103 protein-coding genes, 2 tRNA genes, 2 pseudogenes and 1 riboswitch (2 of these 108 only partly in view) are annotated in these 115,343 nt (G+C 70.8%); of the genes and pseudogenes, 74 read left to right on the top strand and 33 right to left on the bottom strand.

The window, feature by feature from the left end:
• The 10 genes from ACFV7R_RS07280 to ACFV7R_RS07235 all read left to right on the top strand — a co-directional run.
• On the top strand, positions 1 to 593 hold the 3' portion of the coding sequence (locus tag ACFV7R_RS07280) for a bifunctional folylpolyglutamate synthase/dihydrofolate synthase (protein ID WP_385260887.1). It extends 928 nt beyond the left edge of the window; 593 of the gene's 1,521 nt are visible here — the last part of the coding sequence; its start codon lies off the left edge, out of view; its stop codon occupies positions 591 to 593.
• 5 nt (positions 594 to 598) lie between these two features.
• Entirely contained in the window at positions 599 to 952 is a 354-nt protein-coding gene (locus ACFV7R_RS07275; RefSeq protein ID WP_385260884.1) for a DUF4233 domain-containing protein, read from the top strand.
• Between the two features lie 69 nt (positions 953 to 1,021).
• Positions 1,022 to 1,435 (top strand): nucleoside-diphosphate kinase, encoded by a 414-nt coding sequence (gene ndk, locus ACFV7R_RS07270; RefSeq protein ID WP_129802331.1) that lies wholly within the window; start codon positions 1,022 to 1,024, stop codon positions 1,433 to 1,435.
• Positions 1,436 to 1,759: 324 nt separating this feature from the next.
• Positions 1,760 to 2,779 carry a rod shape-determining protein gene (locus tag ACFV7R_RS07265; protein ID WP_129802332.1) on the top strand — a complete coding sequence of 340 codons (1,020 nt, stop codon included), beginning with the start codon at positions 1,760 to 1,762 and terminating at the stop codon, positions 2,777 to 2,779.
• 164 nt (positions 2,780 to 2,943) lie between these two features.
• On the top strand, positions 2,944 to 3,906 hold the full coding sequence (mreC, locus tag ACFV7R_RS07260) for a rod shape-determining protein MreC (protein ID WP_385260881.1): 963 nt from the start codon (positions 2,944 to 2,946) through the stop codon (positions 3,904 to 3,906).
• 14 nt (positions 3,907 to 3,920) lie between these two features.
• On the top strand, positions 3,921 to 4,598 hold the full coding sequence (mreD, locus tag ACFV7R_RS07255) for a rod shape-determining protein MreD (protein ID WP_385260879.1): 678 nt from the start codon (positions 3,921 to 3,923) through the stop codon (positions 4,596 to 4,598).
• Between the two features lie 138 nt (positions 4,599 to 4,736).
• Complete coding sequence (gene mrdA / locus ACFV7R_RS07250) at positions 4,737 to 6,992, top strand: penicillin-binding protein 2 (RefSeq protein WP_385260876.1); 2,256 nt, start codon at positions 4,737 to 4,739, stop codon at positions 6,990 to 6,992.
• Positions 6,989 to 8,188 (top strand): rod shape-determining protein RodA, encoded by a 1,200-nt coding sequence (rodA, locus tag ACFV7R_RS07245; RefSeq protein ID WP_385260873.1) that lies wholly within the window; start codon positions 6,989 to 6,991, stop codon positions 8,186 to 8,188. The genes mrdA and rodA overlap by 4 nt, the downstream gene beginning before the upstream one ends.
• Positions 8,189 to 8,254: 66 nt before the next feature.
• A complete protein-coding gene (locus ACFV7R_RS07240; protein ID WP_385260871.1) occupies positions 8,255 to 9,757 on the top strand; it encodes a CHAD domain-containing protein in 1,503 nt (500 codons plus the stop codon).
• 70 nt (positions 9,758 to 9,827) lie between these two features.
• Positions 9,828 to 11,774, top strand: coding sequence for a TIGR03960 family B12-binding radical SAM protein (locus ACFV7R_RS07235; RefSeq protein WP_385260868.1), 1,947 nt, complete (start codon positions 9,828 to 9,830; stop codon positions 11,772 to 11,774).
• Between the two features lies 1 nt (position 11,775).
• Here the strand turns inward: ACFV7R_RS07235 and ACFV7R_RS07230 are convergent, their stop codons facing one another.
• Genes ACFV7R_RS07230 through ACFV7R_RS07185 form a run of 10 tightly spaced genes read right to left on the bottom strand, consistent with a single transcriptional unit; the run spans position 11,776 to position 17,361 of the window.
• Positions 11,776 to 12,186: a gas vesicle protein K gene (locus ACFV7R_RS07230; protein ID WP_385260866.1), complete on the bottom strand. Its 411-nt coding sequence runs from the start codon at positions 12,184 to 12,186 to the stop codon at positions 11,776 to 11,778.
• On the bottom strand, positions 12,170 to 12,427 hold the full coding sequence (locus ACFV7R_RS07225) for a gas vesicle protein (RefSeq protein WP_385260864.1): 258 nt from the start codon (positions 12,425 to 12,427) through the stop codon (positions 12,170 to 12,172). The genes ACFV7R_RS07230 and ACFV7R_RS07225 overlap by 17 nt, the downstream gene beginning before the upstream one ends.
• Entirely contained in the window at positions 12,424 to 13,233 is an 810-nt protein-coding gene (locus ACFV7R_RS07220) for a GvpL/GvpF family gas vesicle protein (RefSeq protein WP_385260862.1), read from the bottom strand. The genes ACFV7R_RS07225 and ACFV7R_RS07220 overlap by 4 nt, the downstream gene beginning before the upstream one ends.
• Positions 13,234 to 13,237: 4 nt before the next feature.
• Positions 13,238 to 13,720 carry a gas vesicle protein GvpJ gene (gene gvpJ / locus ACFV7R_RS07215; protein ID WP_385260860.1) on the bottom strand — a complete coding sequence of 161 codons (483 nt, stop codon included), beginning with the start codon at positions 13,718 to 13,720 and terminating at the stop codon, positions 13,238 to 13,240.
• 53 nt (positions 13,721 to 13,773) lie between these two features.
• On the bottom strand, positions 13,774 to 14,958 hold the full coding sequence (locus ACFV7R_RS07210) for an SRPBCC family protein (RefSeq protein WP_385260858.1): 1,185 nt from the start codon (positions 14,956 to 14,958) through the stop codon (positions 13,774 to 13,776).
• Positions 14,951 to 15,505, bottom strand: a complete 555-nt coding sequence (locus ACFV7R_RS07205; protein ID WP_385260855.1) for an ABC transporter substrate-binding protein — start codon at positions 15,503 to 15,505, stop codon at positions 14,951 to 14,953. The genes ACFV7R_RS07210 and ACFV7R_RS07205 overlap by 8 nt, the downstream gene beginning before the upstream one ends.
• Before the next feature lie 37 nt (positions 15,506 to 15,542).
• Complete coding sequence (locus ACFV7R_RS07200) at positions 15,543 to 15,797, bottom strand: gas vesicle protein GvpG (protein WP_129802345.1); 255 nt, start codon at positions 15,795 to 15,797, stop codon at positions 15,543 to 15,545.
• A 43-nt stretch (positions 15,798 to 15,840) separates the two neighbouring features.
• On the bottom strand, positions 15,841 to 16,554 hold the full coding sequence (locus ACFV7R_RS07195; protein ID WP_385260852.1) for a GvpL/GvpF family gas vesicle protein: 714 nt from the start codon (positions 16,552 to 16,554) through the stop codon (positions 15,841 to 15,843).
• A gap of 3 nt (positions 16,555 to 16,557) precedes the next feature.
• Positions 16,558 to 17,034 (bottom strand): gas vesicle structural protein GvpA, encoded by a 477-nt coding sequence (locus ACFV7R_RS07190; protein WP_385260849.1) that lies wholly within the window; start codon positions 17,032 to 17,034, stop codon positions 16,558 to 16,560.
• A gap of 33 nt (positions 17,035 to 17,067) precedes the next feature.
• Positions 17,068 to 17,361: a gas vesicle protein gene (locus ACFV7R_RS07185; RefSeq protein WP_385260846.1), complete on the bottom strand. Its 294-nt coding sequence runs from the start codon at positions 17,359 to 17,361 to the stop codon at positions 17,068 to 17,070.
• Positions 17,362 to 17,512: 151 nt separating this feature from the next.
• On the opposite strand from ACFV7R_RS07185, the gene ACFV7R_RS07180 reads away from it, so the two are divergent.
• The 10 genes from ACFV7R_RS07180 to ACFV7R_RS07135 all read left to right on the top strand — a co-directional run bounded on the left by ACFV7R_RS07180 (position 17,513) and on the right by ACFV7R_RS07135 (position 33,556).
• Entirely contained in the window at positions 17,513 to 18,622 is a 1,110-nt protein-coding gene (locus tag ACFV7R_RS07180) for a hypothetical protein (protein ID WP_385261406.1), read from the top strand.
• 48 nt (positions 18,623 to 18,670) lie between these two features.
• Entirely contained in the window at positions 18,671 to 19,465 is a 795-nt protein-coding gene (locus tag ACFV7R_RS07175; RefSeq protein WP_129802349.1) for a TIGR03936 family radical SAM-associated protein, read from the top strand.
• A 265-nt stretch (positions 19,466 to 19,730) separates the two neighbouring features.
• Positions 19,731 to 23,819: a ribonuclease E/G gene (locus ACFV7R_RS07170; RefSeq protein ID WP_385260843.1), complete on the top strand. Its 4,089-nt coding sequence runs from the start codon at positions 19,731 to 19,733 to the stop codon at positions 23,817 to 23,819.
• A gap of 229 nt (positions 23,820 to 24,048) precedes the next feature.
• Positions 24,049 to 24,369 carry a 50S ribosomal protein L21 gene (rplU, locus tag ACFV7R_RS07165; protein ID WP_004931419.1) on the top strand — a complete coding sequence of 107 codons (321 nt, stop codon included), beginning with the start codon at positions 24,049 to 24,051 and terminating at the stop codon, positions 24,367 to 24,369.
• Between the two features lie 14 nt (positions 24,370 to 24,383).
• A complete protein-coding gene (rpmA, locus tag ACFV7R_RS07160; RefSeq protein WP_366825482.1) occupies positions 24,384 to 24,638 on the top strand; it encodes a 50S ribosomal protein L27 in 255 nt (84 codons plus the stop codon).
• A gap of 107 nt (positions 24,639 to 24,745) precedes the next feature.
• Positions 24,746 to 26,182, top strand: a complete 1,437-nt coding sequence (gene obgE / locus ACFV7R_RS07155; RefSeq protein ID WP_385260840.1) for a GTPase ObgE — start codon at positions 24,746 to 24,748, stop codon at positions 26,180 to 26,182.
• Between the two features lie 187 nt (positions 26,183 to 26,369).
• Complete coding sequence (locus ACFV7R_RS07150; RefSeq protein ID WP_385260837.1) at positions 26,370 to 27,920, top strand: alkaline phosphatase D family protein; 1,551 nt, start codon at positions 26,370 to 26,372, stop codon at positions 27,918 to 27,920.
• Positions 27,921 to 28,445: 525 nt separating this feature from the next.
• Entirely contained in the window at positions 28,446 to 29,942 is a 1,497-nt protein-coding gene (locus ACFV7R_RS07145; RefSeq protein ID WP_385260835.1) for a D-ribitol-5-phosphate cytidylyltransferase, read from the top strand.
• A gap of 123 nt (positions 29,943 to 30,065) precedes the next feature.
• The gene (locus ACFV7R_RS07140) at positions 30,066 to 32,138 is read left to right on the top strand and encodes a hypothetical protein (RefSeq protein WP_385260832.1); all 2,073 of its coding nucleotides are present in this window, start codon (positions 30,066 to 30,068) and stop codon (positions 32,136 to 32,138) included.
• Positions 32,139 to 32,332: 194 nt separating this feature from the next.
• A complete protein-coding gene (locus tag ACFV7R_RS07135; protein WP_385260829.1) occupies positions 32,333 to 33,556 on the top strand; it encodes a glycosyltransferase family 2 protein in 1,224 nt (407 codons plus the stop codon).
• A 55-nt stretch (positions 33,557 to 33,611) separates the two neighbouring features.
• On the opposite strand, the gene ACFV7R_RS07130 is transcribed toward ACFV7R_RS07135, so the two are convergent.
• Positions 33,612 to 35,132: a polysaccharide pyruvyl transferase family protein gene (locus ACFV7R_RS07130; protein WP_385260826.1), complete on the bottom strand. Its 1,521-nt coding sequence runs from the start codon at positions 35,130 to 35,132 to the stop codon at positions 33,612 to 33,614.
• A gap of 244 nt (positions 35,133 to 35,376) precedes the next feature.
• Between ACFV7R_RS07130 and proB the strand changes: the two genes are divergently transcribed.
• From proB to ACFV7R_RS07105, 5 genes are all read left to right on the top strand, one after another.
• The gene (gene proB, locus ACFV7R_RS07125; protein WP_224736822.1) at positions 35,377 to 36,483 is read left to right on the top strand and encodes a glutamate 5-kinase; all 1,107 of its coding nucleotides are present in this window, start codon (positions 35,377 to 35,379) and stop codon (positions 36,481 to 36,483) included.
• A 206-nt stretch (positions 36,484 to 36,689) separates the two neighbouring features.
• A complete protein-coding gene (locus ACFV7R_RS07120) occupies positions 36,690 to 37,172 on the top strand; it encodes a hypothetical protein (protein ID WP_385260824.1) in 483 nt (160 codons plus the stop codon).
• 71 nt (positions 37,173 to 37,243) lie between these two features.
• Positions 37,244 to 38,530 carry a glutamate-5-semialdehyde dehydrogenase gene (locus ACFV7R_RS07115; protein ID WP_385260821.1) on the top strand — a complete coding sequence of 429 codons (1,287 nt, stop codon included), beginning with the start codon at positions 37,244 to 37,246 and terminating at the stop codon, positions 38,528 to 38,530.
• A gap of 106 nt (positions 38,531 to 38,636) precedes the next feature.
• Positions 38,637 to 39,236 (top strand): hypothetical protein, encoded by a 600-nt coding sequence (locus tag ACFV7R_RS07110; protein ID WP_385260820.1) that lies wholly within the window; start codon positions 38,637 to 38,639, stop codon positions 39,234 to 39,236.
• Between the two features lie 100 nt (positions 39,237 to 39,336).
• The gene (locus ACFV7R_RS07105) at positions 39,337 to 40,410 is read left to right on the top strand and encodes a hypothetical protein (RefSeq protein WP_385260819.1); all 1,074 of its coding nucleotides are present in this window, start codon (positions 39,337 to 39,339) and stop codon (positions 40,408 to 40,410) included.
• Here ACFV7R_RS07105 and ACFV7R_RS07100 read toward each other — a convergent pair.
• Complete coding sequence (locus ACFV7R_RS07100; protein ID WP_385260817.1) at positions 40,407 to 41,516, bottom strand: M48 family metallopeptidase; 1,110 nt, start codon at positions 41,514 to 41,516, stop codon at positions 40,407 to 40,409. The two genes, ACFV7R_RS07105 and ACFV7R_RS07100, sit on opposite strands and share 4 nt — an antisense overlap.
• A 140-nt stretch (positions 41,517 to 41,656) precedes the next feature.
• On the opposite strand from ACFV7R_RS07100, the gene ACFV7R_RS07095 reads away from it, so the two are divergent.
• From ACFV7R_RS07095 to ACFV7R_RS07055, 9 genes are all read left to right on the top strand, one after another.
• Complete coding sequence (locus tag ACFV7R_RS07095) at positions 41,657 to 41,818, top strand: hypothetical protein (RefSeq protein ID WP_165396471.1); 162 nt, start codon at positions 41,657 to 41,659, stop codon at positions 41,816 to 41,818.
• Between the two features lie 108 nt (positions 41,819 to 41,926).
• Complete coding sequence (locus tag ACFV7R_RS07090) at positions 41,927 to 42,091, top strand: hypothetical protein (RefSeq protein WP_385260814.1); 165 nt, start codon at positions 41,927 to 41,929, stop codon at positions 42,089 to 42,091.
• 32 nt (positions 42,092 to 42,123) lie between these two features.
• The gene (gene nadD, locus ACFV7R_RS07085) at positions 42,124 to 42,759 is read left to right on the top strand and encodes a nicotinate-nucleotide adenylyltransferase (protein WP_129802360.1); all 636 of its coding nucleotides are present in this window, start codon (positions 42,124 to 42,126) and stop codon (positions 42,757 to 42,759) included.
• 16 nt (positions 42,760 to 42,775) lie between these two features.
• Positions 42,776 to 44,440 (top strand): LCP family protein, encoded by a 1,665-nt coding sequence (locus ACFV7R_RS07080; protein ID WP_385260811.1) that lies wholly within the window; start codon positions 42,776 to 42,778, stop codon positions 44,438 to 44,440.
• Positions 44,441 to 44,509: 69 nt separating this feature from the next.
• Positions 44,510 to 44,956, top strand: coding sequence for a ribosome silencing factor (rsfS, locus tag ACFV7R_RS07075; RefSeq protein ID WP_129802362.1), 447 nt, complete (start codon positions 44,510 to 44,512; stop codon positions 44,954 to 44,956).
• Positions 44,947 to 45,624: a histidine phosphatase family protein gene (locus tag ACFV7R_RS07070; protein WP_385260808.1), complete on the top strand. Its 678-nt coding sequence runs from the start codon at positions 44,947 to 44,949 to the stop codon at positions 45,622 to 45,624. Before rsfS ends, ACFV7R_RS07070 begins: the two co-directional genes overlap by 10 nt.
• Positions 45,625 to 45,741: 117 nt before the next feature.
• Positions 45,742 to 45,814, top strand: a tRNA-Ala gene (locus ACFV7R_RS07065).
• A 206-nt stretch (positions 45,815 to 46,020) separates the two neighbouring features.
• A complete protein-coding gene (locus tag ACFV7R_RS07060; protein WP_129802364.1) occupies positions 46,021 to 46,197 on the top strand; it encodes a hypothetical protein in 177 nt (58 codons plus the stop codon).
• 3 nt (positions 46,198 to 46,200) lie between these two features.
• Entirely contained in the window at positions 46,201 to 46,434 is a 234-nt protein-coding gene (locus ACFV7R_RS07055) for a hypothetical protein (protein WP_003976229.1), read from the top strand.
• Here the strand turns inward: ACFV7R_RS07055 and ACFV7R_RS07050 are convergent.
• On the bottom strand, positions 46,403 to 47,611 hold the full coding sequence (locus ACFV7R_RS07050) for a glycosyltransferase 87 family protein (protein WP_385260806.1): 1,209 nt from the start codon (positions 47,609 to 47,611) through the stop codon (positions 46,403 to 46,405). The genes ACFV7R_RS07055 and ACFV7R_RS07050 overlap by 32 nt on opposite strands.
• Before the next feature lie 113 nt (positions 47,612 to 47,724).
• Here ACFV7R_RS07050 and ACFV7R_RS07045 point away from each other — a divergent pair.
• Positions 47,725 to 47,797: transfer RNA gene (locus tag ACFV7R_RS07045), tRNA-Ala, on the top strand.
• A 209-nt stretch (positions 47,798 to 48,006) separates the two neighbouring features.
• Here the strand turns inward: ACFV7R_RS07045 and ACFV7R_RS07040 are convergent.
• Together ACFV7R_RS07040 and ACFV7R_RS07035 are read right to left on the bottom strand one after the other, a co-directional pair.
• Positions 48,007 to 49,620: an NADH-ubiquinone oxidoreductase-F iron-sulfur binding region domain-containing protein gene (locus tag ACFV7R_RS07040; RefSeq protein WP_385260803.1), complete on the bottom strand. Its 1,614-nt coding sequence runs from the start codon at positions 49,618 to 49,620 to the stop codon at positions 48,007 to 48,009.
• On the bottom strand, positions 49,617 to 50,840 hold the full coding sequence (locus ACFV7R_RS07035) for a cytochrome b/b6 domain-containing protein (protein WP_385260801.1): 1,224 nt from the start codon (positions 50,838 to 50,840) through the stop codon (positions 49,617 to 49,619). The genes ACFV7R_RS07040 and ACFV7R_RS07035 overlap by 4 nt, the downstream gene beginning before the upstream one ends.
• Positions 50,841 to 51,364: 524 nt before the next feature.
• Between ACFV7R_RS07035 and leuS the strand changes: the two genes are divergently transcribed.
• From leuS to holA, 8 genes are all read left to right on the top strand, one after another.
• Positions 51,365 to 54,244, top strand: a complete 2,880-nt coding sequence (gene leuS / locus ACFV7R_RS07030; protein WP_385260800.1) for a leucine--tRNA ligase — start codon at positions 51,365 to 51,367, stop codon at positions 54,242 to 54,244.
• A 191-nt stretch (positions 54,245 to 54,435) separates the two neighbouring features.
• Positions 54,436 to 55,170: a hypothetical protein gene (locus ACFV7R_RS07025; protein WP_385260798.1), complete on the top strand. Its 735-nt coding sequence runs from the start codon at positions 54,436 to 54,438 to the stop codon at positions 55,168 to 55,170.
• A gap of 105 nt (positions 55,171 to 55,275) precedes the next feature.
• Positions 55,276 to 56,121, top strand: coding sequence for a DegV family protein (locus ACFV7R_RS07020; protein WP_385260795.1), 846 nt, complete (start codon positions 55,276 to 55,278; stop codon positions 56,119 to 56,121).
• A 120-nt stretch (positions 56,122 to 56,241) separates the two neighbouring features.
• A complete protein-coding gene (locus ACFV7R_RS07015; protein WP_385260793.1) occupies positions 56,242 to 57,273 on the top strand; it encodes a helix-hairpin-helix domain-containing protein in 1,032 nt (343 codons plus the stop codon).
• The gene (locus ACFV7R_RS07010) at positions 57,270 to 59,822 is read left to right on the top strand and encodes a ComEC/Rec2 family competence protein (protein ID WP_385260790.1); all 2,553 of its coding nucleotides are present in this window, start codon (positions 57,270 to 57,272) and stop codon (positions 59,820 to 59,822) included. The genes ACFV7R_RS07015 and ACFV7R_RS07010 overlap by 4 nt, the downstream gene beginning before the upstream one ends.
• Before the next feature lie 4 nt (positions 59,823 to 59,826).
• The gene (locus tag ACFV7R_RS07005) at positions 59,827 to 60,675 is read left to right on the top strand and encodes an arylamine N-acetyltransferase (protein WP_385260788.1); all 849 of its coding nucleotides are present in this window, start codon (positions 59,827 to 59,829) and stop codon (positions 60,673 to 60,675) included.
• Between the two features lie 43 nt (positions 60,676 to 60,718).
• Positions 60,719 to 60,964: a hypothetical protein gene (locus ACFV7R_RS07000; RefSeq protein WP_224740161.1), complete on the top strand. Its 246-nt coding sequence runs from the start codon at positions 60,719 to 60,721 to the stop codon at positions 60,962 to 60,964.
• Positions 60,965 to 61,109: 145 nt separating this feature from the next.
• Positions 61,110 to 62,099, top strand: a complete 990-nt coding sequence (holA, locus tag ACFV7R_RS06995; protein WP_206307040.1) for a DNA polymerase III subunit delta — start codon at positions 61,110 to 61,112, stop codon at positions 62,097 to 62,099.
• 213 nt (positions 62,100 to 62,312) lie between these two features.
• On the opposite strand, the gene rpsT is transcribed toward holA, so the two are convergent.
• Positions 62,313 to 62,579: a 30S ribosomal protein S20 gene (rpsT, locus tag ACFV7R_RS06990; RefSeq protein ID WP_009188551.1), complete on the bottom strand. Its 267-nt coding sequence runs from the start codon at positions 62,577 to 62,579 to the stop codon at positions 62,313 to 62,315.
• 228 nt (positions 62,580 to 62,807) lie between these two features.
• Between rpsT and lepA the strand changes: the two genes are divergently transcribed.
• From lepA to ACFV7R_RS06965, 5 genes are all read left to right on the top strand, one after another.
• Positions 62,808 to 64,676, top strand: a complete 1,869-nt coding sequence (lepA, locus tag ACFV7R_RS06985) for a translation elongation factor 4 (RefSeq protein ID WP_129803670.1) — start codon at positions 62,808 to 62,810, stop codon at positions 64,674 to 64,676.
• A 266-nt stretch (positions 64,677 to 64,942) separates the two neighbouring features.
• Complete coding sequence (locus ACFV7R_RS06980; RefSeq protein WP_385260785.1) at positions 64,943 to 66,817, top strand: AMP-dependent synthetase/ligase; 1,875 nt, start codon at positions 64,943 to 64,945, stop codon at positions 66,815 to 66,817.
• Between the two features lie 204 nt (positions 66,818 to 67,021).
• Positions 67,022 to 69,088 carry a SpoIIE family protein phosphatase gene (locus ACFV7R_RS06975; RefSeq protein ID WP_385260782.1) on the top strand — a complete coding sequence of 689 codons (2,067 nt, stop codon included), beginning with the start codon at positions 67,022 to 67,024 and terminating at the stop codon, positions 69,086 to 69,088.
• 31 nt (positions 69,089 to 69,119) lie between these two features.
• A complete protein-coding gene (gene hemW, locus ACFV7R_RS06970) occupies positions 69,120 to 70,352 on the top strand; it encodes a radical SAM family heme chaperone HemW (protein ID WP_385260780.1) in 1,233 nt (410 codons plus the stop codon).
• Positions 70,353 to 70,419: 67 nt separating this feature from the next.
• Positions 70,420 to 70,989, top strand: coding sequence for a Uma2 family endonuclease (locus ACFV7R_RS06965; RefSeq protein WP_385260778.1), 570 nt, complete (start codon positions 70,420 to 70,422; stop codon positions 70,987 to 70,989).
• Here the strand turns inward: ACFV7R_RS06965 and ACFV7R_RS06960 are convergent.
• Together ACFV7R_RS06960 and ACFV7R_RS06955 are read right to left on the bottom strand one after the other, a co-directional pair.
• The gene (locus ACFV7R_RS06960; RefSeq protein ID WP_385260776.1) at positions 70,967 to 71,776 is read right to left on the bottom strand and encodes a DUF3097 domain-containing protein; all 810 of its coding nucleotides are present in this window, start codon (positions 71,774 to 71,776) and stop codon (positions 70,967 to 70,969) included. The genes ACFV7R_RS06965 and ACFV7R_RS06960 overlap by 23 nt on opposite strands.
• Before the next feature lie 34 nt (positions 71,777 to 71,810).
• Positions 71,811 to 72,539 (bottom strand): MBL fold metallo-hydrolase, encoded by a 729-nt coding sequence (locus ACFV7R_RS06955; protein ID WP_385260775.1) that lies wholly within the window; start codon positions 72,537 to 72,539, stop codon positions 71,811 to 71,813.
• A gap of 161 nt (positions 72,540 to 72,700) precedes the next feature.
• On the opposite strand from ACFV7R_RS06955, the gene hrcA reads away from it, so the two are divergent.
• The 10 genes from hrcA (at position 72,701) to ACFV7R_RS06905 (ending at position 83,460) form a co-directional block, all read left to right on the top strand.
• Positions 72,701 to 73,717 (top strand): heat-inducible transcriptional repressor HrcA, encoded by a 1,017-nt coding sequence (hrcA, locus tag ACFV7R_RS06950; RefSeq protein WP_129801826.1) that lies wholly within the window; start codon positions 72,701 to 72,703, stop codon positions 73,715 to 73,717.
• Positions 73,718 to 74,854: a molecular chaperone DnaJ gene (dnaJ, locus tag ACFV7R_RS06945; protein WP_385260773.1), complete on the top strand. Its 1,137-nt coding sequence runs from the start codon at positions 73,718 to 73,720 to the stop codon at positions 74,852 to 74,854.
• A gap of 78 nt (positions 74,855 to 74,932) precedes the next feature.
• A complete protein-coding gene (locus ACFV7R_RS06940) occupies positions 74,933 to 76,009 on the top strand; it encodes a nitronate monooxygenase (RefSeq protein ID WP_385260771.1) in 1,077 nt (358 codons plus the stop codon).
• Complete coding sequence (locus tag ACFV7R_RS06935; protein WP_385260769.1) at positions 76,006 to 76,743, top strand: 16S rRNA (uracil(1498)-N(3))-methyltransferase; 738 nt, start codon at positions 76,006 to 76,008, stop codon at positions 76,741 to 76,743. Before ACFV7R_RS06940 ends, ACFV7R_RS06935 begins: the two co-directional genes overlap by 4 nt.
• 20 nt (positions 76,744 to 76,763) lie before the next feature.
• Positions 76,764 to 77,156, top strand: coding sequence for a VOC family protein (locus ACFV7R_RS06930; protein WP_129801830.1), 393 nt, complete (start codon positions 76,764 to 76,766; stop codon positions 77,154 to 77,156).
• A 68-nt stretch (positions 77,157 to 77,224) separates the two neighbouring features.
• Complete coding sequence (locus ACFV7R_RS06925) at positions 77,225 to 77,758, top strand: hypothetical protein (protein WP_385261403.1); 534 nt, start codon at positions 77,225 to 77,227, stop codon at positions 77,756 to 77,758.
• Between the two features lie 63 nt (positions 77,759 to 77,821).
• Positions 77,822 to 81,028: a S41 family peptidase gene (locus ACFV7R_RS06920; RefSeq protein WP_385260767.1), complete on the top strand. Its 3,207-nt coding sequence runs from the start codon at positions 77,822 to 77,824 to the stop codon at positions 81,026 to 81,028.
• Between the two features lie 153 nt (positions 81,029 to 81,181).
• Positions 81,182 to 81,535: a histidine triad nucleotide-binding protein gene (locus ACFV7R_RS06915; protein WP_385260765.1), complete on the top strand. Its 354-nt coding sequence runs from the start codon at positions 81,182 to 81,184 to the stop codon at positions 81,533 to 81,535.
• A 6-nt stretch (positions 81,536 to 81,541) separates the two neighbouring features.
• A complete protein-coding gene (locus tag ACFV7R_RS06910; protein ID WP_385260764.1) occupies positions 81,542 to 82,447 on the top strand; it encodes a ribonuclease Z in 906 nt (301 codons plus the stop codon).
• A 20-nt stretch (positions 82,448 to 82,467) separates the two neighbouring features.
• Entirely contained in the window at positions 82,468 to 83,460 is a 993-nt protein-coding gene (locus tag ACFV7R_RS06905; protein WP_385260762.1) for an adenosine deaminase, read from the top strand.
• A 3-nt stretch (positions 83,461 to 83,463) separates the two neighbouring features.
• Here the strand turns inward: ACFV7R_RS06905 and ACFV7R_RS06900 are convergent, their stop codons facing one another.
• Complete coding sequence (locus ACFV7R_RS06900) at positions 83,464 to 84,720, bottom strand: MFS transporter (protein WP_385260760.1); 1,257 nt, start codon at positions 84,718 to 84,720, stop codon at positions 83,464 to 83,466.
• Positions 84,721 to 84,983: 263 nt separating this feature from the next.
• On the opposite strand from ACFV7R_RS06900, the pseudogene ACFV7R_RS06895 reads away from it, so the two are divergent.
• From ACFV7R_RS06895 to era, 9 genes and pseudogenes are all read left to right on the top strand, one after another.
• Positions 84,984 to 86,300, top strand: a pseudogene (locus ACFV7R_RS06895) (glucarate dehydratase family protein).
• Between the two features lie 101 nt (positions 86,301 to 86,401).
• Positions 86,402 to 87,583 (top strand): carbohydrate kinase family protein, encoded by a 1,182-nt coding sequence (locus ACFV7R_RS06890; protein ID WP_385260758.1) that lies wholly within the window; start codon positions 86,402 to 86,404, stop codon positions 87,581 to 87,583.
• 149 nt (positions 87,584 to 87,732) lie between these two features.
• Positions 87,733 to 88,806 carry a PhoH family protein gene (locus ACFV7R_RS06885; RefSeq protein WP_385260755.1) on the top strand — a complete coding sequence of 358 codons (1,074 nt, stop codon included), beginning with the start codon at positions 87,733 to 87,735 and terminating at the stop codon, positions 88,804 to 88,806.
• Positions 88,807 to 88,818: 12 nt separating this feature from the next.
• On the top strand, positions 88,819 to 89,316 hold the full coding sequence (ybeY, locus tag ACFV7R_RS06880) for an rRNA maturation RNase YbeY (RefSeq protein WP_224738738.1): 498 nt from the start codon (positions 88,819 to 88,821) through the stop codon (positions 89,314 to 89,316).
• A complete protein-coding gene (locus ACFV7R_RS06875; RefSeq protein WP_385260753.1) occupies positions 89,313 to 90,620 on the top strand; it encodes a hemolysin family protein in 1,308 nt (435 codons plus the stop codon). Before ybeY ends, ACFV7R_RS06875 begins: the two co-directional genes overlap by 4 nt.
• A complete protein-coding gene (locus ACFV7R_RS06870) occupies positions 90,617 to 90,976 on the top strand; it encodes an MmcQ/YjbR family DNA-binding protein (RefSeq protein WP_385260751.1) in 360 nt (119 codons plus the stop codon). The genes ACFV7R_RS06875 and ACFV7R_RS06870 overlap by 4 nt, the downstream gene beginning before the upstream one ends.
• Positions 90,977 to 91,011: 35 nt before the next feature.
• The gene (locus ACFV7R_RS06865; protein ID WP_129801841.1) at positions 91,012 to 91,365 is read left to right on the top strand and encodes a cytidine deaminase; all 354 of its coding nucleotides are present in this window, start codon (positions 91,012 to 91,014) and stop codon (positions 91,363 to 91,365) included.
• A gap of 196 nt (positions 91,366 to 91,561) precedes the next feature.
• Complete coding sequence (locus ACFV7R_RS06860) at positions 91,562 to 92,038, top strand: hypothetical protein (protein ID WP_224738734.1); 477 nt, start codon at positions 91,562 to 91,564, stop codon at positions 92,036 to 92,038.
• Positions 92,039 to 92,180: 142 nt separating this feature from the next.
• Positions 92,181 to 93,134 (top strand): GTPase Era, encoded by a 954-nt coding sequence (era, locus tag ACFV7R_RS06855; RefSeq protein WP_385260747.1) that lies wholly within the window; start codon positions 92,181 to 92,183, stop codon positions 93,132 to 93,134.
• 3 nt (positions 93,135 to 93,137) lie between these two features.
• Here era and ACFV7R_RS06850 read toward each other — a convergent pair whose 3' ends face one another.
• From ACFV7R_RS06850 to ACFV7R_RS06840, 3 genes are read right to left on the bottom strand one after another with little or no spacing between them, the layout of a single operon-like run.
• Positions 93,138 to 94,487: a GH1 family beta-glucosidase gene (locus tag ACFV7R_RS06850; protein WP_385260745.1), complete on the bottom strand. Its 1,350-nt coding sequence runs from the start codon at positions 94,485 to 94,487 to the stop codon at positions 93,138 to 93,140.
• 46 nt (positions 94,488 to 94,533) lie between these two features.
• A complete protein-coding gene (locus ACFV7R_RS06845; RefSeq protein WP_129801844.1) occupies positions 94,534 to 94,800 on the bottom strand; it encodes a protealysin inhibitor emfourin in 267 nt (88 codons plus the stop codon).
• Positions 94,801 to 94,820: 20 nt separating this feature from the next.
• Entirely contained in the window at positions 94,821 to 95,894 is a 1,074-nt protein-coding gene (locus ACFV7R_RS06840; RefSeq protein WP_385260743.1) for a M4 family metallopeptidase, read from the bottom strand.
• Positions 95,895 to 96,214: 320 nt separating this feature from the next.
• Here ACFV7R_RS06840 and leuA point away from each other — a divergent pair, with 320 nt between their 5' ends.
• The 3 genes from leuA (at position 96,215) to ACFV7R_RS06825 (ending at position 100,260) form a co-directional block, all read left to right on the top strand.
• Positions 96,215 to 97,936, top strand: coding sequence for a 2-isopropylmalate synthase (gene leuA / locus ACFV7R_RS06835; RefSeq protein ID WP_385260740.1), 1,722 nt, complete (start codon positions 96,215 to 96,217; stop codon positions 97,934 to 97,936).
• 318 nt (positions 97,937 to 98,254) lie between these two features.
• Positions 98,255 to 98,950, top strand: coding sequence for a TerB family tellurite resistance protein (locus ACFV7R_RS06830; protein WP_129801847.1), 696 nt, complete (start codon positions 98,255 to 98,257; stop codon positions 98,948 to 98,950).
• 113 nt (positions 98,951 to 99,063) lie between these two features.
• Positions 99,064 to 100,260 carry an exo-alpha-sialidase gene (locus ACFV7R_RS06825; RefSeq protein WP_385260737.1) on the top strand — a complete coding sequence of 399 codons (1,197 nt, stop codon included), beginning with the start codon at positions 99,064 to 99,066 and terminating at the stop codon, positions 100,258 to 100,260.
• Between the two features lie 22 nt (positions 100,261 to 100,282).
• Here ACFV7R_RS06825 and ACFV7R_RS06820 read toward each other — a convergent pair whose 3' ends face one another.
• The 6 genes from ACFV7R_RS06820 to ACFV7R_RS06795 all read right to left on the bottom strand — a co-directional run bounded on the left by ACFV7R_RS06820 (position 100,283) and on the right by ACFV7R_RS06795 (position 108,431).
• The gene (locus tag ACFV7R_RS06820; protein WP_385260735.1) at positions 100,283 to 101,773 is read right to left on the bottom strand and encodes an FG-GAP and VCBS repeat-containing protein; all 1,491 of its coding nucleotides are present in this window, start codon (positions 101,771 to 101,773) and stop codon (positions 100,283 to 100,285) included.
• Between the two features lie 115 nt (positions 101,774 to 101,888).
• A complete protein-coding gene (locus ACFV7R_RS06815) occupies positions 101,889 to 102,824 on the bottom strand; it encodes a dihydrodipicolinate synthase family protein (RefSeq protein ID WP_385260733.1) in 936 nt (311 codons plus the stop codon).
• Positions 102,821 to 103,843: an oligopeptide/dipeptide ABC transporter ATP-binding protein gene (locus ACFV7R_RS06810; protein WP_385260730.1), complete on the bottom strand. Its 1,023-nt coding sequence runs from the start codon at positions 103,841 to 103,843 to the stop codon at positions 102,821 to 102,823. The genes ACFV7R_RS06815 and ACFV7R_RS06810 overlap by 4 nt, the downstream gene beginning before the upstream one ends.
• Positions 103,840 to 105,822: a dipeptide/oligopeptide/nickel ABC transporter permease/ATP-binding protein gene (locus ACFV7R_RS06805; protein ID WP_385260727.1), complete on the bottom strand. Its 1,983-nt coding sequence runs from the start codon at positions 105,820 to 105,822 to the stop codon at positions 103,840 to 103,842. The genes ACFV7R_RS06810 and ACFV7R_RS06805 overlap by 4 nt, the downstream gene beginning before the upstream one ends.
• Positions 105,822 to 106,781, bottom strand: a complete 960-nt coding sequence (locus tag ACFV7R_RS06800; RefSeq protein WP_129801852.1) for an ABC transporter permease — start codon at positions 106,779 to 106,781, stop codon at positions 105,822 to 105,824. The genes ACFV7R_RS06805 and ACFV7R_RS06800 overlap by 1 nt, the downstream gene beginning before the upstream one ends.
• Positions 106,782 to 106,799: 18 nt before the next feature.
• Positions 106,800 to 108,431, bottom strand: a complete 1,632-nt coding sequence (locus ACFV7R_RS06795) for an ABC transporter substrate-binding protein (protein ID WP_385260725.1) — start codon at positions 108,429 to 108,431, stop codon at positions 106,800 to 106,802.
• Positions 108,432 to 108,696: 265 nt separating this feature from the next.
• On the opposite strand from ACFV7R_RS06795, the gene ACFV7R_RS06790 reads away from it, so the two are divergent.
• Complete coding sequence (locus tag ACFV7R_RS06790) at positions 108,697 to 109,140, top strand: protein phosphatase (RefSeq protein WP_385261400.1); 444 nt, start codon at positions 108,697 to 108,699, stop codon at positions 109,138 to 109,140.
• A gap of 4 nt (positions 109,141 to 109,144) precedes the next feature.
• Here ACFV7R_RS06790 and ACFV7R_RS06785 read toward each other — a convergent pair whose 3' ends face one another.
• The 5 genes and pseudogenes from ACFV7R_RS06785 to ACFV7R_RS06765 all read right to left on the bottom strand — a co-directional run bounded on the left by ACFV7R_RS06785 (position 109,145) and on the right by ACFV7R_RS06765 (position 114,222).
• Positions 109,145 to 110,143, bottom strand: a complete 999-nt coding sequence (locus ACFV7R_RS06785) for an ABC transporter substrate-binding protein (protein ID WP_385260723.1) — start codon at positions 110,141 to 110,143, stop codon at positions 109,145 to 109,147.
• Between the two features lie 25 nt (positions 110,144 to 110,168).
• Positions 110,169 to 110,924, bottom strand: a complete 756-nt coding sequence (locus tag ACFV7R_RS06780; protein ID WP_385260720.1) for an ABC transporter ATP-binding protein — start codon at positions 110,922 to 110,924, stop codon at positions 110,169 to 110,171.
• A complete protein-coding gene (locus tag ACFV7R_RS06775) occupies positions 110,924 to 111,973 on the bottom strand; it encodes a FecCD family ABC transporter permease (RefSeq protein WP_385260718.1) in 1,050 nt (349 codons plus the stop codon). The genes ACFV7R_RS06780 and ACFV7R_RS06775 overlap by 1 nt, the downstream gene beginning before the upstream one ends.
• 44 nt (positions 111,974 to 112,017) lie before the next feature.
• A riboswitch (cobalamin riboswitch) is annotated at positions 112,018 to 112,154 on the bottom strand.
• A gap of 1,019 nt (positions 112,155 to 113,173) precedes the next feature.
• Positions 113,174 to 113,407 (bottom strand): DUF397 domain-containing protein, encoded by a 234-nt coding sequence (locus ACFV7R_RS06770; protein WP_385260717.1) that lies wholly within the window; start codon positions 113,405 to 113,407, stop codon positions 113,174 to 113,176.
• Positions 113,389 to 114,222 (bottom strand): annotated as a pseudogene (locus ACFV7R_RS06765) (helix-turn-helix domain-containing protein). Before ACFV7R_RS06765 ends, ACFV7R_RS06770 begins: the two are co-directional and overlap by 19 nt.
• A gap of 115 nt (positions 114,223 to 114,337) precedes the next feature.
• Here ACFV7R_RS06765 and ACFV7R_RS06760 point away from each other — a divergent pair.
• The 3 genes in view from ACFV7R_RS06760 to ACFV7R_RS06750 are tightly spaced (at most 29 nt apart) and all read left to right on the top strand, a layout consistent with a single transcriptional unit that may run on beyond the window.
• Positions 114,338 to 114,544 (top strand): hypothetical protein, encoded by a 207-nt coding sequence (locus tag ACFV7R_RS06760; protein WP_385260714.1) that lies wholly within the window; start codon positions 114,338 to 114,340, stop codon positions 114,542 to 114,544.
• Positions 114,541 to 114,756, top strand: a complete 216-nt coding sequence (locus ACFV7R_RS06755) for a hypothetical protein (protein ID WP_385260713.1) — start codon at positions 114,541 to 114,543, stop codon at positions 114,754 to 114,756. The genes ACFV7R_RS06760 and ACFV7R_RS06755 overlap by 4 nt, the downstream gene beginning before the upstream one ends.
• 29 nt (positions 114,757 to 114,785) lie before the next feature.
• Positions 114,786 to 115,343 carry the 5' portion of a DUF1266 domain-containing protein gene (locus tag ACFV7R_RS06750; protein ID WP_385260710.1) on the top strand. Its footprint extends 120 nt past the window's final position, so only the first 558 of its 678 coding nucleotides appear in the window; its start codon is at positions 114,786 to 114,788; its stop codon lies off the right edge, out of view.

The following is a 115,343-nucleotide window of genomic DNA, read 5'->3' as shown; positions in this document are numbered from 1 at the left end:
GCGGTGAGTACACCGAGGTGTATCTGCCGCTGCACGGTGCCCACCAAGCGCACAACGCCGCCGTCGCGCTCGCCGCCGTCGAGGCCTTCTTCGGGGTGGGCGCCCAGCGGGCCGAGTCCCTCGACATCGACACGGTGCGCAAGGCGTTCGCGGCCGTCGCCTCGCCGGGGCGGCTGGAGGTCGTACGGCGGTCGCCGACCGTCGTGCTGGACGCCGCGCACAATCCGGCGGGGGCCCGCGCGGCCGCCACGGCGATCGGGGAGGCCTTCCAGTTCAGCCGGCTCATCGGGGTCGTGGGCGCGAGCGGCGACAAGAACGCACGCGGGCTGCTGGAGGCCTTCGAGCCGGTCTTCGCCGAGGTCGTCGTCACACAGAACTCCAGCCATCGCGCGATGGACGCCGACGAGCTGGCCGCGATCGCCGTCGAGGTGTTCGGCGAGGAGCGGGTCCAGGTCGAGCCGCGGCTGCCGGACGCGCTGGAGGCCGCCATCACCCTGGCCGAGGAGGAGGGCGAGTTCGCGGGTGGCGGCGTGCTCGTGACCGGCTCCGTCATCACCGTCGGCGAGGCCCGACTGCTCCTGGGGAGGGGCTGACTCTCGTGCGTACGCTCTGTGCTTCGACCCTGATCGGCGAGTTCTTCGTCATCGGCTTCGCCGGGTTGGTCGCGATGAAGGACCCCGACCTGTCGACGTCGACGGTCTGGACGGTCAGCGGCATCGCGATGTTCCTGTGTCTGCTGCTGTGCGGTCTGGTCACCCGGCCGGGCGGCGTGGCCCTCGGCTGGGCCCTGCAGATCGGTCTGATCGCCTCCGGTTTCGTCGTCCCGACCATGTTCTTCATGGGTGCGATGTTCGCCGCGCTGTGGTGGGCGTCGGTGCACTACGGCAGGAAGATCGACGAGGCCAAAGCACGATTCGCGGCCCAGGCCGGCTCTTCGGCTGACGCTGCGTAACAGGCGCCGGGACCAGCCCTGTAGCCTCATCCCCACCCCGCACACCTTTTCCTCAGAAGGAGCCCCGTCGTGACCCAGCGGACCCTCGTCCTGCTCAAGCCCGACGCCGTCCGTCGCGGCCTGACCGGCGAGATCATCAGCCGTATCGAGCGCAAGGCCGGCTGGCAGATCACCGCGCTGGAGCTGCGCACCCTGGACCAGGAGACGCTGGAGCAGCACTACGGCGAGCACAAGGGCAAGCCTTTCTACGAGCCGCTGGTGGAGTTCATGGCCTCGGGCCCGGTCGTGGCGATGATCGTCGAGGGTGAGCGGGTCATCGAGGGCCTGCGCGCGCTGGCCGGTCCGACCGACCCGATCGCCGCGGCGCCCGGTTCCATCCGCGGTGACTACGGCGTGATCGTCCGTGAGAACCTCATCCACGCCTCCGACTCCGAGGAGTCCGCCGAACGCGAGGTGAAGATCTTCTTTCCCGGTCGCGCCTGACCGGTCGCCGTAGAAGCGGAACGAATTCACCGAGGGTCCTTCTGAGGGGCCGTCACCTTTCCCATACGCCTGACCTGGGACGGCCGTGTATTCCCGGTCGTCCCCCGGCATACACGTGCCGATCGGGGGAACGAGTGCCCCCGATGGCCCGTCTCCACAAGCGAGGCGACACGCCATCTGCCGACAATGGCGAAGACCCTCGCGCACAGTGCGGGAAGGCGCGTCTACGATAGAAGCCTTCACGTCACAGCAACCCACTTCGCCGACCTGAAAAGCCCTCAAAAGCTCCGTGGGAAGGCCAGACGAATCCTGATGGGGAACTCAATGTCGTTCATCGGCCGTGACATGGCTGTCGACCTCGGGACCGCCAACACGCTGGTGTACGTCAGGGGTCGCGGGATCGTACTCAACGAGCCGTCCGTCGTCGCGATCAACACCAACACCGGTGGCATCCTCGCGGTCGGTGCCGAAGCCAAGAAGATGATCGGGCGCACGCCGGGCAACATCGTTGCCGTACGTCCGCTGAAGGACGGCGTGATCGCCGACTTCGAGATCACCGAGCGGATGCTCCGCTACTTCATCCTGAAGATCCACAAGCGGCGGTATCTGGCTCGTCCGCGGGTCGTCGTCTGTGTGCCCTCGGGTATCACGGGCGTCGAGCGCCGTGCCGTCATCGAGGCGTCGTCCCAGGCCGGCGCCCGCCAGGTGCACATCATCGAGGAGCCCATGGCCGCCGCCATCGGCTCCGGCCTGCCGGTCCACGAGGCCACGGGCAACATGGTGGTGGACATCGGCGGCGGCACCACGGAGGTCGCGGTCATCTCCCTCGGCGGCATCGTCACCGCCCAGTCCATCCGCGTTGCGGGCGACGAGCTGGACAACGCGATCATCCAGCACATCAAGAAGGAGTACTCGCTCCTGCTGGGTGAGCGCACGGCCGAGCAGATCAAGATCACGATCGGTTCGGCGTACGAACTCGACTCCGACGAGCACACCGAAATCCGCGGCCGGGACCTCGTCTCCGGACTGCCCAAGACCGTCGTCATCTCGGCCGCCGAAGTACGCAAGGCGATCGAGGAGCCCGTCAACGCGATCGTGGACGCGGTGAAGACGACGCTCGACAAGTGTCCGCCGGAGCTGTCCGGCGACATCATGGACCGCGGAATCGTGCTGACCGGCGGGGGTGCCCTGCTGCGCGGCCTGGACGAGCGGTTGCGCCACGAGACCGGTATGCCGATCCACATCGCCGAGGACCCGCTGGACAGCGTGGCGCTCGGTTCCGGCAAGTGCGTCGAGGAGTTCGAGGCGCTCCAGCAGGTCCTGGACGCCCAGCCGCGCAGATGACGTAACTCTTCGACTCCGCCGTACGAGGTGATTCCCTCTCGTACGGCGGATCGTTGATATCGAGGCATAAGCTGCCACAAAACAGCCCGCGGGTTTCCCTGGGGATTCCCTTCGGGCTCACCCGATTTCCCGGATTCCTATGAGGAAGGGCACGGCCGCCGCACGTGAGGGACACACGAGAGAGCCGGCTGCTCCTGGTGCTGCTGATCGCCATTGCGTTCGCACTGATCACGGTGGACATCCGCGGCGGGGAGGACTCTCCGGTCGACGGTGCCCGACAGGCCGCGGCCACGGTCTTCGGCCCGATCGAGAACGGGGTGTCCTCCGCGGTCGACCCGGTGGGCAACGCGATCGCCGCGATCCGTGACTCCGGCGAGCGGCACGACCGGCTCGCCGAGTTGGAGCGGGAGAACGCGGCCCTCAAGGCCAGACTCGGCAGCGACGACCGCAATCGCAGCCGGCTGCAACAGCTCGACAAGATGCTGAAGGTCGCGGGCGCCGGCCAGTACGGCATCAAGGGCGCCGAAGTCATCGCCATAGGAGCCGCGCAGGGCTTCTCCTGGACCATCACCATCGACGTCGGCGCGAACGACGGCATCCAGCGCGACATGACCGTCCTCAACGGCGACGGCCTGGTCGGCCGGGTCACCACCGTCGGCCCGAACACCGCGACCGTCCTGCTCGCCAGCGACCCCGACTTCACCGTCGGCACGCGGATGGAGGGCAACGACGAGCTCGGCTTCGCCTCCGGGCAGGGCGACCGCCCGCTGCGCGTCGAACTCCTCAACGGCAAGGCCCGGATCAAGAAGGGTGACCGGCTGGTCACCTTCGGCTCGCAGGCCGACAAGCCGTTCGTGCCCGGGGTGCCCGTGGGCGTCGTCTCCCGCGTCGACCCCTCCGGCGGCGACCTGACCCGCACCCTGTATGTCACGCCGTACGTCAACTTCACCAAGCTCGACGTCGTCGGCGTCGTCGTCCAGGCACCCCAGAAGGACCCGCGCGACACGGTGCTCCCGGCCAAGCCCAGGCCCACGCCGACGCCCACCGTGACGGTGACCGTGACGCCGGGCGCGGAAGGCTCCGAGGAGCCCACCGACGGGCAGTCCCAGCAAGAGCAAGACCAGTAGGGGGAGCTGAACTCATGCGCTTCAACAGGATCCTGCTCTCCTCCACCCTGGTCGTCGTCGCCCTGGTGCTCCAGGTGAGCGTCCTCGCCCGTCTCCATCTGCCGGGCGCCGTCCCCGACCTGATGCTGCTCACCGTGCTGGGTCTCGCCCTGGTCTACGGCCATGTCGGCGGCGCCCTCATCGGCTTCGGCGCCGGGCTCCTCGCCGATCTGGCCCCGCCCGCCGACCATGCCGCCGGCCGCTATGCGCTGGTGCTGTGCGTCATCGGCTATCTGGCCGGCCTGGTGAAGCCGGAGAGCGGCCAGGTGAAGTCGGCCACCGCACCCATGGCGGTCGTGGTCGCCGCCGCGATCGGCAGCACGCTGCTGTACGCCGGGGTGGGCGCCCTCGTCGGCGACACCGCCGCCCGCCATGTCGGCCTGACCGGCCTGCTGTTCACGGCCGCCCTGTACGACCTGCTGCTCGCCCCGTTCGTCGTCCCCGGCATCATGGCGCTGGCCCGGCGCGCCGAGAACGACCCGCTGGAGTCCGGCTCGGCGTCCAAGGCGACCGACATCTCCTCCGGCTGGCTCTCCTCCGGCACCGGCCTGCGTATCGGCAGCCAACGCGGCGGACTCGGTGGGCTGAAGGTGAAGGCGGCCCGGTCACGGGTGGGCCGGGCCGGGCGCATCAAGGGGGTCAAGCGGCTGTGAACGCACGGGAGTCGGCGACCGCCGGGGCTCACGGCTTCGTCGTATATCACTCGTACACGCATGGAGAGGGGGAGCAGCCGCAGTGACCAACGCCCACCCGTCTCCCACCACCACCCTTCCAAGGAATGGGCTTCGCCCATGACGAATATTCCGGAGACCGGCCGGACCCCACGGGTCCAGACCCGGCTCATCGTCATCCAGGTCCTCGTCCTCTCTCTCCTCGTCACGCTCGGCGGCCGCCTGTGGTACCTCCAGATCCGCGAGGGCGAGGCCTACGCCAAGGAGGCGTCCGGCAACCACGTCCAGCAGGTCGTCCAGCCCGCCGTACGCGGCTCGATCCTGGACGCGCGCGGCGTGCCGCTCGCCGACAACGAGACCCGGCTCGTGGTCTCCGCCTCCCGTACCGAACTGCTGAAGATGAAGGACGACGGCCAGGGCGTCCTCACCAAGCTGGCCGGTGTGCTGGGCATGCAGCCCAAGGAGGTCATGGAGAAGGTGCGGCTGTGCGACGCGCAGACGCCGCAGCCGTGCTGGAACGGCTCGCCGTACCAGCCGATCCCCATCACCGACGAGGCCACCCCGCGCCAGGCCCTGCAGATCCGTGAACGCGCCGAGGACTTCCCCGGCATCACCGCCGAACCGCAGGCCGTACGCCGCTACGCGAGCCCCGGCGAGGCCAACACCGCCCAGGTCCTCGGCTACCTCTCCCCGGTCACCGACGACGAGCTCCAGCAGGCCAAGGACAGCGAATCGCCGTATCTGCGCTCCGACCAGGTCGGCCGGTCCGGCCTGGAGCGGCAGTACGACAAGGAGTTGCGCGGCAAGGCCGGCGTCACCCGCTACGAGGTCGACAACCTCGGCCGGGTCATCGGGCAGGCCGAGTCCGACGCCGCCGAGCCCGGCTCCAACCTGGTCACCAGCATCGACGCACGCGTGCAGCGGGTCGCCGAGTACGAGTTGAACGAGGCGATGAAGGCCGCCCGCAAGGAGTGGGACCGCAACACCAACGAGCGCTACAAGGCCGACTCCGGCGCGGTCGTGGTGATGGAGGCGAAGACCGGCCGGGTCGTCGCCATGGCCTCCAACCCGACGTACGACCCCAACGCCTGGGTCGGCGGCATCTCCGCCAAGGACTACGCGGCCCTCACCGGGAAGAAGTCCAACTACCCGCTGCTCAACCGGGCCATACAGGGTCAGGCCGCACCCGGCTCGATCTTCAAGGTGGTCTCCACGGCGGCCGCAGTCCAGGCCGGCTACGCCTTCGACGGCCGTTACAACTGCTCCAGCTCGTACTCGGTCGGTGGCCAGGTCTTCAAGAACTTCGAGTCCCAGAACCACGGCCCGATCGACCTCGGCCGCGCCCTCGAGGTCTCCTGCGACACCGTCTACTACCAGCTCGCGCACAACGAGTGGAAGAAGGACGGCGGCATCAACCCCAAGGGCAAGCCGAAGGACTGGTTCTACAAGGCCGCCCACCAGTTCGGCCTCGGCAAGGAGACCGGCATCGACCTGCCCAACGAGGTCACCGGCCGGGTCCCCGACCGCCAGTGGAAGCAGCAGTACTGGGAGGCCAACAAGGACGCCTGGTGCAAGACGGGCAAGAAGGACGGCGACTACGTCGAGCAGATCGCCTACGAGAACTGCCTCGAGGGCAACAAGATGCGCGCCGGTGACGAGATCAACTACTCGATCGGCCAGGGTGACACCCTGGTGACACCGATTCAGATGGCCACGATCTACGCGGCCATCGCCAACGGCGGCACCCTGTACGACCCGACCGTCGGCAAGGCCATCGTCAGCGCCGACGGCAAGCAGGTCTCGGAGATCGCACCCGAGTCGCACGGCAAGCTGCCGGTCAGCCGGCAGGCACTGGCGCAGATGGACAAGGCCCTCGAGGGCGTCGCCACCCGCGGTACGGCCGCGTGGCGGTTCGCGGATGTCGGCTGGCCCCAGGACAAGATCCCGATGCACGCCAAGACCGGTACCGCCGAGGTCTACGGCAAGCAGACGACCTCGTGGTTCGCCACGTACACCGACGACTACTCGATCGTCATGACCATCTCCCAGGGTGGTACGGGTTCCGGCGCCTCCGGCCCGGCCGTGCGCAACATCTACGACGCGCTGTACGGCGTCTCCGACGACGGCACCATCAACAAGAAGAACGCCCTGCTGCCCACCCCGCAGAAGAGCCTGCCGAAGATCCGCACCGACGGCTCGATCACCGCGCCGAAGATCTCCAAGGACCCGGCGAAGGAACAGCAGGCCAGCCAGAAGGCGCCCGAGGACACCGACGGGCAGGTGGAGACAGCGGCGACCGTGCAGACGCCGACCACGGGCAATCGCGACACGCGCAGGCGGCAGGGCCGCAGGGGACGCCGGAGGATGCTCACATGACGGGCGCGAACAGCTTCCAGGTCTCCGGGTACGGGCCCGAACGGGCCGGCTGGACACGGCTGTTCGCCCGTGACTCGCTGGCCCGGCGGCTCGACTGGCCGATACTGCTGGCCGCGATCGCGCTGTCGCTGGTCGGCTCGGTCCTGGTGTACTCGGCGACCCGCAACCGCACCGAGATCAACCAGGGCGACCCGTACTACTTCCTGATCCGGCACCTGCTGAACACCGGCATCGGCTTCGCGCTGATGATCGGCACGGTCTGGCTCGGCCACCGCACGCTGCGCACCGCAGTGCCGATCCTGTACGGGGCGTCGGTCTTCCTGGTGCTGCTGGTGCTCACTCCGCTGGGCACCACGGTCAACGGCGCCCACTCGTGGATCCAGATCGGCGGCGGCTTCTCGCTCCAGCCGTCGGAGTTCGTGAAGGTCACGATCATCCTCGGCATGGCGATGCTGCTGGCGGCCCGGGTGGACGCGGGCGACCGGCAACACCCCGACCACCGCACGGTCGTCCAGGCACTGGGCCTGGCCACCGTGCCGATGCTGATCGTGATGCTGATGCCCGACCTCGGGTCGGTCATGGTCATGGCCGTGATCGTGCTGGGTGTCCTGCTCGCCTCCGGCGCGTCCAACCGGTGGGTGTTCGGGCTGCTGGGCGCGGGCACGATCGGTGCGATCGCCGTCTGGCAGCTGCACATCCTCGACGACTACCAGATCAACCGCTTCGCGGCCTTCGCCAACCCGGACCTCGACCCCGCGGGCGTCGGCTACAACACCAACCAGGCGCGCATCGCGATCGGTTCGGGCGGGCTGACCGGCTCGGGCCTGTTCCAGGGCTCGCAGACGACCGGACAGTTCGTGCCGGAACAGCAGACCGACTTCGTCTTCACGGTCGCGGGCGAGGAACTGGGCTTCCTCGGCGGCGGGCTCATCATCCTGCTGCTCGGCGTGGTGCTGTGGCGGGCATGCCGGATCGCCCTCGACTCCACCGAGTTGTACGGCACCACCGTCGCCGCCGGGATCGTGGCCTGGTTCGCCTTCCAGTCCTTCGAGAACATCGGCATGACGCTCGGCATCATGCCGGTCACCGGTCTGCCCCTGCCGTTCGTGTCGTACGGCGGTTCGTCGATGTTCGCGGTGTGGGTGGCGGTCGGACTGCTGCAGTCGATCCGCGTGCAACGCCCGCTGTCCGCGTGACGTTTCTCCCGTATTAACCCAGGGCTTGCCCTGCCGTCAGACCCTGACGGCCACTAGAGTCAGGTCATGGCGGATACGAAGCGTGAGATCGAGCGCAAGTACGAGTCCGACGACAGCGGGCTGCCCGACCTGACCGGTGTCGCCGGGGTGGCGGCCGTCATCGACAAGGGCCTCGCCGAACTCGACGCCACCTACTACGACACCGCCGACCAGCGCCTGGCCGCGTCCTCGATCACCCTGCGCCGCCGCACCGGCGGCTCGGACGCCGGCTGGCATCTGAAGTTCCCCGTCGCGGCCGGGGTACGGGACGAGATCCAGGCGCCGCTCTCCGACCAGGTGCCCTCCGCCCTGGCCGGGCTCGTCCGCTCCCGGCTACGCGACGCAGAGCTGGAGCCGCTGGTGCGGTTGCGGTCGGCCCGGGACATACGCCATCTCGTGGACGCCGACGGAAAACTGCTCGCCGAGGTCAGCGTGGACGCCGTACGAGCCGAACGGCTCACCGCACGCGGCGGCGCGGCCGAGTGGACCGAGATCGAGGTCGAGCTGGCCGACGGCCGTGACCCGGCGTTCCTCGACAAGGTCGACAAGCGGCTCCGCAAGGCCGGCGTGCGGCCCTCCCGGTCGGCGTCGAAGCTGGCCCGGGCCCTGGAGGAGACCGGCGGGAAGAAGAAGCGCCGGACAGCGGACCGCGCCGAGCCCGTCACCTCCGGTGACCATGTCCTGGCGTACCTGCGGGCCCAGCGGGACGCCGTCATCGAGCTCGATCCGGCCGTACGCCGGGACGTGGAGGACTCGGTGCACCGCATGCGGGTCGCCACCCGGCGGATGCGCAGCACCTTCAGGACGTACCGGAAAGTACTCGACCGTGCCGTCACCGACCCCATCGGCGAGGAACTGAAATGGCTCGCGGGCGAACTGGGCGCCGGCCGTGACCAGGAGGTGCTCGCCGAACGCCTCACCGCCATCGTCGAGGAACTGCCGCCCGTCCTGATCACCGCGCCGGTGCGCAACCGGCTGCACACCTGGTCACAGTCCCGGAGCGGAGACTCCCGGCGGCAGATCATCGATGTCCTCGACGGCCCGCGATATCTGGCGCTGCTGGCCTCGCTGGACGCCCTGATCACCGACCCACCGCTGCGCAAGGGGGCGGCCGGAAAGCCGTCGAAGGTGGTCGCCGACGCCGTGCACGAGGCCTTCGACGCAGTGTCCGCGCTGGTCGAGGAGGGCCTCGCCACACCTCCCGGGCACGATCGCGACCTGGCGCTGCACGAGGCCCGCAAGAAGACCAAGCGGGCCCGGTACGCGGCGGAGGCGGCGGCCCCCGCACTCGGCAAGCCGGCGTCCCTGCTGGTCTCCTCCATGAAGGAGCTGCAGGGCCTGCTCGGGGAGCACCAGGACAGCGTGATGAGCCGGGAGGCCCTGAAGGAGCTGGCCGACCAGGCACACGCCGCCGGGGAGAGCTCCTTCACGTACGGCGTGCTGTACGGCAGGGAGGAGCAGCGGGCCACCGCGGTGGAGGAGGAGCTGCCGGGAGCGTGGGAGCGGATGAAGGGCGGGGCGGGGGTCTGAGGCGTACGGGCGAGGGGTCCGGCCGCGTTACGCTTGATGGTCACCCCTGTCAGCTCACGAAAGTCCCACGATGTCTGTCGAGTCGGTTTTCCCGCAGCTCGAAGCCCTGCTCCCGCATGTGCAGAAGCCGATCCAGTACGTCGGTGGAGAGCTCAACTCCACCGTCAAGGACTGGGACGCCTGTGATGTCCGCTGGGCGCTCATGTACCCGGACGCGTACGAGGTCGGCCTGCCCAACCAGGGCGTCATGATCCTTTACGAGGTCCTCAACGAACGCGAGGGCGTCCTCGCCGAGCGGACCTACAGCGTGTGGCCGGACCTCGAGGCGCTGATGCGTGAGCACGGCGTCCCGCAGTTCACCGTGGACAGCCACCGGCCGGTGAAGTCCTTCGACGTGTTCGGCATCAGCTTCTCCACGGAGCTGGGCTACACCAACATGCTCACCGCCCTGGACCTCGCCGGCATCCCGCTGGAGGCGAAGGACCGCACCGTCGACGACCCGATCGTCATGGCCGGCGGCCACGCGGCCTTCAACCCCGAGCCGATCGCCGACTTCATCGACTGCGCGGTCATCGGCGACGGCGAGCAGGCCGTCCTGGAGGTCACCGAGCTCGTCCGCGCCTGGAAGGCCGAGGGCCGCCCCGGCGGCCGCGAGGAGCTGCTGTTCCGGCTGGCGAAGACCGGCGGGGTGTACGTTCCCGGCTTCTACGACGTCGAGTACCTCCCCGACGGCCGGATCGCCCGCGTCGTACCGAACAAGTCGGGTGTGCCGTGGCGCGTGTCCAAGCACACGGTGATGGACCTGGACGAGTGGCCGTACCCGAAGCAGCCCCTCGTCCCCCTGGCCGAGACGGTCCACGAGCGCATGTCGGTCGAGATCTTCCGCGGCTGCACCCGCGGCTGCCGCTTCTGCCAGGCCGGCATGATCACCCGCCCGGTGCGCGAGCGCTCCATCACCGGCATCGGCGAGATGGTCGACAAGGGCCTGAAGGCGACCGGCTTCGAGGAGGTCGGCCTGCTGTCGCTGTCCTCCGCGGACCACAGCGAGATCGGCGACATCGCCAAGGGCCTCGCCGACCGCTACGAGGAGGACAAGATCGGTCTGTCCCTCCCGTCGACCCGCGTGGACGCCTTCAACATCGACCTGGCGAACGAGCTGACGCGCAACGGCCGCCGCTCCGGTCTGACCTTCGCGCCGGAGGGCGGCTCGGAACGCATCCGCAAGGTCATCAACAAGATGGTCTCGGAAGAGGACCTCATCCGGACCGTCGCCACGGCGTACGGCAACGGCTGGCGCCAGGTGAAGCTGTACTTCATGTGCGGCCTGCCGACGGAGACCGACGAGGACGTGCTGCAGATCGCCGACATGGCGACGAAGGTGATCGCGAAGGGCCGCGAGGTCTCCCGCTCGAACGACATCCGCTGCACGGTGTCGATCGGCGGCTTCGTCCCGAAGCCGCACACTCCGTTCCAGTGGGCGCCGCAGCTGTCCGCGGAGGAGACCGACGCCCGCCTGGAGAAGCTCCGCGACAAGATCCGCGGCGACAAGAAGTACGGCCGCTCCATCGGCTTCCGCTACCACGACGGCAAGCCCGGCATCATCGAGGGCCTGCTGTCGCGGGGTGACCGGCGGGTGGGCGCGATCATCCGTGCCGTCTACGACGACGGCGGCCGCTTCGACGGCTGGCGCGAGCACTTCTCCTACGACCGCTGGATGAACTGCGCGGAGAAGGCGCTGGCCCCCTTCGGCGTCGACGTCGACTGGTACACCACGCGCGAGCGCACCTACGAGGAGGTCCTGCCCTGGGACCACCTGGATTCGGGGCTGGACAAGGACTGGCTGTGGGAGGACTGGCAGGACGCCCTCGACGAGACAGAGGTCGAGGACTGCCGGTGGACGCCCTGCTTCGACTGTGGGGTGTGTCCGCAGATGGACACGAGCATCCAGATCGGCCCGACGGGCAAGAAGCTGCTGCCGTTGAGTGTGGTCAACGGGCCGACCATGTCGGGGCGGTAGGTCAGGGCGGCGGCAGGAGCGGGCCGAGTGGGCCCAGGTCGAGGTTGAGGTCGTCCATCGTGAGGTCGTAGCGGCGGCAGAGTTCCGTCATGCGGTCGTGGAGGATCATCAGGGTCAGGCCCAGCCGTTCCTCCTGCTCCTCGGTGAGGCCGCCCTGGTCGACACGGTGCAGGGCCTGGCGTTCCATGAGCTGGCGGATCAGTTCGACGATGGTGAGGACGAGCTTGACCAGGTCGCGTTCCACCGTCTCCGGATCGGTGCGGAGGCGGCGGGCGACCGACGATCGGTGGTCCTGGTTGCCGAGGGGCGGCACCTCGTCCGGTCGGGCGGGAAGGAGTGCGAAGGCGCGCTGTGCGGCGTCGGCTACTTCCTCCAGGCGGTCGGCGTGCGGGCGGTCAGCGGGGTTCGTCATGCCGGTCGTCGCCTCCGACGAGGGTCGTTCCGGGGAGGGGCGCTTCTGGAACGAGGGCCTCCCACTGCTGCTCGTGCACGCCGACGATCACCGCGCGCAGCGAGATCCTGACCAGGTCGATGTCCGCGATGGACAGGACGATGTCGCCGGTGAGCACCGCGCCGCCGCTCAGCAGCCGGTCGAGCAGGTCGATCAGGGCGACCTGGCGCTGGGCGAGCGGGGGATCCTCGTACGCGGTCACCGCTGTTGCGCTCCTTCCGGGGGCTGGGGTTCCGGCGCCTGGGCGAACGAGTACGGCACCCACGGGCCGGTGACCTCCACCCGTACGCCCGGGAATTCCTCGGCGGCCTGCAGGACCCGGTCGCGGAACTCCTCGGCGAGACGGCGAGGTACGAGATAGGCGTCGTTGGCGACGTTCTCCCCGGTTGTGCCGGCCAGCCTGCCCTCCTGGGGCCGGTGCCGGGCGTGTGCCACGGCGAGGTTCCAGACCTGGTCCTCGATGCGGCGGACGGCCTCGGCGGCGGACGACCAGGCGTCCTCACGCGCGTGCTGTTGGTGTCGGCGTTGCCGCAGGTAGGCGCGGCCGGGGTCGGGTTCGTCGGCGGGGGTGGCCGCCTGCGGCCGAGCGGCTGCAGGGGAGGCGTCGGCGTAGACCTTCACGCCCCACTCGACATGGTCGGCGAGCCGGTCCAGCAGCGCGGTGAAGGTCTTCTCCTGTTCGCCGAGCATGTCGCGGACCCGGGCGTCGTCGAGGTACACCGTCGCCAGGCGGAGCGGGAGCACCGTGGTGTGAGCGCCCAGGGTTTCGACGACGTGGTGGTGGGCCCGGGCCACGGTCTCCAGCCAGTCCAGGTCCTCCAGGTGAGTCTTGAGGGCGGCCTCGGAGAAGTCGGCCGGTGGGACCGGGCTGACCGCTGCCGCCACGTCGCCGTGATGGACCAGCGTGACGGGCGCGTCCGCGACCCCGCGCATGCCGGGGAGTGCGTCCCGCTCCAGGGCGGCGACGGGCCGTACGACGGCGTACGCGTAGCTGAGCTGGTCGTCCATGGCGTCAACTCCGGCGGTCGTCGTCCGCTGCGGTTCTGCGGCTCCTGCGCCGTGGCTCCGCCGTGGTCTCCCGTTCCCGCTCCCGCTCGCGGTCGCGGTCGTGAGGACGGCGGCGGCTGCTCGAACCGCCTTCGGGCAGCTCCGCCTGCGACTCGGCCACCTGCTTGCGCAGCTGCTTGATCTCGTCGCGCAGCCGGGCGTTCTGTTCCTCGAGGTCGCGCGCGCCGTCGGCGCGGGACGACAGGGCCGGGTCGCGCTCCCACCAGTCGATGCCGATCTCCTTGGCCTTGTCCACGGAGGCGACCAGCAGGCGGAGCCGGATGGTGAGCAGTTCGATGTCGAGCAGGTCGATCTTGATGTCGCCGACGATGACGATGCCCTTGTCGAGCACGCGCTCGAGTATGTCGGCAAGGTTCGCGCCCTGTCCCTGGCCGTACGGCTGGAGCGTGCGCGCGGGGGAAGGGCCGGCGGAGTGGGGCTCGGTCACGGCGTCTTCGACCTCGTTCCTGGGAGCGGCTCAGCGCCGTCGGCTACCTGGGGCTACCGACGGCTCTCGGCCGTGGGTTCCTCGTCGTCGCGGTCCTCGTCCTCTTCATCCTCTTCGTCGTAGTTGTCGCGGTCGCGGTCGTCGCTGCGGTCGCGGTCGTCCTCGTCTTCGGACTCGTCCTCGTCCCTCTTGTCGTAGCGGTCCTCGGGCTGCGCCTCTTCGTCCTCCTCCTCTTCGTCCTCTTCCTCTTCGTCCTCGTACTCGTGCTCGTCCTCGTCGCGGGGCGCCTTCTCCTCGCCACCGCCTTCGCGGCCTTTCTCCTCGGTCTCCTCGGCACCGCCCTCGCGGCTCTCCTCGGTCTCCTTGCCGCGGGCCTCGCGGTCCTTCTCCTCGGCCTCCTCCTCGGGGCCGCGGACCACTTCGCCCTCGCGAATCTCTCCGCGCCAGGCACCCGTGGCCTCGCCGCGCAGCATCACGAACTTGCGGAAGAGCTTCAGATCGAGCCGGGTGCGGCGGCCCTGGGCCCGCCAGACGTTCGCGGTCTTCTCGACGAGTCCCTTGGGGTAGTAGTCGAGGACCAGCAGGACCTTGGTGAGGTTCTCGGCCACCGGATGGAAGGTGACCACGCCCCTGGTGGTGCCCTTGGCCCCCTCGGACGTCCAGGCGATCCGCTCGTCGGGCACCTGCTCCACGATCGTGCCGGTCCACGCGCGGCTCGCCTTGGCGATCTTGACCTGCCACTGGGTCGTGGTGTCGTCCTTCTGCTCGACATTCACCACGCCCTTGGTGAACCGGCCGAACTCCGTGAACTGGGTCCACTGGTTGTACGCCTCGCGCACCGGAACGCCGATGTCGATGTCCTCGAGGATGGTGATGCTCTTGGCACCGCCGTGCGACGGCCCGTGCTTCAGGCCGGTGGCCTCCTTGATCTTGTCCGTCACGGCGTCCTTGGCGTGCGCGGCGGTCTCCTTGGCCTGGGACGCGACCTGCGCGCCGAGTTGTCCGCCGAGCTTCTTGCCGCCCTTGCCGACCGCGTGGACGAGACCGCCGGGACCTATGTGGGCGGAGCCGAGCCGGCTCGCCGCTTCGCCCATCTTGTGTCCCACGCCGGTCAGCATGTGTTCCAGGCGGGCCTCGGCGTAGGACCCCAGCTCCTCCACCAACCGGTTCGCGCCCGGGGTCTTCAGGGTTCCGGTACCGGCCGACGAGCCGCGTTCGGCCTTGCCGCCGTCAGCCATTGTCCGACCTCCTCGCTCGCGCGCTGCCGCGCGACTTCGCAGAGGACTTCCTGCCCTCTTCCTTGTCCCGCTCGTCGTCTTCGCGGTCCCTGCGCGGTTTCTTCTCGCGCGGTTCCTCCTCGCGCGGTTCCTCCTCGCGCGGTTCCTCCTCGCGCGGTTCCTCCTCGTCCCGCTCGACGTCCTCGCGCTCTTCGCGCGGTTCCTCCTCGTCCCGCTCGACGTCCTCGCGCTCCTCGCGCTCCTCGCGCGGTTCCTCCCTGTCCTGCTTTCCCTGGAGACCGAGCGTGCGTTCGTGCAGGGCTTCGGCGAGATGGTCGGCCTGGGCGCTCAGCACTGAGCTCGCCGCGGCCTTGCTCGCGCTCGTCAACTCGGTGCGGACCTGTCGGTTGAGGTTGCCGAGCACGGGGCTGAAGGCCTTGACGAGGTCGCCGCCCTTGGCCCGCCTGGCGGCCATCGCCAGGGCGAGCCCCAGGGCGGCCCCGCCCTTCCTCCTGCGACCCAGCACATAGCCGCCGATCAGGGCAGTTCCGATCTTGGCGTTGTTCATGATGCCGTTCTCCTCGCCCCGTAACCGCCTTCCCCCGTCATGGCTGCGCTTGCCGGAGCTGATACACCCTGATCTCCTCCAGCCGCTGCAACAGCTCCTGCTCGCGCTGTGCGAACTTCTCCTCGTCGATACGGCCCTCGGTCCGTGCCCGCTCCAGGTCGGCGAGCTCCGCCTGTACCGGGGCAGGGTCATAGGCTTCCTGCTCGGCCGCGAGCACGACCTTGTCCAGCACCCAGGTCACGCCCCGTACGGGAGCGAGGGGGAGGGTCAGGATCTCCAAGACCAGTCCCACGGTGCCTCCTTGTGTCGTTCGGTCCTGTGCACGCCGGCTGCCGTCACGCGAAGCTGTAGGGCGGCAGCGGGCCGTTGAGCCGGAGCTCGACTCCCTCGGGCAGCTGCTCGCCCAGCTCCCGGGAGGCCTCCGCGAACGCCTCCGACTTCTCGCGGTCCACGAGGAACGAGGCGTTGACGAAGTACTGCTCGGAGGGCGGCGACAGGTTCTCCGCGTACACGAGCGGTCGCAGAGCGGCGACGATCTGCGCGGCGAGCGCCTCATGGCGGCTCTGCACCTCCTGGGCCACGAGCTGGCCGAGTTCCAGCCGCTGCTCGTAGCTGCCGCGGCCCTCGCGGGTCGCCTCGTTCAACTCGCGTACCCGCGGGGACTCTTCGAGGATCTGCCGCAGCAACACGTCCTCGTCCTGTACGCCCTTGACGTTGAACTCCACGCGGTCGGTGAGCTCCGCCAGTCGCTGGGCGTATTGCTCGGCGCCCTGTTCCAGAACGGCGCGTACGGCGTCCTCGTCCTGGGCGACGAATCCGAAGCTCAGCGGCAGCGAGGTGCCCTCGGACCACAGCCGCTCCTGCACCGCGCTGTGTGCCTCGATGTCCCGGCGTGCGATCGACAGGTCGTCCGGGGCCTCACTGACGACGGCGCACAGCGAGTCGCCGTGCACCACCCGCAGCTCGGAGGGCGACTCGCCGACGCCCTTGAGGTCGTCGAGCCGCAGGGGATGGGACGGCTTGGTGATGGCGTACACATACAGCGACATCGCTCACTCCTCGCGCTCCCTCGAGGAACGGCGTTCCGAGCCGCGCTCGACGGGCTCGCGCTCGCGCTCCCGCCGCTCCTCCTTGCCTCGCCGAGGCCGTTCACCGCTTTCGATCTCGTCGTGGCGGCCCTTCTGAAGGGACTCCGTGAATGCTTCGACGGCTCCGCTCAGAGCGCCCTTGCTCTTGCCCTTGGCGCCGCCCTCGGTGACGCGCTCCATCACGTCGGGCAGCTGTGCGGGGGCCTTGCGGCCCGCTTCGAGGTCCAGCCGGTTGCACGCCTCGGCGAAGCGCAGGTACGTGTCGACGCTGGCCACGACGACGCGCGCGTCCACCTTGGCGATTTCGATGCCGACGAGGGACACCCGCACGAAGGCGTCGATCACCAGCCCGCGGTCCAGGACCAACTCCAGCACGTCGTACAGGTTTCCGGAGCCCTGGGTTGGGGCGGGTACAGCGCCGCCGCCCGGTGTGATGGTCACGGTGTTCTCCCTTCGGGGGATGGGCCGGCCACGTCAGCGGTCGCCCCGGTCGATCTGGGCGCGTGTGTAGCGGCGCCCGCGTTCGTATGCCAACAGCTGGCCGGCCGGGTCCATGACGACCTCGTAGCTGGCCAGCACACTCGTGGTCTCCGGGATGCGCTCCAGTTCCACGACCTCGATCTCGGCCTCCCAGCCCTCGTCCGTCGGCTTCAGCGCCGAAACGGACTCCGGGGGCCGCCCGAGCAGCTCGGTGAGCTGCTCGGTGGCCTGCCGCATCGCTTCGGCGGCCGACACCCGCTCTGGCTGCTCACTGTCGTTCGTGATCATTCACCTTCTCGGACATATCGCCACCAAACGTCTTCAAGTAACCCGTGTCTCCCGAAACATGCGTCTGTATCTCCTCGGGCGGCAGAGATTTCGAGAGGATCCGGATCGGCGCGAGGGCATCCGGATCGGTGGCTGTGGCGTCTACGACGGTATGGATCTGGAAAAGCCGCCGGCTCAGCAGCCGCCCGAGGGATGTCTCGCCGTCGCGATCCGCATTCCGGTGCGGATCGTCGTGCTCGTGCTCGTCCTCCCGGTACGGATGGTCTGGGACGCGCTGGCCGTCGCCGGGCGGTTCCTCGACGACACGGTGTTCAGGCCACTGGGGCGGGCGCTGCTGTGGCTCGGGCGGGCGGTGTTCGTCTGGCCGTTCGTCGCCCTGTGGCGGTACGTCGTAGTGCCGGCCGGCAGGGCGCTCGCCCGGCTGGGGAACGTGCTCGTCGTGGTGCCGTGCGTCTGGCTGTACCGGTACGTCCTGACGCCGGTCGGACACGGGATCGCGTGGGTGGCGCGGGGGATCGGTGCCGCGCTGGCATGGGTGTACGCGCGCGTGCTGACGCCTGTCGGGCACGGGATCATGTGGCTGCTCAAGGGCATCGGAGCCGTGCTCGCCGCCCTCGGGATCGGTGTGTACACCGCCGTGGCGTGGCTCGTGCGCCACCTCGTCGTCGTTCCCGCGCGGTGGCTGTACGAGTGGGTCCTCGCGCCCGTCGGGCGGGCGGTCGCCTGGTGTGCGAAGGGGCTCGTGCGGCTCCTGGGCGTGATCGTCACCGGCATCGGTGTGGCCCTGTACTGGACGGCCCGGATTCTCCTCGTCCTGCCCGCGTTCGCGGTGTGGCGCTGGGTACTGGTGCCGGTCGGGCGGGTGCTCGCCGTCATCGGGCGGGAGGTCGGGGCGGCGCTCGGGCACGCCTGGCGGGTCGCCGGGCACATCTCGCTCGCCGTCGGGCGGTTCCTCGGGACTCTCTTCCGGTGGATTTTCGTGGAGCCGGTGCGCTGGGTGTACCGCAGCGTGCTGACGCCCCTCGGGCACGTCGTACGGGACACGGTTCTGCGGCCCGCCGCCGAGGCCGCGCACGCCGTGGGGCGGACTACGCGGCAGGCGCTGGCCTCGGCCCGGGCATCCGTACGGCAGGCGCGGGCCGACGTCCGGCGCATGCTGTTCGGCGAGCCCCGGCAGCGGGAGGCGATGGCCCGACGGGAACCTGCGGCCGCCGGCACACGTACTCTTGGTAGCAGTACGACCGCACTCACTAAGGACTGAACGACACTGGGCAAGCGACAGCCCGAAGGCCCGCCGCCGGCACCCGCGGTGCAGCGCGTCCGACTGCGCTACACCAAGCGCGGCCGCCTCCGGTTCACCAGCCACCGTGACTTCCAGCGCGCTTTCGAGCGTGCGCTGCGCCGCGCCGAGGTGCCCATGGCGTACTCGGCGGGGTTCACCCCGCACCCGAAGGTGTCGTACGCCAATGCCGCACCCACCGGCACGGGCAGTGAGGCGGAGTACCTGGAGATCGCCCTCACCGAACCGCGTGATCCGCAGACTCTGCGCGCGCTCCTCGACGAGTCGCTGCCCGACGGGCTCGACATCGTCGAGGCGGTCGAGGCCCGCACCTCGGGGCTCGCCGACCGGCTGACGGCCTCCGTCTGGGAGCTGCGGCTGGACGGCGTGGACCCGGCCGACGCCGCCCGCGCGGTGGCCGCCTTCAACGCGGCCGAGACCGTCGAGGTGCAGCGGCTGACCAAGAACGGCGTCCGCACCTTCGACGCCCGCCCGGCCGTCGCGAGCCTGGACAGCGCGGCAAGCTCTGAAATGCACAGTTCGCCTGCTGATAGGCCGACCGACCAGCCCTGTGCGATACTGCGGCTGGTTGTTCGGCACGTGACGCCTGCCGTACGACCCGACGACGTCCTGTCCGGTCTCCGCGCCGTGGCCGACCTGGCGCCGCCGGTCCCCGCAGCGGTGACCAGGCTGGCGCAGGGGCTGTTCGATGAAGAGACCGGCACGGTGACCGACCCGCTCGCGCCCGACCGCGAGGCAGTCACGGCCGCCCCGGCCACCACTCCGGGAGCCGCCGATCCTGCCGCCGCGAAGGCGTCGGCGTAAGGAAGGTTCCGCGCAGGGACGCACGTCGTAGCGCCGCCCTCGTACTCGGGAGCCACCTGGGTCGGGCAGCGCACCGACCACAAGACTTTCGCCAGGCCGTACGCAACACGGCATACGGAACCGGCGAGACAGGACTACAGAGAGCTCCCGTGCGGCGCCCGCGCCCCGGACGGCGGCAGTCGCGCATCGCGCGAGCCGCGGACGTCACCGGCATACCCGCCGGACCAGGTGCGGCGCCCGGGAGCCTGACGGGAGAAACGCCCGCATGCTCGAGCCGATCGAACCCACTGAGCCCACCACGGGCCCCGAACTGAACACCCCCAGCGACACCCTGCCGCCGCGTCGGCGCCGTGCCGCTTCCCGCCCGGCGGGACCGCCGGCCGCCACCGCCGACACCCCGGCCGAGACCGTCACGCCGGCCATACCGGCTGCCGAGTCCCCCGAGATTGCTTCGGCGGAGGCCGAGGAGGCGGTCGAGGTCGTCGAGGTCCAGGAGACCGAGGCCGCCGCTGAGACTGTCGAGACCCCTGAGGCTGCCGCCGTCGACGAGGCCGCCGCGCCTGCCGGTCGTACGCGTCGGCGTGCGACTCGCCGGGTCTCCGCGCCTGCCGCCTCCCCCGCCGCCGAGACCGTGGTGCCGGTGACGGCCGCGGCTCCGGCCCCTGCCGAGGCTCCCGAGGAGAGCGCGGCTGCCGAAGTCACCGAGGAGCCCGCTCCGCCGCGGGCCCGGCGCCGGGCCACCCGCCGTGTGTCGGCGCCGGTCGTGTCCCCGGAGGGCGCCGAGGCCACCGAGACGGTGGTGCCCGCGACCGCCCCGTCCGCCACGCCGGTGAGCGAGGCCGTCGAGGCGCCTGCCGCCGAGGCCGAGCCCGCTGAGGAGGCTGCGCCGGCCGGCCGTACCCGTCGGCGTGCGACCCGTCGCGTGTCCGCGCCCGTCGCGTCCCCCGCTGCGGCAGAAGCCGTCGAGGAGCCCGCTGCCGCACCGCAGACCGAGGCCGCCGCGCCCGCACCGGAGGCCGCCGAGGAGGCGGCTCCGCGCCGCACCCGTCGGCGTACCACCCGCAGGGCCGCCGCACCGGCCGGGGAGCCCACGAGCGAGCGGACGCCGTCCGGTGCCGAGGAAGCCGAGGCACCCGCCGCTGCCGAGGTTCCCGCCGGGCCCGAGACGCCTGCCGCCGTCGAGGTGCCGGTGACCGCGGCCCCCGCCGTCGCCGCCCCCGAAGCCGTCGCCGACCAGGGCGGCGAGGGCGGTACGTCGCGCCGTGCCCGGCGCCGGGTCGTACGCAAGGCCGCCACCGGGTTCGCCGCCCCCGCGCAGCAGGACGTCGCCGAGGGCGAGGCCGAGTCGCCGCGTCGGCCCGCGCGGCCCGCGGTCGCCGTGTTCCAGGCGCCCGTGTTCACCGAGCCGCAGTTCCAGACGCCCCAGCGGGCCGCCGCCGAAGCGGCCGCCGAGGCGGCGGAGGAGGCCCCCGAGGCCGAGGAACTCACCGAGGAACTCCCCGAGGAGCAGCCCGGGCCGCGGCGTCGCCGCCGTCGTCGGGGTGCCGAAGAGCCCGAGGCGCAGGCCACCGAGACCGCCGTCGAGGACGAGGCGGAGGAGGAGGCCGAGGAGTCCGCCGAGGGTGACGAGGGCGAGGAGACCGCGGCGCGTCGCCGACGTCGTCGCGGTGGCCGGCGCCGTCGCCGGGGCGAGTCCGCCGAGGGCGAGGCCGGTGAGGGCGACGAGGCCGAGGAGCTCGCCGCCGAGCAGGCCGCGCAGGACGCCGAGGACACCGCCGAGCAGGTCGAGGAGGACGCCGAGGAGGACGACCGGGCCGCGGAGGCCGGTGGTTCGTCCACCAGCAGCCGGCGTCGCCGTCGCCGGCGTCGTCGCGCCGGTGACAACGCCCCCGACACCGAGCCGTCCTCCGACGACCCCGAGCGCACCGTCGTCAAGGTCCGCGAGCCCCGCCCGAAGGCCGAGCCGTCCGACGAGGTGCAGTCCATCAAGGGCTCGACGCGTCTGGAGGCCAAGAAGCAGCGCCGCCGTGAGGGGCGTGAGCAGGGCCGCCGCCGCGTTCCGATCATCACCGAGGCCGAGTTCCTGGCCCGCCGCGAGGCCGTCGACCGCGTCATGGTCGTCCGGCAGAACGGCGACCGTACGCAGATCGGCGTCCTGGAGGACGGCGTGCTCGTCGAGCACTACGTCAACAAGGAGCAGTCGACCTCGTACGTCGGCAACGTCTACCTCGGCAAGGTGCAGAACGTGCTGCCGTCGATGGAGGCCGCCTTCATCGACATCGGCAAGGGCCGCAACGCGGTTCTCTACGCGGGCGAGGTGAACTTCGAGGCGCTGGGCATGGCCAACGGGCCGCGGCGCATCGAATCCGCCCTGAAGTCGGGCCAGTCGGTCCTCGTCCAGGTGACGAAGGACCCGATCGGCCACAAGGGCGCCCGCCTCACCAGCCAGGTCTCCCTCCCGGGCCGCTACCTCGTGTACGTGCCCGAGGGCTCGATGACCGGTATCAGCCGCAAGCTGCCCGACACCGAGCGGGCCCGGCTGAAGACCATCCTCAAGAAGATCGTCCCCGAGGACGCGGGCGTCATCGTGCGCACCGCCGCCGAGGGCGCGAGCGAGGACGAGCTGCGCCGGGACGTCGAGCGGCTGCAGGCGCAGTGGGAGGAGATCCAGAAGAAGGCGAAGAACGGCAACGCGCCGACTCTGCTGTACGGCGAGCCGGACATGACCGTCCGCGTCGTGCGCGACATCTTCAACGAGGACTTCTCCAAGGTCATCGTCAGCGGAGGCGACGCCTGGCAGACCGTCCACGGCTATGTCTCGCACGTCGCGCCGGATCTGGCCGAGCGGCTGCAGAAGTGGACCAGTGAGGTCGACGTCTTCGCCACGTACCGGATCGACGAGCAGCTCGCCAAGGCGCTGGACCGCAAGGTCTGGCTGCCCAGCGGCGGTTCGCTGGTGATCGACCGGACCGAGGCGATGGTCGTCATCGACGTCAACACCGGCAAGTTCACCGGCCAGGGCGGCAACCTCGAGGAGACCGTCACCAGGAACAACCTGGAGGCGGCCGAGGAGATCGTCCGCCAGCTGCGGCTGCGCGACCTCGGCGGCATCATCGTCATCGACTTCATCGACATGGTGCTGGAGTCCAACCGCGATCTGGTGCTGCGCCGCCTGCTGGAGTGCCTGGGCCGGGACCGGACCAAGCACCAGGTGGCCGAGGTGACCTCGCTGGGGCTGGTGCAGATGACCCGTAAGCGGGTCGGGCAGGGGCTGCTGGAGTCGTTCTCCGAGACCTGCGTCCACTGCAACGGCCGCGGTGTCATCGTGCACCTGGACCACGTGGCCACCACCGGTGGCGGCGGCAAGCGCAAGAAGCGTGCGCGGGCCGGTGCCGAGCAGCCGGAGCAGCCGCACGAGGTCATCGTCGGCGGGATGGTCGAGGTCGGCGAGACCGCCGAGCAGGAGGCGGAGACCGAGGCCGAGGTCGCGGCCGAGGCCGCCGAGCCGGTCGCCCTGCCCGCTCCTGAGTTCGCGCCGGACGAGGAGCTGTACAGCAGCGTCGCCGAGGCGGAGGCCGCGGCCACCCGCGGTCGTTCGCGCCGCCGGGCGAGCCGGCGGGTGTCGGCTCCGGCGGGTGCGCCGAGGAGTGAGGCGGACGGTGGCCCTGCCCAGGCCCCGACGGCTCAGGACGTGACGGCCGCTGAGGAGATCGCGCGTCCGGTGCAGGTGGAGCCGGCCACCGAGGCGCACGCCGAGCCCGTGGCCGTCGAGGACCCGGTCGTCGAGGCGCCGCCGGCCGCCGAGGAGGCCGCGCCCAAGGGCCGTACCCGTCGTCGGGCCACCCGCAAGGTGTCCGCGCCGGCCGGCTCGCCCGCGTCGGCGTCGGCGGAGTCGGCTGTGGTGACGGTCCCCGAGACCGCGCCGGAGGTGCCGGAAGCCCCGGTGACGCCGGAGCCGGCGCAGCCCGAGGTGGCGCAGGCCGAGGCGCCCGCCGAGCCCGCCGCCCCGGCCCGTCCGCGGCGCCGTGCGGTGCGCAAGGCCACCGCGCCGACCGCGTCCGAGGAGGCGGCCGTCGTGGTCGTCCCCGCGGCACCGACGGCGGAGGAAGCCGTCGAGGCCGAGGGCGAGGAGACGGCCCCGGCCAAGAAGACGGCCCGTAAGACGGCCAAGAAGGCGACCGCGAAGAAGGCCGCCACCAAGAAGACCGCGGCCAAGAAGACGGCCGCAAAGAAGGCGACGGCCAAGAAGGCGGCGAAGACCACCGCCAAGACGGCCGCGAAGTCGGCGTCGAAGAAGACCGCGGCGGCGCAGCAGACGCTGTCCTCCGTCACGGCCTCCACCGACGAGGACTGACGTCCGTGTGCGGTGTGCTGCCGGGTGACCGGCAGCACACCGCACGGGCCCGGCCCGGTTTGACCCCTTCGGCCACGGCCCCGTAACCTTGACCGTCGGCGTGTCCACAGACGCGCCACATCCCCGTAAACCTCTTCCTCCCGGGCACGGCGTGACCGGGAGAGGCCGCTCGCCTGCCGGGCGGCTGGACTGCGGGGGTGCCGTTCCCGAGCGAGAGAGTGAGATCCGCGTGTACGCCATCGTGCGCAGCGGTGGTCGCCAGCACAAGGTTGCTGTCGGCGACATCGTTGAGGTTGACAAGATTTCCACTGCCAAGGTTGGCGACACGGTCGAGCTCTCGACCCTGCTCGTTGTCGACGGCGACGCTGTGACCAGCGACCCGTGGGTGCTGGCCGGCATCAAGGTCCAGGCCGAGGTCGTGGACCACCACAAGGGGCAGAAGATCGACATTCTGCGCTACAAGAACAAGACCGGCTACCGCCGTCGTCAGGGCCACCGCCAGCAGTACACGGCGATCAAGGTCACTGAGATCCCCGCGGCTGCGAAGTAAGGGACTGAGGAGAGATGGCACACAAGAAGGGCGCATCGTCCACCCGTAACGGTCGTGACTCCAACGCTCAGCGCCTCGGCGTGAAGCGCTTCGGCGGTCAGGTCGTCAACGCGGGTGAGATCCTGGTCCGCCAGCGCGGCACCCACTTCCACCCCGGTGCGGGCGTCGGCCGTGGCGGCGACGACACGCTGTTCGCGCTGCAGCCCGGTGCGGTGGAGTTCGGCACCAGCCGTGGCCGCAAGGTCGTGAACATCGTTCCGGTCGCCTGATCGGAAACTTTCGCGAGGCGGACCTCACTTCCCGGTCGGGAAGGCGGGTCCGCCTTTCGCGTGTTTCATTCGGTAAGAGTTTTCGTACGTAACTGGAGGCACATCCCATGACCACCTTCGTGGACCGCGTCGAACTGCATGTCGCCGCGGGTAACGGAGGCCACGGCTGTGCCTCCGTCCACCGTGAGAAGTTCAAGCCGCTGGGCGGGCCCGACGGTGGCAACGGCGGGCGTGGCGGCGACGTCATCCTCACCGTCGAGCAGTCGGTCACCACCCTGCTCGACTACCACCACTCCCCGCACCGCAAGGCCACCAACGGCAAGCCCGGTGAGGGCGGCAACCGCTCCGGCAAGGACGGCCAGGACCTGATCCTGCCGGTGCCGGACGGAACCGTCGTGCTCGACAAGGCGGGCAATGTCCTCGCCGACCTGGTCGGGCAGGGGACGTCGTACGTCGCCGCGCAGGGCGGCCGGGGCGGGCTCGGCAACGCGGCGCTGGCCTCGGCGCGGCGCAAGGCGCCCGGGTTCGCGCTGCTCGGTGAGCCGGGGGATGTGCAGGACGTCGTCCTGGAGCTGAAGACGGTCGCCGATGTGGCGCTCGTCGGCTATCCGAGCGCCGGCAAGTCATCGCTGATCTCCGTGCTGAGCGCTGCCAAGCCGAAGATCGCGGACTACCCGTTCACCACGCTGGTGCCCAACCTCGGTGTCGTGACCGCCGGTTCGACGGTGTACACCATCGCCGACGTGCCCGGGCTGATCCCGGGCGCCAGCCAGGGCAAGGGGCTCGGCCTGGAGTTCCTGCGGCACGTGGAGCGGTGCAGCGTGCTCGTGCACGTGCTGGACACGGCGACGCTGGAGTCCGACCGTGACCCCGTCTCCGACCTCGACGTCATCGAGGCCGAGCTGCGCGAGTACGGCGGGCTCGGCAACCGGCCGCGGATGGTCGTCCTGAACAAGATCGACGTCCCGGACGGCAAGGACCTCGCCGAGATGGTGCGGCCGGACCTGGAGGCGCGTGGCTACCGCGTCTTCGAGGTGTCGGCAGTGGCGCACACGGGGCTCAAGGAGCTGTCGTACGCGATCGCCGAGCTGGTCGCCAAGGCGCGCGCGGCCCGGCCGAAGGAGGAGGCGACGCGGATCGTCATCCGTCCGAAGGCCGTGGACGACGCGGGCTTCACCGTCGTACGCGAGGACGACGGCCTGTTCCGGGTGCGCGGTGAGAAGCCGGAGCGCTGGGTGCGGCAGACCGACTTCAACAACGACGAGGCCGTCGGCTATCTCGCCGACCGGCTCAACCGGCTCGGTGTCGAGGGGGAGCTGGTCAAGGCCGGCGCCCGCGCCGGGGACGGCGTGGCCATCGGGCCCGAGGAGAACGCCGTCGTCTTCGACTGGGAGCCGACCGTCATGGCCGGCGCCGAGATGCTGGGCCGGCGTGGCGAGGACCACCGCCTGGAGGCGCAGCGGCCCGCGGTGCAGCGGCGCCGGGACCGGCAGGCGGAACGGGACGAGGTACAGCGGGAGTTCGACGACTTCGAGCCGTTCTAGAACCGGCGTTCGTCCGCTGATCGACCGTCCGACCCGTTGCGGCAAGGGAGTGTTTCCCGGGCCGTGACGGGTCTTCTGTTGTCTCCTTGCTTGTCATGCACGTGCATCCCTGAGTTCAGCGGGCGGACCGCCCGGGCGCGTGAGCTTCCCCTTGTCCAAGAGGCCAGCGAGGCAAGGGAGTTCGCCGATGACCGGTGCCGTATCGCCCGACCGACGCCGCTTTCTGACCGCATCAGCCGCCGTGCTCGGCGCCGCCGCCTCCGCCCAGCTGTGGCTGCCGTCCGCCGCCAGAGCGGCCGAAACCCCGCTGCCCGACGGGGTGTTCAGCCTCGGTGTGGCCTCCGGCGACCCGCTGCCCGACGGCATCGTGCTGTGGACCCGGCTCGCCCCCGACCCGCTGAACGGCGGCGGCATGCCCGAGCGCACGGTGTCGGTGGAGTGGGAGATCGCCGAGGACGCGCGGTTCAGCAGGAGCGTGCGGCGCGGAGTCGCCCAGGCGCGGCCCGAGTACGGGCACAGCGTTCATGTGGATGTACGGGGGCTGCGTCCGGGGCGTGACCACTGGTACCGCTTCCGCACCAGCGGTCAGCTCTCGCCCACCGGCCGTACCCGCACCGCACCGAGCCGGCAGAGCTCCGGTGGCACCCTGCGCGTCGCGCTCGCCTCCTGCCAGAACTGGCAGCACGGCTACTTCACGCCGTACGCCGACATGCTGGCCCAGGACCCGGACGTCGTGGTGTTCGTCGGCGACTACATCTACGAGTCCGTACCGTCGGCGACGGCCCTGCGCCGGCACGAGGGGACCGGTGAGCCGTACAGCCTCACCCAGTACCGCAACCGGTACGCCCAGTACCGCACCGACCCGGACCTGAAGGCGATGCACGCCGGTGCCCCGTTCGTGGTCACCTTCGACGACCACGAGGTCGACAACGACTTCGCCGGCGACATCCCGCAGGACCCCGACAAGCAGCCGCACGACGCGTTCGTGGCCCGGCTGACCGCGGCCTACCAGGCGTACTACGAGCACATGCCGGTCCGGGCGAGCGCCATCCCGAACGGCCCCCACATCCGGATGTACCGCCACCTGGAGTTCGGCCGCCTGGCCCGGCTCAACGTGCTGGACACCCGGCAGTACCGCAGCGACCAGGCGACCAGTCAGGCCGGCGCCATGGACCCGTCGCTCACCATGCTCGGCGCGGACCAGAAGCAGTGGCTGCTGAACAACCTGCATGACTCGCCCGCCCGCTGGAACCTGATCGCCTCGCAGATCATGATGGCCGAGACCGATCTGCTGGTCGGCGAGGGCAAGCAGTGGTTCTACGACGCCTGGGACGGCTACCAGGCCGAACGCAACCAGTTCCTCAAGGAGTTCAGGAGCGTGCGCAACCCGGTCGTGCTGACCGGTGACCGGCACCTGACGATGATCAGCGACCTGAAGGAGGACTTCGCCGACCCGGGCTCCGCCGTCGTCGGCGCCGAGTTCGTCGGCACCTCCATCTCCAGCAACGGCGACCAGGACCAGGCCGCCTTCCGCAAGGAGTGGGACCCGCGCATGCCGGACAACCCGCACTGGAAGCTGCTCGACGCCCACCGCGGCTACCACCTCTTCGACATCCGCCGCGACGGCATCGACGCACGGGTCCGGGTCGTCGACACGGTACGGCAGCCGAAGGCGACACCGAGCACACTGGCCCGGCTGCGGGTGGAGGCGGGCCGGCCCGGAGTGCGGCTGGTCTGACGCCCCCTACCGGATACGCCCTGGGCCTCACCGGAGTCCCAGGGCGTTTCCCTTGCCCTCACCGAGACCGAAATGCTGCGGAATCTTGACCAGGAATTCCGCGCCAATGAGCTGCCGGACGGGCTGTATTCGCGGCTGATACGCAATGGCGCTGTGCTGCACATGAAGAACACGTGCAGCCCGTCGCCGCAGGACGTGAAGATCTGCACCCGAAGGTCGCGGCACCCGTGCGGCACACGGCACCCGTCACGTCGCGTACCGTTCACCAGACGTCTTCCAAGGAACGGGTGAAGGTCCTCGGTCACCGCTGAGCCGTCACCAGGTCGCTCTCGGTGATCGCCAACTCCCTGTGGAGTTACTCACAGCAATTCCCGGGCGTCCACGGAAGGCCTCTCCGCTTCACCGGGCCCGCAAGGTGAATGACAGGTTGCGCGCACATATGCGGTAGCCATCGCTCATCTTGCATCGCGGTTACCCGGAGTGGGACCATTTGCAAGTTCCCAGTCGCCCCAAGGTAGGTCACCTGTGTCACAGCACATAGCCAAGCCCCGTACCACCGCAGTGATCCTGGCCGGTGGTACCGGTCAGCGCGTGGGTCTGTCGATCCCGAAGCAGCTGCTGAAGATCGCCGGCAAGGCAGTCATCGAGCACACGCTGACCACCTTCGAGAAGGCCGACTCGATCGACGACATCATCGTGCTGATGGCGCCGGGTTATGTGCCCGACGTGGAGAAGATCGTCGCCAAGGCCGGGTTCGCGAAGGTCTCCAGGATCATCGAGGGCGGCTCGACGCGGAACGAGACGACCGAGCGCGCCATCTCCGCTCTCGGTGAGGGCCTGGCCGAGGGCGAGGACCTCAACGTCCTCTTCCACGACGCCGTCCGCCCGCTGCTGTCGCAGCGCGTCATCGACGACTGCGTGGCCGCACTCGAGCGCTACCAGGCGGTCGACGTCGCCATCCCGTCCGCGGACACCATCATCGTGACCCGCACGCACGGCGAGGACGGCGAGTTCATCACCGAGATCCCGGACCGCTCCCGGCTGCGCCGCGGCCAGACCCCGCAGGCCTTCAAGCTGTCCACGATCAAGCGGGCCTACGAGGTCGCGGCCGGCGACCCCAACTTCCAGGCCACGGACGACTGCACGGTCGTGCTCAAGTACCTGCCGGACGTGCCGATCCACGTCGTCGCGGGCGACGAGTACAACATGAAGGTCACCCAGCCCGTCGACGTCTTCATCGCCGACAAGCTGTTCCAGCTCGCCTCCACGGCCGCGCCGGAGCAGAACGGCGAGGAGGACTACCGCGAGCTGCTCACCGGCAAGACCGTGGTCGTCTTCGGCGGTTCGTACGGCATCGGCAAGGACATCTGCGAACTCGCCGGGTCCTACGGCGCGAACGTCTACGCGCTGGGCCGCTCCACCACCGGCACGCACGTCGAGAACCCGGAGGAGGTCGACGACGCGCTGTCCAAGGCGTACGCCGAGACCGGGCGCATCGACTACGTCGTCAACACGGCGGGTGTGCTGCGCATCGGCAAGCTGGCCGAGACCGACAACGCCACCATCGAGGAGGCGCTGAAGGTCAACTATCTGGCGCCGGTGCAGATCGCCCGTTCCGCGTACAAGTACCTCGCCGAGACCAAGGGCCAGTTGCTGCTGTACACCTCCAGCAGCTACACCCGAGGCCGCGCCGAGTACAGCCTCTACTCCTCGACCAAGGCCGCCATGGTGAACCTCACCCAGGCCCTGTCCGACGAGTGGGCCGGCGACGGCATCCGCGTCAACTGCATCAACCCGGAGCGCACCGCCACCCCGATGCGCACCAAGGCGTTCGGCCAGGAGCCGGCGGGCACGCTGCTGTCCTCCGAGGCCGTGGCCCTCACCTCGCTCGACGTGCTGCTGTCCGAGCTGACCGGCCATGTCATCGACGTCCGCCAGCAGGACCCGACGGCCGGCGCGAGCAGGGCCTCCGGCTTCGAGCAGGCGCTGGCCGGCGTCCTGGACCGACAGGACGGCGTGTAATAATTGACGCCCATTAGAATTCGGTAATTCAGGCCTCTGTGTGCGCCCGTTCACGGGTTGTTCGCAGAGGCCTGAACCGTAGGCGAACAAAACCGGCATCCCCCTCAAGAGCAGGTTTCTTAAGTGATTTCCACCGCTATACGCGTCGCCCGGGTGGGCAGCGCGGCCGAGCTGGCCGCGGCGGCCCTCATGATGCTGGGCTTCCCGGTGCTCATGCTGGCCGCGCTCGTCCCGAGCGTTCCCGCCTTCGCGGCCGCGGCCGCCGCGACGTATCTGGCGGACCACTATCTGCACCGCAAGGGCAGCTACCTGATCAACCGGCTCAGCAAGGTCCGGGCCGGTCTGTCGATCCGCTTCCTGATCCGTCAGCTGCTCCTGGTGCTGCTGCTGGCCCGGCTGTCCCTCTCGGACGACCTGATCTTCTACGGCGCGATCGCCTGCTTCATCGCCTTCTACGGTCTCCAGGCCCCGCACGGCGCCCTGGTCACCCTGATCCGCAACCGCCGCCGGATGCCGGTCGCCACCCGCAATGTCGACCTGGCCTCCCGCGTCCGCATCCCGGACGCCCCGCCGCGCGGGCTGCTGCACCGCTCGGCCGAGAAGATGCTCCACCTCGACCTCGCCGCGGTCGTCGGCGTGCTGGTCTCGGCCGCCGTCGATTCGGCCGTGGCCGGATTCGTCGGCATCGGTGTGACACTGGCCCTGGGCTGCGGGTACGTCCTCGCCCTGATGCCGTACGTCCGCGGCCGCCGGATCCCGCCGCGCGCCGAGGTCGTCCTGGCCGCCGTCGACGACTGGCTGCGCGAGTACCGGCCCGAGACGGTGCTGTACTTCTCCGGCTCCAAGGACTCGGCGTACCAGGTCAACATGTGGCTGGAGACCATGGAGCAGCTGGACTCCAGGCCGCTGATCATCCTGCGTGAGCGCGCCATCCTGGACCGCCTGGCGCCCACCACCGTCCCGGTCATCTGCGTGCCCGGAGGGGTGCACCTGATGAACATGGACCTGTCCACGGTGCGGGTCGCGCTGTACGCGGCGAACGTCGGCAAGAACATCCACATGCTGCGCGTCCCGACCATGAAGCACGTCTTCATCGGCCACGGCGACAGCGACAAGCTGGCCAGCGTCAACCCGTTCAGCAAGGTGTACGACGAGGTGTGGACGGCCGGCCGGGCGGGCCGCGACCGGTACGCCATCGCCGACGTCGGCGTCCGCGACGACGACATCGTGGAGGTCGGCCGCCCGCAGCTGGCGCCGATCGAGACCTGGCAGGGCGTGCCGGAAGGACGTATCCCGACGGTGCTCTATGCGCCCACCTGGGAGGGCTGGGACGGCAACCCGGGCAACACCTCGCTCGTGCTCGCCGGCGAGAACATCGTGAAGAAGCTGGTGAAGGCCGACCCGCCGGTCCGTGTCCTGTACAAGCCGCACCCCTTCACCGGCACCGTCAGCAAGGAGGCCGGCGCCGCCCACCGCCGCATCACGGCGCTGGTCGAGCAGGCCGCCGCCGAGCGCGCCGCCGACCCGCGCTTCACCGCCGACGCAGCCGCGCAGACCGCCGCCAGGGCCGAGCTGGCCCGGATCGAGGCCCGGCTCGCCGAACTGTCCGGCGCCGGCGGCGAGAAGGGCGACGAGGCCGAGGCGACCCGCGACGGACTGATCGACGTACGCAAGCACGAGGAGATCGCCCGGCTGCGCGCCGAGTGGAACGACACCTACTGGCGCTCCTTCCCGGCGTACGGGCACCGGGTCATCACGGGCGCCGAGCCGCGTCTGTACGACTGCTTCAACGTCTCCGACGCGATGGTCTCCGACATCTCCAGCGTGGTCTCCGACTTCATCGCGAGCGGCAAGCCGTACGCGGTCACGGACTCGGCCGAGCTGGGCGTGGAGGAGTTCAAGCGGCAGAACACCGCGGTGCGCGCTGCCACGATCCTGTCCAACAGCGCCGCCGAACTGGGCGATCTGCTGGCGGCGGTGCGCGACCCCGCGGCCGACCCGCTGGCCGAGGACCGGGGGGAGCTGAAGCGGTACCTGCTCGGACCGGACGAGCCGAAGTCCATCGACCAGTTCAACACCGCCGTGGCGAACCTCACACTGAAGGCCGAGACCCGCAACCTCGGTCAGGAGTCCCGGGCCGCGGCCGGTGCCGTGGAGGAGGTCGAGCCGGAGGACGCCGAACAACCGGCGCGCTGACCGGCCACCCATAACACCTGTCGGCCCCCGAGGAGCACATGCCCCTCGGGGGCCGAACGTTTTGGCCCCTCCGCTCGTACTGTGACTTGAGTCACCAATGGGACTGACCAGGGCAACCGCTTGCCCCGTCACCCCGTCTACTAAGGAGCGATAGAGGAGATACGGGGGGAATCTTCCGTTAACTGGGGGGAAACGTGACCGTGACGCAACCTGATGTCAGTGTGATCATCGGGGCGTACGAAGCGATGCCGTATCTGGTCGAGTGCCTGGCGTCGGTCGAGGCACAGACCATCGACCCGGAGCGCATCGAGGTCATCGCGGTCGACGACGGGTCGACCGACGGTACGGGGGAGTACCTGGAGGAGTTCGCGGCCCGCGCGCCCATGCCGGTCACGGTGATCCGGCAGGAGAACTCCGGCGGGCCCAGCGGCCCGCGCAATGTCGGCCTGGGCAAGGCGGCCGGGCGGTACGTGTTCTTTCTCGACGCCGACGACCGGCTGGGCGCCGAGGCACTGGAGCGGATGGTCGCCATGGCCGACCGCAACGGCACCGATGTGGTCCTCGGCCGGGTCGAGGGCGTCAACCGCTCGGCGCCCAAGTCGATGTGGGGCAGGACGCTGGAGCGTACGGACGTCTTCTCGTCCAAGATCAAGTTCACGCTCAGTGCGCAGAAGCTGTTCCGTCGTGAGCTGCTGGAGCGGCACGGGATGCGGTTCGACGAGTCCCTGTGGACCGGTGAGGACGCGCTGTTCACGATGGAGGCGTATCTGCGGGCGAACGGCGTCTCCGTGGTCGCCGACTACACCTGCTACTACCTGGTGGGCCGCGAGGACGGCAAGCACGTGACGAAGAGCGGCAGTTACACCCTGCGCTTCGACTCCGCGCGCGCCCTGATGCAGCTGATCGCCGACCTGGTCCCGGCGGGTGAGCAGCGCGACGCGCTGATGGTCCGCCCCTTCCTGGTCACGCTGCTGCCGCAGTTCGGGCCGAAGTTCCTCACGGACAGCGAGGAGGTGCGGCGGCACAAGACGGAGCTGGCGAAGCCGCTGATGGAGGCGTACTGGCGGGACGGGATCGGGCGCCGCATCAAGGTCCAGGAGCGGCTGCGGCTGCATCTGGTCGCCGAGCAGCGGCCCGAACTCCTCGTGGACGTCCTGCGGTTCATCAAGGCCAAGAAGCAGCCGGCGGCTCTCCTGGAGAAGAAGGGCCGCCGCCTGTACCTGGCCTACCCCCACTTCCGTGACCGCGCGGCCGGCGTTCCCGACTCCGTCTACCTCGCCGAGCCGCACGAGGCCCGCCCCTTCCCGGGGTACCGCGAGGGGGGCGCCGAGTCCCTGCTGCGCAGGGCGATGCGCAAGGCGCGGCGGATGCTGACGTCACGCTCGTCCACGCCCGGTGGACGGGCGGCTGCGACATGAGAACGCGGGACGAGGGGGGGGAAGTCCCTCCGCCTCGTCCCGCGTTCTTGGTGCCTTACTTCTGACCCGACTGCAGCGCCCGCCGGAGCGGGCGGCCCACCGCGCGGCGGGCGCGGCGGTAGACCGAGATGGTCGGCACGGCCGGAGCCGCCTTGGTCGAAGCGGCCTTCGCCGCAGCAGGGGTGATCGCGGCGGCCTTGGCTGCGGGCTTCACCGCAACGCGCTCGGTCGCAGCCGGACCGCCCGGGAGCGGGCCCGCCGGGGCCGACTTCGCGGCGGCGGCCCGGGAGCGGGCCAGCTCCCGCTTCAACTTGGCGTTCTCCGAGGCCAGTTCGGTGATCCGGGTCTGCAGCCAGCCGAAGCGCGGGCTCAGCGAGGCGGGGTCGCTGTCGATCCACGGCCGGATGCCAGGGGGGAACGACAGTGACCGCAGGCGCTCCTCGAAGGCCGCGCCGCCGTCGCCGTGCGTGAAGGTGTTCTCCAGCCCGTTCTTGTCCAAGAAGGCGGTGAACCGCTCGAACCGCTCCTCGTGGCCGCCCAGCAGCGCCCCGAAGTCCGCCTCCTCGTACAGCCGCGCCGGGTCCACGTCCTCGGACAGCTGGTCGAGCGGGCGGTGCGGGATGCCGAAGTAGCGGCACAGCTCCAGCGTCCGCGAGTCACTGCACAGCACGGTCGCGGGCGTACCCGCCAGCAGCGCGGCGATGTTGCCGTGGATACGGGAGCCGAAGGAGAAGTCGAACTCGCGCAGGTCGTCGATCCAGGTGACGGGATCGACGTAGATCCGGGCCTTGTCCTCCTGGTACATCGGGTGGTCCGGATGGGTCGGCATCGCCGTCACCCGGCCGTTCGCTCCCGACACGTGGCGCCAGTGCAACTGCTGTGCGTCGGTGAGGTTCTGGCCGATGAAGCGCAGGTTCGGATAGCGCTCGTGCGTGCGGGCGATGATCCGGTCGAGGCCCAGGCTGCGCACCGCGTTGTGCGAGCCGTTGATCGCGATCCGCGAGTCGGCGGTCAGCGCCGCCGCGCGCTTGCGGACGTCGAGTTCCTTGCCGTACATGAACAGGGACGGACAGCCGATGACCTCGACGTCCCTGAACCCCATCTGCTTCAGGTACTCCTCGGTGAACTCGCCCCGCACGCCGATCGACGCGCTCCGGTCGAGCACGGCGGACACGAAGTCCCGAACGGCGGGCTCCAGGGCCTTCAGCCGTGCGAGGTCGTAGTCCAGTCCGCTCTGTGCGCCGACGCCCAGGACCACCACCGGGATCCGCAGCTTGCGGATGAGCTGGGTCAGGCGGTTCAGCGAGGCCTCGAAGGACGGCCGGAACGCGTTGGCGAGCGGGACGACGAAGGCGTCGTACTCCTCGTTGATCCGGTCGGCCGCCGACACCTGGGTGCGGATGCCGTTCGAGACCACCTCGGTGTGCGGTGTCTCAAGAATCTTGTGCGCCGCGTCACTGAAGATCAGGTTTCCGGCGTTGGTGGCGATGACGTCCCGGTGAAGGGCCTCTTCGATCGGGACGACGTCATAAGGACTCTTCCCGGACCGGAGGAGGATGCGCTTGGTGCGCTGCATGTGGTGATCTATCGGTGACACGTTCTTCAACTTAAATTTGCAGGAGCTTTAAATCCTATAGCCGCTCTGTACAACCTTTTCGCCATATTTGATTCGTGAGCGAGTGATCACGCTGCGTCGCCGACTGCACGTCCGCGTACTGGACCGATGCGCGGCGCGCGATCCACTTCGCGTAGATTGCCCGACGGGGCAGCCGAACCTACGTGAGGGGACAGACAGCAAGGTGGCAGCGGCAAGGCAGGATGTGCACGAGGCCCGCAGGATCGTCGTCAAGGTGGGTTCCTCCTCGCTGACCACCGCGTCCGGCGGTCTGGACGCCGACCGGGTCGACGCGCTCGTCGACGTCCTCGCCAAGGTGCGAAGCCAAGGAGAGAAGGAGATCGTGCTGGTCTCCTCCGGTGCCATCGCCGCCGGACTCGCCCCGCTGGGCCTGCGCCGCCGCCCCAGGGACCTCGCCCGCCAGCAGGCCGCCGCCAGCGTCGGCCAGGGGCTCCTGGTCGCCCGCTACACCGCATCCTTCGCCCGCTACGGCACCCGTGTCGGCCAGGTCCTGCTCACCTCCGACGACATGAGCCGCCGCGCCCACCACCGCAACGCCTCCCGCACCCTCGACAAGCTCCTCGCCATGGGTGCCCTGCCGATCGTCAACGAGAACGACACGGTCGCCACCGACGAGATCCGCTTCGGCGACAACGACCGGCTCGCCGCGCTCGTCGCCCACCTCGTACGGGCCGACCTGCTGGTGCTGCTCTCCGACGTGGACGGCGTCTACGACGGCGACCCCACCAAGCCCGGCACCTCGCGGATAGCGGAGGTGACGGGGCCGGCCGACCTCGCGCAGGTCGAGATCGGCAGCGCCGGCAAGGCCGGCGTCGGCACCGGCGGCATGGTCACCAAGGTCGAGGCGGCCCGGATCGCCGCCGCCGCCGGCATCCCCGTGGTGCTCACCAGCGCGATCCATGCGGCCGACGCGCTGACCGGCCAGGACACCGGCACCTACTTCCACCCCACCGGCAAGCGCTCCGCGGACCGGCTGCTCTGGCTCCAGCACGCCTCCGCGCCGCAGGGTTCGCTCACCCTCGACGACGGCGCGGTGCGCGCGGTCGTGGAACGCCGCAAGTCACTGCTGCCGGCCGGGATCGCCGCCGTCGAGGGCGAGTTCAGTGCGGGCGACCCCGTCGAACTGCGTGACGGCGCCGGACGCGCGGTGGCCCGCGGGCTCGTCAACTTCGACGCCAAGGAAATCCCCCGGTTGATAGGCCGCTCGACCCGGGAACTGGCGCGGGACCTGGGACCGGCCTACGAGCGGGAGGTCGTCCACCGGGACGATCTGGTGCTCCTCCACCGGTGAGGAACGACGACCGGGTGATCCTCGGCCGGTGAAGCGCGCGGCGCAGGCCGAAAACGGGGGGAACGCTCCGCAAAATGCGCCCGCCCTGAGGTGGACGTTGCGCAAAACGGCCCCGCGAACCCTGGCGGCCTGCTCAACTTTGTCTCAGGCACATCCCGCACGAGCACGGCTCGACCCCGGCTCGACACCGCGCAAAGGAGGCCGTCGTGAGACGAGTACGCCCTGGGGCAGCGGCGTCCCGCGGCGGTTCCCCCTCCCGCGACACCGGCCGCCGCACCACCGGCGAGGAGCGCGCCCTCACCAGCGTCGCAGCCGGGGAGCGGTACGCGGGCGAGGAGCCCGCGGACATCCCCCGCCTGTGGCACATCACCCTCAGCGTCTCCGGCGAGGCCGCCCCCGTCGAAGAGCTGCGGCGTGCCCTGGAACAGCTCGCCCACGACCACCCCTTCCTGCTGACCAGCCGATACGCCGACGACCACGCCGAGATCCGGTACTGGGAGGAGGCCCGCGATCTGCACGACGCGGCCGCCGTCGCGCTGCGCCTGTGGGGCGAGCACCGGCAGACCGCGGGGCTCCCGCCCTGGGAGATCGTCGGCCTGGAGGTCATCGACCGCGCCACCTACCACCAGCGCATCTCCGAGGGCTACGGCCCGCCACCGGCCAGCCCAGTGGGCGTCCACCCCTTTTGAGGGCATTCGGGCCTGTCTCGGGGTGTGGAACGCTCGATGGACGGTCCCGTCCGGCGCACTACCCTTCCCTCATGACCACGCTCTCGCCGTACGACTCCATGACCCCGGTCATCCAGGCCGCCTACCGTGCCAAGGCCGCCGCCGCCGACCTCGCGCCGCTGCCCCGGGCCGTGAAGGACGACGCGCTGCTCGCCATCGCGGACGCGCTCGAGGTCCGTGCGAGCGAAATCGTCGAGGCCAATGCCAAGGACGTCGCCAAGGCCCGCGAGGCCGGCACCAGCGAGGCCATCGTCGACCGGCTGACCCTGACCCCGGAGCGCGTCCGGGCCATCGCCTCGGACGTGCGGGACATCGTCGCGCTGCCCGACCCGGTCGGCGAGGTCGTCCGCGGCTCCACCCTTCCCAACGGCATCGACCTGCGCCAGGTCCGCGTCCCGCTCGGCGTCGTCGGGATCATCTACGAGGCCCGGCCGAACGTCACCGTGGACGCCGCCGCCCTGTGCCTGAAGTCCGGCAACGCGGTACTGCTGCGCGGCTCGGCCTCCGCGTACGAGTCGAACACCGCCCTCGTCCGGGTCATCCGCGACGCCGTGGGCGGGTCCGGGCTGCCCGCCGACGCCGTACAGCTGGTGCCCGGCGAGAGCCGCGAGAGCGTGCGCGAGCTGATGCGGGCCCGCGGACTGGTCGACGTGCTGATCCCGCGCGGCGGCGCCTCGCTGATCCAGACGGTCGTCCAGGAGTCGACGGTCCCGGTCATCGAGACCGGCACCGGCAACTGCCACGTCTACGTCGACGCCCACGCCGACCTCGACATGGCCCTCGAGATCCTGATCAACTCCAAGGTGCAGCGGGTCAGCGTGTGCAACGCCGCCGAGACGCTGCTGGTCCACCGGGCCGTCGCCGCCGAGTTCCTGCCGCGCGCGCTGGACGCCCTCGCCGAGGCAGGGGTCACCGTGCACGCCGACGAGCGGGTGCTGGCGTACGCCAAGGACACCAAGGCGACCGTCGTCGAGGCCACCCCGGAGGACTGGGAGGCCGAGTACCTGTCGTACGACATCGCCGCAGCCGTCGTCGACTCCCTCGACAAGGCCGTGGAGCACATCCGGCTGTGGACCTCCGGTCACACCGAGGCCATCGTGACGACCTCCCAGCAGGCCGCCCGCCGCTTCACCCAGCTGGTCGACTCCACCACGGTCGCCGTGAACGCCTCCACCCGCTTCACGGACGGCGGCCAGTTCGGCTTCGGCGCGGAGATCGGCATCTCGACGCAGAAGCTGCACGCCCGCGGCCCGATGGGGCTGCCCGAACTGACCAGCACCAAGTACATCGTCACCGGGGACGGACACGTAAGGCGCTGAGGAGCGCGGCACCGGCATATGCGGCGGACACGCGCCCCCGACTCGCGTCCGTGCCCCGGCGGAGACGTCTCAGCAAGCGGATGAATTTCCATACTGTCTGCCCAAATTGACCCCCCAGGTCTACTCTGGATCCGTGCCGGAGGACGTGGGGGGTACGCCGTTCCCTGACGGCTGGGAGCCCGACGACGACCACGACCGCGGGGTGTCGGACGAAGAGTTCGCCTCCGTGGTCTTCGACGAGGCCTTCGTACAGGCGGCCGTGGTGCACGAGCCGACCGCCGTCGAACGCCTCCTGGCCGCCGCGCAGGCCAGAGCCGAGGCCTCCGAGGCGGAGGCCCGCCGGGCACACGGCAGAGGCGAGCGGTACGACGACGGATACGGTGCCGAGGACCCCGGTTTCCACCGCGACCCGGACTTCGACGACCTGGACGACCCCGAGCTCCTCGACAGCCGCGACGGCATGCCGGGACCGTACGGAAAGCAGGTCCGCTGGCACCGCCCGGTCGCCTGGCTGCTCGCCCTGGTGATGGGTATCGGCATGGTCGCCCTGGCCTTCGCCGCGGTCTACCGGGGCGCCTCCTCGGGCCGCCAGGACCAGGTCCCGCCGCCCGCCTCCACCGGCCTGGAGCAGGGCACCTCGGCCGCCCCCTCCGCCTCCGCCGACTACTCCCAGCCGGCCGTCTCCGCGGTTCCGCGCACGCCCTGAACCGGCCCTGCGCAGGTATGCGCCATTCTGGTGAGTACCTGTCAGAAGTTGTGGTGGAGCAGGGCGTTTACCGGAGCTCCGGGAGACCTACCCTGAAGTTATGGGCGGGCCTGGAGAACCACCCGAGGGGACACCCGACGGCGCCTCCAACGGTGCGGAAGACGAATACCGATCCGTCGTCTTCGACGAGTCGTTCGTCCGCGCTGCCCGCCTCCAGGAGTTCTCCGCGCAGGAGCGCCTGACCGACCACGCGCCCGCCGTACGCCGCCGGCCGCCCCTGCGCCGGGGGCTGTCCCGGCAGGCGTTCGTGCTGGTCGTACTGATCGCCCTCGCCTTCGGCACCGCGATCTACATGGGCGTACGGCACCCCTACCAGAACCCGCAGGCCGGCCGGCCCGTCGAGCCCCTGCGGATGACCGTCATCCCGCTCGCCCCGCAGGGCAGCGTGCCCGGCGCCACCGACCCCGAACAGCTGTACGTCAACAGTCCCGCCGCGCAGTTCCGCACCGGCGCCGAGGGCATCCCGCTGCCCGCCGCCCGGCGCACCGCGAACTTCTCGGACGGCCAGGTCGTCACCGCCCTGACCACCGCCAAGGACTACATCGTCCGCTCCTCGCTCTACCCCGAGGTGCTCACCGGCGAGCAGGTCCGGCCCGTGCGGGTCCTGCTCGACCCCGGCCAACTCGCCCAGTTCGACCGCAGTTTCGAGGTGCCCTCCGCCGACGGCCGGCACGCTCCCACCGGTTGGCTGGTGCGCTTCGACCCCGCCCACGTCGAACTGGCCGACCGTGAGATCCGTGTGCAGGGCAGCCTGCAGGTCACCGAGGCCGACTCGGCCACCCTCGAGGTCACCGCGGACCACACCTTCGTGTACGCGCTGCGACCGGCCGACGCGGGTGCGAAAGCCGAGGCGTCGCTGTTCACGGTCCGGCGCGAGCTGCACTTCCGCTTCGACCGCGACGACCTGCGCCTGCACCAGGCCCAGCTGGTCGGCTCGCACGTCCAGGCAGGCCCGCTGTCCTGCGCCGAGGACACCGCCGACCGGCTGCGCCCGCTGCTCGCCGGCCAGACCCCGAAGGCCGGCGGCCCGGCCGGCACGGACCCCTACGCCCCGCACGGCGCGACGGCCCTGTGCGGGACACTGGCGGACAGCGCCCAGCCCAAGGTGAATTAGTCGCGCGGCGGCTCGTCCTTCGGCGGTGCGTCGGCGGAGCCGCCCGCGGAGCCGCCCGTGAAGCCGCCGAAGCCGCGCCGCACCCGGCTGCCCAGGTCGCCGGCGCCGCCCGCGATGTCGGTGACCAGCTTCATCAGCGGGTCCTTCGAGGCGCGCACATGGCCCGCATAGTGCGAGGCCGACTCGCGGAAGGAGTCCGAGACCGAGGTGTCCTTGTCCTCGTCGCGCCGCGGGTAGTGGCCGTCCATGATCCGCTGGTGGTCGCGGGAGGCCGCCCACTTCTTCAGCTCGGCCGCGCGCACGGTGGTGAAGGGGTGGGTGCGGGGCAGCGTGTTGAGGATCTTCAGCACGGAGTCGCGCAGGTCGCCGCCGGCCTCGTACTCCTCGGCCTGCTCCAGGAACGCATCCACGTTCATCTCGTGCAGGTGGTTGCCGCCCGCGAGCTTCATCAGGCCGCGCATCGAGGCCTGGAGGTCCTGGCCGACCAGCAGTCCCGCGCGGTCGGCGGACAGCTCCGACTTGCGGAACCACTCGCGCAGCGCGGTCACGATCGCCATGATCGCGACGCCGCCCAGCGGGATCCAGGCCACCCGCAGGGCGAGGTTGGTCAGGAACAGCAGGATGGTGCGGTAGACGGAGTGCCCCGACAGGGCGTGGCCGACCTCGTGGCCGATGACCGCCCGCATCTCCTCCTCGTCGAGCAGCTCGACGAGCCCGGTCGTGACGACGATGATCGGCTCGTCCATGCCGATGCACATCGCGTTGGGCTGCGGATCCTGGTTGACGTACATCGGCGGGACCTTCTCCAGGTCCAGGATGTAGCAGGCGTCCCGCAGCATGTCGTTGAGGTGGGCGAACTGCCGGTCCGAGACGCGCACCGAGTCGGACAGGAACAGCAGCCTCAGGCTCCGCTCGGGCAGCAGCCCGCTGAGCGCCTTGAAGGCCGTGTCGAAGCCGCTCAGCTTGCGCAGCGCGACCAGGGCGGAGCGGTCCGCCGGATGCTCGTACGCACGCGAGGAGATTCCCGGGAAGCGCCTGCGCTGCCGGCTCGGCACGTGCTCGTGCCCGTCCTGCTGGTGGCCGTCGTCGGACATGTCTTCCCCCATGTGCGTCGGTGTGCCCTGTGTACTCCGCGCGCTGTTGTCCGCGCGCGGTTGTCTTTGCGCTTTCCTGTACGCCCCCGAAGCAAGGCCCAGCCTAGGCGGAGATACCGTGGACGGGCAGCACAGCGAAGGAGTCCCGCACCATGGAGCACCACCCCGCAGCCGCCTGGCTCACCGAGGCAGCGAGCGCCGCCCAGCAGCAGGGGGCGGGGAATCTTCTCCGGGTCGTACTGATCGTGATGGTGGTCGGCTGTGTGCTGACCGCCTGGTTCCTGCTTCGGGGTTACAGGCGGAAGGACGACTGAGCGCCCCGGAAGGTTGCCCGACGGCGGAGTCGGGGTGATCGCGGCCGAGGCGCCCGCATACGATGAGCCGACGTCTCTTCCGCCCACACGCGATAGGTTCTGCCGAAGATGAGCTTCCACAGCGCCGCAGCCCAGTTGGTCACCCTCGCCGCCGAGGGCCAGGAGCACGGCGGCAACCACGAGAGCATCAACCCCCTGGTCACCGGCGGCGGCGCGTTCCTCGGCCTGATGCTGCTGTTGTGGATCACCACCCGCTTCAACCGCGACCGCTGAGCCCACAGACCGGGCCGGTAGGGTCTGCACGCATGGGAGAGCAGGACATGCCTACCGGTCCGGCACATGACACGACGAGCGGCAAGCGCCGCCTCGGCGTCATGGGCGGAACGTTCGACCCGATCCACCACGGACACCTGGTCGCGGCGAGCGAGGTCGCCGCGCAGTTCCACCTCGACGAGGTGGTGTTCGTGCCCACCGGGCAGCCGTGGCAGAAGACCCACCGCAAGGTCTCCCTGGCCGAGGACCGCTACCTGATGACGGTCATCGCGACCGCCGAGAACCCGCAGTTCTCGGTGAGCCGTATCGACCTCGACCGCGGTGGCCCCACCTACACCGTGGACACGCTGCGCGATCTGCGTGCGCTCAACCCCGACACGGACCTGTTCTTCATCACCGGCGCCGACGCCCTCGCTCAGATCCTGACCTGGCGGGACAGCGAGGAGCTGTTCTCCCTCGCCCACTTCATCGGCGTGACCCGGCCCGGCCACCACCTCAACGATCCCGGGCTCCCCGAGGGCGGCGTCTCCCTGATCGAGGTGCCCGCCCTCGCCATCTCCTCCACGGACTGCCGTGCGAGAGTCGCCAAGGGCGACCCCATCTGGTATCTGGTGCCGGACGGAGTCGTGCGCTACATCGCCAAACGAGAGCTGTACCGCGGCGAGTGAGCCGAGAGGGGCACCGGTGAACGACCGATACGACGCTGGTCACGGGGGCGACCAGTACGAGCTCGTCGGCTACGACGAGTACGGCCGGCCTGTGTACCGGCAGGTGCCGCAGCAGCCGTCCCCACAGCAGCCGTACGACCCTTACACACAGCAGGGTTACGGCTACGACCCGTACGCGACGGGCCAGCAGCAGCCGGTACCCCCGTACGACCCCTACGGGACGGGGCAGCAGCAGCCGGTGCCGTCGTACGACCCGTACGGGACCGGCCGGCAGCCCCGCGTCGCCGAGCAGACCGCCTACATCCCGCAGCAGGCGGGCCCGGTCGAGGAACCCGTACGGGACGACCGGGATCACCGGGGCGCCCCGGCGTACCAGGACGACCAGGAGTACCCGGACGACCGGGACTACCGCACCGAACAGTTCGCCTTCGTCGAGGACCCCGACGGGGACTCCGAGGACGTCATCGACTGGTTGAAGTTCACCGAGAACCGCACCGAGCGCCGCGAGGAGGCCCGGCGCCGCGCCCGCAGCCGCCTCATCGCCCTGGTCGTCGTCCTGGCGCTGGCCGCGACCGGCGGCGTCGGCTACCTCTGGTACGCCGGAAAGCTCCCCGGCCTGTCGTCGTCCGACGACAAGACCGGCGGTACGACGACCGCGACCGCGCAGAAACGCGACGTGATCGTCGTCCACCTGCACGACACCAAGAAGGGCGGCACCACCACGGCGCTGCTCGTCGACAACACCACCACCAAGCAGGGCACCACCGTCCTGCTGCCCAACGCTCTCGCCCTGACCGGCGACGACGGCACGACGACCCTGGCCAAGTCGGTCGAGGACGACGGCTCCTCCGGCACCCGCGAGGCGCTGGACACCGTCCTCGGCACCTCGATCCAGGGCACCTGGCGCCTCGACACCCCCTACCTGCAGAACCTCGTCGACCTCGTCGGCAACATCGAGATCGACACCAACGCCGACGTGCCCGACCCCGAGGCCAAGAAGAAGGGCGAGGCGCCCCTCGTCAACAAGGGCGAGAGCCAGACCCTCAGCGGCAAGATGGCGGTCGCCTACGCCACCTACCGCGCCTCCGGCGAGGCCCAGAACGCCCAGCTGGAGCGGTTCGGGCAGGTCATGCAGGGCGTGCTGCGCAAGATGTCCTCCGACGCCCAGGCCGCGACGACCACCGTGCAGACCCTCGCGCAGATCCTCGACCCGTCGCTCACCGACAAGGACCTCGGGACCTTCCTCGCGGGCCTCTCCGACCTCGCCAAGGGCGGCGACCACAAGACGGCCGTGCTGCCCGTCCAGACCGACGGCACGCTGAGCGCGCAGGCCAGTGACAGCGTGGTCAAGGACATCCTCGGCGGCACCGCGAAGAGCCCCGACCAGGACGCGGCCGTCCGGGTCTCCGTGCGGAACGCCAGCGGTGTGAAGGACAACACGGAGAAGGTCCGCGTGGTCCTCCTCAACGGCGGCTTCACCTTCCTGGAGGCCGGTACGGCAGGCAGCGCCCAGGCAGCCTCCGAGGTCACCTACGCGGACGCCGCCGACAAGGAGAACGCCACCGAGGTCGCCAAGACCCTGGGGCTGCCGGAGGACGCGGTGGTCAAGGGCAAGGTCTCCGCGAACGCGAACGTGTCGGTGGTGCTCGGGCAGGACTACGAGCCGGCCTCGGCCGGGTAATGCCGTGGGGTGCCGTCGGCGGTCCGTGAGACCCTTGAGGACAAGTGACCGTCGACGGAAAGCCATGTAGTGACCGCAACAGACCGATCTCTCGAGCTCATCAACACCGCCGCCCAGGCGGCCGCCGACAAGCTCGCGCACGACGTCATCGCCTACGACGTGAGCGATGTGCTGTCGATCACGGATGCCTTCCTGCTGGCGTCCGCGCCCAACGACCGCCAGGTCAAGTCGATCGTCGACGAGATCGAGGAACGGCTCCAGAAGGAACTCGGCGCCAAGCCGGTGCGCCGCGAGGGCGACCGCGAGGCCCGCTGGGTGCTGCTGGACTACGTCGACATCGTCGTCCACGTCCAGCACAGCGAGGAGCGGGTCTTCTACGCCCTGGAGCGGCTGTGGAAGGACTGCCCCGAGCTCGAGCTGCCCGCCGACGCCAAGGCCACCCGCGGCAAGGCCGAGGAGCACGCCAAGCTGCAGGCCGCCGAGGAGGCCGCCGAGACAGGTGGTGAGTGGCGGTGAGCGCCACCGGGGAGGTGACCGGCGCGAAGCCGGGCCGCGGCCGCCGTGTCATCCTCTGGCGGCACGGCCAGACCTCCTGGAACGTGGAGCGCCGCTTCCAGGGCACCACCGACGTCGAGCTGACCGAGACCGGCCTGGCCCAGGCCCGCCGCGCCGCCCGGCTGCTGGCCTCCCTCAAGCCCGACGCGATCGTCTCCTCGGACCTGCAGCGGGCCGCGAACACGGCCGCCGAGCTGGCCGCGCTCACCGGCCTGGAGGTCAACCACACCGAGGCCCTGCGCGAGACCTACGCGGGCGTCTGGCAGGGCCTGACGCACGACGAGATCATCGCCCGGCACGGCGAGGAGTACGCCGCGTGGAAGCGCGGTGAGCCGGTGCGCCGCGGCGGCGGCGAACTGGAGACCGAGGTCGCCGACCGCGCAGCCCCGGTCGTGCTCCGGCACGCCGAGAAGCTGCCCGACGACGGCACGCTGGTCGTGGTCAGCCACGGCGGCACCATCCGCACCACGATCGGCCGTCTCCTCGGCCTGGAGTCCCGCCACTGGGAGAGCCTCGGCGGGCTCTCCAACTGCTGCTGGTCCGTCCTCGGCGAGGGCGCCCGCGGCTGGCGGCTGCTCGAGCACAACGCCGGCACACTGCCGGAGCCGGTGCTCGGCGACGACGACTGAGCGGCGGAGTCCACCAGGGGCCCGGATTTCACTTTCCGGCAGGTCGCAGGCTAAAGTTCTTCTTGTTCGCCCCGCCGAGCGGGGCGAAACACCATGCGGCTCCGCCGCGTGGCACCAGGGGCTATAGCTCAGTTGGTAGAGCGCCTGCATGGCATGCAGGAGGTCAGGAGTTCAATTCTCCTTAGCTCCACGGACGAATCCCGTCCCCCTCAGGGGGCGGGATTTTTCGTTGTCGCCCGCTTGAGCGGTCCGGGCCCGGGAGGCGTATACCTCTCTGGGAGGCGCGCCCGGGCTGCCGTGTCCGGACTGGTACCAAGGCGTCGCTGACCGTATTGGTCCGGTCGTGGCAGAATCAAACGGCCGGAAGGGGGCGCGGCCCGACGGGAGGGAGTAGCGATGCCTGCGAGCATCCTCGAGGAGGTCGGCCACCTCCTCGGCGGAGCGGCGTTGATACGGGACACGATCACCCGCCTCAGCTGCCCTTCCTGCGGTTCCGCGCATGTCGCCCAGGTCCTCGGGGACAACGGTGGCATCTCGTACGTGTGCACGGCCTGCGGCCACAGCTGGAGCTGATCGATGGGTGCACACAGGCGGAAGTGCGACTGGTGCGGCAGCGGCACCCCGATCGTCCGCGACATGGAACCGGTGAATCCCGACTACCAGTACTGGTGCGAGGAATGCGCGCGGGCGCTGATCATAAAGGGCGACCCGATCGAGACGTACCGCGAACTGGAGGGCGAGCCGATCTACGGCCGCCTCCTGGAGGAGCACTGCACGCTCAAACGGTTCTACTCGTTCGTGACGGCCTGACCTCTGCTGCGCTCCTGCCCGCCGAGGCCGCGGCGAGCCCGAGGAAGAGGCAGCCCGTGGCTGCGTAGAGCCCCGACAGAGTGAACTCGATGCCGCCCTGGTCGAGTTCGGGCCGCCCCGGCCCATGTGGCACCCACCACAGGGCGTACGAGCAGAACACCAGCAGCGTGCCGACGGCGACCGCGCGGTGTCCGCGCGCTGCCAGAACGAGCACCACGGGCACGCACCACACCCAGTGGTGCGACCACGACACCGGGCAGACGAGCAGCGCCGTCACCGCACAGCAGGCCACCGCCCACGCCCGCTCGCCCCGCAACTCCGCCACCACCGCCACCGCCAGCCCCGCCCCGGCCACGACGGCCGCGACGGCAGCCCAGAGGGCGCCGGGATCAGGCGTGTGCAGCAGCCGGGCGAGGACGCCGCGCAGGGCCTGGTTCGCCGTCTCCTCGGCATACCCGACCCGGCCGGTCCGGAAGACCATGTGGGTCCAGAACCGCCACGAGTCGTACGGCAGGACGACCGCCGCGAGGACGGTCGCGCCGGCGAACGTGACCGCCGCCCCGCGCGCGTGCCGCAGCCAAGGGCCGCTGCGACGCCCCCGGTGCGCCACGACACCGGTGGCGAGCAGGAAGACGGCGAACAGAGCGGGTGTCAGCTTGACGGCCGCCGCGAGCCCGATGCCCAGGCCCGCCCAGCGGTCGGGACGCCGTGCCAGATCCCACAGCACCAGCACCGCGAGCAGCAGATTGACCTGCCCGTACCGCAGCGTCGTCCACACCGGCTCGCACCACACGGCGACCGCCGAGACCCACCAGACCGTCGCCACGCGCGCGTGCCCCACGAGCCGCAGCGACAGCCGCACCAGCACCACAAGGAGGGCGAGGTTCCCGGCCGTCGCCAGCGTGCGCAGGCTCTCCGTGTCGGGGAGTGTCAGCGGGGTGAACAGCAGGGCCGCGAACGGCGGGTAGGTGGCGGGCAGTTGCGCCCAGGTCGCCCGCAGCGCGTACAGATCGCCGCCCGCCCGTACGGTCGCGCCCTCGGCCCGGTACACCATCAGGTCGAGCATCGAGACGTGGGCGGCGCGCTGGGCGATCCAGAACGCCGCGAAGGAAACGAGGCACGCCGTAAGGGCTACCGGCACCCGACGGTGGACGGCGGAGAACGCGATCACGGTCACGGGGATCGACCATAGCGGTCGTATCGGCGCAGAACGGAAACGATTTGGTGATGCCCCGGGTAGACCGTGTAAAGTTGGCGTCGCCGCCGGGGAAACCGGGCGGAACAATACAAGGGGCTATAGCTCAGTTGGTAGAGCGCCTGCATGGCATGCAGGAGGTCAGGAGTTCAATTCTCCTTAGCTCCACAAGTGCGAGGGCGACCTGCGTCCGCTGAAAAGCGCGGACCAGGTCGCCCTCGTCGTTTTCTGCGCGGCTGCGCCGCGTGTGTGTGTGGGGGGCTGCCATCAGCACCCCCATGGGCCTGTCCATGCGGCCGTCGGCCCGGAGCAAGCGCGGCACGGCCGACCGGAGTTGAAGGGGCCACCCCTGAACGGGACGGCCCCTTCCTTCGTGCTCAGCGGCCGAGGGCGCGGCGGCCGCGGACCTGGGAGAGGACCGGGAGGTTGTTGCGGGTGGGCGCCTGGGAGCGGGTGTCCTCCTCGATGCGCAGGGCGAGGGCCGGGCAGCGGCGGACCGCGCGCATCGCCTTGTCCTCCGCCCGGCGCGGCACCTGGGCCTGGGCGACGGTCGGGAAACCGTCGGCGCCGAGTTCGAAGACCTCCGGGAGGATGTCGGCGCACAGCCCGTGGCCCCGGCACAGCGTCCAGTCGACGTAGATCTTCTGACGGCTGGGACCGTTCTCCTCGGACTCGCCGCCGCCCGGGATGCCCGTCGGGGCCCTGCCGCCCTCGAAGAGCGGCAGAACGCCCTCCACGGGTCGTCCGCAGCCGTTTCCGAGGACATGGGCCGCCAGGTCGTCGGTGAAGGCCTTGACGGTCGACTCCAGGAACATCGCCGAGCCGTCCGGGTGCGAGCATGCGCCGCGCCGCTTCACGTTCTTGGCGACCTGCTTGAGCGCCTCCAGGGCGGCCGGGCCGCCGCCGTTGAGGATGTCCTCCATACCGCGCGCGGCGGCCGGCAGGCCGAGGTAGCAGGGACCGCACTGGCCCGCGCTCTCCTCCGCCAGCCACTGCGCCACCCGCAGCGACTCGCCGAGCGGACAGGTGTCCTGACTGATCGGCAGGATCGCGCCGGCACCGAGCGAACCGCCCACCGCGTCGAGCGAATTGCGGGAGACGATCGCCTCGTTCACCGTCGCCGCGTCGATCCACTTGCCGTGGTAGCCGCCGGTGAGCACCCCCTGCGGGACGGGCGGGGCGCCGGCCAGCTGGAGGACGTAGCGCAGCGGCACGCCCGTGGGGACCTCGATCACCATGGGGCGGGCGACCGCGCCGGAGACCGTGAGCATGACGGTGCCCGGCTCGTCGTACAGGCCGGTGTTGCCGTAGCGCTCCGGGCCGATGCGGGCGGCGATCGCCAGCTGGGCGAACGTCTCGGCGTTGGACAGGAGTGTGGGCGCGCCGCCGACGCCGCTCTGCGAGGCGCTGATCTTGCGGCCGGGCGGGATCGCCGGGCCGCCGTCGATGGAGCGGATCAGGGATGCGGCGGCTCCCGTGACCATACGGACCGGATTGCGCTGCACGCGCGCGCGGAGTGCCGATCGGCGTCCGTTGCTCAGGCCGCGTTCGGCGAGCGCGGCCTCCATGGAGCGTTGCGTGGACTCACGGGTGACCCCCACCACGAGCGTGCGGGCACCCAGTGCCTCGGCGCACAGCAGCGCGCCGTCCAGGATCAGATGCGGGGCACGGTTGATCAGCACCGTGTCCTTGCGGCAGGCCGGTTCGTCCTCACTGCCGTTGACGACGACCACCGGCCGGACGCCGCGCTTGATCGCCGACTCGGCGACCGAGCGCAGCTTCTTGTGGAAGGGGAAGCCCGCGCCGCCACGGCCCTTGAGGTTGATGCGTTCGGCGAGCTGCGCAAGCTGCTCGCCGCCCATGGGTTCGAGCGGCCCGTGCACCTTCAGGTGCATGGGCAGATCGAGTCTTTCGACAAGGTCGAAGCCCGACGTGAGCTGGGGAAGACCGACCACGCGGACTTCTGGGACGTCGGGCAGGGCCTCGTTCACTTATAGCCTCCGGAAGGCGTGTTCCAAGCTTCGCCCGAACCCGGTGCGTCGAAGTCGTAGGACGCACCGGGCAGTGTTTCAGTGGTGGGACCGCTGTTGTACGTGTCACTCGGGTTGTACGTGTCATTGAGGGTGTTCGACTCACCGGTGTCGTACACATCACTTCCGCCGTACCCGCCGGCGCCCGGATTGCCATAGGTCGGGATGTTGTATCCCGTGTCCTGGAGGGGGTCGTAGGCCGACGGGGGCGCCTCGCCGACCGGGGGCGGGGACGGGATCGGCCAGGATCCGGACGTGCTGCCGCCGGAGTCCATGCGCGGGAGCGCCTCCGTGGGCTGTGCGTCGAACGGCAACTCCATACGGGCGGTCTGGTCGGCTGCGAAGGACTGCTGGGGGCGTGGAGGCGCCGAGACGGCGCGGTACGCCGCCGAGAAACCGTTCGCGGGTTCCGGGCGGGCAGGGCGCTCGGCGGTCTCGTACAGCGGTCCTGAGGGTGCCGCCGTACGCGGCTGGGAGCCTCGCTGGTTCTCGTAGCCCGGCAGCGCGGACTCGCCCGCCCGGGCCCGGCTCTCCTCCAGTTGCTCCCTGCCGGGCGCCCGCTCGGCTCCCAGGAGCGCGGTGATCCGGTCGGCGACCTGGCGCTTGACGGGGCGGGGTGCCGCGCGCAGCGCGAGGGCCGCTCCGACGCCGATCAGTGACAGTACGTACAGGAACACGAAGAACGGCTTTGCCGAGCGACCCGCGTAGAGGCCGTGGACCAGCGCCGCACACCACGCCGGGTAGGCGAGCATGTGCATGGCCCGCCAGCGTGCCGCGACGGGCGCCGGGGACGCGAAGCGGTTGCGCAGGATGCCGGTGATGGCCACGAAGATCATGATCAGACCGGCCAGGGTGCCGAGCCCGATGAGGAAGCCTCTGCCCATGACCTCGTCGTCGTTGGCGAGGAGGAGCCCGAAGGGGATCACCGCGGCGATCCACGTGGTGTGGTCCAGGACCAGCTTGGTCACGATGTGGACCAGCAGGAAGACGATCGAGGCGACGGCGGTGGTCCGGTGCACCGCCTGCGCCAGGATCCGTCGGCGGGCGTCGAGGAGGATCCGGTCCTGGGCGACGAGTCCCCAGATCACCGAGCAACTGAGGCAGACCAGTGACAGGACGCCCGCACCGAAGTCGAGGAAATAGGCGAACGAGTCGTCCGCCGTGCTGTCGTCCGTGGTCACGGCATTCCTCCCGACATCACGACGAAGGGCGGGAACAACAGAACGGCAGCGGCCGCCTCGAGGGCCGGCCGGCCCGGCCGGGGAAGCGGGCTGCTATGAGGACAAGGGTCCATGGGGTGACTCCGAGCGGTATGGGATGCGGTCCCGTGCCGCACTCTAGGCGCCGCCATACCGGTGAGTACGAGGTTTGAGTTATTGCGCTGTTATCAAAGGACAATGAGCTTGTTGTGATGCCCCTTAGTGGCCGTTACGCGAAGTAACGTTTGACCGTTGTTCAGTGTTTCGGGGGTGGCACCCGGTGCCGGACGTGCCCGAAAGGCCGTCGCGGGCCGCTCGACGGCTGCGGTACCCTGGCGCCATGCGTGCCGTACGCCTTCTGCTTAGCGGGCCGCGCTGATCAGTCCCGGCCACCGGATCGACCGAGTGGGCCGGAATCGGCGCGGCGTCCCCTCCTGTGCGAGGGGATTTTTCATTTCCTGACGTGACAGCCGCTGGCAGAGACGATCGATGGAGCTTTGAGGATCATGAGCGAGACGAACCCCGCTGCCGCCGCAGCCGTGCCGGCGGAGGCCGCACCGCACCGCTACACGGCCGTCATGGCGGCCGAGATCGAGGCACGCTGGCAGGACTTCTGGGACGCCGAGGGTGTCTACGCGGCACCGAACCCGGAGGGTGACCTGGCGGGTGACCCCGAGACGGTCGCCAAGCCCAAGAAGTTCATCATGGACATGTTCCCGTACCCCTCCGGTGCGGGCCTGCACGTCGGCCACCCCCTGGGCTACATCGCCACCGATGTGTTCGCCCGGTTCCAGCGGATGACCGGCCACAACGTCCTGCACACCCTGGGCTTCGACGCCTTCGGCCTGCCCGCCGAGCAGTACGCCGTGCAGACCGGCACGCACCCGCGCGTGTCCACCGAGGCCAACATCGAGAACATGAAGTCCCAGCTGCGCCGGCTGGGCCTGGGCCACGACAAGCGCCGGTCGTTCGCGACGATCGACCCGGACTACTACAAGTGGACCCAGTGGATCTTCCTGCAGATCTTCAACTCCTGGTACGACGACGAGGCGAGCAAGGCCCGCCCGATCTCCGAGCTGATCGCCCAGTTCGGCAGCGGCGAGCGCGCGCTGCCCGGTGGGCGCTCCTGGAACGAGCTGAGCGCCGCCGAGCGCGCCGACGTCCTGAGTGAGTACCGCCTGGCGTACGCCTCCGACGCGCCGGTCAACTGGTGCCCCGGCCTGGGAACCGTGCTGGCCAACGAGGAGGTCACCGCCGACGGCCGCTCCGAGCGCGGCAACTTCCCCGTCTTCAAGGCCAAGCTGCGCCAGTGGAACATGCGCATCACGGCGTACGCCGACCGGCTGCTGGACGACCTGGAGCAGCTGGACTGGCCCGAGGCCATCAAGCTGCAGCAGCGCAACTGGATCGGCCGCTCCGAGGGCGCCCGCGTCGACTTCCCGATCGACGGCGAGCGCATCACGGTCTTCACCACGCGCCCGGACACCCTGTTCGGCGCGACCTACATGGTGCTGGCGCCCGAGCACCCGCTGGTCGAGAAGTTCACGCCCCAGGAATGGCCCGAGGGCACGCATCAGGTGTGGACCGGCGGCCATGCGACCCCGGCCGAGGCCGTCGCCGCGTACCGCGCGCAGGCCGCCTCGAAGTCCGACGTCGAGCGGCAGGCCGAGGCCAAGGACAAGACCGGCGTCTTCATCGGCGCGTACGCGACCAACCCGGTCAACGGCGAGCAGGTCCCCGTCTTCATCGCCGACTACGTCCTGATGGGCTACGGCACCGGCGCGATCATGGCCGTCCCGGCGGGCGACCAGCGCGACTTCGAGTTCGCGCGCGCCTTCGAGCTGCCGATCCAGTGCATCGTCGAGCCGACCGACGGCCGGGGCACCGACACCTCGACATGGGAGGACGCCTTCTCGTCGTACGACGCGAAGATCGTCAACTCCGCCAACGACGAGATCTCCCTGGACGGCCTGGGTGTCGTCGACGCCAAGGCGCGCATCACCGAGTGGCTGGAGCGCAAGGGCATCGGCGAGGGCACCGTCAACTTCCGTCTGCGTGACTGGCTGTTCAGCCGCCAACGCTACTGGGGCGAGCCCTTCCCGATCGTCTACGACGAGGAGGGCATCGCACACGCCCTGCCCGAGTCGATGCTGCCGCTGGAGCTGCCGGAGGTCGAGGACTACTCGCCGCGCACCTTCGACCCGGACGACGCCGACACCCAGCCCGAGACGCCGCTGTCGCGCAACGAGGAGTGGGTCAACGTCACCCTGGACCTGGGCGACGGGCCGAAGAAGTACCGGCGCGAGACCAACACCATGCCCAACTGGGCCGGTTCCTGCTGGTACGAGCTGCGCTACCTGGACCCGCACAACGACCAGAAGCTGGTCGACCCGGAGATCGAGCGGTACTGGATGGGTCCGCGCGAGGGGCAGCCGCACGGCGGCGTCGACCTGTACGTGGGCGGTGCCGAGCACGCCGTGCTGCACCTGCTGTACGCGCGCTTCTGGTCCAAGGTGCTGTACGACCTGGGGCACGTCTCCTCGGCGGAGCCGTTCCACAAGCTGTTCAACCAGGGCATGATCCAGGCCTACGTCTACCGCGACAGCCGCGGTATCGCGGTACCGGCCGCCGAGGCGGAGGAGCGCGACGACGCCTACTACTACCAGGGCGAGAAGGTCTCCCGGCTGCTGGGCAAGATGGGCAAGTCCCTGAAGAACGCGGTCACTCCGGACGAGATCGCCGCCGAGTACGGCGCCGACACGCTGCGTCTGTACGAGATGGCGATGGGCCCGCTGGACGTGTCCCGGCCGTGGGACACGCGCGCGGTGGTGGGCCAGTTCCGGCTGCTGCAGCGGCTGTGGCGCAACATCGTCGACGAGGCCACCGGTGAGGTGACGGTCGTCGACGGGGAGCCCGACGAGGAGACGCTGCGGGCGCTGCACAAGGCGATCGACGGTGTGCGCGGGGACCTGGAGGGCATGCGGTTCAACACCGCCATCGCCAAGGTCACCGAGCTGAACAACCACCTGACCAAGGCGGGAGGCGCAGTGCCGCGCTCCGTCGCCGAGCCGCTGGTGCTGATGGTCGCGCCGCTGGCGCCGCACATCGCCGAGGAGCTGTGGCGGAAGCTGGGGCACACCGATTCGGTGGTGCACCAGGACTTCCCCGTCGCCGACCCGGCGTACGTGGTCGACGAGACCGTGACCTGTGTCGTGCAGGTCAAGGGCAAGGTCAAGGCGCGGCTGGAGGTGTCGCCGGCCATCTCCGAGGAGGAACTGGAGAAGGTGGCACTGGCCGACGAGAAGGTCGTCGCCGCGCTGGGCGGGGCAGGGATCCGCAAGGTGATCGTGCGGGCGCCGAAGCTGGTGAACATCGTTCCGGCGTAGGCACCTGCGGATGACGGACTTCTGGGGAGCGACGGTCGTCCCCTAAGGGCTGGTTCGCTGGTCCGTGCGGGGAGGTTCGGGGTTCTGTGCGGGCAGGTTCGGGGTTCTCCTGGAACTCCGGGCCTGCCCGCCTCGTTTACCGTTGAAGAGCGACGCGGTGCCTGCCGCGGCGGGGTCGGAGGAGGAGCATCGTGGAAGCAGTGTTCGCAGTGTTCGCCCTTCTCTTCGTGCTCTTTGTGGTGCTCGGCGCCTATGCCACCGTGAAGGTCGTCGGCGCCGCCAAGCGCGGCGTGGACCGCACCATCACGCAGGCCCGCCGCACCGTCGAGGACCACACGCTGCGAGCCAAGTCCTTCGCCCAGCCGGGCCCGGCGGGCGAGATCGCCCAGCTGCGGCTGTCACTGCGGACATCGATGCGGGCCACCCAGGACGCGCTGCACGCGGGTGCGGCCGAGGACGAATCCCTCAAGGAGGCCCTCGGTCTCTTCCAGCGGCTCAGCGCGCACGGACACGAACTGGACGACGAGCTCAGGCGCCTGGAGTCAGAACCGGACCGGGCGACGCTCGCCGAGCGGCTGCCCACGCTGCGCGAGCGCACCGAGCGCATCACACGGTCGGCCGACTCGCTGCGCTGGGCCGCCCGCGACCGGGCCCACCGCTTCGCGGACGACGACCTGGACTCCCTGAGCACACAGATCGACGTCGAGGCCGGCGCCCTGCGGCACTGGACCACCTCCGACACCTCGGCGACGCCGCCCCCGTGGCCGGAGGCACCGGCGGCCGACGCGGCGGCGCCCCAGCAGACCTGGCCGGAAACCCCGCAGCCGAACACGGCCGAGGAACCGACGCGCCCCGCCATCACCCCGCCGGGCCCGCGCCCCACCTATCCCTGGCAGAAGAAGCCCCGCCCCGAGAGCACGACCTGAAGCTCCCGCTCCCCTCTGCCTTTCCGCAACGCGCCGAGGCCGGCCCCGGCACAGGTGAGAGGGCCGGGCTGCCGCCCGGGCACTACGCCAGGTAACCTCCAGCTCATGTCCCGCCATGTCGCGATCGTCACCGATTCAACGGCCTACCTGCCGCCACGGACGATGGAGCGCCATGGCATCACCGCGGTGCCCCTGACCGTGGTCCTCGGTGACCGGGCCCTCGAGGAGGGCACCGAGATCTCGACCCGCTCCCTGGCCCAGGCGCTCCAGAAGCGACGCCCCGTCACCACCTCACGCCCCAGCCCCCAACTCTTCGCCGAGACCTACCGCAAGGTCGCCGAGGCCGGCGCCACCGGCATCGTCTCCCTGCACCTGTCCGCCGAACTGTCCGGCACCTACGACGCGGCGGTCCTGGCGGCGCGGGAGGCTCCGGTGCCGGTGCGCGTGGTGGACACCGGGATGATCGCGATGGCGCTGGGCTTCTGCGCGCTGGCCGCGGCCGAGGCGGCGCACGCGGGTGGCACGGTGGACGAGGCGGTCACGGCCGCGGAGAAACGGGCCGCGGGGACGTCCGCCTACTTCTATGTCGACACCCTCGACTATCTGCGCCGCGGCGGCCGGATCGGCACCGCGCAGGCGCTCTTCGGCTCCGCGCTCGCCGTGAAGCCGCTGCTCCAGCTGAACGGCGGCCGTATCGAACCCCTGGAAAAGGTCCGCACGGCGTCGAAGGCGATCGCCCGGCTGGAGGAGATCGCGGCCGAGCGGGCGAGCGATGCACAGGTCGACATCGCCGTCCACCATCTCGCCGCGGCCGACCGCGCGTCGGCCCTGGCGGACCGCTTGCGGGCGCGGGTTCCGGAGCTGGCCGACCTGCATGTGAGTGAGGTGGGGGCGGTGATCGGGGCGCATACGGGGCCCGGGTTGCTGGGCGTTGTGGTGTCGCCGCGGTGAGGGGGCCTCGGCACGCTGTGTTCACTCGTGTGGGTAGCGAGGTTTTCCACAACCGGGCGGTAGTCCCCGGGAATTGAGCAAGATCATCGCGAGGGTGCGGCAGTGCCGGATCCTCGTCGCATGGCACTTCGATCACGCACTCGCGCAGCATCCGTCACCAGCGGACCGGGCCGAGGTCCCGCCTCCGACGGCCGTACCCTCCATCGCCATCACCATCGCCGTCCACCGGCGCAGGGCCGGACCCGCAGTCGGCATGCGTCTGCAGAGGAACTCCGTCGACGGGCCGAGGTGCTCTTCGCCGAACGAGCCGGGAAATGGCGGGAGTCGGGGGCGGGGCCTCCGGTTGAGGGGCGGTCAGGTTCTGGGGAGGCCAGTGGGCCGGAGGCGAACCCCGGTGGCGAGGAGACGTCGACTGCGCCTGTCGGGGCAGGGGGCGGGTCCTGGCGGGAGCGGGCCGGGCTTGCCGTGCGGGAGCGGATGCCGCTGTGGTTGCAGGCGAGGTGTGGCCTGGAGCGGCGGAGCGTGCTCGCGTTCACCGTGGTGCTCGTCGTCGCCGCCGGCTTCGCCGTGCAGCACTTCTGGACGGGGCGGACGCAGTCCGTGCAGGCGCCCGAGGTGGTCAAGGCGGCGGCTCCGTACGGAGTTCAGGAGGCCGAGCCTGCCGCGTCGGGCTCACCGCCAGGCCCGGCCGGCGACACCGGCACGCCCGTCGCCGAGATCGTGGTGGACGTCGGCGGAAAGGTGCGCGAACCCGGGATTCACCGGCTGCCGGCCGGGTCGCGGGTCGCCGACGCACTGCGCGCGGCCGGTGGGGTGCGTCCCGGCACGGACATCGAGGGCCTCAACCGCGCACGCCTCCTCGTGGACGGTGAGCAGGTGGTCGTCGGCGGACCCCCACCCGTCCCGGCACCGGGTGCCCCCGCCGGAGCACCCGCGGGAGCAGCACCCGGGATCCCGGCGGGACCCGTCTCCCTGAACACCGCCACGGTGGAACAGCTCGACACGCTGCCCGGCGTCGGCCCCGTGCTCGCGCAGCACATCATCGACTACCGCACGCAGCACGGCGGCTTCCGCTCGGTGGACGAACTGCGGGAGGTCAACGGCATCGGCGAGCGACGGTTCGCCGACCTGCGGGATCTGGTACGGCCATGAGGCAGGAGCAGGGCCAGGGCCAGGGCGTTCCTCTCGTCGCCCGCCGAGCCGTGCACGCCGCCTCCGGCAAGCGGCTGGGAGCCGCCCACCCGCGGCAGGAGGGCCCGACGGACCTCCGCCTCGTACCGCCCGCCCTCGCGGCGTGGGCGACGGCGGCGTCGGCGCTGCATGCCGCGCCGGGACTGCTCACCGGGGTCGTGGTCACCTGCCTGGTCGTGGCCGGTGGGCTGCTGCTCCGGCGGCGGCTCGGAAGGGGTGAAAGAGGCCGATGGGGCGCAAGAGACCGACGTCCGGCGGCCGAGCGGCCGCGGCCGCGTGTCCCGGTCGCCGCCGTGCTGCTCTGTGTCGCCGCGGCCGCAGCGTCGGCCGGGCTGCACGGGGCGGACCTGCACCGGGGGCCGGTGCCGGGGCTGGCGCGGCAGTTCGCCTGGGTGTCCGCCGAGGTGGAGGTCGTCTCCGATCCCCGGATGACCCGGCCCCGTGTCACGGGGAATCGCCTGGCTCCGGCCTCCGTGCTGCTGAACGTGCAGGTGCGAGGCGTGGAGGTGACGCCAGGGACGACGACGGTGACGCGGACACCGGTACTGGTGATCGTCGACGCCGAGCGGGGTGCCGGGCGTGAGTGGCTCGAGCTGCTGCCCTCCACGCGGGTCAGGGTGACCGGGCGGCTGGCGCCCGCTGCGGTGGGCGGCGACCGGATCGCGGCGGTGCTGCGGGTCCGGGATCAGCCGGTGCCCGAGGTGGTGGGGGAGCCGTCGGGGGCACAACGGTTCGCGGGGCGGTTGCGGCAAGGGCTGCGGGAGGCCACCGACGGGCTGCCGGCGGACGCGCGTGCGCTGCTGCCGGGGCTGGTCGTCGGGGACACCTCGCGGATCACACCGGAGCTGGACGAGGCCTTCAAGGAGACCGACCTCGCGCACACACTCGCCGTGTCCGGGAGCAACCTCACGATCATTCTCGCCCTGCTCCTGGGGCCGCCCGGCCTGGCGCAGCGCAGTGAGCGCCGTGGCCTCGCACCCCGGCTCGGCATCCCGCTCCGGGCGACCGCGGTGCTCGGCGGAGCGCTCACGCTGGGCTTCGTGGTCGTGTGCAGACCCGACCCGAGCGTGCTGCGGGCCGCGGCCTGCGGAGCCGTAGCACTGCTCGCCCTGGCGACCGGTCGCCGCAGATCGCTGATCCCGGCACTGGCCACGGCAGTGCTGCTGCTGGTGCTGTACGACCCTTGGCTGGCCCGCAGTTACGGCTTCCTGCTGTCGGTCCTGGCCACCGGCGCCCTGCTCACCCTCGCGCCTCGCTGGAGCGCCGCGCTGCAACGGCGCCGGGTGCCGCCCAGGCTCGCCGAGGCGCTGGCCGCGGCGGGCGCGGCGCAGGCGCTCTGTGCGCCGGTCGTCGCGGTGTTGTCGGCGCGGGTGAGTCTGGTGGCGGTGCCCTGCAACCTGCTCGCGGAGTTCGCGATCGCGCCGGCCACGGTACTGGGCTTCGCGGCACTCGCGGCAGCGCCCGTGGCGATGCCGGTGGCCAAGGCGCTGGCGTGGTGCGCGAGTTGGCCTGCCGGGTGGATCGCGGACGTCGCCCGGACCGGGGCGGCGCTGCCCGGCGCCGGAGTGGACTGGCCGGGCAGCTGGGCCGGGGCGGCATTGCTCGCCCTGGTCACGGTGGGCGTCGTGGTGGCCGGCCGGCGGCTGCTGAGGCACCCCTGGCTGTGCGCGGCCTGCGGGGCGCTGCTGGCGCTGGCCGTGCTGCAGCCGCCGCCGCTGACCCGGGTGATCACGGGCTGGCCGCCGCCGGGCTGGCGGCTGGCGATGTGCGACGTGGGGCAGGGCGACGCGACGGTGCTCGCGGCGGGCGAGGGAACCGGGGTCGTCGTGGATGCGGGCCCGGACCCGAGGCTGGTCGACCGGTGCCTGCGCGACCTCGGCATCACCAGGATCCCCCTGGTGGTCCTCACCCACTTCCACGCCGACCATGTGGCCGGGCTGCCCGGCGTTCTGCGGGGGCGTGCGGTGGGGGCGGTCGAGACGACGGGGTTCGAAGAACCCTCGGACCAGGCGGAGTTCGTCAGAAGACAGGCGGCTGCCCGGGGGATTCCGGTCCGGCATGCCCTTGCGGGGGAGCAGCGGCGCACCGGGGACCTGTCCTGGCAGGTGCTGTGGCCGCCGCCGCGTCCGGCACCGGCCCCGGACGGTCCGAACGATGCCAGTGTCGCCCTGCTCGTACGGTCGGGAGGGCTGCGGATGCTGCTGCTCGGGGACCTCGAACCCCCGGCCCAGCAGGCCTTGTTGCGGTCACCGGCGGCCGCGGTGCTGGGCGGCGTGGACGTGCTCAAGGTGGCCCACCACGGCTCCGCCTACCAGGACCCGGACCTGATACGCCGGGCGGCCCCGCGACTGGCGCTGATCTCCTGCGGTGCGGACAACGCCTACGGACATCCCGCTCCCAGCACGGTCGCTGCGCTGCGGGACGGGGGCGCGGCGGTGCTGCGGACGGATCTGGACGGGGCGATGGCGGTCGTCGGTGCGGGCGCGGAGTTGCGCGTGGCGCGAGACTGAAGGCATGAACTCCGCACAGGTTGATGCCTACCTCCGCCGCCTGGGGGTCGCAAGCCCGGCCTGGCCCACCGTCGACGTTCTGCGCGAGCTGCATCTGCGCCATCTGCAGACCGTGCCCTTCGAGAACCTGTCGATCCACCTCGGCGAGGAGATCGTGCTGGAGGAGAAGCGGCTGCTGGACAAGGTGGTGGGGGCGCGGCGCGGCGGGTTCTGCTACGAACTGAACGGGGCGTTCGGCGCGCTGCTCGGCGCGCTGGGGTACGACGTGACGCTGCTGGCAGGACGCGTGTACGGGGAGGGGAGACGGCTCGGGATCCCGTACGACCACCTCGCGCTGCGGGTGCGGACGGTCGACGCGGGCGAGTGGCTCGCCGACGTCGGGTTCGGTGCGCACTTCCACTATCCGCTGGCCTTCGAGGAGACCCGCGAACAGACGGATCCCGGTGGGATCTTCCGGATCGTCGAGGCGGGGCCGGACGCGGCGGGCGTACTGGGCGGCCCGGGCGCTGGGGGTGCGGCCGGGGCGGCCGACCTGGACGTTGTCAGGGACGGCAGCCCCGTGTACCGGCTGGATCTGCGGCCGCGGGTGCTCGGAGACTTCGTGACCGGGGCCTGGTGGCACAGCACGTCGCCGGAGTCGCATTTCGGGAAGTCGCTGGTCTGCTCGCGGGTCACGGAGGACGGCGGGCGGATCACGCTGAGCGGGCGGCGGCTCAAGGTGACGGCAGCCGACGGGAAGCGCGACGAGCGGGAGCTCGCCGGGGACGAGGAGGTGCTCGCGGTGTACCGGGAGCGGTTCGGGATCGAGCTGGACCGGGTGCCTGCCGTGCGGCACCCCGGCCGGGCGGGCTGACCTGCTTGTTCGATTCCGGGAGCGGTGCCGGAAAATGGCTGCCGTGAGTGATGCGAGACATGTGCTGGTGCTGCCGGACCGCGATGCCGCGGAAGAGGTGGCCCAGGCGCTCGGGGAGCGGTTCGGGCTGGACGAGGAGCCGCGGCTGCTGCGGGATGCGCTGGCCGGTGAGGACGACGCCGAGGACGCGCAGTGGCTGGTCGTGCTGCGGGACGAGGAGGGGCGGCTGGATCCCGGGGAGCTGGACGAGTTCGCGGGGGAGTGGGACGGGTGGCGGGAGGAACCGTAGCTCTGCCGGGTGGAGTGGCGCGGATCCGGTTGGCGCGGCCTCCCTTGGCACGGCCTCCCTGGCGTGGCCTCCCTTGACGCGGCCCCTTCACGTGGCCCCCTCGGCCCGGACCCCGTTGTCAGTGGCCCGTGGGATGCTTGTCGCGATGGCCAGGAAGACTGCGAATGACGACCCTCTCGCCCCGGTGACGCTTGCCGTGGGCCAGGAGGACCTTCTGCTCGACCGTGCCGTGCAGGAGGTGGTGGCCGCCGCCAGGGCCGCCGACGCCGACACGGACGTACGTGACCTGACACCGGACCAGCTGCAGCCCGGCACGCTCGCGGAGCTGACCAGCCCGTCGCTCTTCGCGGAGCGCAAGGTCGTCGTCGTACGCAATGCGCAGGACCTGTCCGCCGACACGATCAAGGACGTGAAGGCGTATCTGGGGGCGCCCGCCGAGGAGATCACCCTCGTGCTGCTGCACGCGGGCGGAGCCAAGGGCAAGGGGCTGCTGGACGCCGCACGCAAGGCGGGCGCGCGGGAGGTGGCCTGCCCCAGGATGACGAAGCCGGCGGACCGGCTGGCCTTCGTCAGAAGTGAGTTCCGTGCGCTCGGGCGGTCGGCCACGCCCGAGGCCTGCCAGGCGCTCGTCGACGCCGTCGGGAGCGATCTGCGGGAGTTGGCGTCCGCGGTGTCCCAGCTGACCGCGGATGTCGAGGGGACCATCGACGAGGCGGTGGTCGGGCGGTACTACACCGGGCGGGCCGAGGCATCGAGCTTCACGGTCGCCGACCGGGCGGTCGAGGGGCGGGCGGCGGAGGCCCTGGAGGCGCTGCGCTGGTCGCTGGCGACCGGAGTGGCGCCGGTGCTGATCACGAGTGCGCTCGCGCAGGGGGTGCGGGCGATCGGGAAGCTGTCCTCGGCGCGCGGCGGCCGGCCGGCCGATCTCGCGCGGGAACTGGGTATGCCGCCGTGGAAGATCGACCGGGTGCGGCAGCAGATGCGGGGGTGGACGCCGGACGGGGTCGCGGTCGCCCTGCGGGCGGTCGCCGAGGCCGATGCCGGAGTGAAGGGCGGCGGGGACGATCCCGAGTACGCCCTGGAGAAGGCGGTCGTGACGATCGCGCGGGCGGCTCGGTCGAGAGGGCGGGCGTAGTTTCCCGGCGCCCCCTCGCGTTCCCCCGAGCTCACACCGAAGGCCCCGGCGCCCGCTCTGGGGAAGAGCGAGAGGCCGGGGCCTTCGGTTCAAGCTGGTGAGCCCGTACCCGCGTGGCGAACGCAGGCCGCGTACGGACTCGGGGTGCCGGTCGGGAGCGGATGAGAGAGGGCCCGCTCTGGGTCCTGCCGGCGATCAGACCAGATGAGAGGTTCAGCCCTTGAGGGCAGCGACCTTGGAAGCCAGCGCCGACTTCTTGTTGGCGGCCTGGTTCTTGTGGATGACGCCCTTGGAGACGGCCTTGTCGAGCTGACGCGCGGCAGCGCGCTGGTACTCGGTGGCCTTCTCGACGTCACCCGCGGCAGCAGCCTCACGGGCCTTGCGGATCGCGGTCTTCAGGGAGGACTTGACGGCCTTGTTGCGCAGCCGAGCCTTCTCGTTGGTCTTGATCCGCTTGATCTGGGACTTGATGTTCGCCACGAATGAGCCTTTTCAGGTTCTGGTACGAGGCCGCACGGGACCCGTACCGGTGATTTTCTTGGGGTGCGCCTCGCGCTGAGAGGGCATGAGGCACAGCCACCCAGGCTACCAGCGGCCCTCTTGGTGGCCCAAACCGGTCGCCGGTCCCGGCCCGTGGGACCATGGAGACTACGTATCGATCCGACCCGAGACCGTTACCTGCGGATACCTCAAGAATCAGGACCCTGCGTGCCCGCGACCCCTAACCATGTGCCCGAGCCGAGCCGTACCGACCCGGCTCTGATCCGCAATTTCTGCATCATCGCGCACATCGACCACGGCAAGTCCACGCTCGCCGACCGGATGCTCCAGCTGACCGGTGTGGTCGAGCAGCGGCAGATGCGTGCTCAGTACCTCGACCGGATGGACATCGAGCGCGAGCGCGGCATCACGATCAAGTCCCAGGCGGTGCGGCTGCCGTGGGCTCCCACCCACGACCCCGGCAACACGCACATCCTCAACATGATCGACACCCCGGGGCACGTCGACTTCACGTACGAGGTCTCACGGTCGCTCGCCGCCTGCGAGGGGACCATCCTCCTCGTCGACGCCGCCCAGGGCATCGAGGCGCAGACCCTCGCCAACCTGTACCTGGCGATGGAGAACGACCTCACGATCATCCCCGTACTGAACAAGATCGACCTGCCGGCCGCGCAGCCGGAGAAGTTCGCCGAGGAACTCGCCAACCTGGTCGGGTGCGAGCCGGACGACGTGCTGAAGGTCTCCGCCAAGACCGGCCTCGGCGTCGAGGCCCTGCTCGACAAGGTGGTCGCCGAGATCCCGGCGCCCGTCGGTGTCGCGGACGCGCCCGCGCGGGCCATGATCTTCGACTCGGTCTACGACTCCTACCGCGGTGTCGTGACGTATGTGCGTGTGATCGACGGGCAGCTCAACAAGCGTGAGCGGATCCGGATGATGTCCACGAACGCGACGCACGAGCTGCTGGAGATCGGCGTCAGCTCGCCCGAGATGCTCCCGGCGGACGGGCTCGGCGTCGGTGAGGTCGGCTACCTGATCACGGGTGTGAAGGACGTCCGGCAGTCCAAGGTCGGTGACACCGTCACCAGCCAGGCCAAGGGCGCCACGGAGGCGCTCGGTGGCTACAAGGACCCCAAGCCGATGGTCTTCTCCGGCCTGTATCCGCTGGACGGCTCCGACTACCCGTTGCTGCGTGAGGCCCTCGACAAACTCCAGCTCAACGACGCCGCCCTCGTCTACGAGCCGGAGACCTCCGCCGCCCTCGGCTTCGGCTTCCGCGTCGGCTTCCTGGGCCTGCTGCACCTCGACGTGATCCGGGAGCGGCTGGAGCGCGAGTTCGGCCTCGACCTGATCGCGACCGCGCCGAACGTGGTCTACCGGGTCGTGATGGAGGACGGCAGCGAGCACACCGTCACCAACCCGAGCGAGTTCCCCGAGGGAAAGATCAACGAGGTGTACGAGCCGGTCGTACGCGCCACGATCCTCGCGCCGACCGAGTTCATCGGCTCGATCATGGAGCTGTGCCAGACCCGGCGCGGCACCCTTCTCGGCATGGACTACCTGTCCGAGGACCGGGTCGAGATCCGGTACACCCTGCCGCTGGCCGAGATCGTCTTCGACTTCTTCGACCAGCTGAAGTCCAAGACCCGCGGCTATGCCTCGCTGGACTACGAGCCCACCGGCGAGCAGACCTCCAGCCTCGTCAAGGTCGACATCCTGCTGCACGGCGACAAGGTCGACGCCTTCTCGGCGATCACCCACAAGGACCAGGCGTACGCGTACGGCGTGCGGCTCGTCGCCAAGCTCAAGGAACTGATCCCGCGGCAGGCCTTCGAGGTGCCGGTGCAGGCCGCCATCGGTTCCCGGGTGATCGCCCGCGAAACCATCCGCGCCATCCGCAAGGACGTCCTCGCCAAGTGCTACGGCGGTGACATCTCCCGTAAGCGGAAGCTGCTGGAGAAGCAGAAGGAAGGCAAGAAGCGGATGAAGATGGTGGGTTCCGTGGAGGTTCCGCAGGAGGCCTTCATCGCGGTGCTGTCCAGCGATGACAGCGCGGGATCGGCCAAGGGCAAGAAGTAACCGCAGGTAACAAACGGATACTTCGCAAATCGTGCGCAACAGGGGCCTGCCGTACTCGACGGCGGGCCCCTGTGGCATGCATACGGCCGTCCTTCTGGAGGAAGTGACAAAGCACGGAGTCTTACGCAGTGGCCGGTCGGCCTCTACCCTGATCCCTGCTCGATAGTTACTCGCGAGTTAAACAACAGCGCGCGAGTGAAAACTGCCGCACCGAAGGCGCATGCCGCCCTGAGCCAGCCGCACTGTCGCGGGCCCCGGAGGATGTCGTGAGCGACACACAGACTTTGATCGAGAACCGTCCGCCGTCCGTCGCGGGCCTCTTCCTGGAGCGCGTGGCGGCGACCCCGGACGCCGAGGCATTCCGCTACCCGGTCCCGCCGGCCTCCGGCCAGGGGCCGGACGACTGGAAGTCGCTGAGCTGGGGACAGACCGCCGAGCGGGTGAACGCGATCGCGGCGGGGCTGATCGAGCTGGGCGTCCAGCCGGAGCAGCGGGTCGCCCTGGCCGCCGCCACCCGGCTCGAGTGGATCCTCGCCGACCTCGGCATCATGTGCGCGGGCGCGGCCACCACCACGATCTACCCGCAGACCAACGCCGACGAGTCGGCGTTCATCCTCGCCGACTCCGGCAGCCGGGTCCTCGTCGCGGAGAACGCCGAGCAGCTGGCCAAGGCGCAGGAGAAGCGCGCCGAGCTGCCCGAGCTCACCCATGTCGTGGTCATCGACGCCGACGGCGTGGAGACCGGCGACTGGGTGCTCAGCCTCGCCGACCTGGAGGCCCGGGGCGCGGCCCGGCTGGAGAAGGACCCCGACCTGATCAAGGAGCGGGTCGGCGCGATCACCAAGGACCAGCTGGCCACCCTGATCTACACCTCCGGCACCACCGGCCGGCCCAAGGGTGTCCGCCTCCCGCACGACAACTGGTCGTACATGGCGAAGGCGATCGCCTCGACCGGCCTGCTCGGCCCGGACGACGTGCAGTACCTGTGGCTGCCGCTCGCGCACGTCTTCGGCAAGGTGCTCATCTCGGGGCATATCGAGGTCGGTCACGTCACCGCGGTCGACGGGCGGGTCGACAAGATCATCGAGAATCTGCCGGTGGTGCAGCCGACGTACATGGCGGGTGTGCCCCGCATCTTCGAGAAGGTCTACAACGGCGTCGCCGCGAAGGCCCGGGCCGGCGGCCCCGCCAAGTACAAGATCTTCCAGTGGGCGGCCGGGGTGGCCCGCGAGTACGCCAAGGTGTCCCAGGACAACTTCCGCCGCACCGGCACCGCGTCCGTGCCCTTCGGGCTCGGCGCCAAGCACAAGGTCGCCGATGCGCTCGTCTATTCCAAGCTGCGGGAGGCCTTCGGCGGGCGGCTGCGGGCGTGTGTGTCCGGTTCGGTCGCGCTGGCCCCGGAGATCGGGTACTTCTTCTCCGGCGCCGGCATCCACATCCTGGAGGGCTACGGCCTGACGGAGTCCTCCGCGGCGTCCTTCGTCAACCCCGGTGAGGCCTACCGGACGGGCACGGTCGGCAAGCCGCTGCCCGGCACGGAGGTCCGTATCGCGGAGGACGGGGAGATCCTGCTGCGCGGGCCCGGGATCATGGAGGGCTACCACGGGCTGCCGGAGAAGACCGCCGAGGTGCTGGAGGCCGACGGCTGGTTCCACACCGGTGACATCGGCGAGCTGTCGCCGGACGGGTACCTGCGGATCACCGACCGGAAGAAGGACCTGTTCAAGACCTCGGGTGGCAAGTACGTCGCGCCGACCGAGATCGAGGGTTCGTTCAAGTCGGTGTGTCCGTACGTCTCCAACATCCTCGTGCACGGCGCGGACCGGAACTTCTGCAGTGCGCTGATCGCGCTCGACGAGCCGTCGATCCTGCAGTGGGCCAAGGAGAACGGGCTGGAGGGCAAGTCGTACGCCGAGGTCGTGGCCGCGCCGGCCACGGTCGAGATGGTCGACGGATACGTGCAGCAGCTCAACACCGGGCTGCAGCGGTGGCAGACGATCAAGAAGTTCCGGCTGCTGCCGCGGGACCTGGACGTGGAGCACGGCGAGATCACGCCGAGCCTGAAGCTGAAGCGGCCGGTTGTCGAGCGGGAGTACCAGCACCTGCTGGACGAGATGTACGCCGGGACGCGGGAGGCATAGCGGCCGGAGCTCCCAGCGGTGTCGGGTTCCGTGCTGCGAGTGCTCGAATCTGTCCGGCTTCTGTCAGGCTTCGAACACGCCCGTAGCACGGTTCTCGCCCACGACGGCCCACTTCGATAACTCCACGCTTATGGGCGTGCCCCATCTGTCACCCTGTCGGCAACGATCGAGGCGTATTCGTCCGAACTGCTCGGGGAGCTGTAGATGGGGGCCATTCCGGCGCAGCGGGAGACCATTTCCCTTGCCTCTGATGTGCCTGCGCACGCCTTTGACCCGCCGGCGTACGAGGGTGGGCCGCAGGACGCCGCACGGATGCGCGCCACCCTGCACGGCGGCCCGCTCGCGCCGGGTGCCGCGCGCGGTCTGCTGCGGGTGGCGTTCCAGCAGTGGGCGGGCCTCGGCCTGCCCGGCGTGGACCGGCTGACCGACCGGCTGGCCCATGACGCCATGGTCGTCGTCAGCGAGCTCGTCACCAACGCCGTCGTGCACGCCGGCACCGACGTCGAGCTGGTCTGCTGCCTGCAGCCCGAGTCGGGCGCCGTCGTCGTGGAGGTCTGCGACCACCATCCCTCGCGTGCGCCGCGCGACGGGGAGAGCGAAGCGGCGTACGAGGCGGCGGAGTACGGCCGTGGGCTGCGCCTCGTCGCCGCGCTGTCCGAGGCCTGGGGCGTCACCTATCGCCGGGGCGCCAAGACGGTGTGGGCGCGCGTGCCGGCCGAGGGGAGCTCGGACGCCGACGCCCTGGAGCGGGCGGGCTTTCCCGGCGCCGAGCTCCTCGCGCCCGAGCCCCATCGGTCCGAGCGGGACCGGGACTGGCTGGGCCGGGGCGCACTGTCCTTCCTCGCCGAGGCCTCCGACCTGCTCGCCGGACAGCTCGACGAGGACCTCGTCGCCGCGCTCACCGGCCAGCTGATCGTGCCGCGGCTGGCCGACTGGTGCGCGGTGTGGCTGGAGGACGAGGCGCTGGGCGGCCGGGGTGGCTGGGGCGACGGCACCGGGGCGCCCGGGCCGCGACTGGCCCGGGTCTGGCACAGCAGCGAGGAACGCATCGAGGAACTCCGCCGGTGCCTGGAGCAGGAACCGCCACGTTCGTCGGACGGGTTAGCGGCGGGGCCGGTGGCTTATCCGTGGCCTGGAGAGGGATTCGGGGTCCGCGGGGCGGATGGTGCTGGTGAGGCACCACCCGTGCGCGGGGCCGATGGCGCCGGTGAGGCGAGCACGCAGGCCGACAGCCGTGCGCCCGGCGGGTGGGACGTCGTCTCCGGTGCCGCGGCGTCCGGCGCAGGAGGTGCGCAGGCCGGCGAGGAAGGCAGCGGAGCCGAGGGGGCCGCCCTGGCGTACCGGCTGGTCGCCGGTGGGCGGCCGCTCGGCACGCTCGTCATCGGACGGGTCGGCGTCCCGCGGTTCCCGGACGAGATCACCGGCCTCGTCGAGGACCTCAGCCGCCGCGTGGCACTCGCCATCGGCGCGGCCCGGCAGTACGCCCGGCAGGCCACCATCAGCGCCGTGCTCCAGCGCGGACTGCTGCCCGGCGCCGTCGCCGAGATCCCCGGCGTGCGCAGTGCCCTCGTCTACGAGCCCTGCGACAAGGGCGGACCGAGCGGCGACTTCTACGACCTGTTCCCGGCCGGCGACGGCCGCTGGTGCTTCGCCGTCGGCGACGTCCAGGGCAAGGGCCCCGAGGCCGCCGTCGTCATCGGCCTGGCCCGCCCATGGCTGCGGCTGCTGGCCCGCGAGGGCTACCGCGTCGCCGATGTCCTCGACCGTCTCAACCAGCTTCTCCTCGACGACGCCACGGAGGCCGCGGACGCGGCCGCCCGCGCCCTGGTGGGCCCGGTCGGCCCCGGCGACGGCCCGCAGACCCGCTTCCTGTCCCTCCTCTACGGCGAGCTGGTCCCCTTCGACGGCGGCGTCCGCTGCACCCTCGCCTCCGCCGGACACCCCCTGCCGCTGCTCCTCGGCTCCGACGGCGACGTCCGTACGGCCGCGCAGCCGCAGACCCTCCTCGGGGTCGTCGAGGACGAGACGTACACGAGTGAGACGTTCGAGCTGCGGCCCGGCGACAGCCTGCTGTGCGTCACGGACGGCGTGACCGAGCGGCGCTGCGGCTCCCGCCAGTTCGACGACGGGGACGGGCTGGCGACGGCGCTGGCCGGCTGCACGGGGCTGAGCGCCGAGCTGATCGCGGAGCGGATCAAACGGCTGGTGCACGAGTTCGGCGGGCGCCCGCCGGAGGACGACCTGGCACTGCTGGTCCTGCAGGCGGAGTAGTACGTCGCCCGGGTGCTGGACAATGGAGGACATGCCTTCCGCACTTCCCGACGGCGAGCCCGTCCCCGACGACGGCGCGCTGCCCGCGCCCGCGCTCGCCGGGGCCGCGGACCGCCCCCTCGGGTTCTACCTGCACGTCCCGTACTGCGCGACCCGCTGCGGCTACTGCGACTTCAACACCTACACGGCGACCGAGCTGCGCGGCACGGGCGGCGTCCTGGCCTCCCGCGACAACTACGCCGACACCCTGATCGACGAGATCCGGCTGGCCCGCAAGGTCCTCGGCGACGACCCGCGCGAGGTCCGCACGGTCTTCGTGGGCGGCGGCACGCCGACGCTGCTGGCCGCCGACGATCTCGTACGGATGCTGGGGGCGATCCGCGACGAGTTCGGGCTGGCGCCCGACGCCGAGGTCACGACGGAGGCGAACCCGGAGTCGGTGGACCCGGCGTATCTGGCCACGCTCCGGGACGGCGGCTTCAACCGCATTTCCTTCGGCATGCAGAGTGCGAAGCAGCATGTGCTGCGCGTGCTGGACCGGACGCACACGCCGGGGCGCCCGGAGGCGTGCGTGGCGGAGGCACGGGCAGCGGGCTTCGAGCACGTGAACCTGGACCTGATCTACGGCACGCCGGGGGAGTCCGATGACGACTGGCGGGCGTCGCTGGAGGCGGCGCTGGGGGCGGGGCCGGACCACATCAGCGCGTACGCCCTGATCGTCGAGGAGGGCACGCAGCTGGCCCGCCGTATCCGTCGCGGCGAGGTCCCGATGACGGACGACGACGTGCACGCGGACCGGTACCTGATCGCGGAGGAGACGCTTTCGACGGCCGGTTTCGAGTGGTACGAGGTCTCGAACTGGGCAACTTCTGAGGCGGCCCGCTGCCTGCACAACGAGCTGTACTGGCGGGGCGCGGACTGGTGGGGAGCCGGTCCGGGCGCTCACAGTCACGTGGGCGGGGTGCGCTGGTGGAACGTCAAGCACCCGGGGGCGTACGCGGCGGCGCTGGCGGCGGGGAGGTCGCCGGGGGCGGGGCGCGAGCTCCTGTCGGAGGAGGACAGAAGGGTCGAGCGGATCCTGCTGGAGCTGCGGCTTCGGGAGGGTGTGCCGCTGGAGTTGCTGCGGGAGGAGGGGCTTGCGGCTGCGCGGCGGGCGCTGGGGGAGGGGCTGCTTCAGGAGGGGCCGTACCAGGAGGGGCGTGCGGTGCTGACGTTGCGGGGGCGGTTGCTGGCGGATGCGGTCGTGCGGGACTTGGTGGACTGATCACTCGGGTGGGTGAATCGGTGCGGGATGTCGGTTCGGTGGAAGAGCCGTCTCCTATGGTGCCGCTGTGGACGAGCGGGGGATCATCAAGTACTTCGAGGAGTTTCAGCCTCCTGAGGGCATCCGGGCTGAGCTTCTCAGGGGCGAGATCGTGATGACGCCGAGTCCCGATCTGACGCACAACGGGAACGTCACAGAAGTGGTGGACCAGATTCCGCGGAAGCGCTGGCGCCGTCTCCAGACCGTGTGTGTCGACATGCTCGGCGAGGCCAGCGTTCCCGTACCCGACCTGGTCGTGCTGGAACGTGGCACGGGACCGAATCACGGGACGCTGATGCCGTCCGAGGCGGTCACCATGCTGGTAGAGGTCGTCTCCAGGACGAGCGTCGACCGCGACTACGGGGTGAAGCGCTCGATCTACGCTGCGGCAGAGGTGCCGGGCTATCTGATCATCGATCCGATCATGGCCCAATGCGTCTTGTACGCCGAGCCGAGAGGTGAAGGCGGCGACGCCGACTACCGAATGCGGCGGATCACCAAGTTCGGTGACCTCACGCCCCTGGAGCCCCTCCGTATCGAGCTGGACACCACTGAGTTCGGTACCTACGAGAACGTCAGGCTCCACCGCCGACCGTAACGAAGTCGATCAACTCCTCCACCCGCCCCAACAACTCCGGCTCCAGGTCCTTGTAAGACCGCACCTGCGCCAGAATCCCCTGCCAAGCCGCACCAGTGTTTTCCGGCCACCCCAGCGCCCGGCACACCCCCGTCTTCCAGTCCTCCCCACGCGGCACCCGCGGCCACCCCGCGATCCCCAGCGCCGACGGCTTCACGGCCTGCCAGATGTCGATGTACGGGTGCCCCACCACCAACGCGTGCTCGCTCGTCACCGCCTCCGCGATGCGCCACTCCTTCGTCCCGGGCACCAGGTGGTCCACCAGGACGCCCAGCCGCGCGTCGGGGCCCGGCGCGAATGCCTCCACGATCGACGGGAGGTCGTCGATGCCCTCCAGGTACTCCACGACGACGCCCTCGATGCGCAGGTCGTCGCCCCAGACCTTCTCGACCAGCTCGGCGTCGTGCCGGCCCTCGACGTAGATGCGCCCGGCGCGGGCCACGCGCGCGCGTGCGCCGGGGACGGCGACCGAACCGGATGCCGTACGGGTGGGTCGTACCGGGCCCGAAGCAGGCCTCACCAACGTCACCACCCGGCCCTCCAGCAGGAAACCCCGGGGCTCCAGCGGAAACACCCGGTGCTTGCCGAAGCGGTCCTCCAGAGTGACCGTGCCCGCCTCGCAGCGGATCACCGCGCCGCAGAAACCGGTGCCGGGTTCCTCGACCACCAGGCCGGGCTCCGCCGGGACCTCCGGGACGGGCTTGGGCTTCTTCCACGGCGGGGTCAGGTCCGGAGAATACTGGCGCATTCGGATGACGATAGGAGAAGCCGGCGGGCGGTGCCTATGACACGCCGAAACGCGTCGCCAGGGCGTCGCGCTGCCGTCGTACGAACGCCGCGTCCACCACCGCTCCGTGTCCGGGCACGTACAGCGCGTCCGCGCCGCCGAGGTCGAGCAGGTGGTCCAGGGCGGCGGGCCAGTGGGACGGTACGGCGTCGGGGCCCGCCTGCGGTTCGCCGGACTCCTCGACCAGGTCACCGCAGAAGACCACCTCCGGGTCGCCGGGGACCAGCACCACCAGATCGTGGGCCGTGTGGGCCGGGCTCACGTTGGCCAGCAGGACCTGGCGGTCGGGGCCCAGGTCAAGGGTCCACTCGCCGCTGACATGATGCCGGGGCAGCACCAGGGTGTCGGCCGCCTCCTGCGCCGTATCCGCGTCGAGGCCGTTGTGGACGGCGTCCGCGCGCAGTTCCTCGCGGCCGCGCCGCCCGCCGAGCACGGCGTCCACACCGACCGCGCCGAACACCTCCGCACCCGCGAACGCGGCCGCCCCGAAGACATGGTCGAAGTGGGGATGGGTGAGCGCGAGATGGGTCACACGGTGCCCGGCGAGCTCCTCCGCCTCCGCCCGCAGCCGGGCTCCCTCCGCAAGGCTCGACCCGGCGTCGATCAGCAGCGCCGCGCCCCGGCCGACCACCAGCCCCACCGTGCAGTCCCAGCCAGGCAGACGGCACCGGCCGACACCGGCCGCCAGCCGCTCCCACCCGAGCTCTTCCCAAGTCACCGTCATACGGCGACGCTAGCTGTAGGCGCCCGCATGCCACGACCTCGCAGGACCGGCCTTGCCCGGGCCGTACCCGACGGCCGTACACTGGGCCGGGTAAGGCTGGCACTCGCATGCGCCGAGTGCCAGGGGGAGCGCCGAGGGACGACGTGACGGAGGTGTGCGCCATGCTCAGTGAGCGACGGCTGCAGGTGCTGCGCGCCATCGTCCAGGACTACGTCGGTACCGAGGAGCCGGTCGGCTCCAAGGCCCTCACCGAGCGGCACAGCCTCGGTGTCTCCCCGGCGACCGTCCGCAACGACATGGCGGCCCTGGAGGACGAGGGGTACATCGCCCAGCCGCACACCAGCGCCGGGCGCATCCCGACGGACAAGGGCTACCGGCTCTTCGTCGACAAGCTGGCCGAGGTCAAGCCGCTGACCGCGCCGGAGCGGCGCGCGATCCAGAACTTCCTCGACGGTGCCGTCGATCTCGACGATGTGGTGGCCCGGACCGTGCGGCTGCTCGCGCAGCTCACACGGCAGGTCGCGGTGGTGCAGTATCCGTCACTGACCCGGTCCACGGTGCGGCACGTGGAGCTGCTGTCGCTGGCTCCCGCGCGCGTGATGCTGGTCCTGATCACGGACACGGGCCGGGTGGAGCAGCGTATGGTCGACTGCCCGGCACCGTTCGGCGAGTCCTCCCTGGCGGATCTGCGGGCACGGCTGAACAGCAGGGTCGCGGGCCGGCGTTTCACGGATGTGCCGCAGTTGGTGCAGGATCTGCCGGAGGCCTTCGAAGCCGAGGACCGCGGCACGGTCCAGACGGTACTCTCCACCCTCCTGGAGACGCTCGTCGAACAGACCGAGGAGCGGCTGATGATCGGCGGCACCGCCAATCTGACCCGCTTCGGACATGACTTCCCCCTCACCATCCGGCCGGTGCTGGAGGCGCTGGAGGAGCAGGTCGTGCTCCTCAAGTTGCTTGGTGAGGCGAAGGATTCGGGCATGACCGTGCGCATCGGGCACGAGATCGCCCATGAGGGACTCAACTCCACGTCGGTGGTGTCGGTCGGCTACGGTTCGGGCGGCGAGGCAGTCGCCAAGCTCGGCGTGGTCGGACCGACCCGCATGGATTACCCGGGAACGATGGGAGCGGTACGCGCAGTGGCACGGTACGTCGGACAGATCCTGGCGGAGTCGTAAGTGGCCACGGATTACTACGCCGTTCTCGGCGTGCGCCGCGACGCGTCGCAGGAAGAGATCAAGAAGGCCTTCCGGCGGCTCGCTCGCGAGCTGCACCCGGACGTCAACCCCGATCCGAAGACGCAGGAGCGGTTCAAGGAGATCAACGCCGCTTACGAGGTGCTGTCGGACCCGCAGAAGAAGCAGGTCTACGACCTCGGCGGCGACCCGCTCTCGCAGAGCGGCGGCGCGGGCGCCGGCGGCTTCGGTGCGGGCGGCTTCGGGAACTTCTCGGACATCATGGACGCGTTCTTCGGTACGGCGTCGCAGCGCGGGCCGCGCTCGCGTACGCGCCGGGGCCAGGACGCGATGATCCGTATCGAGGTCGAGCTGGACGAGGCGGCCTTCGGTACGACGAAGGACATCCAGGTCGACACGGCCATCGTGTGCGCCACCTGCAGTGGTGAGGGCGCGGCGCCGGGGACCTCCGCCCAGACGTGTGACATGTGCCGCGGTCGCGGTGAGGTGTCGCAGGTCACGCGGTCGTTCCTGGGGCAGGTCATGACCTCCCGGCCGTGTCCGCAGTGCCAGGGCTTCGGCACCGTGGTGCCCAACCCGTGCCCGGAGTGCGCGGGCGACGGCCGGGTGCGGTCGCGTCGGACGCTGACGGTGAAGATCCCGGCCGGTGTCGACAACGGCACGCGGATCCAGCTCGCCGGCGAGGGCGAGGTCGGCCCCGGTGGCGGTCCGGCCGGTGACCTGTACGTCGAGATCCACGAACTGCCGCACCCGACCTTCCAGCGCCGCGGCGACGACCTGCACTGCACGGTCACGATCCCGATGACGGCGGCGGCCCTCGGCACAAAGGTGCCGCTGGAGACCCTCGACGGCATGGAGGAGGTCGACATCCGCCCCGGCACCCAGTCCGGCCAGTCGATCCCCCTGCACGGGCGGGGCGTCACGCACCTGCGCGGCGGCGGGCGCGGCGACCTGATCGTCCACGTCGAGGTCCAGACCCCGACCAAGCTCGACCCCGAGCAGGAGCGCCTCCTGCGGGAGCTGGCCAAGCTACGCGGCGAGGAACGGCCTCAGGGACAGTTCCAGCCGGGGCAGCAGGGGCTGTTCTCGCGGCTGAAGGACGCGTTCAACGGGCGCTGAGGGTCCGTGTTGCCGGTGGTCTATGCCAAATGGACGGCCGGATTCGGACTTGTTCGGAGGACGTGACAACATGCCGTCATGTCCTCCGCACTGACCGATCTCTTCCCGGTTCCGATCGTGCAGGCCCCCATGGCGGGCGGCGTCTCCGTGCCGCAGCTTGCGGCTGCCGTGTCCGAGGCGGGCGGGCTCGGGTTTCTGGCCGCCGGGTACAAGACGGCCGACGGCATGTACCAGGAGATCAAGCAGCTGCGGGGACTCACCGGCCGTCCCTTCGGCGTGAACCTGTTCATGCCGCAGCCCGAGTATGCCGAGCCCGCCGCGGTCGACGTCTACGCCCACCAGCTGGCCGGCGAGGCCGCCTGGTACGAGGCCGAGCTCGGCGACCGGGACAGCGGGCGGGACGACGGCTACGACGCCAAGCTCGCCGTGCTGCTCGACAACCCGGTGCCGGTGGTCTCCTTCCACTTCGGCTGCCCCAGCCGCGAGGTCCTGGACGCCCTGCGCCGCGCCGGAACCCTCACCCTGGTCACCGCCACGACGCCCGACGAGGCCCGCGCCGTCGAGCGGGCCGGCGCCGACGCCGTGATCGTCCAGGGCGTCGAGGCCGGCGGCCACCAGGGCACCCACCGGGACATCCCCGAGAACGACGGCTCCGCCCTCGGGCTGCTCTCCCTGATCGCCCAGGTCCGCGAGACCGTCGGACTTCCCCTCGTCGCCGCCGGCGGCATCATGCGCGGCAGCCAGATCGCCGCCGCCCTCGCCGCGGGCGCGAGCGCCGCCCAGCTGGGCACCGCCTTCCTCGCCACGCCCGAGTCCGGCGCCAACGCCGTGCACAAGCAGGCGCTGACCAACCCCCTCTTCGTCCGTACGGCACTCACCCGCGCCTTCTCCGGGCGGCCCGCCCGCGGGCTCGTCAACCGCTTCATGCGGGAACACGGCCCGTACGCCCCCGCCGCCTACCCGGAGATCCACCACCTCACCTCCCCGCTGCGCAAGGCGGCCGCCAAGGCGGGTGACGCGCAGGGCATGGCGCTGTGGGCGGGGCAGGGCCACCGGATGGCACGCGAGCTGCCGGCCGGGCAGCTGGTCGAGGTGCTGGCCGCCGAGCTCGAGGCCGCCAGGACAGCGTTGTCCTTCAGGGGCGGTGCCGGATGACCGCGCCCGTCTTCGTGGTGGAGCGGCTCGACGACAACGGGCCGGAGTTCGTGCTCGACGGCCCCGAGGGGCGGCACGCCGTCTCCGTCAAGAGACTGCGGCCCGGTGAGGACGTCGTCCTCACCGACGGACGCGGCCGCTGGGCGGAAGGGGTCGTCAAGGCCGCCGAGGGCAAGGACCGGCTGGTCGTGCAGCTGCACGGCGTGCACGAGGAACCGGAGGAGTCCCCCCGTATCACTGTCGTCCAGGCCCTCCCCAAGGGCGACCGCGGTGAGCTGGCCGTGGAGACGATGACCGAGGTCGGCGTCGACGCGATCGTGCCGTGGACGGCCGCCCGCTGCATCACCCAGTGGAAGGGCGAGCGCGGAGCCAAGGCGCTGTCGAAGTGGCGGGCCACGGCTCGCGAGGCCGGCAAGCAGTCCCGCAGGGTGCGCTTCCCGGAGGTCGGGGAGGCGGCGACGAGCAAGCAGGTCGCCGCGTTGCTGGCCGGCGCCGACTTCGCCGCCGTACTGCACGAGAGCGGCGACGAACCGCTCGCCGCCGCCGAACTGCCCGCCGACGGCGCGATCGTGCTGGTCGTCGGACCCGAAGGCGGCGTCTCCGACGAGGAGTTGGCGCTCTTCGAGGAGGCGGGCGCGAAGGCCTACCGCCTCGGGCCGACCGTGCTGCGCACCTCGACCGCCGGTACGGCCGCGGCCGCGCTGCTCCTCGGCCGCACCGGACGCTGGTCCTGACCCGGCTGAGGGAGGACGTCATGGAACTCGCCCAAGTGAGGCTGCTGGTCGGCGACTTCGCCGCCTGCTACCGCTTCTACGCCGACGTCCTCGGCCTCAAACCGCAGTCGGGCGCGACCGAGGGGCCGTACGAGAAGTTCAGTCCCGCCACCGGATCGGCGGGCATCGCCCTCCAGGACCGGGCGATGATGGCCGGCGTCCTGGGGGAGCTGGGCGACACGGCGACCGGGCACCGCTCGCTGGTCGTGCTGCGCGTCGACGACCTGGACGGCTACTGCGAGCGCATCACCGCACGCGGCGCGACCCTCCTGCACGGCCCGGCGTCCATGACGGACCGCATGCGGGCCGCCCACCTCAAGGACCCGGAGGGGAACCTGGTGGAACTGCAGGAGTGGCTGCTGCTGCGCGGCTGACCACCGAGGGCACCGAGTGGCCGTATGTGCCCTACCGCGACGGCCGGGGCAGTGGCAGGCTGCCGTCCATGGGGGCACTGCAGTGGATCCGGGGGCGGCCGCGCGGGACGCGGGTGATGGCTGTGGCGGGAGCCGTGGTGGTCGGCGTGGGCGGGATCGTGGCCTGCGAACCGGGTGCCATGAGCTCGGCGACGGTGGCCTACACGACCGACGAACTGGTGACGCGGGAACTGCAGCGGCAGAAGGCCGACGTCCAATGGCTCAGCTGCACCGCCGACTTCGGCAACCGGACCGGCTCGACCCCGTCCGCGAGCGTCGACACCGTCGCGGACGTCGACTGCCAGGGCCGGACCACCGACGGCAAGGACATCACCGTCACCGGCAAGGTGACCCGCGCGGTCGACGGCGCCTGTGTACGCGGTGACCTCACCGCCGAGGTGGACGGCAAGGAGTGGTTCCACGTCACCGGGCTCGGCGACTGCAACGCCACCAGCGCCCCGCCGGCCGGCAACCGGCCCGGCGGCGGGCCCACCACCACCGTGACCGTCACCAAGACCGTCTGGTGCCACGGCGATCCGAACTGCTGGCCGGAGGGCAAGTGAGGGGAGCACGGCAAGTGATCCAAACCCCTGTGCGCGGGGCCCGCCCCTGCATAGGGTGATCGGGTGACAGAGTCCGCAGCGCCCGCCCCGTCGGCGTATCTCCGGTTTCCGCACCTGCACCGCGATGTGGTCGCCTTCACCGCCGAGGACGACGTCTGGATCGCCCCCCTCGACGGCGGCCGGGCCTGGCGGGTGAGCGCCGACAACGTCCCGGTCACCATGCCACGCATCTCGCCCGACGGCACCACCGTCGCCTGGACCTCGACCCGCGACGGCGCCCCCGAGGTGCACATCGCCCCCGTCGACGGCGGCCCGGCGAGGCGGCTCACCCACTGGGGCAGCGTGAAGACCGAGGTCCGCGGCTGGACCCCGGACAGCCAGGTCCTCGCCCTCACCACGCACGGCCAGGCCAGCCTGCGCCGCACCTGGGCGCACGCCGTCCCGCTGGACGGCGGACCGGCGACCCGGCTGCCGTACGGGCCGGTCGGCGAGGTCGCGTACGGGCCGCGCACCGTGCTGCTGTCCGCGCCGATGGGACGCGAGGCCGCCAAGTGGAAGCGGTACCGGGGCGGTACGGCGGGCAAGCTGTGGATCGACCGGGAGGGGGACGGGGAGTTCGTACGGCTGCATGAGGAGCTGGACGGGAACATCGAGTACCCGGTGTGGGTGGGGGACCGGATCGCCTTCCTGTCCGACCACGAGGGCACCGGCGCGCTCTACTCCTCTCTCGCCGACGGCTCCGACCTACGGCGCCACACCCCACTCGACGGCTTCTACGCCCGGCATGCCGCGAGCGACGGCACCCGTGTCGTCTACTCCTGCGCCGGTGAACTCTGGCTGCTCGACGACCTCGACGCCGCCGAGCCGCGCCGGCTCGGGCTGCGGCTCGGCGGGCAGCACACCGACCGGCAGCCGTACCCGGTGAACGCCTCCCGCTGGTTCGGGTCCGCCTCACCCGACCACACCGCGCGCGGCAGCGCGGTCTCCGTGCGCGGCGGGGTGCACTGGGTGACGCATCGCTCCGGCCCCGCCCGTGCGCTGGCCGCCGAACCCGGCGTACGGGCCCGGCTGCCGCGCACCTTCCGCACGGAGGGCGAGGAGTGGGTGGTGTGGGTGACGGACGCCGAGGGCGAGGACGCCCTGGAGTTCGCGCCCGCCACCGGACTGACCCCGGGCTCCGTTCCGCGCCGGCTCGCCGCCGGGCAGCTCGGCCGGGTCCTGGAGCTCGCCATGGCACCCGACGGCAGCCGGGCCGCCGTCGCCGCGCACGACGGGCGGCTGCTGCTCGTCGAACGGGAGACCGGCGAGGTGCGGGAGGTCGACCGCAGCGACAACGGAGACGTCTCCGGGCTGGTCTTCTCGCCGGACTCGGCGTGGCTCGCCTGGTCCCACCCCGGCCCCCGCCCGCTCTGCCAGCTGAGGCTCGCCAACACCACCGATCTGTCGGTCACCGAGGCGACCCCGCTGCGTTTCCAGGACTACGCGCCCGCCTTCACCGCAGACGGCAAGCACCTCGCCTTCCTCTCCAACCGCTCCTTCGACCCCGTCTACGACGAGCACGTCTTCGACCTGGCGTTCGTCGTCGGCGACCGCCCCCACCTGATCACCCTCGCCGCGACCACGCCCTCGCCGTTCGGCCCGCAGAGGCACGGCCGCCCCTTCGAGACGCCGGACAAGGACGAGACGCCCGACAGCGAGGGCACCCCGACGACCCGGATCGACCTCGAGGGGCTCGCCGACCGGATCGTGCCGTTCCCGGTCGAGGCCGGCCGCTACTCCAACCTGCGCGCCGCGAAGGACGGGGTGCTGTGGCTGCGGCACCCCGTGCAGGGCGTCCTCGGTTCCTCCCGGGCCACCCCGGACGACCCCGACCCCAAGACCGAGCTGGAGCGTTACGACCTCGCCCAGCACCGTCTGGAGCACCTCGCCGTCGACGCCGACCACTTCGAGGTCAGCGGCGACGGGAAACGCGTGCTGCTGTGGACCGACGGCCGGCTGAAGGTCGTCCCCAGCGACCGGCGCGCCTCGAACGACGACGACAGCGACACCAACGTCACCGTCGACCTCGGCCGGGTACGGCAGATCATCGACCCGGCGGCCGAGTGGCGGCAGATGTACGAGGAGACCGGCCGCATCATGCGGGACCACTTCTGGCGGCCCGACATGAACGGCGTCGACTGGGACGGTGTCCTCGACCGCTACCGGCCGGTCCTCGACCGGATCGCCACCCACGACGACCTCGTGGACCTGCTGTGGGAGGTACAGGGCGAGCTCGGCACCTCCCACGCCTACGTCATGCCGAACGGCGGCTACGGCCACGGGCCCCGCCAGGGACTGCTCGGCGCGGACATCTCCCGGCACGCCGACGGCAGTTGGCGTATCGACCGGATCCTCCCCTCGGAGACCTCCGACCCCGACGCCCGCTCCCCGCTCGCCGCGCCCGGCGTCGCGGTGCGCGCCGGGGACGCCATCGTGGCCGTGGCCGGGCGGGCGGTGGATCCGGTGACCGGGCCGTCGCCGCTGCTCGTCGGTACGGCCGGGAGGCCCGTCGAACTGACCGTCTCGCCGTCCGGTGGCGGCGAGGTGCGGCACGCGGTGGTCGTGCCGGTCGCGGACGAGGAACCGCTGCGCTACCACGACTGGGTCGCCGGCCGGCGGGCCTACGTCCACGAGCGGTCCGGCGGCCGGCTCGGCTACCTCCACGTACCCGACATGCAGGCGCCGGGCTGGGCGCAGATCCACCGGGACCTGCGGGTGGAGGTGGCCCGGGAGGGGCTCGTGGTGGACGTACGGGAGAACCGGGGCGGCCACACCTCCCAACTGGTCGTCGAGAAGCTGGCCCGGCGGATCGTCGGCTGGGCCGTGCCGCGAGGGATGCGGCCGTACAGCTATCCGCAGGACGCGCCGCGCGGCCCGGTGGTCGCCGTCGCCAACGAGTTCTCCGGTTCCGACGGCGACATCGTGAACGCGGCGATCAAGGCGCTCGGGCTGGGGCCGGTGGTCGGCACCCGCACCTGGGGCGGTGTCATCGGCATCGACAGCCGCTACCGGCTCGTCGACGACACGCTGATCACACAGCCGAAGTACGCGTTCTGGCTGGAGGGTTACGAGTGGGGCGTGGAGAACCACGGTGTGGACCCGGACGTCGAGGTCGTGCAGCGACCGCAGGATTACGCGGCGGGGCGGGACGTACAGCTGGACGAAGCGGTACGAACAGCGCTGGCGGCGTTGGAGGAGGCGCCCGCGAAGGTACCGCCGACTCTGCCGTGACCGTGCGCTGAGGCTGGCCGGGGGTGGGTAGCGCAGCCCGGCGCGACGGGGGTGCCGCTGCGCCCACCCGTGCCGCCCCAGCGGCACGACTGCCCGCAGCGACGGCGGCGATACGATGCCCCCCGTACACGCCCGACCGCCGGAGGGAACCGCATGACAGGGGAAGCGCAGGACGACTGTCTGTTCTGCAAGATCGTCGAGGGGCACATCCCGGCGACGATCGTCCGTGAGACGGAGACCACCGTTGCGTTCCGGGACATCAACCCCCAGGCGCCCACGCACGTCCTGGTGATCCCCAAGGCGCACTACCGGGACGCCGCCACGCTCGCCGCCGCCGCGCCGGAGCTCGCCGCGGACGTTCTGCGCGAGACCCAGGCGGTCGCCGACGAGGACAAGCTGGAGAGCTACCGCGTCGTCTTCAACACGGGCAGTGGCGCCGGCCAGACCGTCTGGCACGCCCACGCCCACGTCCTGGGCGGCCGCGGCATGGAATGGCCCCCCGGGTAAGTCGCCGTGTCCGTACGAGAACTGGTGGTCCTCGGCACCGCCAGCCAGGTCCCCACCCGGCACCGCAACCACAACGGCTACCTGCTGCGCTGGGACGGCGAGGGCATCCTCTTCGACCCCGGCGAGGGCACCCAGCGTCAGATGCTCCGCGCCGGGGTCGCGGCACACGACATCGACCGGATCTGCGTCACGCACTTCCACGGCGACCACTCCCTCGGCCTCGCCGGAGTGATCCAGCGCATCAACCTCGACCAGGTGCCGCACCCCGTCACCGCGCACTACCCCCGCTCCGGACAACGCTTCTTCACCCGGCTCCGGTACGCCACCGCCTACCGGGAGACGGTCGACCTCACCGAGGCGCCGGTGCACCAGGACGGCGATCTCGCGGTGACGCCGTCGTACACACTCCAGGCCCGCAAGCTCTCCCACCCCGTCGAGTCCTACGGCTACCGGCTGATCGAGCCCGACGGCCGCCGCATGCTGCCCGACCGGCTCGCCGCGCACGGCATCAAGGGGCCCGACGTGGGACGGCTCCAGCGGGAGGGAGTGCTCGCGGACGTCCGTCTGGAAGACGTGAGCGAGGTGCGCCGCGGACAGCGGTTCGCGTTCGTCATGGACACCCGGCTGTGCGACGGGGTGTACGCGCTCGCCGAGGGCTGCGACATGCTCGTCATCGAGTCGACGTTCCTCGACGAGGACATCGAACTCGCCGCGGAACACGGGCACCTGACGGTAGGTCAGGCAGCGCGGGTGGCCAAGGAGTGCGGCGTACGGCACCTCGTCCTCACCCACTTCAGCCAGCGCTACTCGGAACCTGACGAGTTCGAGCGGCAGGCGCGGGCGGCCGGGTTCGAGGGGGAGCTGAGCGTGGCGCACGACCTACAGAGAGTGCCGGTTCCGAAGCGTCGGTGAAGCGCCCGTACGATGCTTTGATGCCCCTCCCGAAAGCCGAACTGCACCTCCATATCGAAGGCACCCTGGAGCCCGAGCTCGCTTTCGAGCTCGCCGCACGCAACGGTGTGACCCTGCCGTACGCGGACACCGAAGAGCTCCGCGAGGCGTACCGGTTCGCGGACCTCCAGTCCTTTCTGAACCTGTACTACGAGCTCATGGCCGTGCTGCGCACCGAGCGGGACTTCGAGGACCTCGCGGACGCCTATCTCGCCCGCGCTGCCGCGCAGGGTGTGCGGCACGCGGAGATCTTCTTCGACCCGCAGGCGCACATCGGGCGCGGGGTGGCGATGGGGACCGTGGTCGAGGGGCTCTGGCGGGCACTCGGCCGCAGCCAGGAGACGCACGGGATCTCCACCCAGCTGATCATGTGCTTCCTGCGGGACGAGTCCGCCGAGTCGGCGATGGAGACGCTGGACGCCGCCAAGCCCTACCTGGACCGGATCACCGGTGTGGGGCTGGACTCCGCCGAGGTCGGGCATCCGCCGGTGAAGTTCCGCGAGGTGTACGAGGCGGCCGCCGCCCTCGGGCTGCGGCGGGTGGCGCACGCCGGTGAGGAGGGGCCGCCGGAGTACATCACCGAGGCCCTGGACGTGCTCGGCGTCGAGCGGATCGACCACGGCCTGCGCTGCCTGGAGGACCCGGCCCTGGTCGAACGGCTCGTGCGCGACCGCGTCCCGCTGACGCTGTGCCCGCTGTCCAACGTGCGGCTGCGTGCCGTGGACGTCCTGGAACAGCACCCGCTGCCCGCCATGCTCGACGCCGGACTGCTGTGCACGGTCAACTCCGACGACCCCGCCTACTTCGGCGGCTACGCCGGCGACAACTTCGACGCGGTGCGCCGGGCCCTCGGGCTGGACGAGGAACAGCTGCGCGAGCTGGCCCGCAACTCCTTCACCGCCTCCTTCCTGGAGCACGACGAGGAGCGGCGGGCGCGGTATCTCGCGGAGGTCGAGGCCTACGAGTTCGGCTGATCCCTAATCGGTCGCGGACCCCGGTGCGGCGAATGCCTGCCGGGGGCCTGCCGTGCCGTAGGCCGAGCGGTCGGCGGGGAGGGACGGGGCGTCCACCGGGATCTCCAGGACGTCCATGGCCGGTGCGGGACGCGTCGCGCGCAGCGCCACGGCCGTCATCGGGACGGCGATCACCAGCAGCCCGGCGGCCAGGACCAGGCCCATCGCCGGGAACCCCGCCTGTGCCGAGAGGACGCTGCCGGTCAGGGGGCCCGCCGCCGTGCCGAGCGATGACGCCGAGCCGACGAGTACCGCCCAGCGGCCGCGCGGGTCGAGCGAGGCGGCGAGGCCGATGACGTAGGAGAGGACGATCGGGTAGAGGGCGTTCCAGGCGATCTCGCCCGCCGCGAACGTCGTCAGGCCGGTCGCCGAGGCGCTGACGGCGATGCAGCCCGCGATGAGGCCGGTCCCCGCGCCGATGGGCAGCGCATGTCCGAGCCGCGGCCCCAGCGCCCCGGCGGCGGTCACACCCAGCAGCCCGGCGCCCAGCCCGACCGCGAAGACGACGCCGACGGTCGCCTCCGTCAGATGCGCCTGGGTCAGACCGATCCGCCCGCTGACACCCCAGAGGGAGTTCTGGGCCATCGACCAGCAGGGCATCGCGGCGGCCAGCACGAGACCCGAGCGAAGGTGGGGGAGGCGGGGCCGGTCGTGGCCGCCGCCGTGCCGCGGGGGCGGCGTCCCACGGACTGCGAGGCGGCCGGTGAACGGCCACACCGCCAGCGCCGTCAGGGCGATCGCGGCCAGGGGCAGGCCGTGCCCGGGGCCGAGGTGGGGGACCGTCAGATAGACCGCGCCCGCCAGCGCGGAGACGCTGAGCAGTCCGAGGGTGGTGGTGCGGTGCGGCTCGCGCCGGCCGGCGATGCCGGTGGCGGCGACCGCGGTGGCCGTACCCGAGCCGAATCCGCCGATCACCACGCCGGTGACGACGGCCCAGACGGTGGTGGTGAGGGCGGCGCCGCCGTAGCCGAGGACGGCGAGAGCGAGGCCGGCGCGAGCGAGGGTGCGGGGGCCGAGCCGGTCGACCCGGGAGGCCAGCAGGAAGCCCGCCGACGCCGAACTCAACAGCAGGGCACTGCCGATCGCGCCCGCCTGGGTGGCGGAGACGGACAGACCGGAGTCCAGTCGGCCGACGACCGTCGGCAGCAGATACGGGGCCAGGTACCCGGCCGTGAAAAGGGCGACGAGGGGCCAGGGCGTGGTGGTGCGGGGGGCGAGCACGGGCGTTCCCAGGGCATGCGAAAGGAGCGGCACAAAAAAGGGGGAGGGGGCGACGACCGTCGACGGACAGGAACGCGCGGGCAATTTGTATCAAGCGGGGGGTGGGACGAGAGAGGGCGGGGGGTGTGATCTGGGGCACGTTCTGTTTGGGGTGGAGGAAGGCGGGTAGACATGCGCGCTCCCACCGGCTCGTGCCGGTTCACGGCCCGCTGCCGCCATTGACGCCCGCTGTTCGCCTACCTAATCTCCATTCCCATACGTGTATGACGTCTGCATGGGGGAGCCATTCTGTGAACCTCGCCGTTACGGACGTACGACTGACCCCGATCCTGGTCGCCGACCCGCCCCTGCTCAACACCCAGGGCGTCCACCAGCCGTACACGCCCCGGCTGATCGTGGAGGTCGTGACGGCCGAAGGGGTCACCGGACTCGGCGAGACGTACGGCGACACCAAGTACCTAGAGCTCGCTCGGCCCTTCGCCGGCAAACTGATCGGCCACCAAGTCACGGATGTGAACACACTGTTCACCATCGCGGACGAGGTGGCCGTCGATCAGTCCGTGGTCTCCGGCCAGGTCGACGTCGGCGGGCTGCGCGGTGTCCAGACCGCCGACAAGCTGCGGCTGTCCGTCGTCTCGGCGTTCGAGGTGGCGTGTCTGGACGCGCTGGGCAAGGCGCTCGGCCTGCCCGTGCACGCGCTGCTGGGCGGCAAGGTGCGGGACGCCGTCGAGTACAGCGCGTACCTCTTCTACAAGTGGGCCGGCCATCCCGAGGGCGTCCCCGCCGAGAAGGACGACTGGGGTGCCGCCCTCGATCCGGCCGGAGTCGTCGAGCAGGCGCGGAAGTTCAAGGAGCGGTACGGCTTTAAGTCGTTCAAGCTCAAGGGGGGTGTCTTCCCGCCGGACGAGGAGATCGCCGCCGTACGCGCGCTCGCCGAGGCCTTCCCCGGGCATCCGCTGCGGCTGGATCCCAACGGTGCCTGGTCCGTTGCGACCTCGCTGAAGGTGGCGAAGGAGCTGGCGGATGTCCTCGAGTACCTGGAGGACCCGGCGCTGGGCACGTCCGCGATGGCCGAGGTCGCCGCCGGGACCGCCGTGCCGCTCGCCACCAACATGTGCGTGACGACGTTCGCCGAGATCAAGGAGGCGTTCGCTAAGGACGCCGTCCAGGTCGTCCTCTCCGACCACCACTACTGGGGCGGCCTGCGCAACACGCAGCAACTCGCCGCCGTCTGCCGCACCTTCGAGGTGGGGATCTCGATGCACTCCAACACCCACCTCGGGATCAGCCTCGCCGCGATGACCCAGGTGGCGTCCACCGTCCCCGGCCTCCACCACGCCTGCGACTCCCACTACCCCTGGCAGTCGGAGGACGTGCTCACCGAGCGGCTGGTCTTCGACGGCGGCAGGATCACCGTCTCCGACGCCCCCGGCCTCGGCGTCGAACTCGACCGCGACTGACTGGCCCTCCTGCACCGGCGGTGGCTCGACGACGACGGCACGCTGCGGGACCGCGACGACGCGGCGGCGATGCGGGTCGCCGACCCGCAGTGGCGTACGCCGTCCGTCCCCCGCTGGTAGACGCCCGTGACGACCTGACGCGCCCCTCCACCGGACCAGGGGCCCCTTGTCAGTGGTGTGGTGCACACTGGCCAGATCAGCACCACGTCAGGGAGCGCACCGTGACCGCGTCCACCGGAGAGGGGCCGACGCCCGTCGCACTCGGATCGAACTGCCACGCCCATGTCGACCCCCTGGCCGCCGTGCGCACGCCGGACGACCCGCCCTGGGACGTCTATCTCACGGGCACGGTCTTCCTCGACATCGTCTTCACCGGGCTCGACTCCGCCCCGGTGCGCGGGACCGAGACCTGGGCGCGGGGGATGGGGTCGAGCCCCGGCGGCGTCGCCAACATGGCGACCGCGCTGGCCCGGCTCGGCCTGCGGACGTCCCTCGCGGCGGCCTTCGGCGACGACCACTACGGCGACTACTGCTGGGACGCCCTGGCCCAGGGCGAGGGCATCGACCTCACCCCGTCACGCACGGTGCGCGGCTGGCACTCCCCGGTCACCGTCTCGATGGCGTACGAGGGCGAACGCACGATGGTCTCCCACGGCCACGAACCGCCCCCCGAGGAGCCGTCCCACCCCTCGCCCGCCACCGCCCTCAAACGGCGCCCTCCGGGTGCAGACCTGCCTCCGTGCCCCCCACGCGCGCGTGCCGCCGTCGCCTCGCTCACCCCCGGCAAGCGCGCCCCCTGGATCGCGCAGGCCGCGAGCAGGGGCAGCCGCATCTTCGCCGACGTCGGCTGGGACGAAACCGGCGCCTGGGACCTGGCCGGCCTCGCCGACCTCGAACACTGCGAGGCGTTCCTGCCGAACGCCGAGGAGGCGATGCGCTACACCCGCACCGCCTGCCCGCGCGCCGCCGCGCAGGCCCTCACCGAGCACGTACCGGTCGCCGTGGTCACCCTCGGCGCCGAGGGCGCGTACGCGGTGGACCGGCGCACCGGGGAGAGCGCCGAGGTCCCGGCGATCGACGTGGAGGCGCTGGACCCCACCGGCGCGGGTGACGTCTTCGTGGCCGGTTTCGTCACCGGCACCCTCGCCGGCTGGCCGCTGGCCGAGCGCCTCGCCTTCGCCGGCCTCACGGCAGCCCTCTCCGTGCAGGAGTTCGGAGGCTCCCTGTCCGCCCCGGGCTGGTCCGAGATCGGCGCCTGGTGGCGCCGGGTGCAGTCGTTCGACGACCAGGACCCGGCGGCGCTGCGCCGGTACGCGTTCCTGGAGACCCTGATCCCCGCCACCGCCCGACCGTGGCCGCTGCGCCGCGCGGTCCCGACGATCGGCTTCGGCCGGTCGGTCTGACGCCGGTGTCCCGGGCCCTGTGTGCCGTACGGCGCACGGAAAAGTCCTACGGCGATGTCAGTCGTCCGGCGTACCCTGGAAATCGCCAGGCCGCCCTTGTGGCAGGCGAGTCGTATCGAGGAGGACGTGCAGGCCTTAAGCGCCGGCCCATGACTCAGACACCCACAGCTCACACCCCCGCGCAGGGGCAGGCGAGAGCACAGTTCACCGTCCCCGCCCAGCACCCCATGGTGACGGTGCTGGGGTCCGGCGACTCCCTACTGCGCGTGATCGAGAAGGCCTTCCCGGCGGCCGACATCCACGTCCGGGGCAATGAGATCAGCGCGGTCGGACCCGCGGCGGAAGTCGCACTCATCCAGCGCCTGTTCGACGAGATGATGCTGGTGCTCCGCACCGGGCAGCCGATGACGGAGGACGCAGTGGAACGCTCGATCGCCATGCTCAGGGCCAGTGAGAACGGGGAGGGCCCGGAGGAGACCCCGGCCCAGGTGCTCACCCAGAACATCCTGTCCTCACGCGGCCGCACGATCCGCCCCAAGACCCTCAACCAGAAGCGGTACGTCGACGCGATCGACAAGCACACGATCGTCTTCGGCATCGGCCCCGCCGGCACCGGCAAGACCTACCTCGCGATGGCCAAGGCGGTGCAGGCCCTGCAGTCCAAGCAGGTCAACCGCATCATCCTGACCCGCCCGGCGGTCGAGGCCGGCGAGCGCCTCGGCTTCCTGCCCGGCACCCTGTACGAGAAGATCGACCCCTATCTGCGCCCGCTCTACGACGCGCTGCACGACATGATCGACCCGGACTCCATCCCTCGTCTGATGGCCGCCGGGACGATCGAGGTCGCGCCGCTCGCCTACATGCGCGGCCGTACGCTCAACGACGCCTTCATCATCCTGGACGAGGCCCAGAACACGAGCCCCGAGCAGATGAAGATGTTCCTCACCCGCCTCGGCTTCGACTCGAAGATCGTGATCACGGGTGATGTGACGCAGGTCGACCTGCCGAACGGCACCAAGTCCGGCCTGCGGCAGGTGCGGGAGATCCTGGAGGGCGTCGAGGACGTCCACTTCTCCGTGCTGTCGTCCCACGATGTCGTCCGGCACAAGCTGGTGGGCCGTATCGTCGACGCGTACGAGAGGTACGACGACAAGTACGGCACGGAGAACGGCACGCACAAGGGCCGTGGCAAATCCGGCGCCAAGGGCTCCAAGGGGAAGTAGACCAGCACGACCATGTCGATCGACGTCAACAACGAGTCCGGAACCGAGGTCGACGAGCAGGCGATCCTCGACATCGCCCGCTACGCGCTCGCACGGATGCGCATCCACCCGCTCTCCGAGCTCTCGGTGATCGTCGTGGACGCCGACGCCATGGAGCAGCTGCACATCCAGTGGATGGACCTGCCGGGGCCCACCGACGTCATGTCCTTCCCGATGGACGAGCTGCGCCCGCCGTCCAAGGACGACGACGAGCCCCCGCAGGGCCTCCTCGGCGACATCGTGCTCTGCCCCGAGGTCGCCGCGAAGCAGGGCGCCGAGGCACCGACGCAGCACACCATGGACGAGGAGCTCCAGCTGCTCACCGTCCACGGTGTGCTGCACCTGCTCGGCTACGACCATGAGGAACCCGACGAGAAGGCCGAGATGTTCGGCCTCCAGGCGGCCATTGTGGACGGCTGGCGCGGGGAGAAGGGCCTGACCGGCCCGTCCCCGGCCCCGACCGTGTCATGAGCCTCCCGCTCGTCACCGGCGCCGTCGCCCTGGTCGTCGTCGCCTGGCTCGCCGCCTGCGCGGAGGCAGGCCTCGCGCGGGTCTCCAGCTTCCGCGCCGAGGAGGCCGTACGGTCCGGGCGGCGCGGCAGTGCCAAGCTCGCCCAGGTCGCCGCCGACCCGACCCGCTACCTCAACGTGGCGCTGCTGGTCCGCGTCGCCTGCGAGATGGCCGCCGGCGCACTGGTCACATACGCCTGTCTGACGGAGTTCGACGCGACGTGGGAGGCTCTGGTCGTCGCGATCGGGGTCATGGTCCTGGTGTCGTACGTCGCCGTCGGTGTCTCCCCGCGCACCATCGGCCGCCAGCACCCGCAGAACACGGCGACGGCGGCGGCGTACGTCCTGGTGCCGCTGGCCAGGATCATGGGCCCGATCCCGTCCCTGCTCATCCTCATCGGCAACGCGCTCACCCCCGGCAAGGGCTTCCGGCGCGGGCCCTTCGCCTCCGAGGCGGAGCTGCGCGCCCTGGTCGACCTCGCCGAGGCGGAGTCCCTGATCGAGGACGAGGAGCGCCGCATGGTGCACTCGGTCTTCGAGCTGGGCGACACCCTGGTCCGCGAGGTCATGGTGCCGCGCACCGACCTGGTCGTCATCGAGCGCTACAAGACCATCCGCCAGGCCCTCACCCTGGCGCTCAGGTCCGGCTTCTCGCGCATCCCGGTCACCGGCGAGAGCGAGGACGACATCGTCGGGATCGTGTATCTGAAGGACCTGGTCCGCAAGACGCACATCAGCCGGGACGCCGAGTCCGAGCTGGTCTCGACGGCCATGCGGCCCGCCGCCTTCGTGCCGGACACCAAGAACGCCGGCGACCTGCTGCGCGAGATGCAGAAGGAGCGCAACCACGTCGCCGTCGTCATCGACGAGTACGGCGGCACGGCCGGCATCGTCACCATCGAGGACATCCTCGAGGAGATCGTCGGCGAGATCACCGACGAGTACGACCGTGAACTCCCGCCCGTGGAACCCCTCGGCGAGGACCGCTACCGGGTCACCGCCCGCCTCGACATCGGCGACCTCGGCGAGCTGTACGGGCTGGAGGCGTACGACGACGAGGACGTGGAGACCGTCGGCGGGCTGCTCGCCAAGGCCCTCGGCCGGGTGCCCATCGCCGGGGCCTCCTCCGTCGTCGAACTGCCCGACAGCCGGGAGCTGCGGCTGACCGCGGAGGCCGCGGCCGGGCGCCGGAACAAGATCGTGACCGTGCTGGTGGAGCCGGTGATCCCGGCGGATGCGCCGGAGGAGGAGACGAGGCCGGAGTGACGCCCCAGGAGCTGCGCGCGTTCTGTCTGTCCTTCAACGCGGCGGTGGAGGACTTTCCGTTCAGCCCGGAGATCTCGGTCTTCAAGGTGCTGGGCAAGATGTTCGCCCTGAGCTGGATGGACAACCGCCCCCTGACGGTCAACCTCAAGTGCGACCCCGAGGACGCGGTCCGGCTGCGTAGCGATCACCCGGGGCTGATCATCCCCGGCTACCACATGAACAAGCGCCACTGGAACACCGTCACCGTCGACGGCGAACTCCCGGACCGTCTGGTCCGGGAGCTCATCGAGGACTCCTACGACCTGGTCGTGGCCGGTCTGCCGCGGGCCGAGCGGCTCCGCCTCGACCGGCCCTGAGCCGGGCAGTCCGTACGGCTTCGTATGCTCAGGGCATGACCGACACCAACGCGCTTGACCCCGAGGACCGCAAGATCGTCACCCTGGCCCGCTCGGCCCGGGCCCGCAACGGCGTCCCCGAGGGGGCTGCCGTACGGGACGAGACGGGGCGTACATATGTCGCCGGGACCGTCGCCCTGGACTCCCTGAAGCTCAGTGCCCTGCAGACGGCGGTGGCGATGGCGGTGGCGTCGGGGGCGAAGTCGCTGGAGGCGGCGGCGGTCGTCACCGAGGCGGAGTCCGCGTCCGCGGAGGACCGGGCGGCCGTACGGGACCTCGGGGGCTCGGAGACGCCCGTGCTGGTGGCCGGGCCCGATGGGGTTGTGCGGCTGACCGTTTCCGCGGGCTGAGGTCTCCGGAAGGTAGGCCGGAATTCAACCTTGCCGTCCCACGCCTCTCGCGTATCAATGGACCCGTAAGTTCCGACGGACCGTCAGATTCATGCTCGCGCAGCGTGCCCGCACCCCGCTGCCGGGTGGTCCGTCGGCGTATCTCCCGTCCATCCCCACATGGCATTCCCAGACACGGGAAGGGAGCCGGATCCCCATGAGAGGCAAGCGCACAGCAACAGGTGCGGCACTGGCGGTCGGGGCCCTCGCGGTCACCGGCGTCGTCCTCGCGCCCGCCGCCGTGGCCGTCGCCCCGGAGTCGGCGACGATCACCGCCGACTGCGGCACCTTCGGCGGCGGCGAGGCCACGCTCACGGCCACCCAGAACGGCACCGCCGCCACGATGACCCTCACGTCCTCCGCGATCACCGCGCCGATCGCGCTCGGTGAGGACTCGATCGCGTCCACGCTCACCCTGGTGAAGGGCAGCGGCGGCACGACCGCCTTCACCGGCACCGAGAACCCGGCGATGGCCGCCGGCGACAGCGTCACCGTCGGCCCGCTGAGCGGCACCGTGGCCTCCGGCGACAGCCTGGAGGCCTTCGGCGGTTCGCTGCGGATGACGGTCTTCGGCATCACCATCACCTGCACGGCGACCGGACCGCAGTCCCCGGGCCCGTTCGTGTTCGACTGAGAACGATCCACTGAGAACGATCGGCTGAGACCGGAACAGTGCGCTGCGCGGCCCCCTCGCTCGGAAGGCGTCGGGGCCGCGCCCGTGAGGTCGTCCGGGCAGGTGTGCGGCGGGGCGTCGACGATCAGGGAGAATGGGCGGCATGAGCGTTCGCACCCCGTCATCCGAGCAGCCGGCCGACACTGTCCATCGGGCCGGCTTCGCCTGCTTCGTGGGCCGCCCCAACGCGGGCAAGTCCACCCTCACGAACGCTCTGGTCGGGCAGAAGGTGGCGATCACGGCGAACCAGCCGCAGACCACCCGGCACACCGTGCGCGGCATCGTGCACCGGCCCGACGCCCAGCTGGTCCTGGTGGACACCCCGGGTCTGCACAAGCCGCGCACGCTGCTCGGCGAGCGGCTCAACGACGTCGTCCGCACGACGTGGGCCGAGGTGGACGTGATCGGCTTCTGTCTGCCCGCGAACGAGAAGATCGGTCCCGGTGACCGGTACATCGCGAAGGAGCTGGCGTCGATCAGGAAGACGCCGAAGATCGCGGTCGTCACGAAGACCGACCTGGTCGACAGCAAGACGCTCGCCGAGCAGCTCATCGCGATCGACCGGCTCGGCAAGGAGCTCGGGTTCGAGTGGGCGGAGATCGTCCCGGTGTCGGCGGTCGGGGACAAGCAGGTGAGCCTGCTCGCCGACCTGATCGTTCCGCTGCTGCCCGAGGGCCCGGCCCTCTACCCCGAGGGTGATCTGACCGACGAGCCCGAGCAGGTCATGATCGCGGAGCTGATCCGCGAGGCCGCGCTGGAGGGCGTCCGCGACGAGCTGCCGCACTCCATCGCGGTCGTGGTCGAGGAGATGCTCCCGCGCGAGGACCGTCCCGCCGACAAGCCCCTGCTGGACATCCACGCCAACGTCTACATCGAACGCCCCAGCCAGAAGGGCATCATCATCGGCCCCAAGGGCAAGCGCCTGAAGGAGGTCGGCATCAAGTCCCGCAAGCAGATCGAGGCCCTGCTGGGGACGCCGGTGTTCCTGGACCTCCACGTCAAGGTCGCCAAGGACTGGCAGCGGGACCCGAAGCAGCTGCGCAAACTGGGCTTCTGACCGTCACCTCTGCGCCCGCAGCAGGTCCCGGAACCAGGCGTACGACGCCTTCGGAGTCCGCTCCAGCGTCTCCCGGTCGACATGGACCAGGCCGAAGCGGCGGGCGTAACCTTCCGCCCACTCGAAGTTGTCCAGCAGCGACCACACGAAGTAGCCGCGCACGTCCACGCCCGCCGCCAGCGCCCGGTGCAGTGCCCGCACATGCCCGTCCAGGTAGGCGATCCGGTCCTGGTCGTCGATCCCCTCGTACGAGCAGCCGTTCTCGGTGATCACGACGGGCGGGAGCCGGTCGCCGTAGCGCTCGCGGAAGCCGGTGAGCAGCTCGGTCAGGGCCTCCGGGACGACCGGCCAGCCGAAGTCCGTCACCGGGACGCCCTCGATCTGCCGTACGGAGAAGGGGAGGTCGGCCGGCATCGTCAGTCCGCCGAACTCGATCTCCGTGCCCTGGGGTGCGCCCACCCTGGTCGGCGCGTAGTAGTTGATGCCGTACCAGTCGACCGGCTCGGCGATCACCTTCAGGTCGGCCTCGACGTCCCCGGGCATCAACTCGCCGATTCCTGCCGGGTATTCACCGAGCAGGACCGGGTCCGCGAACAGCTGGTTGAGGAGTACGTCGTAGAAGTCCGCCGCCGCCACGTCGGCGCTGTCCTGCGACGCCGGCCAGGTCGGTCCGTGCGAGTTGGCGATCCCGATGTCCGAGGCGCCGGCCGCGCGCAGGGCGCGTACCGCCAGACCGTGCGCCAGGAGCTGGTGGTGGGCGACCGGGAGGGCGTCGAAGAGGAGCTGCCTGCCGGGGGCGTGGGCGCCCAGGGCGTGGCCCAACAGGGTGTGTTCGGCAGGTTCGTTGAGGGTGATCCACTTCGTCACCCGGTCACCGAGCCGCTCCGCGACCACCGACACGTACTCCGCGAACCGCGCCGCCGTGTCCCGGTCCAGCCAGTCGAGCGTGACCGGCAGGTCCCAGTGGAAGAGGGTCGGAACCGGCCGTACGCCCGCCGCGCACAGCTCGTCCACCAGACGGTCGTAGAAGTCGAGGCCCCGCCCGCCCGCGAAGACCGCCCTCGGCCAGGAGACCGAGAAGCGGTACGCGTCCACGCCCAGGCCGGCCAGGAGGGCGACGTCCTCGCGGTAGCGGTGGTAGTGGTCGCAGGCCACCGCCGCGGTGGAGCCGTCCTTCACCCGTCCCGGCTCGGCCGTGAAGACGTCCCACACGGACGGCTCACGCTCGTCCACCGCCCCCTCGATCTGGTGCGCCGAGGTCGACACGCCCCACAGGAAGGTGTCGGGGAACGCCGGGAACTCAGGTGTCGGGTTCGTCGCGGTGCGCGCATCAGTCGCCATGCGCCGGATCATCGGTACCGCCGGTAACGGAAGTCAACGGGCAGGCGGGAACAGCGAGTTACGCACCTTCCTTCAGCACCCGGCTGATCAGCCTGCGCTGCTCCTCCGTCAGCCGTGGATCCGCGCAGTACACGGTGTTCCCGTCCACGGTGATCTGGTAACTGAAGCCGTCGGGCACCCCGACGGGGGGCGCGCCCCGGCCGGAAGCGACCGCGCGCTCGGCCAGGGCGTGCCACTCCTGGGCGTCGGGCCGACCCGAGGTGTCCACCTCGGCGTGCCGCTCGATGCCCGCGAATCCGCCCGTGCGCCTCACCTGAATACGCATGGGATCTGTCTAGTACGGAACTACAGGGTGCGCACCCCCACCTGTTCCCAGGCCTTGAGTACCGCCTGGAACTCCTCGCCGCCGTCGCCGTACCGTGCCTTCGCGGCAGCGACGGTCAGCGTGGCGAACTCCGTGAAGTTCGCCTTCTCCTTCAGCTCGCCCCCCGTCAGCACGTCGTACCAGATCTGTCCCGCCCGCTCCCAGGCGTGCCCGCCGAGTGCGGTGGCGGCGAGGTAGAAGGCGTGGTTGGGGATGCCGGAGTTGATGTGGACGCCGCCGTTGTCGCGGCCGGTGCTGACGTAGTCGTCCATCGTGGCGGGCTGCGGGTCCTTGCCGAGGACGTCGTCGTCGTACGCCGTGCCCGGCGCCTTCATCGAGCGCAGGGCCACGCCCGACACGCGCGGGGCGAGCAGTCCGGCGCCGATCAGCCAGTCGGCCTCGGCGGCGGTCTGGCCGAGCGTGTACTGCTTGATGAGGGAGCCGAAGACGTCCGACACGGACTCGTTGAGGGCGCCGGGCTGGCCGAAGTAGGTGAGGTTGGCCGTGTACTGGGTGACGCCGTGGGCGAGTTCGTGGCCGATGACGTCGATGGGGATGGTGAAGTCCAGGAAGATCTCGCCGTCCCCGTCGCCGAAGACCATCTGCTCGCCGTTCCAGAAGGCGTTGTTGTACTGCTCGTCGTAGTGGACGGTTGCGTCGAGCGGCAGGCCGTTGCCGTCGATCGAGTTGCGTTCGAAGGCCTTCAGGAACAGCTCGAAGGTGGCGCCGAGTCCGGCGTAGGCGCGGTTGACCGTGGCGTCCTTGCCGGGCTCGTCGCCCTCGCCGCGGACCTTCTTCCCGGGCAGGTCCGTCTTGTGCCGGGCGTCGTAGATGGTGCGGTGCGGCTTGTCGGCCGCGGCATCGGCGGGCGGGGCGACGGCGGGCGCGCCGAGGACCGTGGTCAGCCGGCGGTGGGTGCGCTCGTAGGCGTCGCGCTGCAGGGTCTGGCGGGCGGGGCCGGAGAGCGCGGGGTCCTCGGCCTGGGCGAGCTTGTCGAGGACGTGCGGTGGAACGATGGTGCAGAAGACGGGCGTGAAGCCCCCGTTGGTCGTCATGCCCCAGCACCCTTGCACTGTGTTATGCCGCTGTCACCACCTGCAACCATGATTGGTGAAATGTGCCGACAAGGTGCCCCGTCGGCCGGCCCCAAGTGGTATGGCGCACTTTTTGTCCCGTTTGTTCTTCTGGTCCCGCATACTGATACGGACCCCCGCATCCGGAAGAGCTCGGCTAGCATGCTGCGCATCATGCGTTTCGGGCTGCTTCTTCTTAGCTGCCGCGGCGAGGGCCTGTAGTCGAGGCCGACTCCCTCCCCGCGGAGCTTGGCGTTGCGTCGTCGGCCGTCCTTCCGGACACCTTGAGGAGCCCACGCATCATGGCGAACCGTCAGCAGCCCAGTTCCATGCCGATCCACAAGTACGGCCGCTACGAACAGGTCGACATCCCCGACCGCACCTGGCCCGAGAACCGGATCACCGCCGCCCCCCGCTGGCTCTCCACCGACCTGCGCGACGGCAACCAGGCCCTGATCGACCCCATGTCGCCGGTGCGCAAGCGCGCGATGTTCGACCTGCTGGTCAAGATGGGCTACAAGGAGATCGAGGTCGGCTTCCCGGCCTCGGGCCAGACCGACTTCGATTTCGTACGGTCGATCATCGAGGATCCCGGCGCCATCCCCGAGGACGTCACGATCTCCGTACTCACCCAGGCCCGCGAGGACCTGATCGAGCGGACCGTCGAGTCCCTGAAGGGCGCACGCCGCGCCACCGTCCATCTGTACAACGCCACCGCCCCGGTGTTCCGCCGGGTCGTCTTCCGCGGCTCCAAGGACGACATCAAGCAGATCGCCGTCGACGGCACCCGGCTGGTCATGGAGTACGCCGAGAAGCTGCTGGGTCCGGAGACCGAGTTCGGCTACCAGTACTCGCCGGAGATCTTCACCGACACCGAGCTGGACTTCGCCCTGGAGGTCTGTGAGGCGGTCATGGACGTCTGGCAGCCCGGCCCGGGCCGCGAGATCATCCTCAACCTGCCGGCCACCGTCGAGCGCTCCACGCCCTCCACGCACGCGGACCGCTTCGAGTGGATGGGCCGCAACCTCTCCCGCCGTGAGTACGTCTGCCTGTCGGTCCACCCGCACAACGACCGCGGTACCGCCGTCGCGGCGGCCGAGCTGGCGCTGATGGCCGGCGCCGACCGCGTCGAGGGCTGCCTGTTCGGGCAGGGCGAGCGCACCGGCAACGTCGACCTGGTCACCCTGGGCATGAACCTGTTCTCGCAGGGCGTCGACCCGCAGATCGACTTCTCCGACATCGACGAGATCCGTCGTACGTGGGAGTACTGCAACCAGATGGAGGTCCACCCGCGCCACCCGTACGTGGGCGACCTGGTCTACACGTCCTTCTCCGGCTCCCACCAGGACGCCATCAAGAAGGGCTTCGACACCATGGAGGCCGACGCGAAGGCCAAGGGCGTCACGGTCGACGACCTCGAGTGGGCGGTGCCGTACCTGCCGATCGACCCCAAGGACGTCGGCCGCTCCTACGAGGCCGTCATCCGCGTCAACTCGCAGTCCGGCAAGGGCGGCATCGCGTACGTCCTGAAGAACGACCACAAGCTGGACCTGCCGCGCCGGATGCAGATCGAGTTCTCGAAGATCATCCAGGCGAAGACGGACGCCGAGGGCGGCGAGGTCACGCCGAAGGACATCTGGGCGACCTTCCAGGACGAGTACCTGCCGAACGCGGAGAACCCCTGGGGTCGTATCCAGGTCAAGAACGGCCAGTCCACGACCGACCGGGACGGCGTGGACACGCTGACCGTGGAGGCCGAGGTCGACGGCGTCGAGACGACGCTGGTCGGCACCGGCAACGGCCCGATCTCCGCGTTCTTCCACGCGCTGCAGGGCATCGGCGTCGACGTCCGGCTGCTGGACTACCAGGAGCACACGATGAGCGAGGGCGCGTCCGCGCAGGCCGCCTCGTACATCGAATGTGCCATCGACGGCAAGGTTCTGTGGGGCGTCGGCATCGATGCGAACACGACGCGTGCCTCGCTGAAGGCGGTTGTCTCGGCCGTCAACCGGGCGGCTCGCTGAGGGTTCGCTCCGCGGGGGGTGCGGCTCCGCTGGGGGTGCCGCGATGGGTTGTCGGTCGGGTGCGGCGCCGTTGTGGCTCGTCGCGCCCACGCGGCGGAGCCGCATATAGGCACAGCCCCGCGCCCCTCGAGGGCGCTGCCGCGCCCGGCGTTCAGAGGCCCCGTTCACCGTCTTCCGGTGGGCGGGGCCCGTCGGTTTTCGGCCATTGACCTGTGTAGGTCACGGAAAGGTCTCGTCCGGGGTACTGACTCCGCGTCCGTGATGTGGCTAACATCACGCAAGCGCGGCGACGTTGCCGTGGGGTTACGGAGGTGCGACGTGCTGCCAGGACGGGGACGAAACGGCCGTGCCACCAGGCGTTCGCGCATGCTGGGCACCCGTACCGCATGGACGGCCGTCGGCGACGGCGAGTTCTTCTGCCCCGGCTGCGGAGGCGACCGCAACTACCAGCGGCTGACCGGCCGCCGCCGCTTCATCCTGCTCGGTCTGCCCGTGCTGCCGCGCGGCAACACCGGGCCGGTCGTGGAGTGCGCGGCCTGCCGGCGCCACTTCGGTGCCGACGTCCTCGACCATCCGACCACCAGCCGTTTCTCGGCGATGCTCCGCGACGCCGTGCACACCGTCGCCCTCGCGGTGCTCGCCGCGGGCGGCACCCGCACCCGTACGTCGCTCACCACGGCCGCCGGCACGGTGCGTGCGGCCGGTTTCGAGGACTGCACCGAGGAACAGCTGGGCGCTCTCGTCGACGCGCTGGCCGCGGACACCGGACGGGTCTTCGGGGCACCCTGCGGACCGGGGCTGGCCATAGAGCTGCACGAGGCCCTCGACCCGCTCGCCCCGCACCTCGCCCCGGCCGGCCGTGAGTCGATCCTCCTCCAGGGCGCCCGCATCGCCCTGGCCGACGGCCCCTACACCCCCGCCGAACGCGAGGTCCTCACCACCGTGGGCGCCGCCCTCACCATCACGTCGGACGAGGTGAGCCGTCTGCTGGCGGCGGCGCGGACGCCGTCCTGAGCGCGAACGCGAGGCGCAGGGCCCAACTGGGCATCGTGGCCTACGAGTCGGGGCAGGTGACTGCTGGGACGATGTGACCGACAACCGGTCACCGTCCATGGGGGGTCCCTGAGATGCCACGTCCGAGACGCGCCTTCCTGACCGCCGCAGCACTCCTCACCCCCGTCGCCCTCAGCTCGCTCACCGCGCCCACGCCGGCCTCCGCCGCCGGCCGGTGCACGTCCTCCGTCCCGTACGTCTCCGGGGAGGGCGGCTACGACACGTACCGCATCCCCGCCGCCGTCAGCACCCCGCGCGGCACCGTCCTCGCCTTCGCGGAGGGCCGGCGCGGCGGTGCCGGTGACTCCGGCGACATCGACGTGGTCGTCCGCCGCTCCACCGACGGCGGCTGCACCTGGGGCCCGCTGACGGTCGTCGCCGCCGGGGACGGCGACACACGGGGCAACCCGGCGCCGGTCGTCGACCCGGCCACCGGCGCGGTCGTGCTGCTCACGTCCTACAACAGCGGTGCTGTGACGGAGGCGCAGATCATGCGCGGCGAGGTGACGCCCGCTCAGAGCCGACGCGTGTTCGTGCAGCGCAGCCTGGACGACGGGCGCCGCTTCACCCGCCCGCAGGAGATCACGGCGGCGGTGAAACAGCCGAACTGGCGCTGGTACGCCACCGGCCCCGGCCATGCGATCGCCCTCACCCGCGGCCCGCACAAGGGCCGGCTGGTGGTCCCCGCCAACCACTCCGCCGCCCCGCCCGCCGGCTCCCCCGACACCGGCCAGGAGCCCAGGTACTACGGCGCCCACGCCCTCTACAGCGACAACGGCGGCCGCACCTGGCGGCTGGGTTTCGTCGACGACTCCTACGACGGCCACAACAACGCCAACGAGTCCGCGGCCGCCCAACTCCCCGACGGCAGGATCTACTTCTCCGCCCGTGACCAGCACGGCACCAGCACCGGCAACCGCCTCGACAGCCACTCCGCCGACGGGGCGGTCTCCCTGGAACGGCCGTACACCGTCCAGCCCACCCTCGACGACGTGCCGATCGTGCAGGGCAGCGTCCTGCACCACCCGGGCGCCGGGCTGCTGTTCTCCGGCCCGTCCGTGCCCACCGCCCGCCAGGCGATGGCGGTCTGGCGCAGCACGGACGGCGGCGCGACCTTCACCAAGGCGCTCACCCTGTCCCAGCAGCGGGCCGCCTACTCCGACCTCGTACGGCTCGGCCGGGACACGGTCGGCATCCTGTACGAGACGGGGGTGACGGGCACCTACGAGACGATCGAGTTCCGCCGGCTGCCGGTCGGCTCGCTGACCTGACCGACCGGCAGCCGGGTGCCCGTCAGCCGTTGAAATGCCTGCCGAGCTGGGCCTCCCCCGCGGCGGTGCCCAGCGACCCGGCGCCGAAAGAGACCGAGCCGGTGCCGGTCACCTGTGTGGCTCCACCGGGGAGCACCCAGACCCCACCCGCGCCCGCGTTCTCCCCCGGAGCCCCCACGTACAGGTCCGCGCGGCCGTCGCCGTTGGTGTCGGCCAGCCGTACGGCGGTGCCGAAGACGTCCCCCGCCTCGGCGCTGCCCGGCACCGACGTCGTGTTCTGGGTGAAGGTCTTCGCTCCCTGCCCGGTGAGCCCCGTCGCGGTACCCCGCAGGACGGTCACCGAACCCGCCTCGTCCCGGGTGCCCACGCCCTCGCGGCTGACGCCGACCGCGAGGTCGAGGAGGCCGTCGCCGTTCACGTCCCCGAGGGACAGGCTCGCGCCGAAGTGGTCCTCGTCCTCCGCGGTGCCCGGGATTCCGGGGCTGTCCTGGTGGAGCAGCGTGCGCGGGCTCGCGGTGTCCGGACCGGCGGTGCCGCCGCGGACGATCTCGACCGCGCCGCCCAGCGCGTTGACGTCCTCGGTGCCGTCCATGTCGTACTCGCTGGTGCGGCCGAGGACGATGTCGGCGTACCCGTCTCTGTCGAGGTCGCCCACCGCGACGGCCCGGCCGCCGTCCAGGGTCTTGCCGGTGTTCGCGTCCTTCAGTGTCCGGGCGGCCGTCAGTCCGGCCCGGCTGCCCGCGAAGTACTGCACGAGGCGGGGGCCGTGGTAGGGCAGTTCCCCGGAGCCGTGCGAGACGACGGCCACCACGTCGTCGATGCCGTCGCCGTTCACATCGCCCGCGGCGAGGGCGGGGCGGCCCCACAACTCCTCCGCCGGGCCGCCGACCTCGACGTTCATCGCCTCGGTGCGGGCCGGCCCGGCCGCCCGGTCCACCGGGCCGTACGCCACCGTGGTCCCGGTGGCCAGGTCCACGTGGCCGTCCCCGTCGAAGTCGCCCGCGGTGAGCGCTTCGCCGAGATTCTGGTCGGCCCGCGTGCCCTTGATGACGGTGCCGCCGGACAGGCCGCTCGCGCCGCCCCACAGCACCGTCAGACGGCCGGCCCCCGACAGGGACCCGTTGTCCTCGTACGACGAGCCGACGACGAGGTCGGTGTAGCCGTCGCCGTCGAGGTCCCCGGTCGTCAGGGCCGTGCCGAACAGGTCGCCCTGGTCGACGCCGCCCGGTACCCCGGGTGAGTTCTGGTGGTAGACCTTCCGGTACGCCGCCTTCACCCCCGTCGACCGGACGCCGTACGTCACGGCCACGTAGCCGGCCGCCTCCTTGCCGGCCACCGTCGCGGTGTACGCGGTCACGGCCGTGTCGGTGACACCGTCGCCGTTGAAATCGACCTTCGCCGGGCCGGCGGCGGTTCCGGCGGCCGGGGCGGCCTGTGCCCCGGGTGCGATCGCGGCGGTTGCCGCCATGGCGACGGCGGTGGCCACCGTCATACGAAGAGTGCGTCTGCGCACAAGGCCTCCTGCTCAGGACGTGCTTCGAAGTGACGAGCCGTCAGATCGACTCGTGCACACCCGCAAGACCCGTGGCGCAAACGAATGGTTGTACGCAGTCCACCCGGCGTTCACTTCACAGGAGTCCCCCGGCCGCCAGGAACTTCCCCACCCGCTCCACCTCGTCCGCCGACAAGGGGATCTGCGGCTCAGCGGTCGCGGGACAGGCGATGACCCCCCGCAGATGCAGGGCCGCCTTGAACGCCCCCAGCGCCGACGAACTCCCGCCCATCCGCGCCGGGTCCCCGACACCGGCCAGGCCGAACAGGGCGCACAGCCGCTCCTGTTCGGCGCGGGCGCGCTCCCAGTCGCCGGCCCGGCACAGCCGGTAGAGGCGGACGTAGCCGTGCGGGTCGACGTTGGCGAGGCCGGGCACCGCCCCGTCGGCACCCAGCGCGAGCGCGGCGTCGACGACGACCTCGGAGCCGGTCAGCGCGGTGAACCCGGTGAGGCCGGGGTGCGTGCGGGCGGCGGTGACGACCCCGCGGAAGCCGCCGAGGTCGCCGCTGGAGTCCTTCAGCCCGGCCAGCACACCGTCCGCGGCCAGCTCCAGCACCAGCTCGGGGGCGAGCTTGGTGTGCACGGCGGACGGGATGTCGTAGGCGAGGACGGGGACCGGGGAGGCGGCGGCGAGCATCCGGTAGTGGCGGGCGATCTCCGCGGGGTGGGTGCGGGTGTAGAAGGGGGCGGTCGCGACGACCGCGTCCGCGCCCGCCGCCGTGACCCGCCCCACGTGGTCCAGTACGCGCGGCGTGGTCATGTCGATCGCGCCCGCCAGGACCGGCAGCTGCCCGCCCACATGGTCCACCACCGCCCGCACGACCCGCTCGCGCTGCCCGTCCGTCAGATACGCCGCCTCCGAGGTCGAACCCAGCACGAACAGCCCGTGCACCCCGCCGGCCATCAGATGGTCGACCAGCCTGAGCAGCGAGGGCACATCCACCTCGCGGTCCGGTGTCAGGGGCGTGCAGACGGGCGGTACGACACCGGTGAGCGGGGTGGGAAGGGTCATCTGGGCTCCTTCGACAGGTGCGCCTGGCCGACGAGTTCACGGGTCGGCTGGTCCTCCGCCACCGGATGATGGCAGCGGAAGCGATGCCCGACGGTGGACGAGACGGAAATCCCGGGCATCGACTCGGCGCACTCCTCGTCCGCCTTCCAGCATCGGGTACGGAACGGGCATCCGCTCGGCGGGCGGGTCGCCGACGGCACCGGACCGACGAGCGGGATCGGGTCGATGGGGTCGAGGAGGCCGGGGGTCGCGGAGAACAGGGCGCGGGTGTACGGGTGCCTGGACCGGTCCGTCACCCGGTCGGCCGGGGCCTCCTCCACGATCCGGCCGAGGTACATGGTGATCACCCGGTCGCTCATCCGCCGTACCGTCTGGATGTCGTGCGAGACGAACACCAGCGCCAGGCCCAGCCTCTCCTTGAGGTCCAGCAGCAGGTTGAGGATCTGCGCGCGCACCGACACGTCCAGGGCGCTGGTCGGCTCGTCCGCCACCACCAGGTCGGGGTCGAGGGCCAGGGCGCGGGCGATGGCGACGCGTTGCCGCTGACCGCCGGAGAGCTGGCCGGGCAGCCCGTCGGCGAGCGCCCGCGGCAGTCCCACCAGCGCCATCAGCTCCCGTACCCGCTCCTCCCGTTGGGCTGCCGTACCGCGCTTGTGCACGTCCAGCGGGTCGCGCAGGATCTGCCGGACGGTCAGCCGGCGGTTCAGGGCGGTCGACGGGTCCTGGAAGATCATGCCGGTGTGGCTGCCGATCGCCGCCCGGCGCTCGTCGGCCGACATGGTCCACAGGTCACGGCCGCGGAAGGACACCGTCCCGGACGTCGGCCGCTGCACGCCCACCAGCACCTTCGCCAGCGTCGACTTGCCGCAGCCGGACTCGCCGACCACGCCGACCGTCTCGCCGGGCGCGATGGTGAGGTCGGCGCCGGTGAGGGCGTACACCTTGTCCCGCCTGAAGACACCCCCCGTGCGGGCCTTGTGCACGACATGCACGCCGGCGAGTTCCAGCACTGCGCTCACGTGACGACCTCGCTCTCCGCCTCGCCCTCGGTCACCAGCAGGACCGCCGGATGGTGGCAGGCCGCCGTGTGGGTGCGGGTGCCCAGCAGGTCCGGGGTCGTCGTCCGGCAGGTCTCGCTCGCCATCGGGCAGCGGTCGGCGAACCGGCAGCCCGCCGGGAAGTCCGCGGGGGAGGGGACGACACCCTTGATCTGTGTCATCCGCTCCTGGGACGACTCCAGCGACAGCACGCTGCCGAGCAGTCCGCGCGTGTAGTGGTGGGCCGGCGCCTCCACCAGGTCGGCGGTCACTCCCGTCTCCACGATCTGCCCGCCGTACATCACCACCACCCGGTCGGTGATGTCCGCGACCAGGGCGAGGTCGTGCGAGACCAGGATCAGCGCGAAGCCCAGCTCCTCGCGCAGCCGCAGCAGCAGTTCCATGATCTGCGCCTGCACGGTCACGTCCAGCGCGGTCGTCGGCTCGTCGGCGACGATCAGCTTCGGGTCGCGGGACAGGGCCATGGCGATCAGGACGCGCTGGCGCTGGCCGCCGGAGAGTTCGTGCGGGTAGCTGCGCAGGGTGCGGTCGGGGTCGAGGCCGACCATGGTGAGCAGTTCGGCGGGGGTGCGGTGCCCGCCGCGTCGTACGACCTGCTTGAGCTGGGCGCGGATGGTCATCGCGGGGTTCAGGGACGACAGGGCGTCCTGGTAGATCATCGCCATCTCGTGGCCGAGGAGCCGGCGGCGTACCCGCATCGGCTCGGCGAGCAGGTCGCGCTGGTTGAAGCGGACCTGGCCGCGCACCCGGGCGCCCCCCGGCTGCAGGCCCATCACGGTCAGCGCCGTCAGTGACTTGCCGCAGCCCGACTCGCCGACCAGGCCGAGCACTTCACCGGCGTGCACCTCGAAGCTGATGCCGTCGACGATGTCCACCCCGTGGTGCCGGTGGTCGAAGCCGATCGCGAGGTTCTCGACCGCGAGCACCGGCTGCCCGTCGGGGAGCGGGCGGGCGCGGGAGCGGAGCCGGCGGGCGGCCTCGGCCAGGCCGGGGAGCTGGACGACCTTGCCGCTGCCGGGCTCGGGGGCCTCCACCCGGTCGGTCTCCTTGCGTACCTCCACCTCCCGCGCCGCCGGAGCCGCCCATGCGTCCGACACGCCCTCCGACAGGATGTTCAGCGACAGCACGGTGACCAGCATCAGCAGCCCGGGGAACACGGTCGCCCACCAGCCGCCGGTCAGCACCATGTTCTTGCCGTCCGCGATGACGCTGCCCCACGACGGGTCCGGCGGCCGTACGCCCGCCCCGATGAAGGACAGCGACGCCTCGAAGACGATCGCCTCGGCGACCTGCACGGTGCAGAACACCAGCACCGGGGCCGCGCAGTTGATGGCCACGTGCTTGAGGACGATGTGCGGGGTGCGGGCGCCGATGACCCGTTCGGCGGTCACATAGTCCTCGCCGTACTGATCCAGCACGTTCGCCCGTACGACCCGGGCGACCGGCGGCGTGAACAGGAACGCGATCGCGCAGATCAGCACCGTGATCCCACCGCCGAACACGGCGACCAGGACGGCGGCGAGCGCAATCCCCGGGAACGCCATCACGACGTCCAGACAGCGCATCAGCGTCTCGTCCACCGCCTTGCGGGAGGTGGCCGCCACCGCGCCGATCAGCGAACCCGCGATGAGGGCCAGCGCGGTGGCGCCGAGTCCGATCGCCAGCGACCAGCGGGCGCCGTACATCAGCCGGCTGAGGATGTCCCGGCCGAGGCTGTCCTGGCCCATCCAGTGCTCGGTGGACGGATGCCCGGTGCCGTCGACCGGCGGCAGCTGCTCCAGTGGGTCGTACGGCGCGAGCAGCGGCGCGAACACCGCGACCAGCACCACCAGCGCCAGGAAGCAGACGGCGACCTTCGACAGCAGCGGCAGCCGGCGCCAGCCGCGCAGCCGGACGCCGGGGCGGGTCAGCGCCTGGGTGAGGCTCTTGCGCGTGAACATCAGGCCGCTTCCCTCAGTCGCGGGTTGACCAGCAGATAGAGGATGTCGATGACGAGGTTGACGACCACGAAGCCGGTCGCCGTCGTCAGCACGACGCCCTGGACGACGGCCGGGTCGCCGTTCTTCACGGCGTCGATCATCAGCTTGCCCATGCCGGGCAGCGAGAAGATCGTCTCGATGACGACCGCACCGCCGAGCAGATAGCCGACCCGCAGCCCGAGCACGGTCAGCGGATTGATCAGCGCGTTTCTGAGCACGTTCCGCCCGACCACCACCCGCGGCGGCAGCCCGCTGCCGATCGCCGTGCGGACGTAGTCCTTGTCCAGCTCCTCCACGACGGCCGTCCGCACGATCCGGGTCAGCTGCGCGGCGACGGGCAGCGACAGGGCGAGGGCGGGCAGCGTCATGGTCTTCAGCCAGCCGGTGAAGGAGTCCGCCGGATTGATGTAGCCGCCGGTCGGGAACCAGCCCAGGTCGACCGCCAGGTACTGGATCATCAGCAGCGCCAGCCAGAAGCCGGGCGCGGCCACACCGGTCAGGGACACGACCCGGATGATCTGGTCGGGCAGCCGGTCCCGGTAGATCGCGGCGGTCACCCCGCCGATCAGCGACAGCACCACCGCGATGCCGAGGCCGAGGAAGGTCAGCTGCATGGTCAGCGGCAGCGCGGTCATGACCTGGTCGATCACCTCGCCGCGGGTCAGCGCGCTGGTGCCCATGTCACCGTGCAGCAGGTCGCCGACGAAGGCGACGTAGCGCACCGGGAGCGGGTCGAGCAGGCCGTGCTCCTCGCGGAAGTCGTGCAGCTGCTCGGGCGTCGGGTTGGCGCCCTGGAAGAACGCGGACGCCGGGTCGACGTCCGAGAACCGCATCACCAGGAACACGAACAGCACGATGCCGAGCATCAGCGGCACGAGCAGGGCGATACGGCGGGCCAGGATCCTGACGATGGCGACCACGAACCAACTCCCGGATGATTAAGCCCACTTGGCCTGGAGGACGTTGATTCCGGGGTACGGCTGGGCCCTTATGCCGGCGAGTTCGCTCGGGTCCCAGGCCGTCATGAGTTCGTTGTGGACGACCGGGTAGAGCACGGCCTGTTCGGCGACGACGTCGATGTAGTCCTGGATCATCGCCTTCTTGCGGTCCGGATCCGCCTCCCGGGTCGCCTGGTCCATGTCCCTGAACAACTGCTTGGCGACCGGGTCGCCGGCCCAGCGGGCGTACTGCATCCACAGGTTCTCGGGCCCGTAGTTGTAGTGCATGATCAGGTCGGCGTCGAGGCCGAACTGGTTGGGGTTCGAGGCGGCGGCGACGACCTGGTAGTCCTGCTTCTGGTCCATCTTGGTGAAGACGGCCGTGGTCTCCTGCGGCGACAGCGTGGTCCGCACGCCGATCGCGTCCCAGGACGACTTGATGGTCGGCAGACAGTCGACGATCCAGCTGACGTTCACCGCGAGGATCTCGACCTTCAGCCCGCTGACCCCGGCCTGCTTCAGCAGGGCCCTGGCCTTGTCGGGGTCGTGGTCGTAGACGGTCTTCGCGCGCCGGTACGCCGGGTTGCTCTCGTCGAGGAACGACGACGACGGCTTCCCGTGCCCCTTGAGGGCCACCTCCACCATCTTCTCGGTGTCGATGGCGTAGTGCAGCGCCTGCCGCACCCGTACGTCGTCGAACGGCTTGTGCCGTGTGTTGAACATCAGGAACAGGTTGTTCATCCCGGCCCCGCCGGCCACCGTCAGCCCGCTGTTCTCCAGCCGGCCGATGTTGGCGTACGGGATGTTGTCCGCGATCTGCGCGCCCGCGCTCGAGCCGGAGATCCTCGCGACGCGCGGAGCGGCGTCGACGATCGTCAGCCAGTTCATCTTCCTGAAGGCGGGCGGGCGCGGACCGTTGTAGCCGTCGAACGCCTCGAAGGTGGTGTTGGACTTCGGGTGGTGCGCGGTCTGCCGGTACGGCCCCGAACCCACCGCCAGCCCCTTGATCGCCTCGTCCCAGGCGCCGGGCCGGGAGAAGACGTGCTTCGGCATGATCTTCGCGAGGGTGAGCCGGGACACGCCCTCCGGGAAGGGGAACTTCAGGACCAGCTCCACGTTCTGCGCGTCGATCTTCCGCACGTCCTTCAGCCAGGGCTCGAAGAACCCCTTGGCCAGGGTCTGGGTGTCCGGGTCGAGGATCCGGTCGAAGACGAAGACCACGTCGTCGGCGGTGACCGGCCTGCCGTCGTGGAACTTCGCGCCCGCCCGCAGGGTGAACTTCCAGGACGTGCCGGTCAGGTCCGCGGGCATCCGGGTCGCCAGGGCCGGATACGGCTCACGCGAGATCGGGTCGGTGTCGAGCAGCCCCTCGTAGATGTGGTTGTTGCCGGCCATGCAGAACGCGGACGCGGTCTGCGTCGGATCCCAGCTGCCGTCGTTCCCGTAGCCGATGACCGCCGTGAGCGTCCGGTTCGCGCCCTCGCCCCCGTCGCCGGTGTCATTGGTGGACTCCGGGCCGGCCGAACACGCGGACAGTGACGCGGAGACCGCGGCGGCGGCACCGAGAACGCCGGTGTACTTCAGGAACGAGCGGCGGTGCAGCGCCGGAACGTCGTGGGTCACGTCGCGCACGGGTCCTCCGGGAGGGGTGGGGGAGGCGGTCGGATGATTCTGACTATTCGGACGATCAGGAGATACGACGTCCTACGTCCGGTCACGCGACCATAGGAGCGGCCGTGAGGGCGGTCAAGGGATCACACACGAATGGCGTATCCGCCAGAGGTCACACCAATGGCGGTATGAAACGGCGGGAGTTGATGCAGGTGAGTGCACGGGCGGCCTGACCGACCCCCTGGAGAATGACCCCGTGAACACTGATCCCTTGGAGACCGATCCGGTGGAGACGCAGGAGCTGTGGGACGAGCAGGCGGCGGGCGTACTCCGGCTGCCGTCGGGGCGACTGGTGCGGGGACGCGGTCTGCGGCGTCCCCTCGCACCAGGGCCGCCCAGCCCGTCGTACGGCCTCTACCTGCTCGGCAAGCGGCCCCCCGCCGTCCCCTGGGACTCCCGCTGGGTCCGCTGGCCCGACTTCCGCCTCCCGGCGGACCGCGCCGACGCTCGCGCGGCCCTCGCCGAGGCCTGGGAACGCGCCGCCCGCGAGCGGGTCGAGATCGCCTGCGGCGGCGGCCGCGGACGCACCGGCACGGCCCTGGCCTGCCTGGCCGTCCTGGACGGCGTACCGGCCGAGGAGGCGGTGGCGTACGTCCGCGCGCACTATGACCGGCGGGCGGTGGAGACGTGGTGGCAGCGGCGGTATGTGCGGGGCTTCGCTACCGGGTGAGGATTTACCCCCGGCCTTCCCTGAGGTACGCCCCGAGGCGTTCGATCGCCGACGGGTTCCGCGGGCTCTCCACGAGGTCGACGTAGTCCAGCGTGAAGATCCGCCGGTGCTTGACGGCCGACACGTTCCGCAACGGGGCGTACGACAGCAGGAACCGCTTCTTCTGCTCGGCGCTGACGTCCCCGTAGTCGCAGATGACGATCACGTCGGGGTTGCGTTCGACGACCGTTTCCCAGCCGACCGTCGTCCACGAGTCCTCGAGGTCGTGCATGACGTTGACGCCGCCCGCCTTGCCGATGATCTGGTCGGGTGCGGCGTAGCGGCCGGAGGTGAAGGGCTGGTCCTCGCCGCTGTCGTAGAGGAACACCTTGGGACGGTCGGCGCCCTTGGGGGCCTTCGCCTCGACGTCGGCCACCTGCTTCTGGAAGCCGGCGATCAGCTCGGCGGCCCGGTCCTCGACGCCGAAGAGCCTGCCCAGGTTCGTCAGGTCCGTGTACAGGGCCTCGAGCGGCGGCATGATGCCGCGGGAGGTGTCCGTGCGGCCGTTGCGGCAGGACTCGGTGAGGATGTACGAGGAGATGCCGAGCCCCCGCAACGCGTCCGGGGTGAAGCCCGCGTCCTCACGGAACCCGTAGTTCCACCCGGCGAAGACCAGGTCCGCGCGGGCGTCCAGGACGTTCTCCTTCGTCACCTGGTCCTTCGACAGCCACGGCACCTTGTCGTAGCCGTCCTTCCACGGCACCCCGTCCAGGTCGCCCTTGTCGTCGGGCATGACGAACCCCGCCATCCGGTCCTCCAGGCCGAGCGCGAACATCAGCTCGGTGATCCCGACGTCGTTGGTGACCACACGGCTCGGGACCTTGTCGTAGGTGACCTTCTTGCCGCAGTTGGTGAGGGTGACGGACGTCGTGGCCTTCGCGTCGGACGACGTGTCGACCTGCGCGCCGCAGCCGGCGGTGACGAGAGCGGCGACGGAGAGCACGGCAGCAACTGGCTTGCGCATACGAGGGTTTCCTTAGCGAGTCGGCTTAAAGCAGGTCGAACAGCAACTGCACGGCGCCGGTCTCCGGATGCCGTACGGGATGGGCCCGCACCCCGAACACCTCGGCGAGCAGCTCCGGTCGGAGCACGTCGTGCGGCGGCCCGGAGGCCACGACCCGGCCCCCCTCCACGACGTACAGCAGATCGCAGTGCGCGGCGGCGAGGTTGAGATCGTGCAGCGCGGCCAGCACGGTCAGCCCGCTGGCGCGGACGAGCGAAAGGACGTCCAACTGGTGGGCGATGTCGAGGTGGTTGGTGGGTTCGTCCAGCACCAGCACCCGGGGGCGCTGCGCCAGCGCCCGCGCGATCAGCACCCGCTGCTTCTCACCCCCGGACAGGGCGAGGAACCCACGCTCGGCGAGATGCCCGACGCCCGTCCGCTCCATGGCCTCGGCGCAGACCGCTCCGTCCTCGGCGGCGGTACGCCCCCGGTGCGGCAGCCGCCCCATCCGCACCACCTCGGCCACGGTGAAGTCGAACTCGGCCGACGACTCCTGCGGCAACGCGGCCAGCCGCCGCGCAACGCCCCGCGGATCCAGGGCGTGCACGTCGTCGCCGTCCAGCCGTACGACCCCGGCGGCCGGCCGAAGCGCCCGGTACACGCACCGCAACAGGGTTGACTTCCCACTGCCGTTGGGCCCGATCAGCCCCACGAACGCCCCGCTGTCCACAGCGAGCCGGACGTCCTCCACCAGCCGCACCCCGGCGGCCTCGACCGACACGCCCTCCACATCGAGCCGCATCAACGCCCCCCGAACGCGTAACCGCCCCGCCGCATCAGCAGCAGGAACGCCGGCACACCCACCACCGCCGTGATCACCCCGACCGGCAGCTCGACCGGCGCGAACAGCAGCCGCGACAGCACGTCCGCCCACACCAGCAGCACCGCCCCGGCGAGCGGAGCAACAGCCAGCACCCGCCGGTGATCGGCGCCGACCAGCATCCGTACGACATGCGGCACCATCAGCCCCACGAAGCCGATCGCCCCGCTCACCGCGACGACGGTCCCCGTCACGGCCGCCGTCACCAGGAACAACTCCCGCCGCAACCGCTCGGGCGGCACTCCCAGCGCCGCGGACGTCTCATCCCCCATCGCCAGCGCGTTCAACGCCTCGGCGCGCAGCCGCAGCCACGCCCACCCGGCCACCACGGTCACCGCGACGATCGGCACCCGCGCCCAGGTCGCCCCGCCCAGGCTCCCGAGCAGCCACATCATCGCCGACCGGGCGGCTTCGCCCCGGGCAGCGCCGAACACCATCACCGTGGTGAGCGCCTCGAATCCGTACGCCATCGCCGTCCCCGTCAGAATCAGCCGCAGCGGCGTCAGCCCGTGCGCCGACCGGGCGACGGCGTACACGATCGCCATGGCGGCGAGCGCGGACCCGAACGCGGACACGGACAGCGCCCACACCCCGAGCCCGGCGAACGCCCCCAGCAGGATCACGGCGTTGGCACCGACAGCGGCCCCGGACGAGATCCCCAACACGAACGGATCGGCGAGCGCATTCCGCACCATCGCCTGCACAGCGACCCCGACGGTGGCGAGCCCCGCTCCGACGACAGCCGCGAGCACGACGCGCGACAGCCGGATCTCCCAGACGATGGTGTACGCCGCCACGTCCCCGGCGCCGATGGCTCCGCCGGTGAAACCGGCCCCGAGGAACCGGAAGACGTCTTCCCAGCCGACCCCGGCGGCCCCCAGCCCCACCCCGCACACGAGCGACCCGAGCAGGAGGAACCCGAGCACGACAACCAACAGGGAAACGGGTATCCGGCCTGGATGTCGGCGCACGGCGGCGGTCCTTCGCCTCGGCTCGCAGTCCACGGCGAGCGATCAACGGATGGCACACCGCCCACGGGTAATCGGGCTCGCACGTGGACTGTCGGGTCCTCGCACACACCGTTGCGGGTCAGCGCCGGACTCTCACCGGACTTCCCCCGCGGGAGGCGCCGTGAGCGTAGCAGCCGGCGAAGGTGACCGCCCAGGGGCCGACTGGGGAGGGCGTACCTGACGAGGTGACCGTCGGGGCCGCCCGCTTCTTGGCCAGTGTCGTGCTTCCACGGCCCGAGTAAAGGGCGCTGCGTTCCGCTGCGCTCCACTCCGCGTCGGCTGCGCCGATGGCCCTGCGGGCCACCCTTGACTCGGTCCGTTCCAGCACGGGTGAGAAGCGGGCGAGCGGCCCGGAAAGGCGGGTGGCCGAGGCCTGTTTGCGGGTGGGGTCGGCTGCGTCGGCGTCCGGGGTTGGCGGGCGCGGTCGCGCCTCGCATGCACGCCGGGCGGGCTTGGCGGCTTGCGGGTGGTGGGGGTGGGCGCGTCGACGGGGTGGCGGCACGCCGGGTCGGCTCAGCGGCATCCGGCCGGTGGGGGGGCGGAGGTGGGGGCGGGTGCGACAGATGGGTGGCGGCAGGCCGGGCCGGTTCGGCGGCCGCAGCGCCGGGGCGGCGGTGGCCCGCCCTCGGATCGCTCCGGTCGCGGGCGAGGAGCAGTGCTTGGAGGATCTGTGCCACCCAGCGGGCGAAAAGGCCCGGGTCGTGGGTGCCTGCTTGTGGCACAGATCCTCCAATCACCTGCAGGAGTGGGGTTGGTGAGGCTCGTGTGGCGTGAGGGGACTTGGGGGCCCGGCCCACCGGCCGTGGGGGTGTCCGTCCCCGCCACCAGCTCACCGCAAGCCGCTGAGCCGACCCGGCGTGCCACCACCCCGCTGACACGCCCACCCCGCCACCCACCGACCGCAAGCCGCCAAACCCACCCGGCCTCCCCGCCGCGCCGACGCGCCCACCCCCACCACCCGCAGGCCGCCAAGCCCGCCCGGCGTGCATGCGAGGCGCGACCGCGCCCGCCGACCCCGGACGCCGACGCAGCCGACGGAGGCGGCCGCCTGCCTCGGCCACCCGCCTTTCCGGGCCGCTCGCTCGCTTCTCACCCGTGCTGGAGCGAGGCGAGTCAAGGGTCGGCCGCAGGCCGATCGGCGCAGCCGACGCGCAGCGCCCTTTACTCGGCTCGTGGAAGCACGACACTGGCAAAGAAGCGGGCGGCCCCGACGGTGCCGACGAACGCCGTCCACGCGGCCGACCCGATCACGACCACCGGACCGTGCGGCACCTTGCTGTCCCGGACGGGGACAACGCCGGGGACTCCGTCGGCGACCTCGACGCAGCTGCCGCCTTCGCCGTTGCTGTAGGTGCTCTTGCGCCAGTAGGCGTTGCTCAGGTCGTACTCGCGCATCGTCTGTGATCCTCAGCCGCCGACTCGATCAGGGCGAGGGACGCCTCCGGCGACAAAGCGGCGCCCCTGAGCAGATCGTATGCTCGCTGTGCCCGCTTCACCACCGCCGGATCGTCGAGCAGCGTTCCCGAAAACGCCGTCTCTGTATATGCAGTTGGCGGTGCGTCGTCGAACTCCATGAGCTGCAACATGCCTGCCATGGAGGCGCACGCCCCTGCCGCGTAGGGCAGCACCATGACCAGTACCTTGCGCTCCCGCGCCAGTGTCGCTACGTGCGCCAACTGCCCGCTCATCGCAGCGTGCCCACCGACCGGGACGCGTAGCACGTTCTCATGCAGGATCGCCCAATACTCCGGCTTTGTAGCGTCCTTGAGGATGCGGGACCTCTCCAGCCGCGCGGCCACCATTTCCTCGACGTACTCGTCGGTGACGAACGGGTTGGACGCAAGGGTGACTGCCCTCGCTTATGCAGCTGTCTGCAACAGGCCCGGCACCAGCGTGGGCGCGAACTCGCAGATCTTCGTGGCGAGCGCCTCCAGCTCCGCCGCGTGCGCGAAGTACTCCGCGTATCGCTGTTCCTTGATGAGCTTTCGCCAAAGCCGTTCGAAAATACCGTCGGTTTGCAGGGCCTCATCAATCCGCTGCGCCACATCGAGCTGAGGCTTCCGAATCGCCTGTTCGAACTGCCCAATATATCCGCCGGAGACAAATACCCGAGCCCCTAACTCCACCTGAGTGATCCCGGCGTCCTCCCTCCGCCGCTTCAACTCCGCCCCGAAGAACTCCCAAGCCGCCTGACGTGAACCGTTGGCCATGGCCAATCCCCTTGCGCTGCCCCGGCGTTGTAGTGCACAGGCTTCTGCCGAGTGTAGGGCGAGCAGGTCATTCTGGAGTCGGAAAGCGTGAAACTCGACGGCGAAGGGGAACCACGTGGAAGCACGACACTCGGCGCTGTGCGTCGAAGAGGCGGAGGACACCTTGAACGAATTGCGGACGGCACTCGAAAAGGCCGGAATTACCCTGCTGTCACTGCGACTTGATCCGGCGAGCCTTGCCCGGGAGGCGCCCTGTCCGCTGGTGGAACTGGGCCGGTGTTCGATGGAGACCGCGCGACGGCTCGCGGCGGTGATCCGGTGAAGCCCCCGGTCGGGTCGTATGTCGTGGACACCCGAACCGGGCGGCTGGGCGTCGTCATGGGGCATGAGGGGCCGTACGTGCAGGTGAGACCGTACGGCGGCGGGCGGGAGTGGGACGCTGAGCCCGGTGCCCTACGCCACGCCACCGCGGCCGAGCGGCTCAGCGCGGCCACCGCCCACGCCAACGCACGCAGCCGGGGTGAGGTTCCTTGACGTGAGGGCGGAACGTAGAGTTCGGGCGCATGGGCTTGTGGAGATGGAGGAAGAGAGGACCGAAGGCGGTCCGGAAGTATCCCGTCCCGCTCACCGCGCACCAACTGTGGATGGTGTCGCTGAGCGCGCCGGTGAGCCGGGATCGGAACGCCTCACGGAACACCCTGTACCCGTTCACTCGGATCGACGACGACAGCGCCCGGCGCTGGTTGGCCGACCAGTGGGGGATCACCTCGCGCGACCAGCTGGTCGGACGGCTCGACGAGCTGGCCCGCAGCGGTTACCGGGCGCGGGCGTACCAGCTCATCGGTGTCTCACCGCTCGCCTGGGACGCCGCCCTGTACGTCGACATCTCCCGCCGGGCCTTCGGCTGCGGCATGCTCGGCGAGGCCGACGCCTGGACCGCGCTGAAGAACATCGTGCCGGCGGTGGCGGGGACGTACGGGTCCTGGCGGGAGTACGCCGATCACTATCTGCTGGGGCGGGCAGTGTGGCGGGACGGACTGCGGGGAACCCCGGACGCCGGTTTCCCCGCCCCGCAGTCCGCTGCCGACGCGCATCTGCGATCTCTGCTGGATCCGGCGAAC

Source organism: Streptomyces sp. NPDC059866 (assembly GCF_042731325.1).
GTDB classification, from domain to species: domain Bacteria; phylum Actinomycetota; class Actinomycetes; order Streptomycetales; family Streptomycetaceae; genus Streptomyces; species Streptomyces flavusporus.
This window is presented reverse-complemented; position numbering and strand designations above follow the sequence as displayed.

Excerpts from the sequence above, each read along its gene's own strand:
- ACFV7R_RS07265 (WP_129802332.1), top strand. The coding sequence starts at position 1,760 with ATGTCGTTCATCGGCCGTGACATGGCTGTCGACCTCGGGACCGCCAAC.
- mreD (WP_385260879.1), top strand. The coding sequence starts at position 3,921 with ATGCGCTTCAACAGGATCCTGCTCTCCTCCACCCTGGTCGTCGTCGCC.
- mrdA (WP_385260876.1), top strand. The coding sequence starts at position 4,737 with ATGACGAATATTCCGGAGACCGGCCGGACCCCACGGGTCCAGACCCGG.
- rodA (WP_385260873.1), top strand. The coding sequence starts at position 6,989 with ATGACGGGCGCGAACAGCTTCCAGGTCTCCGGGTACGGGCCCGAACGG.
- ACFV7R_RS07240 (WP_385260871.1), top strand. The coding sequence starts at position 8,255 with ATGGCGGATACGAAGCGTGAGATCGAGCGCAAGTACGAGTCCGACGAC.
- ACFV7R_RS07235 (WP_385260868.1), top strand. The coding sequence starts at position 9,828 with ATGTCTGTCGAGTCGGTTTTCCCGCAGCTCGAAGCCCTGCTCCCGCAT.
- ACFV7R_RS07230 (WP_385260866.1), bottom strand. The coding sequence starts at position 12,186 with ATGACGAACCCCGCTGACCGCCCGCACGCCGACCGCCTGGAGGAAGTA.
- ACFV7R_RS07220 (WP_385260862.1), bottom strand. The coding sequence starts at position 13,233 with ATGGACGACCAGCTCAGCTACGCGTACGCCGTCGTACGGCCCGTCGCC.
- ACFV7R_RS07210 (WP_385260858.1), bottom strand. The coding sequence starts at position 14,958 with ATGGCTGACGGCGGCAAGGCCGAACGCGGCTCGTCGGCCGGTACCGGA.
- ACFV7R_RS07205 (WP_385260855.1), bottom strand. The coding sequence starts at position 15,505 with ATGAACAACGCCAAGATCGGAACTGCCCTGATCGGCGGCTATGTGCTG.
- ACFV7R_RS07195 (WP_385260852.1), bottom strand. The coding sequence starts at position 16,554 with ATGTCGCTGTATGTGTACGCCATCACCAAGCCGTCCCATCCCCTGCGG.
- ACFV7R_RS07185 (WP_385260846.1), bottom strand. The coding sequence starts at position 17,361 with ATGATCACGAACGACAGTGAGCAGCCAGAGCGGGTGTCGGCCGCCGAA.
- ACFV7R_RS07180 (WP_385261406.1), top strand. The coding sequence starts at position 17,513 with ATGGATCTGGAAAAGCCGCCGGCTCAGCAGCCGCCCGAGGGATGTCTC.
- ACFV7R_RS07170 (WP_385260843.1), top strand. The coding sequence starts at position 19,731 with ATGCTCGAGCCGATCGAACCCACTGAGCCCACCACGGGCCCCGAACTG.
- rpmA (WP_366825482.1), top strand. The coding sequence starts at position 24,384 with ATGGCACACAAGAAGGGCGCATCGTCCACCCGTAACGGTCGTGACTCC.
- obgE (WP_385260840.1), top strand. The coding sequence starts at position 24,746 with ATGACCACCTTCGTGGACCGCGTCGAACTGCATGTCGCCGCGGGTAAC.
- ACFV7R_RS07150 (WP_385260837.1), top strand. The coding sequence starts at position 26,370 with ATGACCGGTGCCGTATCGCCCGACCGACGCCGCTTTCTGACCGCATCA.
- ACFV7R_RS07130 (WP_385260826.1), bottom strand. The coding sequence starts at position 35,132 with ATGCAGCGCACCAAGCGCATCCTCCTCCGGTCCGGGAAGAGTCCTTAT.
- ACFV7R_RS07115 (WP_385260821.1), top strand. The coding sequence starts at position 37,244 with ATGACCACGCTCTCGCCGTACGACTCCATGACCCCGGTCATCCAGGCC.
- ACFV7R_RS07105 (WP_385260819.1), top strand. The coding sequence starts at position 39,337 with ATGGGCGGGCCTGGAGAACCACCCGAGGGGACACCCGACGGCGCCTCC.
- ACFV7R_RS07100 (WP_385260817.1), bottom strand. The coding sequence starts at position 41,516 with ATGGGGGAAGACATGTCCGACGACGGCCACCAGCAGGACGGGCACGAG.
- ACFV7R_RS07095 (WP_165396471.1), top strand. The coding sequence starts at position 41,657 with ATGGAGCACCACCCCGCAGCCGCCTGGCTCACCGAGGCAGCGAGCGCC.
- ACFV7R_RS07090 (WP_385260814.1), top strand. The coding sequence starts at position 41,927 with ATGAGCTTCCACAGCGCCGCAGCCCAGTTGGTCACCCTCGCCGCCGAG.
- nadD (WP_129802360.1), top strand. The coding sequence starts at position 42,124 with ATGGGAGAGCAGGACATGCCTACCGGTCCGGCACATGACACGACGAGC.
- ACFV7R_RS07060 (WP_129802364.1), top strand. The coding sequence starts at position 46,021 with ATGCCTGCGAGCATCCTCGAGGAGGTCGGCCACCTCCTCGGCGGAGCG.
- ACFV7R_RS07055 (WP_003976229.1), top strand. The coding sequence starts at position 46,201 with ATGGGTGCACACAGGCGGAAGTGCGACTGGTGCGGCAGCGGCACCCCG.
- leuS (WP_385260800.1), top strand. The coding sequence starts at position 51,365 with ATGAGCGAGACGAACCCCGCTGCCGCCGCAGCCGTGCCGGCGGAGGCC.
- ACFV7R_RS07020 (WP_385260795.1), top strand. The coding sequence starts at position 55,276 with ATGTCCCGCCATGTCGCGATCGTCACCGATTCAACGGCCTACCTGCCG.
- ACFV7R_RS07015 (WP_385260793.1), top strand. The coding sequence starts at position 56,242 with ATGGCACTTCGATCACGCACTCGCGCAGCATCCGTCACCAGCGGACCG.
- ACFV7R_RS07010 (WP_385260790.1), top strand. The coding sequence starts at position 57,270 with ATGAGGCAGGAGCAGGGCCAGGGCCAGGGCGTTCCTCTCGTCGCCCGC.
- ACFV7R_RS07005 (WP_385260788.1), top strand. The coding sequence starts at position 59,827 with ATGAACTCCGCACAGGTTGATGCCTACCTCCGCCGCCTGGGGGTCGCA.
- holA (WP_206307040.1), top strand. The coding sequence starts at position 61,110 with ATGGCCAGGAAGACTGCGAATGACGACCCTCTCGCCCCGGTGACGCTT.
- ACFV7R_RS06975 (WP_385260782.1), top strand. The coding sequence starts at position 67,022 with ATGGGGGCCATTCCGGCGCAGCGGGAGACCATTTCCCTTGCCTCTGAT.
- hemW (WP_385260780.1), top strand. The coding sequence starts at position 69,120 with ATGCCTTCCGCACTTCCCGACGGCGAGCCCGTCCCCGACGACGGCGCG.
- ACFV7R_RS06960 (WP_385260776.1), bottom strand. The coding sequence starts at position 71,776 with ATGCGCCAGTATTCTCCGGACCTGACCCCGCCGTGGAAGAAGCCCAAG.
- ACFV7R_RS06955 (WP_385260775.1), bottom strand. The coding sequence starts at position 72,539 with ATGACGGTGACTTGGGAAGAGCTCGGGTGGGAGCGGCTGGCGGCCGGT.
- hrcA (WP_129801826.1), top strand. The coding sequence starts at position 72,701 with ATGCTCAGTGAGCGACGGCTGCAGGTGCTGCGCGCCATCGTCCAGGAC.
- ACFV7R_RS06940 (WP_385260771.1), top strand. The coding sequence starts at position 74,933 with ATGTCCTCCGCACTGACCGATCTCTTCCCGGTTCCGATCGTGCAGGCC.
- ACFV7R_RS06935 (WP_385260769.1), top strand. The coding sequence starts at position 76,006 with ATGACCGCGCCCGTCTTCGTGGTGGAGCGGCTCGACGACAACGGGCCG.
- ACFV7R_RS06930 (WP_129801830.1), top strand. The coding sequence starts at position 76,764 with ATGGAACTCGCCCAAGTGAGGCTGCTGGTCGGCGACTTCGCCGCCTGC.
- ACFV7R_RS06925 (WP_385261403.1), top strand. The coding sequence starts at position 77,225 with ATGGGGGCACTGCAGTGGATCCGGGGGCGGCCGCGCGGGACGCGGGTG.
- ACFV7R_RS06915 (WP_385260765.1), top strand. The coding sequence starts at position 81,182 with ATGACAGGGGAAGCGCAGGACGACTGTCTGTTCTGCAAGATCGTCGAG.
- ACFV7R_RS06905 (WP_385260762.1), top strand. The coding sequence starts at position 82,468 with ATGCCCCTCCCGAAAGCCGAACTGCACCTCCATATCGAAGGCACCCTG.
- ACFV7R_RS06885 (WP_385260755.1), top strand. The coding sequence starts at position 87,733 with ATGACTCAGACACCCACAGCTCACACCCCCGCGCAGGGGCAGGCGAGA.
- ybeY (WP_224738738.1), top strand. The coding sequence starts at position 88,819 with ATGTCGATCGACGTCAACAACGAGTCCGGAACCGAGGTCGACGAGCAG.
- ACFV7R_RS06875 (WP_385260753.1), top strand. The coding sequence starts at position 89,313 with ATGAGCCTCCCGCTCGTCACCGGCGCCGTCGCCCTGGTCGTCGTCGCC.
- ACFV7R_RS06865 (WP_129801841.1), top strand. The coding sequence starts at position 91,012 with ATGACCGACACCAACGCGCTTGACCCCGAGGACCGCAAGATCGTCACC.
- ACFV7R_RS06860 (WP_224738734.1), top strand. The coding sequence starts at position 91,562 with ATGAGAGGCAAGCGCACAGCAACAGGTGCGGCACTGGCGGTCGGGGCC.
- era (WP_385260747.1), top strand. The coding sequence starts at position 92,181 with ATGAGCGTTCGCACCCCGTCATCCGAGCAGCCGGCCGACACTGTCCAT.
- ACFV7R_RS06850 (WP_385260745.1), bottom strand. The coding sequence starts at position 94,487 with ATGATCCGGCGCATGGCGACTGATGCGCGCACCGCGACGAACCCGACA.
- ACFV7R_RS06845 (WP_129801844.1), bottom strand. The coding sequence starts at position 94,800 with ATGCGTATTCAGGTGAGGCGCACGGGCGGATTCGCGGGCATCGAGCGG.
- ACFV7R_RS06840 (WP_385260743.1), bottom strand. The coding sequence starts at position 95,894 with ATGACGACCAACGGGGGCTTCACGCCCGTCTTCTGCACCATCGTTCCA.
- leuA (WP_385260740.1), top strand. The coding sequence starts at position 96,215 with ATGGCGAACCGTCAGCAGCCCAGTTCCATGCCGATCCACAAGTACGGC.
- ACFV7R_RS06825 (WP_385260737.1), top strand. The coding sequence starts at position 99,064 with ATGCCACGTCCGAGACGCGCCTTCCTGACCGCCGCAGCACTCCTCACC.
- ACFV7R_RS06815 (WP_385260733.1), bottom strand. The coding sequence starts at position 102,824 with ATGACCCTTCCCACCCCGCTCACCGGTGTCGTACCGCCCGTCTGCACG.
- ACFV7R_RS06805 (WP_385260727.1), bottom strand. The coding sequence starts at position 105,822 with ATGTTCACGCGCAAGAGCCTCACCCAGGCGCTGACCCGCCCCGGCGTC.
- ACFV7R_RS06785 (WP_385260723.1), bottom strand. The coding sequence starts at position 110,143 with ATGCGCAAGCCAGTTGCTGCCGTGCTCTCCGTCGCCGCTCTCGTCACC.
- ACFV7R_RS06780 (WP_385260720.1), bottom strand. The coding sequence starts at position 110,924 with ATGCGGCTCGATGTGGAGGGCGTGTCGGTCGAGGCCGCCGGGGTGCGG.
- ACFV7R_RS06770 (WP_385260717.1), bottom strand. The coding sequence starts at position 113,407 with ATGCGCGAGTACGACCTGAGCAACGCCTACTGGCGCAAGAGCACCTAC.